Here is a 115,343-nt window from a genome sequence, read left to right as displayed (position 1 = left end):
CAGCAGGAGATCGCCCTGCCTGCGGAACGCCGGCGCGGGCGGCGGGATGACCGGGTCGCGGCTCATCGGATCCTCCTCGTGGGCCGGAAGGGGAGCAGCCCGGGGGCGCCGGTCCCGCTCGTGAGCTGCCTGGCCAGCAGCTTCCCGGTGGCCGGTCCGAGCGTCACGCCCCACATGCCGTGACCACCCGCGACGTGCACGCCGGGCACCTTCGTCGCCCCGATCACCGGCAGGCCGTCGGGCGTCAGCGGCCGGGACCCCACCCACGGCTCGCGGACGTCGTCCCAGCCGCCGTCGAGCAACGGGCGCAGCGAGCGCAGGACGGCGTCCAGGCGACGGGCGTCGAGGGGCGCGTCCCGGTCGGCGATCTCCATGGCGCCCGCGACGCGGACCCGGTCTCCGTACGGGGTGAGCGTCACCCGGGCACCGGGCAGGTAGACCGGGCCGGGGAGCGGCTCGGCGAGCCGGACGCTGCAGGAGTACCCGCGTCCGGCCTGCACCGGCACCCGCACCCCCAGCCGGCGGCCCAGCTCCGGCAGCCACGCACCCGTCGCGAGCACGACCGCGTCGGCCCGGTGCGGTGGTCCCGTCCAGGTGTCCACCTGCAGCCCGCCCCGCCCGAACCCGATCGACCGCACGTGGGCGCCCTCGACGAGCTCGCCACCCCGTTCGCGCACCGACCCGGCGAGCGCGTCGAGGAACGCACCCGGGGCGAGGAACCGCTGCCCCGCCAGGTGCAGGACCCGGGCGACCCGGCCGGAGAACGGGGCTTCGTGGCCCGCCGAGATCCGGTAGGAGACGTCCTGCCCCGCGGCGCGGGCGGCGGCGAGCTCGTGTTCGAGCCCCGCGGTGTCCTGATCGGCGGTGAACCCGATCCGGAAGGTCCGCTCGTGGACCTCGGCCGCGACACCGCCCTTCAGCAGCTCGTCGAAGGCGCCGAGGCCGGCCGCCGCCAGTGGCGCGAGCGCGGCCATCCCGCGTCGCCACCGGGACGCCGTCGCGTTCCGGGCGAAGCCGGCCAGGAACGCCACGGACGGCCGCCCGCTCACCGAGACCGGCGAGCCCGGCGTGAGCAGGCTTCGCACGCCCTCGCGCAGCAGGGCCGGCTCGGCCAGCGGCGCCACCATGGCCGGGACGAGGTAGCCGGCGTTGCCCCACGACGCACCCGCCGCCACTCCCGACCGGTCCAGGACCGTGACGTCCGCGCCGTGCTCCTGCAAGAACCACGCGCACGAGAGCCCGACGACGCCGGCGCCCACCACCACGACGCGGGTCACCGCCACACCTGCTTCGCCACGCGCAGGAAGTTCCCGCCCATGATCCCTTCGACGGCCTCCGCCGCGTGGCCGCGCTCCAGCAGGGCGGCGGCGATGGCGGGCAGGCGTTCCGGCTCGATGAACTCCAGCCGGTCCCACCGCGCGTAGCTCGCCGGGAACAGCTCCGGGTTGGCGGCCAGCTCGTCGCCGGCCTGGTCGAAGCAGTAGTCCAGCCCGAGGCCCACGTGTTCCCACCCGACGACGGCCACGGCGTGCTCGACGTGGCGGACGATCGCCTCGGTGCTCGCGTCGTTGTCGCCCAGGAACATGCCCACCCCGTCGATCCCGACGACGCCACCGGTCGCGGCGCACGCGAGCATTTGGTCGTCCCCCACGTTGCGCGGGTCGTCGTGCACCGCGCGCGCGGCCGTGTGGGACACCACGACCGGTGCCGTCGATGCCGCGAAGACGTCCATCGACGTCCGGTACGAGCAGTGCGCGGTGTCGACCACCATGCCCACCCGGTTCATTTCGGCCACCACTTCCCGCCCGAAGTCCGTCAGCCCGCCGTCGGTTTCGTCGTGGCAGCCCGAGCCGGCGGCGTTGCGCCGGTTGTAGGTCGGCAACAGGGTGCGGACACCGAGGTCGTAGTAGGTCCGCACCAGATCGGTTCGGCCCCCGAGCGGGCGGGTGTCTTCCAGGTCGAACGCGACGGCGAGCCGTCCGGTGGCCTTCGCCTCCCGTACGTCCTCGGTCGTGCGGGCGAGCAGGTAGCGGTCGGGCCGGGCGAGCAGCTGGTGCCGGAACCCCGACAACACCTGGATCGTGTCGGCGACGTCGTGGGGCGCGTAGCCGACGTTGACCGACACGAAGGAGGCGCCCGCCTTCGCGTACCGCCACAGGACGTCGACGTCGGTGTCCGGGTCGAGCGGCAGGCAGCAGTGCTGCTCCCACAGAAGCATCAGTGGCTTCCGTTCACGCAGGAGGGGCAGCTCGGCAGGCGCGCGCCGTGGTGGATGGCCTTCTTGAAGCGGGCCTCTTCCTCGAGCGCCGGAGGAAGCTTCGCGGTCAGCAGCGGCTGCTGCGGCAGCGCGTCGCGGTCGACCACGGCGCCGTCCTTGATGACGGCGTGGATGCTCTGGTAGTTCTTGGCGCCCAGCAGGGGATTCTCATCGAGGACGACCAGGTCGGCGATCTTGCCGGTCTCGAGGGTCCCGAGGTCGTCGTCGACCCGGTAGGCCCGGGCGATGTTGCGGGTGGCGGCGTGCAGCAACGCCATCGGGGACATGCCCTTCTCCTCCATGGCGCGGAGCCAGACGAAATGGCCCGTCGCCAGGCGCCCCAGCGCCTCGTCTTCGGGCAGGCCGTTCCAGGTGCCCTTGATCATCGGCTCGTCCATGACCTCCGGGGCGAAGATGCCGCCGTCGTTGGCGAGCAGGATCGACGCTCCCGAGTCGACGAGGTTGCGGGCGTTGGCGTCCGAGGCTTTCCACAGCGTCCATTCGAAGTCCGAAATGGACTCCTTCAGGGCCTTGAACCCGTTCTCGGTCAGCGGGAAGATGACGGCGCCGCAGTTCTTCTCGGCGAAGAGTTCCAGGGTCCCGCGCGGGATTTCCGTGGGTCCGGTCATGTTGCAGTGCTGCACGAGGTCGCAGCCCGCCTCGATCGCGATCCGCAGGCCTTCGACCGTCCCGGTGTGGGACTGAGCGGTCAACCCGGCGCGGTGCGCTTCTTCGACGATGACGTGCTGGGTGCGTTCCGAGAACTGGAGGAAGGCGCCGGCCGAAGCCCCACCGTGCTCGTTCGACGCGTACTTCACGAAGTCCACCCCGCGCTCGAGGTAGGCGCGGACCTCCCGGCCGACCTCCTCCGGCGTCAGCCACATCAGGTGCCGTCCGACGTTCTCGACCCACGCGGCGTTCACCCGGTCGACGAAACGGGAGCTCCCGACGCCGGGGATCCGCTTGTCGAAGTCGTCGGAGAACGGGCCGTCGAACCCGACGATGTTGCCGGCGCAGCGGATCCGGCTGCCGGGTGTCTCGCCCCGGTCGATCCGGTCGCGGACCGCCATCAGCGCCCGGCGCGGCCCCCAGGTGTCGAAGACCGTCGTCAGCCCGTTCTTCAGCGCGACCTGCGCGGCCTCGGCGATCAAGTCCTCGTAGCGCCCTTCGTGGCGGACGAGCGTCTCGAAGAGCACGTTGACGAGGAGGTGCACGTTGGCGTTCATCAGCCCCGGGATGACGAACTTCCCGCTGAAGTCGGCGGTCTCCGTGCCTGCCCGGACCGGCAGCTCGTCCGGGCGCCCGATCGCCGCGATGCGGCCGTTCTCGACCAGGATCGCGCGACCCTCGACGCCCTTGTCGGCAACGCCGTCGATGACGGTCGCCCCGGTCAGCAGGAGTGACATCGTCGTCTTCCTTCCGTTCTCCAGCACGTCACCACACGTTAGGTCCGCCGGCGCCGACCGGGTATGGACAGGAGTCGCACCAGCGGCGTCCCACATTGGACAACTGTCGAATGCGGCGCGCCCACGAGGTTGACAGAATCCCTTGATGCTCACCTCAGGCGAACTCGCCGATCGGCTGGCGCGGCTGGCGGAGAAGTTCACCGTGGCGGGCGCGTCGGCGGCGCTGTGGCACGACGGCACGCTCGTCCGGGCCGAAACCGGGACGGTCAACGTGACGACCGGCGCTCCCGTGCGGCCCGGCACGCTGTTCGCGGCCGGCTCCGTCACGAAGACGCTCACCGCGTCCCTGGCGATGACCCTGGTGGACGACGGGCGGCTCGACCTCGACGCACCCGTGCCGGCGTACCTGCCCGGCTTCACCACGGCCGATCCCGTCCGGTCCGCGGCGATCACCGTGCGGATGCTCCTCGACCATTCGTCCGGTCTCCCCGGCAACTACCTGCCGGACCTGGCCCCGGGCGACGACGTGCTCGAACGGCTGATGCGGGAACTCAGGGCCCTGAACGTCACCGGTGTCCCGGGCCGGCGGTTCTCCTACAGCAACATGGGCATGAGCACGCTCGGCCGGCTGGTGGAAGTGATCACCGGTGAACGTTTCGACGTCGCGCTGAGCACGCGCCTTCTGCGGCCACTCGGCATGACCGCGACCGCGGACGCCGAGGAGATGCTCCTCCACTCGACCGCCGTGGGGCACGTCGCCGACCCGGCGAGCGGGACCGCCTCGCGGGTGCCCCGGCTGCGGGTCTGGCCCGAATACGGGCCGGCCGGTTCACGCCTGTGGCTCGACGTCGAATCCCTGGTCCGCTTCGGACGGATGCACATCGACGGCACGACGCCCGACGGACACCGGCTCCTGTCGGCGGCAGCCCTGGAGAAGATGCGCACGCCCCGGTACGACGACTTCTGGGGCTGCCTGCGCGGGTGCGCGAACTTCGGCCTCGGCTGGGGCATCTTCCGGGAAGGCGACGACCCCGTCCTGACGCACTCCGGCGCCAACCTCGGCATGCATTCGACCCTCTACGTCATTCCCGGGCGGAAGGTCGTGCTGGCGGTGCTCACCAACAGCTCCACCGGGGGGATGCTGCACGCCACCCTGTGCACGGAGCTGCTCGACGAGTTCTTCGGCGTCCGGGGCCCGGCGCCCATCGCCCGGCCCGAGGCGGCGGTCGAGGTCGACAACGAACGGTTCACCGGTGTCTACCGGGCCGCCGACGGCCGGGTGTCCATCGAGGTGCACGACGGCCGGCTTTGCGCGCGGTCGATCCCGGATGCCGGCCTGGCCGAATGGGACCGTCTGATGGGCAGCCCCGCGGGTGCCGGCCGGGCCATGCCGATCACCTGTGTCGACCGGGAGCGGAACCGGTTCGTCCTGGACTCCGGCAACCCGGGAAACGACGTGGCGGTGCAGTTCTACGAACCGGACTCGAACGGACGCCCCACCCTGGTCCGGCTGGGGACGCTCTACGAGCGGACACCGTGAGCGCACACCGAGGCGGCGCGGGTCTTCGGGGCCCGGCCGGGTCCCGGGCACGGCTTCCCGGTGGCTGCGGACGTTCGCGAGCGGCGTCCGCAGCGAACGGATAACCGATGGACCGGCACCTGCGAGCCGCCTAGCCTGCCACCGAACCGGTTGACCTTCCGTCCGAAGAGGTGCATTTCATGAAGGTTCGGGTAGCCCGGCCGTCGACGGCCGACTCAGCGCTGACCACTGTGGACCATCACCCGAGCCCAAGGAATTCCCGAAGTGGACCTACCCCGTAGCTTCACCATCCGCGAGAGCGGCCATCGCATCCACAACCCGCTCACCAGCCGGAAACTGGCCGACCTCGGCGAGGCGCTGGACCCACCACCCGGCACTCGTGTGCTCGACCTGGCCTGCGGCTCGGGCGAACTGCTGTGCACCTGGGCCCGCGATCACCGCATCACCGGAACCGGCGTCGACATCAGCACCGCGTTCCTGGCCAAGGCCCGGGCACGAGCGATCGAACTCGACGTCACCGAACAGGTCACGTTCACCCATGGCGACGCGTCGAGCCACCTCTCCGCCGACCCGGTCGACATCGGGGCGTGCGTCGGCGCGTCCTGGATCGGCGGTGGCGTTGCCGGCACCGTGGACCTGCTCCGACGCAGCCTGCGCCCCGGCGGCGTGATGCTGATCGGCGAACCGTACTGGCGCAGGCAACCGCCGGACCAGGCCACCGTCGAAGGCTGTCACGCCACCACCGCAGACGACTTCCGCGGTCTGCCGGAGCTGGTGGAACAGTTCGGGGAGCTGGGGTGTGACGTCGTCGAGATGGTGCTGGCCGACCAGGACAGCTGGGACCGTTACGTCGCGGCTCAATGGCTCAACACCCGCCGCTGGCTGGACGCTCATCCCGACGACGAGCTGGCCGGGCAGATGCGCGCGGAACTCACCGCCGGGCCGGTACGCCACGCCCGATACCAACGCGAATACCTCGGCTGGGGTGTTTTCGCTCTGATGGACCGCTGACACCAGCCGGAGCGGTGGCTGAGTCCTGCCGAGCCGAAAGCGGGTGGCAGCCGACCCCGCCGGTCGGTCAGCTCTGGGTGGCCACGAGGTAGACGGTGGTGTCGGGGGTGGTGTTGTCCGTCATGACCCGGCGCCGGTCGTCGCTGGTTCCGGCGATGTCGGTGGCCTTGTCGGGATGCCAGGTGCCGCTGCCGGGGACGTCGCTGTCGGTGACGGTGCGCCGGCCCGGCGTCGGGGCGGGGAACCCGCTGTCGGAGAGGAAGCGCGCCACGACGGTGGCCGGCATCCGGATCTGGGCGAACGTGCGTGACTCCAGTCCGCCGGAAAGGGAGGTGCGGGACGCGGAGAGCAGGAGCGAGCCGGCCGGCAGCCGGATGCCCGTGTTGGCCTCCAGTTCCGCCGGGGACTGTGTCGTCGTCTCGTCCGGGAGGAAGCGGGATTCGGCCGGTGCCGAACAACCGGCCAAGACGAAGAACGCCGCCGCGGCGGGCAGCGGCCACTTCGGGCCGAGCCGGCGCGGTGCGGTGGGGACGGCCTCGGGCATGCCGGACATCGTGGCACGTCCGCCGGTGTCGTGAGGGTGGTTCGGCCCAAGTGGACCTGCCGGTGGAAGTGAGGGGACGGTAAATTCCCGCGCATCCGCCCGCGCCGTCGCCGGGAGCCCGGCATCATCCTCGCCGTGCACACTTCACAGTCCGCCGCACCTGCTCCGCCGCGGGAGACCTTCGTCCTGCGGGTCGTGCGGCGCCGGGATCTCGTCCGGCTCCGGCGATCCGGTCCGCCGCCCGGCGTGTCCGTGCCGCCGGCGCACGCCGACGGACGGGATCCGCGCTATCCGTCGCCGCGCGCCCTGCGCGAGTTGCTCGGGGCCCTGCTGGAGTTCGTCGTCCACGTCGGCGTGGCCGTGGCGTCCGCCGTCGTCGTGCAGCGCACGCCGGCGGCTACCCCGACCGCGGTGACCTTGACCGTGATCGGCACCTTCCTGGTGGTGTCGTTCGCCGACCGGGTGATCGCGCAGCGGGTCTTCGCCGCGTCGCTCGGCAAAGCGCTGCTGGGACTGCGCGTGATCCGGTACGACACCGGTGGGGGACCGACGCTGTGGCCGCTGGTCAAGCAGTGGTTGTTCGGGTTCGCCGTCGTCTTCAGCCTGTTCGGCTGACGTCGGCCCGGCAACGTGCAGACCTCGATCGTCGGCCGGGCCGATGATCTCGCCGCTGCGGCTCGTCCAGGATCCGCCGGTGCGGCTGGTCACGATCACCGGCACCGGCGGGGTCGGCAAGACCCGCCTCGCGCTCGAGGCGGGCCGGCGGGCGGCGAGCCGGTTCGACCTCGGCTGATCCTCCGCCTGGTGGCGGCGCGGCCCACCTACAGCTGGGCGGCACCGCCGTCCACGGGGATCTCGGCGCCCGTCGTGAACGTCGCGGTGAACGCCAAGTAGGCCACCGTGGCCGCTACCTCCGCCGGCTCGCCGAAGCGCCGCATCGGGTTCTGGGCCCTCATCTCGGCCTTGGTCTGCTCGGCGACGTCCGGTGGCAGGGTCGCGTCGAGGATGCCGGTGGCGATCGGGCCCGGGCTGACCGCGTTGACGCGCACCCGGCGGGGGAGCAGCTCCCGCGCCAGGGACCGGGTCATCGACCGCAGGGCCGCCTTGGTCGCGGCGTACGCGCTGATCATGTCGATGCCCTTGACGTCGGCCACCGACGTCGTCAGCACCACCCCGGCGCCCTCGCGCAGCAGCGGTGCCAGTTTCTGCACCGTGAAGTACGGGCCCTTGGTGTTCACCGCGAACAGCTCGTCGTACTGCGCCTCCGACACCGCCTCGAACGGCGCGAACGCGGTCACGCCGGCGTTGACGAACACCGCGTCCACCGCGTCGAACTCCGCGCCGGCCACCCGGGCCAGCTCCTCGATGTCGGCCATCGACGCCGAGTCGCTGCGGACGGCCGTCACCCGCGCTCCGAGCCGACGGCGGGCGGACTCGAGCTTTTCCTTGTCCCGTCCGGTGATCAGCACCCGCGCGCCGCCTGCCGTCAGCAGTTCGGCGGTCGCGAGGCCGAGCCCGCTGCTGCCGCCGGTGATCACCACGTTCTTTCCCTCGTATTCCTTCATGCCCCGAGTCAACCGCCGGTCGCGGGCCCGCGTCCAAGTCCCGTTCCGCATGCCGCCATACCGCCGGTGCATGGCGGCGTACGCTCGAAGTGTGGATCTCGACCTGCGCCTGGTCCGGTACTTCACGGTCGTGGCGGAGCACGGCAACATCGGCCGCGCCGCCGCGGCGCTGCACCTCGCCCAGCCGTCGCTGAGCCGCCAGATCCAGCGGCTGGAGCACCAGCTCGGCGTCCGGCTGTTCGCGCGGACGCCCCAGGGCACCAGCCTCACCGCGGCCGGTGAGGCATTCCTGCCACGCGCCCACGCCGTCCTTCGGGCCGTCGACGACGCCGTGACCGTCGCCCGCGCCGCCGACCCGCCACGGGAAATCACCGTCGGCTACGTCGAAGGCATGATCATCACGCCCGCCGTGCAGGCGCTGCGCCACCGCCACCCGGACGCCCGCGTCCGGACGCGGCTGCTGCGCTGGCACGAGGCTCGCGCGTTGCCCGAGGGGCGGGTGGACGCTCTGGTCGCTCGCGAACCGCTGCCGTTCCACGCGACGGTGACGCCGTTGTACGACGAGCAGCGCGTGCTGCTGGTACCTGTCACGCATCGCCTGGCAGGCAAGGAAATCGTCTCGGCAGACGACCTGGGCGGCGAAGGCCTGGTGGCGTGCGCGGTGACACCGACGCTCTGGAGCACACCGACAGACGGCTCGCCGCCGCCCGCGCCGGAGGACAGCTTCGAGGACAAACTGGAACTCGTGGCGTCGGGCAGCGCCGTGGCGGTCTTGCCGGCCGGCGACCACCGTCTCCGGCTGCGCGAGGACGTCACGGCGATTCCGGTCGAGGGCTTCGAGGCCTGCCGGGTCGTGGTGGCGTCGCGGCCACGGGACCCGAACCCGCTGCTGGCCCCGTTCCGCGAGGCAGCGCGGCTGCTGGTCCCCTCGGCGACCGGCTGAGGTGCCGTAAGGAATTCCTAAGCACCGGAACCGAGAGGCGCTCGGCCGGGCGGCGCTACCCTCGGCCGATGCTCGGTTCACGATGGTTCCAGGCCGTGCTGTTCGCGGCGCCGGGCTTGCTGCTCGCCGGGTTCGGCGCCGTCCACCCCGCGGTGCTCGACGCCGCTACCGCTCCACGGTGGACTGAACTGCACATCGTCCTGCTGCTCGTTTTTCCCTTGCCGGCAGCGGCACAGTGGTTCCTGCTCGCACCGGCACCGCGGTGGATCCGCTGGCCGGGGCGGCTGGCCGCGTTCGGGTTCGCGGCCTTCTACGGAGGACTCGACGCGGTCGCCGGGATCGCCGCGGGCACCGTGACCGGCAGCCAGCACGGTGCCACCCCGGTGGTCGGTTCGCTGTTCGAGGTCGGCGACCTGCTGGGCCACCTCGGCGCGGGGCTGTTCCTGGCCTCGAACGTGCTGATCGTGGTGGGGATGGCGCGTGCGGGCCTGCGGGTGGTGCCGGGCGCGGTGGTTCTGCTGGCCGCGAGTGTGTCCTTTCTCGACAGTCACATCTTCTGGCCTCGCGGTGTGCTCACGATGATCGGTGTCGCGATCGGGATGTCACTGCTGGGACGTTTCGTCCGGTTCTCGACCGTGACGGCAACCGATGGAGGAACCGGATGAACCGAACACGGCGCTTGATCACCCGACCCTGGTTCGCCGGCACGCTGGTCGCCGGCTTGATCGCCGTCGCGGCGGGGCTGTACTGGTTCCAGCCGTGGCAGCTCTGGGTGGACGAGACGGTGAACGAAAGCCTCCCCGTCCCGGCGTCCACGACGGCGCAGCGCCCGGCGCCGGAGGCCTCGCCGCCGGCCGAGCCGGTCGAACTGGGGACGGGCACCCTGATCAGCCACGAGCACCGGACCACGGGCACCGTCCGGGTGATCAGGGCGGCCGACGGGTCGCTCGTGCTGCGCTTGGACGACCTCGCGACGAGCAGCGGCCCCGACGTGCACGTCTGGCTCACGGACGCACCGGTGAAACCGGGCAAGGACGGCTGGGGCGTCTTCGACGACGGCAAGTACCTCGACGCGGGCAAGCTCAAGGGCAACAAGGGAAACCAGAACTACCCGCTGCCCGCGGGCACCGACCTGGCCGGCTACACGAGCGTGAGCCTGTGGTGCGACCGCTTCGACGTGTCGTTCGGCGCGGCGGAGCTGATCCGCACGGGTGCCTGACCCCGCTTCGGGCTGTGCGACGATGCGCGGTAGCCCGAGCCGGACGAAGGAGCCGCACGCCTTGCCCATGGTGCACGCCCTGTGGTCCCCGGACCGGGGGCTGCTGCTCTGGGCGGAGCGCGACCGGGGCCCGGCCGGCACGTCGAGCCGGTCCGCGCGGATCGCGCTGTCGCATCCGTTCGCGGTCTCCAGCGCGGACCTGACCGCCTTGCACCCCGGCAAGCCCACGTCGGTGACGTTGCTGCTGCCGTCGCGGGTGAACCGGCCGCTCGCCTCCGGCGAGGCGACGGCGGGTGGCAAGCGCCGTGGCGCGGCGCCGCGGCTGCGGCCGTGGTCGGTGCCGGCGCTGGTCGTCGACGCGGCCGAGCTGGACGACCTCGACGATTCGGCCTCGTACGGCACTTCGGTCACCCACCTGCGGGCGGTGGCCAGGCTGGCCGCGGACCTCGTGCGACGCGGGCGGGTGCTGCCGACGCTGCGCCGCCGGGGCGATGCCGCCGAGGCCCGGTGGCGGCCGGTGCTGCAGGGCGTGGATTTCGTCGCGTTCGACGCGCTGGTCGCGGCCCTGCCGCCGGTCGGGCGGGCCGAGCAGGTCGCGCCGCTCACCGGGGCCTCGCCGCGCGCGCTCGTCACCGATGCCCTGCACGCCCTGGTCGACGCGGCGGTCCGGGACCGGCTGGCGCGGGCGGATCCGCCGGTCGACCCGCGCGGGCGCCGGGGCGCGGCCGGGGTGTGGCTGTCGGCCCTGCAGGGCGGCGATCCCCGCGTCGACCTGCCGCTGGACGAACTCGGCGTGCTGGCCGAGGCCGTCGCGAAGTGGGACGAGGTCGCCGATACCGACGTCGTCGACGGCCGGGCGTGCTTCCGGCTGGCCGAGGTCAGCACCCTGCGGCAGCCGGACGCGGACGATCCCGACGACCAGACCGGCGACGGCACCAAGTGGCAGCTGCAGTTCCTCCTGCGGTCGACGGCCGATCCGAGCCTGCTGCTGTCGGCCGGGCAGATCTGGTCGGGCGAGGCGAACGGCCTGGTCCGGGACCCGCGGGGGCTGTTCGTCGCCGAGCTGGGCCGGGCTGCGCTGGTGGAGCCGGTGCTGGCGCCGGCCTTGCGCCGGACGCAGCCGGCCGAGCACGACCTGACCGTCGAGGAAGCCGAACAGTTCCTCACCTCGGGTGCGACCCGGCTGGTCGAGGCCGGCTTCGAAGTGCAGCTCCCGGCCACCTGGGACGGCCGGCGCCGCCTCGGGCTGCGGCTGTCGGTCCGCAGCACGCCTTCCGAGCAGGTCGTCGCCCGCAGCCGGGTCGGCCGCGACGAGCTGGCCGGCTTCCGCTGGTCGATCGCGGTGGGCGACGACGAGATCGACCAGGAAACCCTGGCCAAGCTCGTCGCCGCGAAGACTCCGCTGGTGCGGCTGCGGGGGCGGTGGATCAGCGTCGACGCCGACCGGCTGCGCGCTGGTCTCGAGTTCCTGCGCCGCGATCCGCACCGGCGCACCCCGCGTCCCACCGCGGCCGAGCTGCTGGAGCTCGTCCGCCTCGGGCGGGAGACACCGCTGCCGGTCACCGACGTCCGCGCCGAAGGCTGGGTCGGGGACATCCTGGCGGAGCGGGTCCAGCAGAGGCTGCGGCCGGTCGGGCTGCCCCCGTCGTTCCGCGCCACCCTGCGCCCCTACCAGCGGCGGGGTGTCGCCTGGCTGGCGTTCATGTCCGCGCTGGGCCTCGGCGCGTGCCTGGCCGACGACATGGGCCTCGGCAAAACCGTGCAGACGCTGGCGCTCGAGGCCGCCGAGCGGGCGGACGGCGATCGCCGTCCGACACTGGTGCTGTGCCCGATGTCGCTGGTCGGCATGTGGCAGCGGGAGGCGGCGAACTTCGCCCCGGACCTCCGGGTGCTCGCCCACCACGGCGGCGCCCGCGCGCACGGCGACCCGCTCGCCGAGCGGGTCGCCGCGGCCGACCTCGTCGTCACGACCTACGCCACCGCCACCCGGGACGCCGGCGAGCTCGAGACGTTCACCTGGCGACGCCTGGTGCTCGACGAAGCGCACGCCGTCAAGAACGCCGACACCGCGACGGCCAGGGCGGTGCGGCGGTTCACGGCCGGGCACCGGCTCGCGCTGACCGGCACCCCGGTGGAAAACCGGCTGGCGGACCTGTGGTCGGTGCTCGACCTGCTCAACCCCGGGCTGCTCGGCAGCCGGTTCGAGTTCCGGCAGCGGTTCGCGGCCCCGATCGAACGCCGGGGCGACACCGCGACGGCCGCCGCGCTGCGCCGGCTCACCCAGCCGTACCTGCTGCGCCGGGTGAAGACCGACCCCGCGATCGTCCCCGAGCTGCCGGAGAAGATCGAGATCCGGCAGGAGTACCGGCTCACGCGCGAACAGGGAACGCTGTACAGCGCGATCGTCGACGAGATGATGACGAAGATCGAGAACAGCCACGGCATCAAGCGCCGCGGCAACGTCCTCGCCGCGATCACGAAGCTCAAGCAGGTCTGCAACCACCCCGCGCACCTGCTGCACGACGGTTCGCCGATCGGGGACCGCTCCGGCAAGGTCACCCGGCTCGAAGAGGTCCTGGCGGAGATCCTGGCGGCGGGGGACCGGGTGCTGTGCTTCACGCAGTACACCGAGTTCGGGCACCTGCTCGTGCCCCACCTCATCGATCGGCTCGGCGCCGAAGTCGGTTTTCTGCACGGTGGCCTGGCGAAGGGGGCGCGAGACGCCATCGTGGACCGGTTCCAGTCCGGCGACGGGCCGCGGATCCTGGTGCTCTCGCTGAAAGCCGGTGGTTCCGGGCTCACGCTGACCGCGGCCGCCCAGGTGCTGCACCTGGACCGCTGGTGGAACCCGGCCGTCGAGAACCAGGCCACCGACCGGGCGTTCCGGATCGGGCAGCACCGCACCGTCCAGGTCCGGAAGTTCCTCTGCCCGGGCACCGTCGAGGACCGCATCGACACCCTGATCACGAAGAAACGCGCGCTGGCGGGCATGGTCGTCGGTGAAGGCGGAAGCGGGCTCACCGAACTGCCCACCGAGGCGCTGCGCGGGATGTTCGCGCTGGGGGAGGAGGCGATCGATGACTGAGCCGCTCCCGTGGTGGGGGACCAGGTTCGTCCGGGCGTTGACGGCGATCGGCGTCCTGCTGCCCGCGGCGGGCCAGGGGCGCGTCGTGTCCCTGACCGCCGGCGCCGGGCGGGTCGACGCCGAGGTGGCGGACGGCGGGTCGCACCAGGTGCGGATCGGGCTGACGGCGTTCGGGAAAGCGGAATGGGCGGCGATCACCCAGGCCCTCGCCGCGAAGGCGTCACTCACGGTTCAGCTGCTCGGCGGCGAGCTGCCGCGCGAGGCGGAGCAGACCTTCACGGCGGTCCGGCTGCCCCTGTTCCCGTCGTCGGCGCGTGAGGTGTCACTGGACTGCACCTGCCCCGCCGCCGAAGTGCCGTGCGGCCACCTGAACGCGGTGTTCTCCGCACTCGTGGCACGGGTCTGCGAGGATCCGTTCACCATCCTCGCGCTGCGCGGCCGCAACCGCGAAGCGCTGCTCGAGGAGCTGAAGAACCGGCTCATCGCCGCCGAGCCGCTCCATCCCGACGACGAGTGCCCGGCCCTGACCGACGTCATGGACACCTTCTTCGACTGCGCCCCGGGGCCGGCCGGCGCGGCGCCCTTGCACGCGCCGCGGACGGCGGTCGACGCGCTCCTGGACCAGGCGCCGCCGTTCGCTCTCACGGTGGCGGGTGACGACGTCGCTGCGCTGCTTCGGCCGGTGTACCGGGCACTCGGCGGCGAACAGGGCGCTTGACCGCGGAGTCGTTGTCGCTCAGGGGATTTCGTTCAGGAGACGATGAGGACCAGGCGGCCGCGGACGTGGCCGGTTTCGGCGGCGCGGTGGGCCTCGGCGACGGCGGCCAGCGGGTAGGTCCGTTCGACCGGCAGCCAGAACCGACCGGCTTCGATGAGCTCGCCGATGGTGGCCAGGGCGTGGAAGGCGTTGCCGTCGGCGAAGCCGTTGCTGAAGTGCACGCCGTGCTGTTCGGCGCCCGCGAAGTCGGCGACGGTGACGACGTTCTTCGGCTCGCCGCCGGTGAGGGCGATCAGTTCGGGGAGCACGCCGTTTCCGGCGACGTCGAGGGCGACGTCGACACCGTCGGGAGCCAGGGCACGGACGCGGTCGATCATGCCGTCCCCGTAGACCACCGGTTCCGCGCCCAGGGTCTGCAGGAAGCCGCTGTTGCGGGCGCCGGCGGAGCCGATGACCCGGGCGCCGCGGGCGAGGGCGAGCTGGACGGTCGCGGTGCCGACGCCGCCGGAGGCGCCGTTGACGAACAAGGTGGTTCCGGCGGTGACGTGGAGCTGGTCGAGGCCGCGGGTGGCGGTCTCGAGGGCGGCGGGGAGGCCGGCGGCGTCGACGAACCCGAGTGACGGCGGGATCTTCGCGCGGAAGCTCAGCAAGGCGTAGTCGGCGGCGGCGGCTTGGTCGTCGGAGATGCCGAAGACCCGGTCGCCGACGGCGAGGTCGGTGACGCCGTCGCCGAGTTCGTCGACGATGCCGGCGACGTCGGCGCCGGTGGTCTGGGGGAGGGTGGCGCCGAAGCTGAGTTCGCCGCGGCGGATCTTGGTGTCGCTGGCGCTGATCCCGGCCGCGCACACCTTGATCCGGACCTGGCCGGGGCCGGGGTGCGGGTCGGGCAGGTCGACCAGCTCGAGGACTTCGGGGCCGCCGTACTGCTTGAAGTGCACTGCTTTCACGGTGATCGTCTCCTGTCAGACGTTGCGGCTGTTGGGGGTTTGCTTGGTGTAGTCGACGTCCCAGTCTTCGACGCCGATGGCGATGATGCGTTTGGGGTGGACGCGGATCATGGCGTTGTCGTGGTGGCCGGGGGTTTCGACGTCGGAGATCGCCTCGGCGTGGCCGCGGATTTCCAGGGAACGGACTCGCCAGGGGTTGGTGCTGGGGACGTCGTCGATGACGAGCGCGATGCGGCCGTTGTCGGCGACGTTGCGGAACCGGCGGCTCTTGCGGAGGTTGAGGCCCATCAGGTCGATGGTCTGGGTGTCGGGGTTGTAGGTGAAGCCGACCGGGCTGACCTGGAGGGTCCCGTCCGGCTGGGCGGTCGCCACCCGGCACAGGGGCTGGTCGTGCAGGTACTGGATTTCCTTTTCGGTGAACACGTTTCTCCTCGGGTCGGTCAGTGGGTGAGGACGGGCTCGACGGCCGGGGGACCGCCGCGGAACAGCCCGGCCGAGAGCAGGGCACCGCCCAGGAACAACGCCGCGGCGATCCAGAACACGAAGTGGTAGCCGGCGAAGGTGGCCGCGGCGAGGGTGGCCGGGTCGCCGGCGGGGTGGGTGGCGAGGTAACCGGCCGTCGTGGTGGCGCCGAGAGAGCTGAACACCGCCAGCCCGATCGAGCCGCCGACCTGCTGGGCGATGGTGGCCATCGCCGACGCCGCCCCGGTTTCGCGGGGCCGGACTCCGCTGGTGGCCGCGTTCTGCCCGGGTCCGAAGACCATGCCGAGACCGAGGCCGGTGACGAGCAGGGCCGGCAGCACTCCGCCGGGGTAGGTCGAGCCGGCGTCGATGCCGGTGAGCAGGACCATGCCGGCCGCGGCGAGGAGGCTGCCGCACGGGACGATCGGCCGGAGTCCGAAGCGGGGGAGCAGCACGGCGCCGGAGAACACCGCGCCGGCCATCACCAGGACGACCATCGGCAGGAACGCCAGGCCGCTCTGCACCGGGGTGAACTTCAGGGTGTCGGTCAGGTAGTAGGTGACGAACAGGAACACGGCGAAGCCGCCGGTGCCCGAGATCCCGATCGTCAGGTAGGACGCACCCCGGTCGCGGTCGAGAACGACGGTCAGGGGGAGCAGCGGGTCCCGGGCCCGGCGCTCCACGAGAACGAACGCCAGGACCAGCAGCACGCCGAGTGCGGCCGGGCCCAGTGTCCAGGGGTTCGTCCACCCGCGGGTGGCGGCGTTGCCGAGACCGTAGACCACGCCGAACACGCCGAGCAGGGCGAGAGCGGTGCCGGCGAGGTCGAGCCGGGTCCCGTCCGGGCGGACGCGGTCGACGAGGAAGACGAGGGCGCCGGCGATGGCGACGGCGGCGATGACCACGTTGACGTACAGGCACCAGCGCCAGGACAGGTTCTGGGTGAGGACGCCGCCCAGCAGCAGGCCGAGTGCGCCGCCGGCGCCGGAGACGGCGCCGAAGACCCCGAAGGCGCGGCCGCGTTCGCCGGCGTCGTCGGCGAAGGTCACCGAGACCATGGACAGTGCGGCGGGGGCGAGGAGCGCGGCGCAGGCGCCTTGGGCGACGCGGGCGATGAGCAGGAGACCGAACCCGGCCGCGGCGCCGCCCAGGGCCGAGGCGGCCGCGAAGCCGATCATCCCGACGACGAACAGCCGCTTCCGTCCGAAGAGGTCGCAGAGGCGGCCGCCCAGCAGCAGGAGGCTGCCGAAAGCGAGGGCGTAGCCGGTGACCACCCATTGCCGGTCGTCGTCGGAGAATCCGAGCGCGCGTTGGGCGGTCGGCAGGGCGATGGTGACGATCGTCGAGTCCAGGATGACCGTCAGCTGCGCCAGGCTCAGGACGACGAGCGCGAGCCACCGGTTCGGAACGGCTGCGGATTTCATGGGGACCTTCGATCGCTCACGGGCTTGACTTACCAACGTTATATTAACTTACCAATGATAAGTCAAGTGTCGACGGGTAAGGTGATCGCCCATGACCGACGACGTCCTCTGGCTGCGGGACGAGCCGCCGCGTCCGCCGAGGCGCAACACGCCGCTCACCCTGGAGCGGATCATCACGGCGGCGATCGCCGAACTCGACGCAGCGGGCGCGGAACGCCTCACGATGCGCAGGCTCGCCGAGCGGCTCGAGGTGACCTCCACCGCGCTCTACTGGCACGTCTCGACCAAGGAGGACCTGCTGGATCTCGCTCTCGACCACGTCGTCGGCGAGGTGCCGGTGCCCCCGGCCGGCGAGGAGCCCAGGTCGGGACTGCGGGCGCTGCTCGTCGGCTGGCGGGCCGCGATGCTCGCCCATCCCTGGTCGCCCGCCCTGCTCGGCCGTCCGCTGCTCGGCCCCAACGTGCTGGCGCGCACCGAGTTCATCCAGGCGACGCTCGTCCGGTCCGGGCTGGCGGGGCTGGAACTGGCCGCCGCGACCAGGACGCTCGCGGGCTTCGTGCTGGGGTCGGCCCTGGCGGACGCCACCTGGCGACGGCTGGACGACCCGGCCGCGATCGCGAAGGTCCGCGAGCACATCCTCGCCTCCGCCGAGCGCTACCCGACGCTCAGCACGTCGGGGTTCGTCGACGCGGGGTGGCCGGACGACGAGCTGTTCGCCTTCGGGCTCGACCGGGTGCTCGACCGGCTGCTCACCGGCACCTGATCGGGGGCCGGCGTCAACCGGGCGAAGGTCCGCTCAGCGCCCGGTAGAAGTTCCGGTGGGCTTCGGCGGCCGCGGCCCAGGTGTAGCGCCGGGCCAGGTGCCGTCCCGGTGCCGGGTCGGTGCCGTCGAGCGCGGCTCGCAGCTCGCGGGCGAAGCCCGGCGGGTCGGTGGCGAACCGCGCGGCGCCGCCGAAGACCTCGCGCAGCACCGGCAGGTCGCGAGTCACCACCGGCACCCCGGCGGCGAGCGCCTCCATCGCCGCCAGTCCGAAGCCCTCCTTGGTGGAGGGGAAGGCGAACACCGCCGCCGAAGCCACCAGCGACGGCAGCTCGCCGTGGGCGACCGGGCCCAGCACCACCGGCGAGACGCCCAGCTCGGCGGCGCGCTTCTCCCAGCGCGTCCGGTAGTCGCGGTAGTCGAAGAGTGTCTCGCCGCCGGCGATGAGCAGGCGCAGGTCCGGCTCGGTCAGCAGGGCATACGCCTCGAGGAGGTCGAGTGAGCCCTTGCGCGGCTCGATCCCGCCGACGGCGAGCACGTACCGGCCCCGCTCCGACGTGCGCGGCGCGGTCGCGAAGCGGTCGTAGTCGACGCCGTTGGGGATCACCGCCGCCTCGATGCCCCAGCCGGCGCGGACCTCGGCGGCGACCGACGCCGAGACGCAGATGTGCGCGTACGGCCGGACGATCGCGCGTTCGTGGCAGGCCGCCAGTTCCGGTGTGGTGAAGGTGTCGAGGTGGTGGACCGTCCGGACGCAGGTGTCGACGGCGTTGGCGCTGATGCAGTCCTGCGCGTGCACGACGTCGTAGGCGTCCGGGGTGAACGCCGCGCGCAGCACCGCGATGGACCGCAGGATCCGCCCGCCGACGCCTTCGCCGGGCACGTCCGGGAAGGGGACGACGGCCAGCCGCACCCGCGGGTCGACCGGCCGGAAGAACCCCGCGTCGCCGCCGCGCCCGAGGGTCCACACGGTGACGTCCTCGCCGAGCTCCGCCAGTGCCTCGGCCAGCGCGAGGGTGTGCACTACCCCGCCGCGGGGTTTGGTCGAGTAGCTCAGCAGGGCGATGCGCATCAGGCCTCCCGGTAGACCTCGGGTTTCCGTTCCCCCAGGTGGTGGAGCACGCGGCGGGCGTTGGCGATTTCCTGCCCGACGTCGAGCTCGGCCACCGCGATCCCGGCCTTGGACCAGGTGCGGGCGAGGATCTCGCCGCCCGGCCCGACGACCTTGGCCTGGCCGAGGAACCGCATCCCGCCCATCGCGCCGGTCTGGTTGGACGAGACGAGCACGACCTGGTTCTCCGCCGCCCGCGCCTGGTCGTACAGGTCGAACAACCGCGACTGCCGGTCCTGGGCCATCCGCGGCGCGCGGTTGGTGATGCTGGTCGGCCACGCGCTCAGGCAGGCGACGACGTCGGCGCCGTCGACGGCCAGCGACCGGGCCGACTCGGGGAACGTCTTGTCGTAGTCGATCAGCATGCCCAGCCGCCCGACCGGCGTGTCGAACGCGGCGAAGCGGTCACCCGCCTCGTACGCGACGCTCTCCCCGGGTGGCTGGTGGACCTTGCGGTGCCGCCCGAGCACGCCGTCGCCGGTGACGCACACCGCCGAGTTGTAGCGCCGGGGCCCGTCGGCCTCGCAGTAGCCCACGCAGACGACCATCTCGGCGGCGAGCGAGGAGATGGTCTTCAGCTCCCCGCAGTCCGGGTCTAGAGCCGGGGGCAGGGCGTCCGGGTCGGGGTGGCGCAGGTCGGCGAGGTACCCGCCGAGGGCCGCGTCCGGCAGCACCAGCAGCGCGACGCCGGACGAGCGCGCGTGGTCGATCAGCGTCGCGATGCGCTGGAGGTCGAAGTCGAGGTCGCGGCCGAAGTGCGCGGCCACGGCGGCGATGCGGATCTGCCCCATTCACGGGACACTAACCGGGTAGGCGTCGGGCCGTCTGTCGGCCAGGTGTCCCATCGACCGGCGGGCCGTGGCCAGCGCCTCCTGGACGTCGAGTTCGGCGATGGCCATGCCCTCGGCGACGCCGGTGTCGGCGAGGATCTCGCCACCGGGGTCGACGACCTTGGCGCTCGCGACGAACCGCAGGTCGCCGAAGGTGCCGGACTGGTTGGCCGAGAGCCAGACGATCTGGTTCTCCAGCGCGCGGGCCCGGTCGAACAGGTCGAACCGGCGTTTCCAGCGGTCGTCGGCGAGGTCGGCGGCCGGGTTGGTCCGGCTGCCGGGCCAGGCCGACATGCACACGACGATCTCGGTGCCGTCGAGCGCCAGGGCCCGCGCCGACTCGGGGAACGCCTTGTCGTAGCAGATGAGCATGCCCAGCCGCCCGACCGGCGTGTCGAAGGCGGCGAACTCCCGGCCCGCGCCGTAGCTGGCGTTCTCGGCGAGCGGCTGGTGGACCTTGCGGTGGTGGCCGAGGACGCCGTCGCCGCTGACGCACACCGCGGAGTTGTAGCGGCGGCCGGCAGCGAGTTCGCAGTACCCGGCGGTGACGACCAGGTCCCCGGCCAGCGCGGCCAGCCGCTCGATTTCGGGGCCGTCGGCGGCCAGCGCGGGCGGGCCCTCGGCACCGCCGTCGAGGTTGGCGAGGTAGCCGCCGAGCGCGGCCTCGGGCAACGCCAGCAGCCGGACGCCCTCGGCCTTCGCCTCGCCGATCAGCTTTTCGATGCGCGCGAAGTCGGCTTCGAGGTCGCGGTCGAACGGCGCGGCGACCGCGGCCATCCGCAGTGTGGTCATGAGTTCCCCAATCCGGTGACGCCGCCGTCGATGGCGGTCGTCCGTTCGCCGTCGGGCCAGCGCAGCGTGACGCCGGCGCCCGCCACCAGCTCGCCGCACGCCGCGGTGACCGCGGGTCCGGCGGGTGCCGGGGCACCGGCGGTCAGCATCGCGAAGCCCGGGAAGCAGGTCAGCCAGTCCCCTGTGGACGCTCCACGCGGCCGTGGCACGCGCTCGACGTCCAGCACCGCGCCGCACCCCGACGCCTCGGCGAGCATGCCGAGCGTGCCCGCGATGCCGGCCATCGAGACGTCCTTGGCCGCGGCCGGTCCCGCTTTCGCGACCGAGCCGAGCAGTTCGCGCAGCTCCGGCGTGCGGCGGAAGCTCGTCGAGTCCCACTGGCGTCCCGTGTAGCCGGGCCGCCAGCCGCCGCCGAGGTCGGCGGTGAGCCAGACGCGCTGCCCGGGCCGTCCGCCGCCGCCGGGCACCGGGTCGGCGGTCCGGCCCAGCGCCGTCACCGACAGCGAAGCCGGGACGCCGAACTGCGTGTGCCCGCCGAGCACCGGCACGCCGTACGCCTGGCTCGCCTTCCGCAGTCCACTGAGGACGCGGGCGGCGAAGGACGCGTCACGGGCGCCGAGCGCGTCGAGCAGCCCGGTCGGGGCGGCGCCCATCGCGGCCAGGTCGTTGAGGTTGACCAGCACCGAGCACCAGCCCGCCCACTCCGGGTCGCGCTCGACCATGGCCGGGATGATCGCGTCACAGGCGGCGACGACGTCGGTGCCCGGCAGCGGGACGCCGTCGTCGCCGACGAAGCCGGGCACGCCGGTCAGCCCGCGCAGCAGCGGCCCGAGCGCGGCCTTCGTCGCGCGGGCCAGAGCGGCGATCCGGCCGATCGGCCACCGCATCAGCACGTGGTCGTGGCCGGCGACGGTCACCGGGCGCACCCGCCGCCAGCCGAGCCGGGTGAACAGCTTTTCGGTGCGGGTCTGGACAGTCGCCTCGAACCGCAGCGCGCCCTCGGTCTCGGCCCGTGCGCAGGCCGCGCGGACCAGCGCCGAGCCGATCCCGGGGGGCGAGCCGGGCGCGACGACCAGCCGCCCGCCCCGCCACCAGCCGAGGTCGGGCCCGTCGGTCGCCGGGCCGAGCCGGACGCCGCCAAGCACGTCTCCGGCGGCGTTGCGCGCCACGAGCACGATCGTGCGCGGGTCGGTGTCGTGGTCGTCGAGGTCGTGCCCGCTGAAGAGCCCTTGCCGCGCCACGAAGGCGTCGTGGCGCAACGCGCGGTAGGCCGTCAGTCCACAGTGGTCGGCTTCGGCGAGGTGGAACGCCGGGCGGGCGGCGACGCTGCGGACGTCGCCGAGCAGCGCGAGGATGTCGTGGTCCACGTCAGCCTCCCGCCGCGCTCAGCAGGCCGCAGGCACCGCACGCGGCACACCCCGCCCCTTGGTCGGCACCGGTCATCCCGGCCGCCCGCAGCAGTGCCGCGACCCGGCTGGTGACCTCCGCGACCAGCGACGGCGAAGGCGCGGTGGCGCCGTCGCGGCGGGCCAGGGTGCCGAGCATCGGCCGCAGCGGGACGACGAACGGGTACACGCCCATCCCGATCAGCCGCCCGGCCCCTTCGACCAGGTCGTCCGGGTGCTCGCCGAGCCCGATGAGCAGGTAGGTCGAGACGCGGTTGCGGCCGAACACCCGGACCGCCTCGGCCCACGCGGCTTCGTACTCGGCCAGCGGCACGGTCGACTTGCCCGGCATCCACCGCCGCCGGACGGCGTCGTCGAGCGACTCGACGTGGATGCCGATCGACGTCGCCCCGGCGTCGCGGAGTTCGGTGAGCACGCCGAGGTCGCCCGGTGGTTCGATCTGCACCTGGATCGGCAGGCCCGGCACGGCCTCGAGCACCGCCCGGACGCACCGGACGAGGTGCCGGGCCCCGCGGTCCGGGCCGGCTGTCGTGCCGGTCGTCATCACCATCTGCCGGACGCCGTCGAGCCGCACCGCGGCCTCGGCGACCTCCGCGAGCTGCTGCGGGGTCTTCGCGGCCACGGTGGACCCCGCCCGCAGCGACTCTTCGATGGTGCAGAACCGGCAGCGCTGGTCCTCCGCGTAGCGGACGCACGTCTGCACGACGGTCGTCGCGAGGACGTCCTTGCCGTGCAGCAGCGCGATCTTCGGGTACGGGATTCCGTCCGAAGTGGACAGTTCGTAGAACCGCGGCCGCGCCACCGGCGTCACGCTCAGGCCGAGGTCGACCGTCCCGCGGTGGATGCGGCCGTCGCGGACCTCGTACGGGCTGTCGGGGTCGAGCGGCAGAGTGGCGTTGGCACCATCGACGACCAGGTGGCCGTCGTCGCTCGGCCCGGCGCCCTTGCTGCGTTGTACGGGTGCGTCCACACGCACCCCGCGGACGGCGATGTCGGCGCGGGTGTCCAGATCTTCTTCGATGCCAACGCGCACGAGCCGCTCCCTAGAACATGTAGGTGGAGTTGATGATCGCGCCCTTGCGCGCGTAGTGGATCAGCGCGTCCTGGACGTCGAGGGGGTGCGTCGGGATGACGCCCTCGATGAGGTCCTCCTCGCGGGCACCGTGCAGCGACAGGCCGAACCGGCAGCAGTAGGCCTTGCCGCCCTCGGAGATGAACGTCTTCAGCTGGTCGTTGATGTTCAGCTCGCCCGGGAACGCGGCGTTTCCGGTGGTCGGGAAGCCGCGCGTGGCCAGGCAGTTCAGCGAACCCGGGCCGTAGAAGTAGATCGCGGCCTCGAAGCCCTTCCGCAGCGCGCGGGTGGCCTGCAGGATCGCCACGAAGCTCACCGACGACTCGTGCGCGATGCCGTGCACGAGCGTGAAGTAGCTCTGGCCGGGTTCGGCCTGGTAGTCCGGGAAGACCTTGGTCCCGCCGTACAGGTTGGAGCCCTGCGGCAGCGACGGGTGCGGGATCTCGTCGAGGCTGGTCTTCTCGGTCTCGGTCAGCTCTGCCATCGGTCTATTTCCCTTTCTTCGGTCCGTACAGCACGTCGAACGTGCCGCGGAAAACCAGGACGGCGAGCTCGCCGTCGCCGGCCGCGGCGGCCAGCTTCGCGAGTTCGCCCTCGTGATCGCCCCACGGCTGGTCGGAGGCGAACAGCACGCGGTCGTGGCCGAGGCCGCGCCGCGAGATCTCGTCGACGAGCCAGCGGGGGGTGAACCCGATCGCCCAGGACAGGTCCGTGTAGACCTGCTTGCCGGCGGCGATCCAGTCGAAGAACCGGCCGCCGACGAGCTTGATGTGCCCGCTCATCCCGCCGCCGAAGTGCACGAGGTGCAGCTTGACGTCGCCGGCGTAGGCGTCGACGAGCTTGCCGACCTCGTCGATGTCCGACGCCGCGCCCGGCGAGGTGTGGACGTGCACGACGAGGTCGTGCTCCCGTGCGGTGGCGAAGATGCGGTCCAGCTGCGGCTTGCAGGCGGGGTCGGATGCCTTACCGCCCAGCAGGAAGCTGAGCTTGAGCGCCCGCACGCCGTCTTCACCCGCCAGCTTCAACGCCTCTTCGGTCCGGTCGGCGTCTTCGGGGCGCGGAGACACCCAGAGTGCGGCGCTGATCCGGTCGTCCTTGCCCGCCGCCTCGACGCAGAGTTCGTTGAAGGAGAACGCGATCGCCGGGTCCGGCACGCCGTAGTTCGGGATGACGAGCGCGCGCTCGGTGCCTTCGCGGTCCAAATCGGACAGCAGCTCGCCGATGGTCGCGCGGCTGCCGATCGCCGGGGCGACCGGCGGGCCGCCGTAGAACGGGTACGCCGGCAGCACGCCCAGGTGCCGGTGAGCGTCGTTCGTCCACTTCATCAGGCCACCGTCCGGGGCGCGACCCAGTCGTCGTCGGCCGGGTACGTGCTCACCGGCGTACCGGAGATCCACCGGACGTCGCCGCGGCCGCCGCCGGTGATCCGCCGGGCGAGGTACTCGGCGTCCGCGGCGACGCCGCAGAACCGGCCGGAGCCCCAGGTGTGCTGCCACGGCAGGCCGAGGAAGTACAGCCCGGGGCAGCTGGTCACGCCGCGGTGGTGGGTCGGGTAGCCCTTGCCGTCGAACACCGGGACGTCGATCCAGCGGTGGTCGCGGCCGAAGCCGGTGCTCCAGACGACCGCCGAAAGCGCTTCCACGTCGAGGGTGCGGGGCTCGTCCGCCGGCTCCCACACCGGCTTGTACCGGTCCTCGCGGGCCGCCGCGATCCCGCGTTGCGCGATGAAGGCGTCGATCGAGTCCTTGATGCCCTCGGACACCGCGTCGGCCGCGTCGAGGTTGCGCCGCAGGTCGTCCGCGAACTCCAGCTGTCCAGTTCGGACGTTCTTGAGGCGTCCGTACAGGCGCATGCCGTCCGCGGCGAACGCGCGCAGGTCGATGTCGCGCCCGCCGTCGCGGCCGGTGACGTAGTGGTTGGCCCGGAACCGCACGGCGTCCGCGTCGGCGAACTCGTCGATTCCCCTGGCGTAGTACCCCATCTCGTCGAGCCACGCGACGACGTCCCGGCCGCGGTAGCGCCGGGCCACCCGCGGCGCCGACCCGACGGCCAGGTGCACCCGGCGCCCGGCCAGGTGCAGGTCCTCGGCGATCTGGCAGCCGGACTGCCCGGTGCCGACGACCAGCACTTCACCGTCCGGCAGCTGCGCGGGATTGCGGTACTCGGCCGAGTGCAGCTGGACGACGTGCTCGGGCAGCCGTTCGGCCAGCCGGGGCTTCAGCGGCACCTGGTAGGGCCCGGTGGCCAGCACGACGTGGTCGGCGGTCAGCTCGCCGGCCGAGGTCGTGAGCCGGAACCCGCCGCCCGGCAGCTGCCGCAGCCGGGTCGCCTCGACGCCCTCGTGCAGCGGGACGTCGAACTTCTTCACGTAGGACTCGAGGTAGGCGACGATCTCGTCCCGGACCATGAACCCGTCCGGATCGTCGCCCGCGTAGGGGAACCCGGGCAGCCGGCATTGCCAGTTCGGCGTGACCAGGCAGAAACTGTCCCAGCGGCGGGTCCGCCATTCGTGCCCCGCGCGCTCGCGTTCGAGCACCAGGTGCCCGACCCCGGCAGTGGTCAGGCAGTGGGACATCGACAGTCCCGCCTGGCCGCCGCCGACCACGATCACCGGCCGGTGCAGGCCGTCGAGCTGGAGGTTCATGCCGATCAGTGCACCGGCGAACCATTTCCGGACGGTTTCATCCGGAACACCGGCGCGTTACCAGACCGCCCCGGCGTGACAACTTTCCCCGGCGCTGCTTAACATCCGCGCGCCGGCCGGGTGGCTGCGGTGTGGGACTGCCTTGCCGCGCGGTCCCACACCGCAGCGAGGCGTCAGGAGAGCTGGGCCACCTCCGCGTCCGTCAACGCCTTGCCCGCCACCTCGACGTCGTCGACCGCGCCGCTCCAGAAGTCGACGTTGCGGCCGTCGTACTTGGCTCGTCCGACCGTGAACGCGCCGGTGCTGACCAGTGCCGGACCGGCCGGGGCCGTCGCGACCTTCACGCCGTCCACGTAGAGCCGGATCTCGTTGCCCGCTCGCACACCCGTCAGCTCGTACCAGCGGCCGATCTCCGGCACGACCTCGTACCGGGCCCGGTTGCCGCCGGGGGTGCTGAACGCGAACGCGCCCTGGCCGTACTGCAGGTAGAACGGGCTTTCCCGCTCCCGGCCGTCCTGGCTCACCGCCGTCGCGTAGTTGCCGGGCAGCTGGTCGAGCCGCACCTTCGCGGACACGGTGTAGTCGCCGGTCGTGTCGACGACCGGGCCGTAGGTGTCGGCCGAGCCGCCGGAGAACTGCAGCGCGCCGTCCTTGAACGCCGCCCCGGCCGGGGTGAGCGTCAGCGGGTTGTCGCCGCCGCTCGAATCCCGCGCGGTCGTCCCGCCGCGCTCGTCGAGGTTCCACGCGCCCTTGCCCGCGTACGGGTAGGGCTTGCCGGCGTCGGCGCCGGCCTCGATCACCCGCCGGTTGATCTCGCGGACCGGACCCGGGTCGACCTTGATGCGCTTGCGGTCGTAGGTCCAGAGCCCGTTGAGCTCGCCTTCCAGGTCGGTGACCTGCGTGTAGACCGACGCCGACAGTTCGGCGCGAGCCTGCCCGAGGTAGAACGTGCGGGTGTTGTCGACGTACTTCGCCGTCAGCGCCGCCTTGTCCGCCACCCCGCTGTAGATCGCGATCGGCGCACCCGGCCACTGGTGGCCGGGCGTGCGCAGCGTGAAGCCGCCGTGCTCGCCGTCCATCGCGACGCGCTTGCCGTCCGAATGAGCCGGGTCGGTGTTGTTGTAGTCGTGGTGGTCGATGACGTCACCCGCGCCCGAGTCGCCCTTGGACGCACAGCAGTTCACCCCGCTGTGGGCGTTGACGATCCGGCTCGGGTCGGCGGCCTTGACCTGGTCGGTGATCCGGCCCGTGGCGGCCTTGTCCCACTCGCCCCAGCCTTCGTTGAACACGATCCACGCGTAGACCGACGGGTAGTTCTGCAGCTGGTGCATCTCTTCCAGGCCCTGGCTGAGCCACGCCTGCTGCGCTCCGGGGTCGTTGCCGTCGTCGAGGGACACGAAGTCCTGCCACACCAGCAATCCCAGCTGGTCCGCGTGGTAGTACCAGCGGGCCGGCTCGACCTTGATGTGCTTGCGGACGGCGTTGAAGCCGAGGTCCTTCTGCGCCTTCAGGTCGAAGACGAGGGCGTCGTCGCTCGGCGCGGTGTTCAGGCCGTCCGGGTAGAAGCCCTGGTCCAGCTGCATCAGGGAGAAGAACGGCTTGCCGTTGAGCGTCAGCTTCGGTGTGCCGCCGACGTTGGTGATGCCGGTGGACCGCATGCCGAAATAGCTCTTGACCTTGTCGCCGCCCAGCTTGATCTCCAGCTGGTACAGGTACGGGTCGTCCGGCGTCCACAGGTGCGCGTTCGGCACCGGCAGCTTCAGGTTCGCGTTCGCCGGTCCGGAGACCGTGCCGACCTGGCGGCCGCGCGCGTCCTTGGCGACCGCCGTGACGACGGCGTTGCCCGCGGACTTGACGTTCACCGCCAGCGAGCTGGTGGTGAGGTCGGGCGTCGTCTTGATCTCGTCGATGCCCTTGTCCGGCACCGGTTCCATCCACACCGTCTGCCAGATGCCCGACGACGGGGTGTAGAAGATGCCACCGGGGTTGGGGGACTGCTTGCCCTTGGGCTGGTGCGGGCCGGTCGTGTCCGTGACGGCGACGACGATCTCCTGCTCGCCGCCGCGCTTGAGCGCGTCGGTGATGTCGGCGCTGAACGCCAGGTAGCCGCCGGTGTGCTCGGCGACGAGCTTGCCGTTCACCCACACCTTGGCCTGGTAGTCGACCGCGCCGAAGTTGAGCTTGAGGCGCTGGCCGCCGCCGATCTTCCAGTCGCGCGGGACGGTGAACGTGCGGCGGTAGAACATGTGGTCCTCGTGCCGTTCGAGCCCGGAGAGCTGCGACTCGATCGGGTAGGGCACCACGACCTTCTCCGGCAGCTTCTTGCCGAACGCCGGCTGCTGGCCCTCCTTGGCGGCCGAGAACTCCCACGGGCCGTTGAGGTTGACCCACTTGTCGCGCTCGAGCTGCGGCCGCGGGTACTCCGGCAGCGGGTTGCGCGGGTCGGCCTTCTCGCCCCAGGGCGTCTTGAGCCGTTCCGTCGAAGCGTTCGAGACCGTGCGCCCGGTCTTGCCGATCTTGGTCCCGTCCACGGCGAGCGCGCCCGCGCCGTCGTAGTAGAGGGTGACGCGCTGGCCCTTCAGCACCCGCTCGGCCAGCTGGATCGTCGCGCGGTCGCGGCCGGCCGTGATCGACGAAACCGGCATCGGCGTCGCGTCGACCTCGATCCGCAGGTGGGCGGCCAGGTCGCCGGTACCCGAGACGCGGCCGTCGAAGCCGGTCGTGAGCGTGCGGCCGTCCTTGGACACTTCGGCGGTGCGCGGCACGACGGCGAAGTCGGCCGGCGGCGTGAACGCCGACAGCGGCACGATCTGCTTCGCGATGGCCGCGCTCGACCAGCGCAGGAACATGTTGGCGCCGCCGGTGTCCTGGAACATCTCCAGCTTGAAGTCGTACTGCCTGCCGGCGGTCAGCGTGACCGGCGCGCTGGTCTGTTCGGAATCCCAGTCGCCGACCCAGTGGTCGATCACCGGCGCGCCGTCGAGGAACAGCCGGAAGCCGTTGTCGCCGATGGCGTAGAACGTGTAGTCGCCGGACTGCGGCACGGCGAGCCGCCCGGTCCAGCGGGCGGTCGTGTTCTCGGTGCGCCCGGTGACCAGCCCGAAGACCGAGGTCAGGTCGGGGTGGTCGACCTCCGAGTCGAGTGCGGTACCGGCCAGGGTGGCGAAGTCGTGCGCGCCCGGCGCCGACGGCGTGAAGTACTCGGCCTTCAAGCCGTGCACGGGCTCGGCGGCGCCTGCGGGCGGCGTGCCGGACGCGACACCCAGCGCCACCAGCAGGGCGACGAGGACGGAAGCGGCTCTTCTCATCGACGAGGTCCTTTTCATTTTTACAACGTTGTAAAACGCTCTCCGGGTGATCCAAACAGACAAGTCGGACGCTTAACTACCGCCGAACGGCGGTATCTCGACGCACTCGGTCCTCGCCCGTGCCCGAGTTGGGCATCATGACCCCATGAGCCTGTCTCCGGCGGAGGAGCCGTCGCTGAGGATCAGCGTCGACGACCGTCCCGACGAAATCCGCTCCCTGGCCGACTGGCTGCGGCGGGAGGACCAGTTGCGCGGCCGGGTGAGCTTCCGCCCGGCGGCCCGGCCGGCGGACGGCGAGATGGGCGGTGTCGTCGACGTGCTCAGCGTCGCCTTCGGTGCCGGTGGGGCCGGGGCCGTGCTCGCCGGGACGCTGTCCACCTGGCTGGCGAGCAGGCGCGCCGACCTCAAGGTCACCGTGACCGCGCGCGACGGGGCCAAGGTCGAGCTGGACGCGCACCGCGTCCGGGACGTGGCCGAGGTCCTGCGCGAGCTGCAGCGGCTGGCGCACGGACCGGATCAGCCGGAGTGAGCCGGTTCCCCGACCGTTCGCGCTCGCACGCGGTGCTGCTGGGAGCGGGCCGGTTCCGGGATCCGGGGCTGACCGCTCTGCCTGCCGTGAGCGAAAACCTGCTCGCCCTGCGCAGCCGCTTCACCGACCCCGGCACCGGCGTGTTCGCCGCCGAAAACTGCGTGACGGTCCCGGAAGACGCCTCGGTCGCCGAAGCGGGCCGGCTGGTGAACCGGTGCGCGGAGCAGGCCCGGGATCTGCTGCTCGTGTACTACGCCGGGCACGGGCTCGTCGACGACCGCGGCCGGCTGCACCTGGCGCTGCACAACACCGAGACCTCGTCGCTGAAGTACAGCGCCCTCGCGGTGGACCTGCTGCGGGAGGACATCGGTGCCAGCCCCGCCGAGGCACGGGTCCTGATCCTCGACTGCTGTTTCGCGGGCCGGGCCATCGACGTCATGGCCGCCGACGCCTCCCTGATCGGTGCTCAGCTCGAGGCGGCGGGTACCTACACCCTCGCTTCGACGACCGCGACCGCGCCTGCCTACGCACCGCACGGGCAGCGGTTCACCGCGTTCACCGGCGCGCTGCTCGACGCGCTGGGCAACGAAACCCCGTTGCCGCTGGACGAAATCTACCTGCGGGTGGACCGGGAGCTGGCCGCGCGGAACCTGCCGCGGCCGCAGCGGCGGGCCACCAACACCGCCGGCCGCCTGTGTCTTTCGCGGGGGCCGGGAGAACCGGCACCGCCGAGCGAATCGTCCGCCCGTGAGGTCACCTTCCGGCGTAGTCCGGCGGCGCTGCGCCGCCGGCAACGGCAGGTCGCGGTCCGCATGGCCGCGGGAACCGCCGCCATTTCCGCCTCCCTGGGTGTGTTGTTCGCCGTGCTGAACCACGACCCGGACTGGCCCGGGGCGATCCTGGCCTACGGCGGGTTCGCCGCGCTGGTGGTCCTGGTGATCGCGCTGCCGATGGCCGCGGTCACCCCGAAGCGGGCCGAACTGGTCATCGATTCGGCCGGGATCACCGTCGCGACCGAGCGGCAGCGCTCGACCGTGCACTGGGCGGACGTCTCCGACGTGGGCCTGCTCCCGTCGCGAGGGGTGAATCCCGCGTTGAAGCAGGTCTACGCCGCCAACCACCTGCTGGTCGTCCGCTACCGGCCGGAGGTGCCGGTTCCCGCCGCGGGCGCCCCCAGCCTGTCGCGGCAACTGCACGAGCTGGGCTACGTCGCCTTGGGCCCGATCGGGGCCTTCGCCGCCGACCGGGAGAAGCTGCTCGCCGCGCTCGGCCGGTTCGGCGGGCCCCGGCTGTTCCGCACGGAGCGGGAGCTGCTCGGCCGCGATCCCCGCCTGCGCCCGGATCTGATCTGACCGCGCTCGGCGGAACGCCCGGAACGGCGTCTTGCCGCGGCCGCGGCCCGCTGCGAAGCTGCCGCCAGCCGAACGGGAGAGGGCTGCCATGCGCGGGCTGCGGAGCTGGTGGGTCCGGTGGCGGGGGTGGTGGTTGCTGGTCGCGGCGGCCACGGTGGTGGCGGTGCTGGCCGCGCTCGGCAAGGCCTACCCCGGGACGCTGGCCGCGGCGGCCGTCGCGGCGGGCGGGGTGGTCGCCGCCGTGCTCTCCGACCGGGGAAAGGCGCACCTGACCGCGAAAACGGCGTCGCGGCAGCCGGTCTACGTCTCACGCGTCGACCGCATCACCGACCCGATCCGGCTCGGCGTCCACCCCGCCGCCGCGGTGGCCCGCGAGGACGGCGGTGTCGACCGCGTCCCGCCGTTCGTCCGGCGGGACCGCTCGGCCGAGCTCGCCGAAGCCCTCGCGGCCGGCGGGTTCGTCCTGCTCGTCGGCGACTCGACGGCCGGGAAGACCCGCCTGGCGTACGAAACCCTGCGCGAGTGCCTGCCGCGCCACGTCTGCGTGGTCCCCGAAGGACCCGACGCCCTGGACGCCGCCATCGCCGCCGCGAAGCAGCACCGGCCCAGTGTGCTGTGGCTCGACGACCTCGAGCGGTACCTGCTCGCCGGCGGCCTCGCGCGCACCGGCCTCGACGCGCTCGCCGCGGCGAAAGTGCTCATCCTCGCCACCCTGCGCGCCCACGAACGCGAGCGGTTCAGCCTGCGGCACGACAGCGAGCGGGAGCCGGGCGAGCGGCAGCGGGCCCGCGCGGGCCGGGACGCGCTCGACGCCGTGACCCGGGAGATCCGCCTGGAGCGTGGCTGGTCCGACCGCGAGGTGGCCGCGGCCCGCGCGTTCGAAGACGACACCCGGATCGCCGCGGCACTGGCGAGCACGGCCCGGCACGGCGTCGCCGAGCACCTGGCGGCCGGGCCGGAGCTGGTGCGCGAACTGCAGGACGCGTGGGCGCCGGGATCCGGCCGGGCCCGCGGGGCGGCGCTGGTCACCGCCGCGGTCGACGTCCGGCGGACGAGCCACCACCGGCCGCTGCCGGTGCCGCTGCTGCGCGAGCTCCACGAAACGTACCTGGCCGACCGCGGTGGCGCGGCCCTGCGCCCGGAAGACTGGGAAGCCGCGCTCGACTGGGCCACCCAGCCCCTGCACGCCACCAGCAGCCTCCTCGAACCGGACGCCCGCGGCGGCCTGCTCGCCTTCGACTACCTCGTCGACCACGCGAGCCGGAACCCCGCCGCACCACCGGTTCCCGAGGTCGTCTGGGACGCGGTCCTCGCCGAGGCCGCCCCGGCCGACCTCGTCCCGGTCGCGTGGGAAGCGTCGTTCGCCGGCCGTCTCGACCACGTCGAGCGCGCGCTCGAGCGGGCGGCGGCCGCCGGCGAACACCGCGCCGCGGCGGCGATCGCCGTCCACCTCGGCGACGCCGGCCGCGAAACCACCGCGATCGCCCGGCTGGAGGCGATCATCGCCGACGCCACCGGGACCGTCACCGCCGACGAGCTGCGCGCCATGCGGCACGACCTCGCCTGGCTGGTCGGCGGCGCCGTCGCGGGCCGTGGCGACCCCGAACGCGCTCTCCGCCTCGCCGAACAAGTCCTGCGCGAGAGCGCGGCGGCGGTCGGTGAGCGGCATCCGAGCACCCTGCACGCCCGGCTCACCGTCGCTCGCCAGCTCGGCGATCTCGGCGCCGAGGCCGAGGCACTCGCCCTCGCCGAGCAGGTGGCCGCGGACGCCGCCGGAGCCCACGGCCCCGACAACGCCGTCACCCTGAGCGCGCGGTTCGAAGTCGCCGTCTGGACGCGCGAAACCGCCGGACCGGAAGCCGGGGCCCGGCGGTTCGCCGCCCTGCTCGACCAGATCGCGCCGTTGCCCTCGGTGTGGCCGGGGCTGGCCGCCGACTGCCGGTGGAACCTCGGCGGCGCGCTGCTGGAAAGCGGCGACGCGCACCGCGCGGCGGAGGTCCTCGCCACCGCGGTCGCCGACGCCGAGCGCGCCTACGGCCCGCACCACGCGCGGACCTTCGACATCCGCGCGTCCCACCTCGAAGCGGGCGGCGCCGCCGGGGACGTCCCGGCCGCGACGGCGGCCGACCTCGCGGCGGAGTGCGCGCGCCGCCTGGGTGCCGACGACCCCACCACGCGGAAGGTGGCCGCGCTGGCCCGGCAGTGGCCCCCCGGCGGGTCCGACCGGTCCTAGGAGCCGGCCGGAGACTTCGGCCGGCGAGCCGAGCGCCGTCCCGGCTTCGCGAGTGCCGCCGTGGCCGCCCGGGGCTCAGCTCGCCGGAGACGGCCCGGTGACACGGCGGGCAAGCCGGCACGTGCGTCCCGTTCGGACTGCCGGGAAGCCGCACCGTGGCGTCCGGGTGCGCTGGTGCTCGGCCGGAACCCCGGACGCGGGTGACCGGCGCCCGGGCCCGCCGTTCAGCGCAGCGTCCACTGCTGGTTCGCCTGCCCGTTGCAGGTCCACAGGACCAGCTGGGTGCCGTTGGCCGTGCCCTGCCCGTACGCGTCGAGGCAGAGACCCGACTGGACGCCGGTGATCGCGCCGTTGGCCGCGATCGTCCACTGCTGGTTGGCCTGGCCGTGGCAGTCCCAGACGATCACCGGGGTGCCGTTGGCCGTTCCGTGGCCGGAGGCGTCCAGGCACTTGCTCCCGCCGACGGTCAGCTCCTGCCCCGCCCGGGTCCACGCCTGGCCGGCCTGTCCGCCGCAGTCCTGCAGCCGCACCTGGGTGCCGTTGGCCGCGCTCGCGGCGTCCGCGCACCGGCCCGACTGCGTGCCGACGAGCTGCTGTGCCGACGAGGTGCCGCCGATGCTCCCCGGTACGGACTGCAGCGCGCCGAACCACGTGGCGGCCATCTTGTCGTAGCCGGTCGCCGTGGGGTGGACGCCGTCGATCAGGTCGCCGGTGGTCAGCGCGGCGTGCATGTCCACCAGGTGCACGTGCTTTCCCGCGTTCTGGTTGCCCTGCACGATGCCGGGGATCGCGGAGTTGAACGTGCGGGCCGCGGACTCCTGGCCGGAGTTGGCGAGCGGGATGATCGTCGCGACGAAGACCTCGGCGTCCGGTGCGGTCGCGGTGATGTGGTCGATCAGCCCGGACAGCCGGGCCGGTGCGCGGCCGACGTCGTAGTTCTGCAGGATGTCGTTCGTGCCGATGTGCAGCAGGACCGTGTGCGAGCCGGTGTTCCGCAGCCAGGTGACGACGTTCGCGTCGATCTGGTCGATGCGCCAGCCGGGGTGACCCTCGTGGTCGTGGTCGCCGAGGGAGGCCGGGCCGTTGTACTGCGAGCCGGTGAAGTCGACGCGGTAGCCGCCCGCGCTCAGGCGTTGCCACAGCCCGATCCGGTACCCGCCGGGGACTTGCGTGCCCTCGGTGATGGAGTCGCCCAGCGGCATGACCCGGACCCCGCCGTTGGAATCGGCGGCCGCCGGGGTGCCCGGGAGCAGCGTGCCCAGGAACAGGGCCGTGACGGCCGCGATGAGCCGGATTCTCATGGTTCTCCTCGATCCTCAGCCGAAGGTCCACTGCTGGTTCGCTTGCCCGGTGCAGGTCCAGAGCCGGACGGCGGTGCCGTTGGCGGTGGCGCCGTCGGTCACGTCCAGGCACAGTCCGGATTGGACACCGGTGACGGCGCCGGCCGCGGTGACCTGCCAGCGCTGGTTGGCGCCGCCGTTGCAGGTCCAGACGACGACCTTGGTGCCCGGGGTGGTGCCCTGCCCGGAGGCGTCCAGGCACCGGGTGCTGTCTCCGCTGTAGACGGTCAGTTCTCCCGCGGTGGTGCGGGTCCAGGACTGGTTGGTGCCGCCGTGGCAGTCCCAGATCTGCACCTGGGTGCCGGGGGTGGTGGCGGCGCCGTTGACGTCCAGGCACTTGCCCGCCCCGGCCGCGCGCACCGGGCTCGCGGCCGGACCGGCACCGCGCGGGCCCGCGGCGGCGATCACCTGCTGGGCGCCCGAGGGCCAGTTGGTGCCGCTCACCTGGACGTTGCCGCTCAGGACGTTGTTGTGCGGCGGCCCGGTGGCGACGTTGGTCGCGCCGCCGTTGTACCAGTTGCCGCCGAAGGTGCTGTCGTTGGTGTTGTTGCTGCCGCTCGCGTTGGTGAAGGCCCAGACCCCGGAGTCCTGGATCACGTTGGCCGACAGGGAAACGTAGCGGGAGCCCTCGTCCAGGTACAGGCCGACCGTGCGGTTGTTGTCGTAGACGTGGTTGTGGTCGATCGAGCTGCCCGGGTTCGCGGAGAGGTTGTAGATGCTGCCGCCGTCGTGCATGAGCTTCTTCGTGCCGTGCACCCGGTTGTAGCTGACGACGGTGTCGCGCAACGTCGTCGCGGTGGAGTACACCGGCTGGTAGTCGTACAGGCCGCGGTTGCGGTAGTCCTGGCTGCCGCCCGGGTCGTTGGCTCCCCAGCCCCAGCCGACGTCGATCCCGTCGTAGGTCAGGTTCGCCACGTCGTTGTGCGTGATCACGGCGTGCGTGACGTAGGTCGACAGGATGCCGGCCATCTCCCGGTAGTCCAGGGCGACCCGGCTCACCGTGTTGTCCGACAGCGTGATGTCGCGATTGGTCATCGCCGGGTTCGACGGGTGGTGGGCGTCCGGCCGCACGCCGCCGACGACGATGCCCGCCCCCGAGTCCTCGGTGAAGGTGTTGTGGTCCACGGTGATCGACGACGCCCCGAGACCGATCCCGGACGCGTGCGCGTTCGCGTCGTTGCCGATGCCCAGCGCCACCTGGCCGAGGTGGGTGAAGGTGTTGCCGCTGAACGTGATCCCGGTGGCGGCCGAGACCTGGACGGCGGCCGGGGCCTGCGCCCAGCCGTTGCGGGCGCCCTCGAACAGCGGGCAGCCCGACTGGCAGGAGCTCAGGAAGTCACCCGGCATCGGCGCCGCGGCCGGGAGGAACGTGCCGCTCTGCTGGTTGGCGTAGCCGGCCGACGTGCCGGGGGTGAGCCACGTCGTGTGCTCGAAGCGCAGCCCCTTGAAGGCGAGGCCCCGCACCGGGTTGTCGTAGCTGCCGCTGATCCGCAGCAGCGACGTCAGCCGCGGCAGCTCGACGTCGTGGTTGCCGGGGACCCACCCGCCGGGTGCCTTGTAGTAGAGCCGTCCGGCCTCCGGGTCCAGGTACCACTGACCGGTGTTCTTGAGGAACGAGTAGGAGTTCTCCAGGTACAGCTGGCCGCCGCCGAAGGGCTTGGCGAGGGTGTCGTAGCCCCAGTTGTTGTTGTTCCACCCCGGTTGCTGCATGACGATCGAGGTGCCGCTGACGTGGTCGACGGGGGAGTACCGGTCGGTGAAGGAGTTCTGGCTCTCCACCTCGATCTGGTTCTGCCGCGGCAGGGTGGCGAGGTAGTTCAGCGCGGGGTTGACGATGGTGAGGCCGGACGTCGTGACCTGCACGTCGCCGCGGGAGATCGGGATCGACGCGCGTGGAGCCAGCGCCCCGTCCACGAACAGCTGCCGGGAGTCGGCGCCAGGTGGTACGGACGCCACCCAGATGTTCTGGTTCGCGTCCTGCACGGTCCACCCGGTGACCGGGGAGCCCCCGGACAGGACCGGCGACTGGCCGGCCGCGGCCTGCCAGGTGACGGTGTGGCCGTTCTGCCCGGAGTCGGCGCCGGTGAACGTCAGCGGGGTGGCGAGCCGGTAGGTGCCGCCGGCGAGCTGCACGACCACGTCGCCGCCGGCCGCCCGGTCGCGGGCCAGCTGCTGCGCCCTGGCCGGGGTGGCGACGGGCTGCTCGGGGGTGCCGGGGTTGGCGTCGTCACCGGTCGGCGCCACGGCGATGGTGACGGTCGCGGCGTGCGCGGCCGGCGCGGCGAGCGTGGTCACCACGAGGGCGGCGGCCGCGAGCGCGGCGGCCACGGATCCGGTGCGCGGCGGCATGGCGGCTCCCTCCCGGGGGGCGGATGTGTGTGACTCATGCCAGGCCATGATCCCCGCACCGCCGGAGGATGGGCACGAGCTTCGCGCCGCTCGACTTTCCACCTGCGGGAACGCATGTAAGTTTCATTCCGGTTCCGCGGCTGTTGACTCGGTGACCGGGGCGCGAGGTAAAGTCACTGGCCGGCGCCCACTGAGTCATACTCATCGGGTGACCAGTGACGAGGAAACCGCACCGCCGGCCCCGTACCGGCCCGGCTACGAACTGGTGGCCGAGCAGATCCTGCGGCTCATCGGCGAGCTGGAGCTGCGACCCGGTGACCGGATGCCGACCGAGGTCGAGCTGGCGGCGCGGATGGGAACCAGCCGGACCGTGGTGCGGGAGGCCGTCAAGATCCTCTCGGCGATCGGCCGGGTACGCGCGCACAAGGGACGTGGGCTGTATGTCTCCGACGACGAGGGCATGCTCGGCGCTTCCCGCTGGGGCGGCTTCTTCCTGCCCGCCGACCTCGATCACGTCTACATGCTCTTCGAGTTCCGCCGGGTCCAGGAGACGGCGGCCGGCCGGCTGGCGGCGGTCAACGCCACCCCGGCGCAGCTGCGCGCGATCGAGGCCGCCGCCGAGACCTGCCGCGACGGTCACCTGACCGGCCGGACCGCGCTGTTCGACCGCGGTGACGACGACTTCCACCTCGGGATCGCCACGGCGTCGCACAACCAGTTCCTCGTGGCGGCCGTGCGCGAGGCCCGCCGCCTGCAACGCCAGTCGAACATCATCGGGATGTCCGGCGCGGTCGGCGGGCACGCGGCGGGCGCGATCGACGAGCACGCCGCGATCTTCCGGGCGATCCGCGACGGTGACCCGGACGCGGCGGCCGACGCGGTCGCCGTCCACCTCGACAACACCCTGGAGGACTACCGCCGCGAGATCCAGCGCCGCGTCTTCGGCTGACGAACTCACCGTGGATTCCCGGGGCCCGGCTCCGGGGATCCCGCGGTGAGTTCATTCCTTTGTGGACTCAAGGTGGGCGGGATCCGTTGCCGGTGGGTAATTTTCATGGTGGATTGACCTCCGCCACCGGCGGCTCCTATCTTGGCTTTTGCCCGTTCGGCCGGTAACCGGGCGGCTCCGCAGCGCGCACCCCGCGCGCTCCTTGCGCTCCCGAAGAGGAGTACCCGTGACGACGCTGTCTCGTACTCTGCGCGCGGCCCTCCTGCTCGCCGTCGTGCTCCTGGGGGTCGCGACGCCGGTGTCCGCCGCGCCCGCCGCGGCCTTCAAGGTCCTGGTGTTCTCCAAGACCACCGGCTTCCGGCACGACTCCATCCCGGCCGGGATCGCCGCGATCCGGCAACTGGGGCAGCAGAACGACTTCGCGGTCGACGCCACCGAGGACGACTCGGTGTTCACCGACGCCGGCCTGGCGCCGTACGCCGCCGTGGTCTTCCTGTCCACGACCGGCGACCCGGTCGGCACGCAGGCCGGGAAGGACGCCTTCCGGCGCTACATCGAGCGCGGCGGCGGGTTCGCCGGGATCCATGCTGCTTCCGACAGCGGGTACGACTGGGCCTGGTACGGCCAGCTGGTCGGCGCCTACTTCAAGCAGCACCCGGCGCAGCAGAACGCGCTCGTGAAGGTCGAGGACGCGAACCACCCGTCCACCCAGGGGCTGCCGGCGCAGTTCACCCGGTTCGACGAGTGGTACGACTTCCGGTCGAACCCGCGTCCGGCCGTTCATGTCCTGACCACGGTGGACGAATCCAGCTACTCGGGCGCCACGATGGGCGCGGACCACCCCACGACGTGGTGCCACGACTTCGACGGCGGCCGCGCCTGGTACACCGGCATGGGTCACACCGTCGAAAGCTTCGGCGAACCGAACTTCCTGCACCTGCTGCTGGGCGGGATCCGCACCGCGGCCGGGGCGGTGCCCGCGAACTGCGCCGTCTCCACCACCACGCCGCCGCCGTCGGGCAAGCAGATCGTGGGCGCGCAGTCGGGCCGGTGCGTGGAGGTGCCGAACGCCTCGACGGCGAACGGGACCCAGGTGCAGCTGCGGGACTGCGTGGCGGGCCAGGCGAACCAGACGTGGACCTACACCGCGGCCAAGCAGCTGACGGTGTACGGGAGCAAGTGCCTGGACGCGTCCGGCCGCGGGACGGCCAACGGCACGCCGGTGATCATCTGGGACTGCACCGGACAGCCCAATCAGCAGTGGAATGTTAGCGCGAACACCATCACCGGGGTCCAGTCGAACCTCTGCCTGGACGCTTCCGGCCGGGGCACGGCCAACGGCACGAAGATCATCCTGTGGTCGTGCAGCGGGCAGGCCAACCAGCAGTGGTCCCTGCGCTGAACTTCCTCGCCACCCCTTCGCTTCGAGGAGAGCCATGTCCGGATTTACCGCACTGCGCCGCGGTGCGCTGACGGTGGCCGCGGTCCTGGCCGCCGCGCTGGTCCCGGTGCTCACCGTCCCCGCCGGCCCGGCCGCCGCCGCGCTGCCGCCGGACTCGAAGTTCCAGAAGGTCACGCTGCACACCGAGACCGGCAACCCGATGGCCCTGGACGTGGCCCCGGACGGGCGGGTCTTCTACATCGACCGGCTCGGTGACGTGAAAGTCGTCAAACCCAACGGCACCACGGTTCTCGCGACGCACCTGAACGTCTTCACGGCCAACGAGTCCGGCGGCCTCAACATCGCGCTCGACCCGGGGTTCGCCACCACCCAGTGGGTGTACGTCTACTACTCGCCGAACAACGCCGGCACCGTCGACCGGCTGAGCCGGTTCACCGTCGCCGGCGACACCATCGACCAGTCGACCGAGAAGGTCGTGCTGGACGTGCCGGTGCAGCGCGCCGAATGCTGCCACCACGGCGCCGGCCTGGTCATCGACAAGAAGACCGGGAACCTGTGGTTGTCCCTGGGGGACAACACGAACCCGTTCGCCTCGGACGGGTACAGCCCGCTCGACCAGCGCTCCGGGCGCGCGTACTGGGACGCCGAACGCACTGCGGGCAACACCAACAGCCTGTCCGGCAAGGTTCTGCGGATCCACCCGGAGAGCAACGGGACCTACACGATCCCCGCGGGCAACCTGTTCGCGCCCGGCACGGCGAACACCCGCCCGGAGATCTACACGATGGGGGAGCGCAACCCGTTCCGGATGGGCCTCGACCCGAAGACCGGCTACCCCCTGGTCGCCAACTACGGCCCGGACGCGCCGAACGCCAGCTCGACCCGCGGCCCGCAGAACACCGTGGAGTGGGACGTCGTCAGCAAGCCCGGCAACGCCGGCTGGCCGTTCTGCGTCGGGCCGAACCTGGCCTACAACCAGTACAACTTCGCCACCGGCGCGTCCGGCGCGCCGTTCGACTGCGCCGGCGGCCCCACCAACAGCTCGCCCAACAACACCGGGCTGACGAAGCTGCCCCCGGCCATCCCGGCCCAGGTGTACTACCACTACACCGCCGACCCGGCGCACTTCCCGCAGCTGTCCGGCGGCGCGCCGATGGCCGGGCCGGTCTACCGGTTCGACCCGAACCTCGCCTCCGCCCGCAAGTGGCCGGTGGACTTCGACGGCCGCGCGGTCTTCGCCGAGTGGAACACCAGCTCGATGTTCACCTTCCAGCTCGACAGCGGCGGCACCACCGTCACCTCGATCGATTCGCTGCTGCCGTCGATGAAGTTCAACCGGCCGATGGACTTCGAGTTCGGCCCGGACGGCGCGCTCTACGTCGTCGAGTGGGGCACCGGGTACGGCGGCGGCAACAGCGACGCGGCCATCGTCCGCGTCGACTACCTCGGCGGCGGCTCGGCCGCGCCGGTCGCGAAGGCCGCCGCGGACCGCACCAGCGGGCCCGCCCCGCTCACCGTGAACTTCTCCAGCGCCGGTTCGACCGACCCGGGCGGGTCGGCGTTGCGGTACAGCTGGAACTTCGGGGACGGCACCACGTCCACCGCGGCGAACCCGAGCCACACCTACGCCGCCGGCACCTACGCCGCCGTGCTGACCGTGACCAACTCCGCCGGGGCGACCGGGACCGCGAGCGTCGCCGTCACCGCGGGGAACACGGCGCCGACGGTCACCATCACCAGCCCACCGGCCGGCGGGCTGTTCGACTGGGGCGACTCGGTGGACTTCACCGTCACGGTCGGCGATCCGGAGGACGGGACGATCGACTGCTCGCAGGTGACCGTCCAGGCCTACCTGGGTCACGACGAGCACGGGCACCCGCTCGACCAGTACCACGGCTGCACCGCCCGGGTGCAGACCACGCTTTCCTCGGGACACAGCGAAAACGACAACATCTTCTACGTCGTCGAAGCCTCCTACACCGACAAGGGCGGCGCCGGGGGAGCCGGCCCGCTCACCGGCCGCTCGCAGGTGATCCTGCAGCCCAAGGTGAAGCAGGCCGAGTTCTTCACCGCGACCGGCCGGACCGCCGACGGGAAGGGCACCGACACCGCGGGCGTCACCGTGGAGGCCGCCACCGACCCGCAGGGCGGCGGCAGCAGCGCGGCGTTCGTCCAGGACGGCGACTGGTGGTCCTTCGACCCCCTCGCCCTGGACAACACCACGGGCCTCCAAGTCCGGGCGTCCTCGGGCGGCTCCGGGGGAACGCTCGAGGTGCGCCGCGGCGCGCCGGACGGCACCCTCGTCGCCTCGGTGCCGATCACCGGCACCGGCGGCTGGCAGAACTGGCAGGACTTCGCGGTCGGCCTGGCGAACCCGCCTGCCGGCACGGGGAAGCTCTACTTCGTGGCCCGCAACCCGGCGGGCCAGAGCGGAGCCGCCTACCTGTTCAACGTCAACTGGGTCCGCTTCACCGGCTCCGGCGTCGGTCAGCCCGGCACGACGCCGTCGGGCAAGCAGATCGTGGGGACGCCGTCCGGCCGGTGCGTGGAGGTGCCGAACTCCTCGACGGCCAACGGGACCCAGGTGCAGCTGCGGGACTGCGCGCAGGCCGCCAACCAGCAGTGGACGTACTCCAGCACGAAGCAGCTGGTGGTCTACGGGAACAAGTGCCTGGACGCGTCCGGCCAGGGCACGGCCAACGGTACCCAGGTGATCATCTGGGACTGCCACAACCAGGCGAACCAGCAGTGGAACGTCAACGCGACCGGCACCATCACGGGCGTCCAGTCCGGGCTGTGCGTCGACGCGAACGCCCAGGGCACGGCCAACGGTACGAAGATCATCCTCTGGTCCTGCGGCGGCCAGGCCAACCAGCAGTGGAGTCTCCGATGAAACGTCTGCTCGCGTTCCTCCTCCTGGTGCCGCTCGCGGTGGTGTTCGCGACGGCCAGACCGGCCGCGGCCGCCGCGCTGACCCGCGTCACCGGGTTCGGCGCCAACCCCACCAACCTCGGCATGTACCTGTACGTGCCGGACAACGTGGCGCCCAAACCGGCCCTGCTCGTGCTGGTGCACTACTGCAGCGGTTCGGCGAGCGCGATCTTCAACGGCAACGGGCACGACTACGCGACGGCGGCCGACCGCTACGGCTACCTCGTCGTCGTCCCCGAAGCGACCCGTGACGGGCACTGCTTCGACGTGTCCACGAAAGCGGGCCTGACGCGCGACGGCGGCAGCGACTCCACCGGCATCATGGCGATGGTGGCCTGGACCCGCGCGCACTACAACGTGGACCCGGGCCGGATCGTGGTCAGCGGCTTCTCCTCGGGCGCCATGATGACGAACGTCCTGGCCGCGGAGTACCCCGACGTCTTCGCCGCCGGTGCCGCGTTCTCCGGCGTCCCGGCAGGGTGCTTCGCGACCACCGACGGCTCGCTCTGGAACAGCCAGTGCGCGGGCGGGAACGTCGTCAAGTCCGCGCAGCAGTGGGCCGACCAGGCGCACGCCATGTACCCCGGCTACACCGGCGCCTACCCGCGGATGCAGCTGTGGCACGGCAACCAGGACACCACGCTGGCGTACCCGAACTACGGCGAAGAGATCAAGCAGTGGACCGCGCTGCGCGGGCTGAGCCAGACGCCGGCCTACACCGACCACCCCCAGTCGTCGTGGACGCGGAACCGCTACGGCGGCACCGGAACCCAGGCACCCGTCGAGGGCATCACGATCGCCGGCACCGGCCACACCCTGCCGCAGGCGGGCATGCTCGCGTACGCCATCTCCTTCCTCGGTCTCGACGCAGGCGGGAGCGGGACCACCGGCGCGCCGGTGCGTTCGGTGGCCGCGGGCCGGTGCCTGGACGTGCCGGGCCAGTCGACGGCGCAGGGCACGCGCCTGCAGGTCTGGGACTGCCACGGCGGCGCGAACCAGACGTGGACGGCCACGCCGGCCGGGGAGCTGACCGTCTATTCCGGTGGTTCGCTGCGCTGCCTGGACGCCGAGGGCGCCGGGACGACGCCCGGCACGGCCGCGATCATCTGGGCGTGCCACGGCGGGGCCAACCAGAAGTGGCAGGCCAATGCCGACGGCACGATCACCTCGACGCAGTCGGGGCTCTGCCTCGAACTCGCGGGCGCGACCGCGAACGGCACCGCCGTCCGGCTGGGGACCTGCACCCACGCAACGACCCAGCAGTGGACCCGGAACTGACCGGGGAAAGGAGCTCCGCGATGAGGTTCAGACGTCTGCTCGCGGCCGCCGCGATCGGTGCGCTGCTGACGACACCCGGGATCGGCGCCGCCCAAGCCGCCGTTCCCGCCGCGCCGGCGCCGTCGGTGGCCGCCGCCGGCACCGCGGGCTGCGGCCAGGCCCCCGGGCTGGCGAGCGGCAGCCACACGATCTCCAGCGGCGGCCAGAACCGCAGCTACATCCTGCGGGTGCCGTCGAACTACGACAACACCCACCCGTACCGGCTGTTCGTCGGGCTGCACTGGCTCGGTGGCACGGCCAACGACGTCGACTCCGGCGGGACCGACGGCTACAACTGGTCCTACTACGGGCTCCGGCGGCTGGCCGACAGCGCGGGCAACTCCACGATCTTCGTGGCGCCCCAGGGCAACAACAACGGCTGGGCCAACCCGGGCGGCCAGGACGTCACCTTCATCGACGACCTGCTGAGGCAGCTCGAGGCGGCGTTGTGCGTCGACACTTCGCAGGTCTTCGCCGGCGGGTTCAGCTACGGCGGCGCGGTGAGCTACGCGCTCGCGTGCGCCCGGCCGACGGTCTTCCGCGCGGTCGCCGTCTACTCCGGGGCCAACCTCAGCGGCTGCAGCGGCGGCACCCAGGCGGTCGCGTACATCGGGATGCACGGCATCGGCGACAACGTCCTGCCCATCGCGTCCGGTCGTGCGCTGCGCGACCAGTTCGTCCGCAACAACGGGTGCACCCCGCAGAACCCGCCCGAGCCCTCGAGCGGGAGCCACACCCACATCGTCACCGCCTACTCCGGCTGCCGGGCCGGCTACCCCGTGGTCTGGGCCGCGTTCGACGGCGGCCACGACCCCGGTCCGCGCGACGGGTGCACGTGCAGCGGCTGGCAGACCTGGACCTCGGGCGAGGTGTGGAAGTTCCTCACGCAGTTCGACTCGTCGACCCCGCCGCCGGGGTCGCCGGTGCAGGCCGGGGTGAACTACACCCTGGTGGCCGAGCACAGCGGCAAGCTCCTGGACATCAGCGGCGTCTCCACCGCCGCCGGCGCCCGGCTGCAGCAGTGGACGGCCACCGGCGGGCAGAACCAGCAGTTCGACTTCCTCGACTCCGGCGACGGCTACTACCGCGTCCGGGCCCGGCACAGCGGCCTGGTGCTCCAGGTGGCCGGGTCCGGCACCGGCGCGGACATCACGCAGCAACCCGACTCCGGTGCCGCGGCGCAGCAGTGGCGGGTCACCGACCAGGGTGGCGGCGTGGTCAGCCTGGTCAACCGGCTGAGCGGCCTGACGATGGACGTCTGGGAAGCTTCGGCCGCCGACGGCGCCCGGGTGTCCCAATGGACGTACACCGGTGCGGCCAACCAGCGGTTCCGGATCCAGCGCGCCTGAACGGGGCCATATCCTCGAGTGAGCCCACGAAGACAACGACGTCCTGGGAGAGCGAACGTGTCCATCGCCGAGTCACCCGAACTCCGTCCGACCCTGGCCGATGTCGCGCGGGCGGCCGGGGTGTCGACCGCCACCGCGTCCCGCGTGCTCAACGGTTTCGCCCGGGTACGGCCGAAAACGCGCCAGCAGGTCGAGTCGGCGATGTCGGCCTTGGGCTACGCGCGCCAGCGTGCCGCGCGCGCGGCGGCCGGACCCACCGGCTCGGTCGCATTGGTGGTGTGCGAGGAGGTCCCGCGGCTGTTCGCCGATCCCTACTTCGCCCGCATCGCGGCCGGGGTCGGCAAGGCGCTGAGCGGGGTCGGCCTGCAGCTGGTGCTGCTCACCGTGCCCGCGACGGAGAACTACCAGGCGCCGGTGGTCCGCTACCTCGACGGCGGGCACGTCGACGGCGCGCTGGTCATCGGGATGCACGGGCGCCGCCCGCTCGACCTGGGCTGGCTCGGCATCCCGGTGGTGTTCGGCGGCCGGCCGGTCTGCGGCCGGGAGCCCGGCCGGTTCTCCTACGTCGACGTGGACAACCGGGGCGGCGCCAGGCGGGCCACCCAGCGCTTCCTCGACGCGGGCCGGCGGACCGTGGCGACCATCGCCGGCCCGCAGGACATGACGGCCGGGGTGGACCGGCTGCTCGGCTACCGGCAGGCGGTGGCGGGTGCCGGTCACGGCGACCGGGGGCTGGTGGTCTTCGGGGATTTCGGGCAGGCGTCCGGTGAGCACGCCACCGCGCGCCTGCTCGACCGGAGACCGAACGTCGACGCCATCTTCGCCGCCTCGGACATGATGGCGGTCGGCGCGATGCGGGCCCTGCGCCGGGCGGGGCGGCGGGTGCCCGGTGACGTGGCGGTCATCGGGTTCGACGACCTGCCGATCGGTCTTCGCACGGATCCGCCGCTGACCACGGTGCGCCAGCCGATCGAGGAGATGGGCGCGCGGATGACGGCCGAGCTGCTGGCGATGCTCGGCGGCTCGGGCGGGCCCCGCTGCGCGGTGCTGGACACCGAGCTCGTCACCCGCATCTCGGGATGACCTGTTGTGTTAGCGCTAACAATCGTGCCGCGGCGAAAACCGCGGTGCCCGAAGGAGGATTCGTGACCATTCGAGTCAACCCGGTGCGGGCCGTCCTGGTTCTCGCCGCGCTGGTGGCGGCCGCGCTGGCCGGCGCGGTACCGGCGGCCGCGGCGACGACCTCGCTCACGAGCGCGGCGTCGGGACGGTGCCTGAACGTGACGGGCGGCGCCGACACACCGGGCACGGCGCTGGAGATCCGGGACTGCACCGGCCAGGCGAGCCAGGCCTTCGAATTCACCAGCGCCGGTGAACTGCGGACGCTGAACGGAACACGGTGCGTGGACGCCTACGGCAACCAGACCGCGCCGGGAACGGCGGTGATCAGCTGGTCCTGCACCGGCGGGGCGAACCAGCAGTGGCGGCAGAACTCCGACGGGACGATCACCGGCGTCCAGTCCGGGCTGTGCCTCGACGTGAACGGGGCCGGGACGGCCAACGGCACCGCGGTCATCCTGTGGACGTGCCACGGCCAGAGCAACCAGCGGTGGACCACGGGCACCTCGGTGCCCACCGGCGGGGGACCCTGCGACATCTACGCGTCGGGTGGGACGCCGTGCGTCGCCGCGCACAGCACGGTGCGCGCGCTGTACCGGTCCTACGGCGGGAAGCTGTACCAGGTCCGGCGCGCGTCCGACAACGGGACCCGCGACGTCGGCGTCCTGGCGGCGGGGGGTGCCGCCGACGCCGCCGCCCAGGATTCCTTCTGCGGTGGCACTTCCTGCGTCATCACGGTGGTCTACGACCAGTCCGGCCGGGGGAACGACCTGTGGTACCAGGGATCGAGCGTGGTGCCGGGTTCCAACCAGAGCAGCCCCGCGAAGGCGACCACGGAGTCGCTCACGGTCGGCGGCAGCAAGGCCTATTCGCTGTACATCAACCCGGGCAACAGCTACTGGCGTGACGGTCACCTGACCGGCGTGCCCACCGGCAGCGCGCCCGAGGGCATGTACATGGTGACGAGCGGGACCCACGTCAACAGCGGCTGCTGCTTCGACTACGGCAACAGCGAAACGACCCGCAAGGCCGACGCCGCCGGGGCCATGGACGCGCTCAACTTCGGCAAGCAGTGCTGGTTCGGCGGGTGCTCCGGCACCGGCCCGTGGGTGCAGGCCGACCTCGAGTGGGGGCTCTACCCGGGCGGCAGCCAGACGTGGAACCCGAACCAGCGGGCGTTCGGCAGCAAGTTCGTCACGGCGGTGCTGAAGAACAACGGCACGTCCCGCTTCGCGATCAAGGGCAGCGACGCCCAGTCCGGCGGCTTGACGACGCTGTGGGACGGAAACCTCCCCAACGGGTACAGCCCGATGAAGAAGCAGGGAGCGATCGTGCTGGGCAGCGGCGGTGACTGCTGCAAGCCGGGCGGTGGCGCGAACCTGAGCGCCGGGACGTTCTACGAAGGGGCGATGGTCGCGGGCTACCCGTCCGACGCGACGGAGAACGCGGTGCAGGCGAACATCGTCGCGGCCGGGTATCGCTGAGGCTACCTGTAGGGGAGAAACCGGATGCCCGGGCCGTGGTGGACGGCCCGGGCGTTCGGCTGGTCTCCGGACCGATCAGACCCGGCTCCAGCGCTGGTTCGCCTGGCCGTTGCAGGACCACAGGATCGCGTGCGTGCCGTTGGCCGTGGCCGTCCCTTCGGCGTCCAGGCACAGTCCGGAATGGACGTTGCGCACCGAGCCGTCCGCACCGAACGTCCACTTCTGGTTGTCCTGCCCGGTGCACGGCCTGCTCGTCACCTGGGCGCCGCTGGTTGTGCCGTCGAGGCACTTGTCGCCGAACACGCGGACCTCGCCGTTCGGCCAAGTGGTCCACAGCTGGTTCGCCGCCGTCTGGCAGTCCCAGATCAGCGTGCCGGCGCCGGGCGCGGTCGAGGCGTTGTCGACGTCGAGGCAGCGCCCGGATCCCGTGCCGCGCAGCCGGGACGTCGTGGCGGCCAGCGGGGAACCGCCGGCCACCCGGTACGCCGCGACGCCGTGGGCGGGCACGCTCGCGCTGATCGCGCCGCCGGTCGTCGAGGTCGCGCCGGTCCACAGGTCGGTCAGGGTGAACGCCGTGCCGGACAGCCCGATCTGCGCCGCGGTCGTGCCGGCGGTGGTCGTCCCGCTCCCGCGGTTGAGCAGCCCGACCGCCACCGAGCCGTCCGCCAGCGGCTTGGCGAAGACCTCGACGTCGCCGTCGTCACGGACCCGGCGGCCACCGGCGCCGAGCCGGTCCTGGTCGACCGCCAGCAGCCGCGGGTTCCGCAGCACCGCGCCGATGTCGGCCGACATCGTGCGGATGTCGTTGCCCGCCATCAGCGGCGCGGCCATGAGGGCCCACAGTGCGAAGTGGGCGCGGGACTCGGTCAGCGACAACCCGGGCCGCCCGACCACGAGCATGTCCGGGTCGTTCCAGTGCCCCGGCCCGGCCTGCGCGGCCAGCGGGGCGGTGACGTCGAGGACGTTGCCCACGCCCATCGGGTAGCTGTTGGTGTTGCCGTTCTGCCAGATGTCCAGCAGGTCCTCGGTGGTGCGCCAGAGGTCGGCGACCTGGCCCCAGTCGTACTTGTCGCCGGTGATGGCGTGGTAGCTGTTGGGGTTGATGCTGTAGACGATCGGGCGGCCGGTGGCGCGCAGCGCGTCGCGCATCACCGTGAACCGGGCGACCTGCTCGTCACGGGTGCCGGCGGGGGAGCACCAGTCGTACTTGAGGTAGTCCACGCCCCAGGACGCGAACGTGCCGGCGTCCTGGACCTCGTGCCCGGCGCTGCCGGTCGACCCGGGGTAGGTGCCGGTGCGCTGGGCGCACGTGCGGTCGGTCGGCACCTGGTAGATGCCGAACTTCAGGCCCCGGCTGTGGATGTAGTCGCCCAGGGCCTTCATGCCGCCGGGGAACTTCGACGCGTTGGCGCGCAACGCGCCCTGGGCATCGCGCTGCGGGTCGAACCAGCAGTCGTCCACCACGACGTACTGGTAGCCCGCGTCCTTCATCCCGGACGAGACCATCGCGTCGGCCGCCTGGCGGATCGCGGTTTCGGTGACGCCGCAGCCGAAGCTGTTCCAGCTGTTCCAGCCCAGCGGCGGGGTGAGCGCCGGGCTGCCGGGTGCGGCCGCGGCGGCCGCCGGCACGGTGACCACGGCCAGCGCGGCGGCCGCGGCGGTGAGCAGGTGACGGAGTCGAGCGGGCATCGTCGCCCCTTTCCGGGAGTCGTCAGGCCGCGAACTGCCACCAGTTCACGTTGAACAGGTAGCCGCTGCCGCCGGTGAACCGGAGGTACAGGTCGTGGGTCCCGGTGGCCCCGGTCACCGGGCAGGACACGCTCGTCCAGGTCTGCCAGCCACCCGTGCCGCCGACGGTGCAGGTGCCGGCCAGGGTGCCGCCGGTGCTGTCCAGCCGCAGCTCGATCCGCCCGCCGGCCGCCGCGGAGGCGACCCGCGCGGTGAACGACCGGGCGCCGGAACCGAACGCGGCGCCCTTGACCTTGATCCAGTCCCCGTTCTCGAGGTAGCCGACGTTCATCCCGCCTTCGGTGGAGGGCTCGGTCTCCACGCCGGACTCCCAGGCGATCGTCTCCGCCTCTTGCCGCGTGTACGGGTTCAAGGTGCCGACCTGCGGCGCACCCGTGGTGCTCATGGTGATCGTCGGGATGGAGCCGTCGGCGTTGTAGGTGAACTTCTCCACTGCGACCGAGCGTGTGTAGCCACCGCCGCCCGGCAGCGCGCCGTTGTGGTAGAAGAAGTAGGAGTTCCCGTTGAAGTCGATGACGCCGGGGTGGTTGGTGAAGCTGCTGCCCTGGGTGGGCATGACGGTCCCGCGGTAGGTCCACGGCCCGGTGGGGCCGGGTGCGGTCGAGTAAGCGATGAACTCGGAGCAGCACTTCGCCGCGAACACGTTGTAGTACAGGCCGTTGCGCTTGTAGACCCACGGCCCTTCCTCGAACAGGGTCGGCCGGTTCGCGTCACCCGTGCGCGTGCCGAAGCCGGCGGTGGTGAGGGGGATCTGCGTCGGCCCGCTCGAGTAGGAGATCATGTCGGCGTTGAGCTTCACGTACCACAGGTGCGGGTTGCCCCAGTACAGGTAGGCCTGCCCGTCGTCGTCGACGAACACCGTGGGGTCGAACTCGCCGTTGGCGACGAGCGGGTGCCCGAGGGCGTCGTGGAACGGCCCGGTGGGGCTGTCCGCCACGGCCACGCCGATGCCCATCGCGCCGGTCGCCCGGACCGTCATGGGCACGTACCAGTAGAACCTGCCGTTCCGGTAGACGGTCTGGCCCGCCCACGCGTTGGCGCTCGCCCAGGAGAAACTCGCGAGGTTCAACGGCGATCCGTGGTCGGTCCAGTTCACCATGTCCGCCGACGACCACACCCGCCATTCCTTCATGGTGAAGTACGTCGAGGCGTCCTCGTCGTGGCCGGTGTAGAGGTAGACGCGCCCGTTGTAGACCAGCGGCGCGGGATCGGCGGTGTAGATCGTCTGGACGATCGGGTTGTCCGCCACGGCCGCGGCCGGGAACAGCCCGAGCGCGCACAGCAGCGCGACGACGAGGGTGAACGCCCGCCGGGGCTTGACGATCGCCGAAGGCGAGGAAGCGACTTTCACGGGTGCTCCTTCGGTTGTGGTCACCGTTGCTCGCGCTCCGAGGCCAGGCGGAAAGCAGTGTGGCACGCTGATGTTCACGCTCACAAGCGTCCGCCGCGGCGGCTGAAAGTTTCATTCCGCTCGACGCGGTGCACGCTGGGACTTCGCCGCAATCCGCGGTTCGGCCTCCGATAATCCTTGACCTCCGGTCTCACCCGAGCTTAGACAGATCGTGTTAGCGCTAACTCAATCCGGCGTCGAGGAGGCTTCCCGCCATGCCCGAGTTCAGCCGCCGCGCCATGCTGGGTCTGATCACCGTGAGCGGGGCGGCGACGGCCGGGCTCCTGCGCGGCGCGATCGCGTCGGCCACCGCCGGGCCGGGTAGCTACACGCCCACCTGGTCGTCGGTCGACCAGCACCCACCCGCCGCGGAATGGTTCCAGGACGCCAAGTTCGGCATCTACTTCCACTGGGGCGTCTTCAGCGTCCCCGCCTTCGGCAACGAGTGGTACCCGCGGAACATGTACGTCAGCGGGTCCAGCGAGAACAACCACCACAAGGCCGTGTACGGCGACCCGTCGGCGTGGCCCTACCACAACTTCGTCAACGGAGCCCGGGACAAGGCGGGCAACTGGGTGCAGTTCGCGCCGAAGCTCAAGTCCGCGGGCGGGAACTTCGACCCGGCGGAGTGGGCGCAGCTGTTCGCCGACGCCGGCGCGAAGTTCGCCGGGCCGGTCGCCGAGCACCACGACGGCTTCTCGATGTGGAACAGCGCCGTCAACGAGTGGAACTCCGTCGCCAAGGGGCCGCGGCTGGACCTCGTGCGGCTGCACGCCGACGCGATCCGCGCCCGCGGCCTGAAGTTCATGGTGTCGCTGCACCACGCCTACCACTTCACCGGCTACTACGACCACGTGCCCGCGCAGTCGGACGCGAGCCTGCGCAAGCTGTACGGCCAGCTGGGCTCGGCGGCGGAAAACCAGCTCTGGTACGACAAACTGGCCGAGGTGATCGACGGCTACCAGCCGGACCTGCTGTGGCAGGACTTCAACCTGCCCCGCGTCGACGAGTCCCGGAGACTGAACTTCCTCGCGTACTACTACAACAAGGCCGTCGCGTGGAACAAGGACGTCGTCGCGACCTACAAGGACGGTTTCGACAACCGGGGCGAGGTCTTCGACTTCGAGCGCGGCGGACCGGGCGACATCCAGAACCCGTACTGGCTGACCGACGACAGCATCTCCAGCTCGAGCTGGTGCTACACGACCGGCATCGGCTACTACTCGATGAAGGCGATGCTGCACTCGCTGATCGACCGCGTCAGCAAGAACGGCACCATGCTGCTCAACATCGCGCCGATGGCCGACGGCACCATCCCGTCGGGGCAGCGGACGATCCTGCTCGGCATCGGCGACTACCTCGGCCGGTTCGGGGAGTCGATCTACGCCACCCGCGCGTGGTCGGCCTACGGCGAGGGCCCGACGCAGATGGGCGGCGGCTCGTTCACGACACCCCGCGAGGGCACCAACCGCGACCTCCGGTTCACCCGCAGCAAGGACAACACCGTCCTGTACGCCACGGTCCTGGGCTGGCCGAACGGCACGCTGGACATCACGACGCTCGGCTCGGGCCGGATCAACCTCGGCTCGCTGAAGTCCGTGCAGCTGCTCGGTTCGACGGCCGGGTCGTACACCGACCTGCCCGACCGCACGCAGGACGGCTCCGGGCTGCACGTCCGGCTGCCGTCGGCCGCGCCGTTCAGCGCCCCGGCGTACGTGGTGAAGCTGACGTTCTCCGGCCAGATCCCGGCACTGGGCTCGGGCCCGGTCCCGACGGGCTGGGTGCGGATCGCGAACGTCACCACCGGTCTCGTGCTCGACAGCGGCGGGAACGTCGCGGCCGGGTCGGTGCTCAAGCAGTGGTCCTACGACGGTTCGACCAACCTGCACTGGCAGCTGGTCGACCTGGGCACCGGCTACCACCGGATCGTCAACCGCACCAACGGCATGGTCGCCGACAGCGCCGGCCGGACGGGCAACGGCGTGAACGCCGTGCAGGCCGCGTGGACCGGCAGCGACAACCAGCAGTGGCGGCTCGCGGCGCTCGGCAACGGGCGCTACCAGATCGTCAACAAGGCCACCGGCACCGCGCTCGACGGCGCGGGCAGCACGACGGCCGGCTCGGCCGTGGTCCTGTGGGCCCCGAACGGCAGCACCAACAACCAGTGGACCGTCACGGCCGTCTGATCCCCTTCGTCGGAAGAGAGAACTGCCATGCCCCGAACCCTGCTGCGGAGGGTGCGAGCCGCGGTGGCCGCCACCGTCGTCCTGGCCGCCGGCGTGGTGGCCGGCGCCGCGCCCGCCGAGGCCGCCACCTCGATCACGATCGACGGCGGGTCGGCCGGGCGCACGTTCGACGGCGTCGGCGCGGTCAGCGGCGGGGGCGGCAACAGCCGCCTGCTGATCGACTACCCCGAACCGCAGCGCGGCCAGATCCTCGACTACCTCTTCAAGCCCGGCTACGGCGCCGCGCTGCAGATCCTCAAGGTGGAGATGGGCGGCGACACCAACTCCACCAGCGGCGCGGAACCCAGCCACGCGCACTTCCGCGGTGACCTGGACTGCAACCGCGGGTACGAGTGGTGGATCATGGAGCAGGCCAAGGCGCGCAACCCCGGCATCAAGCTCGTGGGCCTGCCGTGGGGCGCGCCGGGCTGGATCGGCAACGGCACGTTCTTCTCCGACGACCTGACCGGCTACTACCTTTCGTGGCTCGGGTGCGCGAAGCAGCACGGGCTCACCATCGACTATCTCACCAGCGTCCAGAACGAGAAGCAGTGGAGCGCGGACTGGACCGTGACGCTGCGCAACGCGCTCAACGCCAACGGGTACAACGCGGTCAAGGTCATCTCCGGCGACTCGTGGCCGGGCGACTGGGGTCCCGCGAGCGCGATCTCGACGAACACGGCCTACCGCAACGCGACCGACGTGCTCAGCGCCCACTACACCTGCGGCTACCTCAGCGCGCAGACGTCGTGCAGCGTTCCCTCCAGCGTCACCGGCACCGGCAAGACGCTGTGGTCCAGCGAAAACGGTTCGCAGGACTACAACGACGGCGCCAAGCCGCTGGCCCGCGGCATCAACCGCGTCTACCTCGACGGCAAGATGACCGCCTACCTCAACTGGGACCTCATCGCCGCCACCACGCCGAACATCCCGTGGCCGACCGTCGGACTGGTGCTGGCCAACCAGCCGTGGTCGGGGTACTACTCGGTCGGCAAGGACGCCTGGGCGCTGGCGCACACGACGCAGTTCACCGCGCCCGGCTGGAAGTACCTCGACGCCTCCAGCGGCTACCTCGGCGGCAACCGCGCCAACGGCAGCTACGTCTCGCTGAAGTCCCCGAGCACCGGCGACTACAGCACGATCATCGAGACCATGGACGCCACTTCGGCCCAGACGCTGAACCTGAACGTCACCGGTGGGCTCTCGACCGGCCAGGTGCACGTGTGGGCGACCAACCTGAACTCGACCAACCCCGCGGACTTCTTCAAGCACACGGCCGACCTCACGCCCTCCGGCGGCGCGTTCTCCCTCACCGCCCAGCCCGGTTACCTGTACACGATCACGACCACCACCGGCCAGGGCAAGGGCACGGCGAGCAGCCCGGCGCAGGGTTCGCTGAACCTGCCCTACAGCGACGACTTCGACGGGTACGCGACCGGCAAGGAAGCCAGGTACCTGATGGACATGGAGGGCGCCTTCGAGACGTCCGCCTGCGGCGCCGGCCGTTCGGGGACCTGCGTGCGCCAGGCCGCGCCGCAGAAGACGATTCCCTGGAAGAAGTTCGTCGATCCCTACGCGCTGCTGGGCAACGTGGCCTGGAGCAACTACACGGTCAACGCGGACGTGCTGCTGGAGAAGTCCGGTTCCGTCCAGCTGCTCGGCCGCGTCGGCTCGCAGGACACGGGCAACCAGGGCGCGGTGAACGCCTACTACCTGCGGATCAGCGACACCGGCGCGTGGTCGGTCCAGCGCAACAACACCAGCCAGCAGGTCACGACGCTGCGCAGCGGCACGACGACCGCGTTGGGCACCAACCGCTGGCACAAGCTGTCCCTCGGCTTCTCCGGCAGCACCATCACCGCTTCCGTCGACGGCACGGTGCTCGGCACGGTCACCGACGGCACCTTCCCGGCCGGCCAGATCGGGATCGGCACGAGCACGGGGGAGACCGCCCAGTTCGACAACCTCGCCGTGACCGGCTCGGGTGGCGGGTCGACGTCGGTGCTGCGCAACAGCGGCTCCGGCCGCTGCCTCGACGTCCCCAACGTGTCCCAGACCAACGGCACCCAGGTCGCGCTGTGGGACTGCAACGGCGGCGGCAACCAGCAGTGGACGCTCACCTCCGGCAAGCAGCTGCTGGTGTACGGCGCCAAGTGCCTCGACGCCGAAGGCGCGAGCACGTCGGCCGGTACCCGGGCGATCATCTGGGACTGCACGGGCGGCGCGAACCAGCAGTGGAACGCGAACGCCGACGGCACGATCACCGGTGTCCAATCAGGACTGTGCCTCGGCCCGAGCGGCACCGCGAACAGCGCGCCGGTGACTCTGCAGGCCTGCACGGGCGGCGACGCCCAGAAGTGGGCCCGAAGCTGACAGTGTTCCGTCCGGACAAAGGAGTTCGATGAAAGCACGATGGAGAAGGACGCTCCAGACCACGGGAGCCGCGGTGGTGCTCGCCGCGGGCGCGCTGGCCGGCCCGGCCGCACCGGCACAGGCCGCCACCCAAGGGCCGTGTGACCTCTACGCCGCGGGCGGCACGCCGTGCGTGGCCGCGCATTCCACCACACGGGCGCTGTACGGCGCCTACAACGGCGCGCTCTACCAAGTCCGGCGGGCGTCGGACAACGCGACGCGGGACGTCGGCGTCCTGAGCGCGGGCGGCGTCGCGAACGCCGCGACCCAGGATTCCTTCTGCGCCGGGACGACCTGCCTGATCACCGTCATCTACGACCAGTCCGGCCGGGGCAACCACCTCACGCAGGCCCCACCGGGCGGCTTCCAGGGACCGGCCGCGGGCGGGTACGACAACCTCGCCAACGCGGCGGCCGCCCCGATCACGGTCGGCGGCCAGAAGGCGTACGGCGTGTTCGTGGCCCCGGGCACGGGATACCGGAACAACAACGCCACCGGCACCGCGACCGGCGACCAGCCGGAGGGCATGTACGCGATCTTCGACGGCACGCACTACAACGGCGGCTGCTGCTTCGACTACGGCAACGCCGAGCGCAACAGCCGGGACAACGGCAACGGCACCATGGAGGCCATCTACTTCGGCAACATCAAGGTCTGGGGCTACGGCGCCGGGAACGGCCCGTGGATCATGGCCGACCTCGAGAACGGCCTCTTCTCCGGGATCAACCAGCGCTACAACGCCAACGACCCGAGCATCAGCCACCGCTACCTGACCGCGATCATCAAGGGCGGGCCCAACCACTGGGCCATCCGCGGCGGCAACGCGCAGTCCGGCGGCCTGTCGACCTTCTACGACGGTGCCCGCCCCAATGTGTCCGGCTACAACCCGATGCGCAAGGAAGGCGCGATCATCCTCGGCACCGGGGGCGACAACAGCATCGGTTCCGCGGGGACGTTCTACGAAGGCGTGATGACGTCCGGCTATCCCTCCGACGCCACGGAGAACGCGGTGCAGGCCAACATCACGGCGGCCGGGTACGGCACCGGCGGGAGCGGCACCAGCACCGGGCCGCTGCACGCGGTCGGCGCCGGCAAGTGCCTCGACGTCCCGGGGTCCACCACCACTCAGGGCACCCAGCTGCAGATCTACAGCTGCTCCGGCCAGGCGAACCAGACCTGGACCCGGACCTCGTCGAACCAGCTGACGGTCTCCGTCGGTGGGCAGACGCTGTGCCTGGACGCTTCGGGCAACGGGACCAGTGCCGGGACGAAGGTGGTGACCTGGTCCTGCAACGGCGGGGCCAACCAGCAGTGGACCGTCAACTCCAACGGCACGGTCACCGGTGCGCAGTCCGGGCTGTGCCTGGACGTGACGAGCGCGTCGACGGCCAACGGCGCGCTGGTGGAGCTGTGGACCTGCAACGGCGGCAGCAACCAGCAGTGGACGCTCGGGTGAGCGCCTCCGACGAAGGAACGAGGGTGTGATGACCACCAGCCCGAACCGGTGGCGGACCGCGTTCGCCGCCGCCGGCCTCACAGCGGCTTCCCTGGTGCTGCTGCCCGGCACCGCCGGCGCGGCGAGCACGCTCGGCGCGGCGGCGGCGCAGAGCGGCCGGTACTTCGGCGCCGCGATCTCCACGAGCCACCTCGGCGAGTCGGCCTACGTGAACACGTGGACGGCGGAGCACAACGGCGTCACCCCGGAAAACGAGATGAAGTGGGCCACGGTCGAGCCGAACCGCAACCAGTTCAACTTCGGGCCGGGGGAGCAGATCGTCAGCCAGGGCCGGAGCAAAGGCATGAAGATCCGGGGGCACACGCTGGTGTGGCACGGGCAGCTCGCCGGGTGGGTGAGCGGCCTGGACGCGAGCAACCTGCGGTCGGCGATGCAGAACCACATCAGCCAGGTGGCCGGGCACTGGAAGGGCCAGCTCTACGCGTGGGACGTCGTCAACGAGGCGTTCGAGGAGAACGGCACCCGCCGGCAGTCGGTGTTCCAGCAGAAGCTCGGTGACGGCTACATCGAGGACGCCTTCCGCACGGCCCGTGCGGCCGACCCGAACGCCAAGCTCTGCTACAACGACTACAACACCGACGGGGTCAACGCGAAGAGCACCGGGGTCTACACCATGGTCCGGGACTTCAAGAGCCGTGGCGTGCCGATCGACTGCGTGGGCTTCCAGAGCCACCTGAGTTCCAGTTCGAACCTGAGCAGCTACCAGGCGAACCTGCAGCGCTTCGCCGACCTCGGGGTCGACGTGCAGATCACCGAGCTGGACGTCGGCGGCTCGGGTTCCGGTCAGGCGAACGTGTTCCGGCAGGTCACCCAGGCGTGCCTGGCGGTTTCCCGCTGCACCGGCATCACGGCCTGGGGCGTCACGGACAAGTATTCGTGGCGCTCGGGCGACACGCCGCTGTTGTTCGACGGCAACTACGGCAAGAAGCAAGCCTACACCGCCGTCCTCGACGCGCTCAACGGCGGTGGCGGCGGAGGTGACGCCGCGCTGCGTGCGGTGGCCGCGAACCGCTGCCTGGACGTGCCGGGCTCGTCGACCACCGCCGGCACGTCGCTGCAGATCTGGGACTGCCACGGCGGGACCAACCAGCAGTGGACCCGAACCGGCTCCGGGACGCTGACCGTCTATTCGGGAAACACCCAGCGGTGCCTGGACACCTCCGGCGGCGGGACCGCCGCCGGGACCGCGGCGGTGATCGCGAACTGCACCGGCGGCGCCGGCCAGAAGTGGACCTTCCCCGGGAACGGCACCATCACCAACGGCCAGTCGGGCCTCTGCCTGGACGTGACGGGTGCCGCGACCGCCAACGGAACGGCGGTGATCGTCTGGACCTGCAACGGCGGGGCGAACCAGCAGTGGACCGTACCGGCGGCCCGATGAGCGGCCGTCAGCCGAAAACGCGCCGCCGGATCTCGCGGCGGTAGTCCTCCAGCGTGTTGTCGAGGTGCACCGCGGCGGCCCGGGCGGCAGCGTCCGGGTCGCCGTCGCGGATGGCCTCGTAGATCGCGGCGTGCTCCTCGACCGCCTCCGCGGCGTGCCCGCCGACGGTGCCGTCGAGCCCGATGGTGCTGGACTGGTGCTGCAGCCGCCGGGCTTCGCGGACGGCGGCCAGGAGGAACGGGTTGTGGGACGCGGCGGCGATCCCGAGGTGGAAGTCTTCGTCCCCGCGGTCGAACAGCGGCGCTTCGCCGGTCAGGTGCCCCTGGCGGCAGGTTTCCGCGGCCGCCTCGATCGCCCGGAGCTCGACCGGGGTGGCCCGGGTGGCGGCCAGCCTGCCGGCAGCCGTCTCCTGGACACGGCGGAACTCGAACAGCGCGTAGACGTGGTCGGGATCGGTCGGCAGGAAGAAGCCCGACCACCGGGCCGAGCCGAGCATCCCCTCGTCGTCGGCCACGTAGAGGCCGCGCCCCTTCTGGGCGCGCACCCGTCCGAGGGCGGAGAGGATCTTGATCGCCTCGCGCACGACGGTGCGCGAGGCACCCAGCCGGGCGGCCAGTTCGTTCTCCGTCGGCATGCGGTCACCGGCTCGCAGCCGCAGCTCGGCGATGAGCCGGAGGATCCGCTCGGCGACGCGTTCGTACCCGGGCCGGTAGGCGGGCTCGTCCGCCGCGCGCGTCTCGTCCACCCGGCAGCTCTCCTCGGTCGGCGGCGTGTGCCGTGAACCCTACATTCGCACAAGTACGGACCAAATGTGTAGTACTTATTTTCTTGCGCTGAACTCTTGACGGCGGGCAGTCCTCCAGCTGTGATAGGTCGCTGTAGAGACCGCTCGCAGCAATGTGTGCGACACATACGAGGGTTCATCACCGCGTCAGGTGTGACCTGCGGGTGCCACGATGAAGTGGAGTACCTCATGACAGTTCAGGTGCGCGCGACCGGAGCCGGAGGCTCGAACCGTCGGCCCCGGGGGTACGCGGCGCTGGTCCTCGGCGTCGCGGCCGTTCTCGCCGCGGTCACGGCCTGTGGCAACGGCGGGAACGGCGGTGGTGCCCAGGGCGGGTTCCAGCCGGTGCCGCAGACGGGCGGGAAGATCACCGTCTGGGTCGACTCCACCCGGCTGCCCGCGGCCCAGCTCTACCAGAAGCAGCACCCGTCGGTGCCGATGGACATCGTCACCTACGACGGGGACGCCAACGGCTCGAACTACCTGCAGACCAAGGTGAGCCTGTTCAACCGCACCCGCAGCGGCTGGCCGGACGTGGTGTTCAGCTCGCAGAACAACGAGGTCAGCTGGGCGGTGCAGGCCGGGTTCACGGCGCCGCTGAACAAGGGGCAGCTCCCGGCGGCCACCCTGAGCGGCTGGACCGCCGGGGCCAACGACCCGTGCACGGTCGAGGGCACGCTCTACTGCCTGCGCAACGACCTCGCCCAGACCGTCCTCTGGTACAACGCGCCGCTCATGCGGTCGTGGGGTTACGCGGTGCCGAAGACCTGGGAGGAGTACCAGGCACTGGGGCAGCGGGTCGCCACCGAGCACCCCGGCTACCTCGTCGGCTCGGCCGGCGACAACTTCACCCCGGAGATCTACCTTTGGGCGTCCAAGTGCGGGGCCAACGAGATCACCGGCCCGAAGTCGGTCAAGGTGAACACCACCAGCCCGAACTGCACGCGGATGGCGTCGCTGCTCGACACGCTCGTGCAGAACCGCACGATGACCACCAGCAGCGTGTTCAGCTCCGACTTCGCCAAGAACGCCGCGGACAAGATCCTCATGCTGCCCGGGCCGTCCTGGTTCGGCGGCTCGGTGTTCCAGGAGTCGCTCAAGACCCCGGCCGGGCAGATCGCGGTGGCGCCGCTGCCGCAGTGGGCCGGGGACCCGGCCCCGTCCGTCGGCAACGTCGGCGGCGGCACGTGGCTGCTGTCCGCGCACAGCGCCAACCTCAAGGACGCGACCGACTTCCTGACCTGGGTCACCACCTCGGACGACTACCAGGGCACCCTCGCACCGGGGTACCCCGCGTACCAGGCGGCGGCGAAGACCTGGCTGGCCAAGCAGTCCTCGGGCAAGTACTACGCCAACGACGTCGCGGGCACCCTGCAGGCAGCCGCCCCCCAGGTGTGGCCGGGGTGGGGTTACGGCCAGTTCAGCCAGGAGGCGATCTGGGCGGCGACCGTGACACCGGGGCTGACCGCCGGCAAGACGATCGTCTCGCTGCTGCCCGAGTGGCAGAAGGCGATCACCGACCACGCGCGGTCCACCGGGTACGAGGTCGGCCAGTGACCGCCGTCCGGCCGGTCCGGGCCGGACACCTGTTCGTCGCGGCGTACGTCGTGCTGCTGGTCGCGTTCGGTGTCGTCCCCACCGGCTACGCGGTGTACTTCGCCTTCACCGACGCGGGCGACGACTTCGCCGGCCTCTCGAACTTCGTCGAAGCCGCCAGTGACTTCCGGTACCTCTCCGCGGTCGGGCACGTGGCGCTCTACCTCGTGTTCTGGCTGGTCTCCCTCGTCGTGCTCGTCGTCGGGCTCGCGCTGCTGCTGCACCGCCTGACCTCGAGCGGGACGAGCAAGACCCTGCGCTTCCTGTACTACATCCCGGGAGCGCTGGCCGGAGCCGCGAGCGTGATGGTGTGGCTGTTCATGCTGGACCCGTCGGTGAGCCCGGCGAGCGCGCTGCTGCGCGGCCTCGGGTTCGACACGTTCGGCCAGGTCGTCGCCCCGGACCACCTGCCGGTCCTGTTCACCCTGATCGCCTTCTGGACGGGGGCGGGCGGCTGGATCGTGGTGATGTACGGCGCGCTGAACAACATCTCCCCCGATCTGCTGGAGGCGGCCCGGATCGACGGCGCGGGCGCGTGGCAGACGGCGCGGCGCATCCAGGTCCCCCTGCTGCGCAAGTGGATCGTCTACCTGGTCATCCTGGCGTTCGCCGGCGGCACCCAGCTGTTCGTCGAGCCCCAGTTGCTGTCGCAGGCGAGTGTCGGCGTGGCGGGTCGCGACTACTCGCTCAACCAGCTCTCCTACGACTTCGCGTTCCAGAACGACAACGTGAACACCGCCGCGGCGATCTCGGTGGAGCTGCTGCTGGTCGGTTTGGTGGTCGCCGGCGTGTTCGTCGCCCGATCGGGGTTCTTCGATGCCGACTGACGTCCGCGCACCCGCGAACGCGACCGAGCCGGCAAGCCGGGCGGCCGCGCCGCGGCGGCGCCGCACCCGGAGGAAACTGCCGAACCCGCTCGCGGGGCTGGTGCTCGTGCTGTTCCTCGTCTTCTTCGTGCTCCCGGTGCTGTGGCTGGTGCTGGCGGCCACGAAGACCGACGACCAGCTCGTGCACGGCAACCCCCTGTCCTTCGGCTCGTGGCACGCGCTGGCCGGCAACTGGCAGGCACTCACGTCCTTTCAGGACAACGCGATCTTCCGGTGGCTGGGCAACTCCGCGCTGTATTCGTTCGTGGCGCTCGCGATCACGTTGTGCGTGGCGATCCCGGCCGGCTACGCCCTCGCGATGACCGAGTTCCGCGGCCGGCGCACCCTCCTCGTCGCGACGCTGGTCGTGATGCTGATGCCGAACGCGACCCTCGTGGTGCCCTTGTTCCTCGAGGTGAACGCGGTGCGCCTGGTCGGCTCGATGTGGTCGATCGTCCTGCCGTACTCCTTCTACCCGTTCGGGGTCTACCTGACCTACATCTACTTCAGCACCGCGGTGCCGCGTGACCTGATCGACGCGGCCAAGCTCGACGGCTGCTCGCAGTTCGGCGTGTTCCGCCACGTCGCCCTCCCGCTCGCGGCGCCGATCATCGCCCTCGTCGGCTTCTTCAGCTTCGTGGCCAACTGGACCAACTACTTCCTGCCCTACGTCCTCCTGCCGGAAAGCGACCAGTTCCCGGTCCAGGTCGGCCTGGGCACGCTGCTGAACTCGGTTCCCCAGTTCAACCCGACGGCCGGCACCGCCGCGGTGCAGCGCCCGGAGCTGGCGCTGGCCACCTTGCTGGCGATCACGCCGGTGCTCGTCGTCTTCCTGTTCTCCCAGCGTTTCCTGGTCGCCGGGATGCTGGCCGGCGCGACGAAGGAGTAACCGGTGCATCCCGTCATCACGGCTTCGGTGCCCCTGCTCGAACCACCGGGCTGGGCGATCGCCCAGCGCGAGCTGTTCGAGCTGCTCGACCTGGCCTGGCGCCGGTTCGCCCGCGACTTCACCGGCCCGGACGGGCGGCTGACCTACGACGACGGGCTCACCAGCCGCGACGGCGTCGACGACTTCTACGAGACCTTCTTCAACTGGCCCCAGCTCTACCTGCTCGGCGGCGCCGACGACCTGCTCGCCGAGTCGGAGCGGCACTGGGAAGGCGTCACCCGGCAGCTGACCGAGCTGGGCATGCTGCACGACGGGTACGAACGCGGCTACGACTGGTTCCACCAGGGGGAAAGCCTGCTGCTGCTGTACTTCCTGTGCATGGCGGCGCCCGGGCGGTGGCGGGAGCGCGCCCTGCGGTTCGCCGAGCTCTACGTCGACCCGGCCCACGGCAACTACGACCCCGTGCACCGCATCATCCGCCGTCCGCACAACGGCAGTGACCCGGCGCGGGAGGGGCTCTTCGACGGCGGTTCCTACCCCTGGCTGCCCCAAGAGGCCGCGAGGTACGGCTTTCCGCTGGACTGGCTGCTGCCCGCGGACGCCGGGGAGCCCCCGCGGGAGCGCGATCCCCGCCTGGGTGACCAGATGCGGCAGCGGATCGGCGTCGGGGACACCGCGGTCAACCTGGCCGCCGCCGGGCTCGTCTTCAACGCCTTGCTGCTGTCCGGCGACCGGCGCTACCGCGACTGGCTCGCCGAGTACGTGGGCGCGTGGCGCGAACGCGCGGCGGCCAACAACGGCATCCTCCCGGACAACGTCGCTCCCGACGGGACGGTCGGCGGGCTGCTGGAGGGGCGCTGGTACGGCGGGCACTACGGCTGGTCGTGGCCGCACGGCTGGTACAGCGTCGGGCACGCCGCCGTCGTCGCCGCACTGGCGGCCGCGCTCGCCACGGGCGACGACACGTTCACCGACCTGGTGCGCCCGGCGCTGGACGAAATCATCGCCCAGGGCAAGGTCATGGCGTTCACCGAGGCGGATTCCAGCCTGGACTCCAAGTGGTCGGCGCAGCTGCGGGAAGACGTGGACATCCCGACGCTGCACGTCCCCTTCCGCTACGACGACCGGGGCTGGTTCGACCACAACCCGATGCTGATGGGCGTCCCGGCCGCGCTGTGGCACCACACGGCCGCGCCGGAGGACCGCGAACGCCTCGAGCGGCTGCGCGCGGCCGGCGGCCACGACTGGCGGACCGTGCGGCCCTTCCGCAGCAAGGAGGAAGCCGGGCACGAGGAGCCGTGGTTCGCCTATCTCGCGGGCGACAACCCGGACTACCCGGAGCGCATCCTGGCCGCCGCCCAGGCCCAGGTGCGCCACCGGCTGACGCGGATGGAACGCCACCGCGGCCGGGCCGTGCCCGAAGCCGACATCCACCTGTGGCAGCAGTCCAACCCCGTGGTCACCGAAGCCCTCGTCCAGCTCACCTGGGGCGCGCCGCAGGTCGTCTACAACGGAGGGTTGCAGCAGGCCCGCGTCCGCTACTACGACGCGCGGGCGCGCCGGCCGGGCCTGCCACCGTCCGTGGCGGCGCTCGTTTCCGCCATCGACCCGCACGCGACGGTCGTCGAGCTGGTCAACCTCGACCCGCAGGAACCGCGCTCGGTGGTGGTCCAGGCGGGCGCGTTCGCCGAGCACGACCTCCGCGGCGTGGAGTACACCGCGTGCGAGGACCCGTCGTGGATCGGCGACCTCTACGACTACGGCCACGGCGAACCGGCGGTGACCACGGCGACGGCCGACCTGGACGGCCCGTGGCTCCGGGTGGACCTGCCCCGGTCGAGCCGGATCCGGTTGACGCTGCGGATGGGTTTGCGGGCCCGCACGCCGTCCTACGCGAACCCGTTCGACGAGCGTGACGGATGAGGTGAGGTCGAAGCCGGGGCGTGCGGTCCTCAGCGGGCCGCGAGCACCCGGCGCACCTCGTCCGCGCCCAGCACCACGGGGGAGCGCAGCGAGCCGACCTCGCCGATCTCGATCTCGACCACGTCGCCCGGCCGCAGCCCCTGGTCGAGCCCCGGCACGACGGACGTGCCCGTCGAGAGCACGGCGCCGTCGGGGAAGTCGTTGTCCCGCCACAGGTACCCGACCAGTCCGGCCGGTTCGCGGTTCAGCTGCGCGGTACTGGATTCGCCGCCGAACACCTCGTGACCGTCGCGCAGGATGCGCATGCGGAGAGCGAGCGACAGCGGGTCCGGCACCTCCCACGCCGGCCGCACCCGCGCCGACACCGCGCACGAACCCGTGTAGATCTTGGCCTGCGGGAGGTACAACGGGTTCTCGCCTTCGATGCTGCGAGAGCTGACGTCGTCGACCACCACGTACCCGGCGATCTCCCCGGCGCTGGTCAGCAGCAGGCCGAGTTCCGGCTCCGGCACGTTGTTGGCGGAGTCGGCGCGCACGGCGATCGGCTCGTCGTCGGTGACCACGCGCCACGCGGCCGACTTGAAGAACAGCTCCGGCCGCTGGGCGCGGTACACCCGCGCGTAGACGTCCTCGTCCGCGCTCTCCTCGCGACGGGCCTCCTCGGACCGCAGGTACGTCACCCCGGCGGCCCACACCTCCATCCGCCCGTCGACCGGCGGCAGCAGCCGCGTCCCGGCCGCGGGCACCGGCTCCCCGGCGGCGCCGGCCAGCTCGCGGATCTCCGCCACGGAGTGGCGCAGCAGCTCGCTCATCGACGCCACCGCGAGCGGCCGCAGCCGCTCGCCGGTGAGCAGGCCGACCCGGGTGGTGCCGGTTCCGTCGGCGAATCGAACCAGGTGACTCAAACCCGACCTCCTCGTTCGTGTCGAACCTACCGCGAACCGGCCTCGGTCAGCGGAGCCGTTCGGCGAGCCACTGCGCGACGCCGGTCAGCAGGTCCTCCTCGACGGGCCGGCGGAGCAGCTCGCGGTAGCCGAACACGGTGCCGGGGCCGTCGGTGCGCCGGAGGAGGTGGGTCAGGTCCGGAACGCGCCGGATCCGGGCGCCGGGCACCAGGTTCGCGATCACGTCGAGGTCGGCCGGGTCGACCTGGACGTCCTTCTCGCCGGTGATCGCCAGGACGGGCGCCTGGATGCGGCCGAGGTCCGCCCGGGGGTCGTAGGCCAGCTGCTCGCGCCACCACTTGGCGTTGACCCGGATGCCGCCGATGCGCGCCGCGTCGGTCGTGGTCGCGGACACCCGGGCCAGCTGCTTCGCAGCCATCCGGCCCAGGACGCGCACCAGCGGGCGCGGCAGTGCCTCCGCGAGCCGGCCGCCCTGCCACCGCACCGCCGCCTCGCCGGAGCGGGCGTACCCGGCCAGCAGCACCGCGGCCGCGACGGGGACGTGGGCGGCCAGCCACATGGCGTGGACGGCGCCTTCGCTGTGCCCCAGCACGCCGACCGCGTCTCCGCGCACCTCGGGACGCGCGCGCAACGCTTCCCACGCGGCCGCGGCGTCGGCGCGGTTGTCCAGGAAACCGACCGTGTGCCAGTCGCCGGGCGTCGCCCCCACGCCACGGCGGTCGTAGCGGAGCGAGGCGATGCCGTGCCGCGCCAGCGTCGCGGCCAGCGGGCCCCCCAAGTCCATGCGCAGCCTGCCGGCGTTGGAGTCGCGGTCGAGCTTGCCCGAGCCGGGCAGGCACAGCACCGCGGGGTGCGGACCCGGTCCGGCGGGGAGGGTGAGCGTGCCCGCGAGCAAGACGCCGTCCGGGGCCGGCGCGGCCAGTTCGATCTCCCTCGCCACCGCGGTCTCCGCCTCGATCATGTCCGACCTCCATCGTTATCAGTTTTGATAAAGGTATCAGGAAGGGTAATGATGTGTCCATGACGACGCTCGACCTGCTGCTGCACCCGGTCCGCCTCCGGATCCTGCGCACGTTCCTGGACGGCCACCCCGCGACGACCGCGCAGCTGCGCGAGCGGCTGCCGGACATCCCGCCGGCCACCATGTACCGGCACGTCGCGGCCCTGGCGGCGGCCGGCGTCCTCGAAGTCCTCGACGAGAAACGCGTGCGCGGCGCCGTCGAGCGCACCTACCGGGTGTCGTGGCAGCACGCCGAAATCGCCCCCGAGGTCCGCGCCACGATGACCACCGAAGACCACCGGCGCGCGTTCACCGCGTTCGTCGGCGGGCTGCTGGCCGACTTCGACCGGTACCTCGCGGGCGGTGCGCCCGACCCGGCCGCCGACGGCGTCACCTACCAGCAGGCCGCGCTGTGGCTGAGCGACGCCGAAATGGCCGAACTCGTGGGCGAGATCCACGCGGCCGTCACGGCGAGGCTCGGCCGTGCCGCCGGCGAAGGCCGCACCCGCCGGATGATCAGCCTGGTCGGCATGCCGGCCGAGGCCTGACCCACTCACCGTCCTTTTCGGACAGCAGTCAGCCCGCGGCGCTGACCAGCCCGGTCCGGTAGGCCAGCACCACGGCCTGCACCCGGTCCCGCAGGTCCAGCTTGGTGAGGATGCGCGAGACGTACGTCTTGACCGTCTCCACGCCCAGCACCAGCTCGGCCGCGATCTCGGCGTTCGACAGGCCGCCGGCGATCAGCTTCAGCACTTCCAGCTCCCGCGGGGCGAGCCGGTCCAAGGGGCCGTCGGCGGGAGCCACCGGCTGGATCCGGTCGGCGTAGCGGCCGATCAGCGTCCGGGTCACCGCCGGGGAGAGCAGCGACTCGCCACGGGCGACCGTGCGCACGCCCGCCGCGAGCTCGTCCAGCGGCGCGTCCTTGAGCAGGAACCCGCTCGCCCCGGCCCGCAACGCGTCGTAGACGTACTGGCCGACGTTGAACGTCGTGACCACCAGGACCTTCGCCGGCTTCGCCGTGTGGGGACCGGAGACGCGGCGCGTCACCTCGATCCCGTCCAGCAGCGGCAGCTGGATGTCCATCACGACGACGTCGGGGTGCAGCCGGCCGATCTCGGTGAGCGCGTCGCGGCCGTTTTCGGCCTGCCCCACCACCTCCATGTCCGGCTGGGCGCCGAGCACGGCCACGTACCCGGCGCGGATGAGCTGCTGGTCTTCGCAGATCAGCACGCGGATCGGGCCGTCGGTCACCGTTCGCTCCCCACCGGGGTGCCGGCGACCGGGAACTGCGCGCTGACGCGGAAACCGTCCGCCGAGGGGCCGGCGGTGAACCGGCCGCCGAGGGCGTCGACCCGGTCGCGCAGCCCCGCCAGCCCGCGCCCGCCGGACCCGAGCGCGCCGGGCGCGGTCGCCGGGCCCCGCGTGGTCACCTCGATTTCGAGGAGGTCCGCGCCGTAGCCGACGCGCACCGTCGCGGGACGGCCGGCGGCGTGCTTGGCGGCGTTGGTCAGCGCTTCCTGCACGATCCGGTACGCGGTGAGCTCGGTCTCCGGGGGCAGCTCGGGACGTTCGCCCGCTTCGACGAGGTCGACCACGCGGCCGGGCTGCTCGACGAGCCCGCGCAAGGCGCTCAGGCCCGGCGTGCGCGCGCCGGTCGCTTCCAGCACGCCGAGCAGAAACCGCAGTTCGGTGAGGGCGTCGCGGCCCGAGCCGGTGATGGCGGCGAACACCTCGGGGGCGTGGTCCGCCGGGAGGAACCGGGCGGCGTCGGCCTGGACCACCATGGCCGTCACGTGGTGGGTGACGACGTCGTGCAGTTCGCGGGCGAGCCGCGCCCGTTCGTCCGCCGCGGCGGCGCGCGCGGTGAGCCGTCGCCGTTCGGCCTCCTGCCGCCTTCGCTGGCGTACCAAGGCACCCAGCGACCAGAACAGGACCAGCACCACGTAGTAGACGAAGTAGGTCACCAGATCCGTCGGCGACCCGCGCAAGGCGACCAGGACCGCGAAGCCGGCATACCCCACCGACACCGCCGCGGGCAGCGCGCGCCGGAACCGTTCCTCGCGCGCCCCGGCCGAATAGAGCGCGAAGTACAGGGCGAGGCTGCCGAACGTGGGGGAGTAGGCGAGCACTTCGTGCGCCCCGAAGCAGATCGCGACGACCGCGAGGGTGGCCGCGGGCCACCGGCCGCGCACCGCCAGCGGGAGCGTCTGCCCGAGCACCAGCAGCGCCGCCGCGAACCCGCCGTCGTGCCTCGGCAGATCACCGAACTGGGCGCCGACCATCGCGAACGCCGGCACGAACGCGGCGGCGGTGACGACCGCGGCGAGCGCCCCGTCCCGGACGTCCGGGGTGACGTGCGTCCAGCGGTCGCGAAGACGTCCCGGCTTCGGCATGGCCGGGAGCCTAGCGATTCCCGCCCCCGCGGAAGCCGCGGTGGGCACCCCCGTGGCCGTGGCGGCCACCGGGGTGCCCTTCCGGACATCCGGTCAGTGCCGGGTGACGTCCGTGCAGTCGAGGTCCCCGTCCGGCAGCCGGCCGGTGTCGAGGAAGCTCGCGGTGGCGTTGTCGGCGCAGGCCGAACCCGCGTGGTAGACGTAGTGCCCGCCGTTGTCGACGCCGACGAAGGCGGCGCGGCCGCCCAGCACGCGGCGCAGCCCCGTGCCGGAGTCCCACGTGGTGGCGTGGTCGCGGCGGTTCTGCAGGATCAGCGTGTTGCGCGGACCGGTGCCGGTCACGGCGACCGGCTTTTCGGCAGGCCGCGGCCAGAACGCGCAGGGCCAGATGTTCGCCGGCATGCCCGCGGTCAGCGGCCAGGCCTTCCGGTCGGCGGCGGTGGCCGCCGCGTAGCCGGCGACGTCGTGGGACCACTCGGCGTCACCGCAGGTGAGGGCCAGGAACATGGTCGCCTGGTTGTCCGCGGGAACGCCGGGCGCGGACGGGGTTTCGGCGAAGGCCTGCTCGAGCACCCGGCCGTCGGCTTCGGTGAGGTGACCGTCGGCCAGGTCCGCGGCGGCCTTCCAGAGCTGGGTGAGCACCGGCAGGGTTTCGTTGTGCAGCAGCAGTGCGTAGGTGACGGCGCGCAGCATCGCCCCGGTCACCGCCTGAGGTGTTCCCGGGACCGGTGCCGGCCGTCGGTCGAGCCGGTCGGCGAGCGCGAGGTAGGTCCGGGTGACTTCGCCGGCGGTGGCGCCGAGCCCGAGGGCGGCGTTCTGCGCGGCGGCGACGGCGGCCGCGTCGGGGAACCGTTCGGCCATCCCCTTTCCCCAGCTTTGTGCTTCACCGGCCCAGACGTGCGTGGGATCGACGTTGCCTTCGAGGACGACGCGGTCGGCCCGGTCCGGGTAGAGCGCGTTGTAGACGGCGCCGAGGTAGGTACCGTAGGACTGGCCCCAGTAGGAGATCTTGGCTTCGCCGAGGGCTTCGCGGATGCGGTCGAGGTCGCGGGCGGTGTTGGCGGTGGTGAAGTGGCGCAGGTCGTCCCCGGCCTTGGCGGCGCACTGCCCGGCCGTGGCGCGGGCGGCTTGGACGTTCGCCTCGATCGAGCCGTCGGCGGCCGGGTAGGGGAAAAGGGTGGCGATGCTGACGTTTTCGAGGCCGCAGCTCTGCGGCGTGCTCGTCCCGACGCCGCGCGGGTCGAAGCCGATCAGGTCGTAGCCGTCCAGGACGGGCTTGGGCAGCGTCGGCGCCATCGCGCCGGGCGTGTCGAGCCCCGGCAGCGCGGGACCACCCGGGTTCAGCAGCAGGACGCCGTGGCGCTTCGCCGGGTCGGCGGCGCCCAAGCGGGAAACCACGACCTCGATCGACTTGCCGTCCGGCCGGCCGTAGTCGAGCGGGACCCGCACCTTCGCGCAGGTGAGCCGCGGATCCCGCGTCGTGCCCGGCGCCGCCGCCGGGCACGGCCCCCAGGCGAGGGCCGCGGGCGCCGCGGTGTCCTCGTCGTCCGCGCTGTCACAGGCGGCCACCCCGAGAACAGCCAGTGTGGTGACCGCCAGGGCCGCGCCGAACCGGCGCCCCCGTGTGTTGCTCATGCTCGCTCGCCCTCCGATTTCCGGCGGTGGCAAGCCCTTCCGGCCCGCCGCCCGCGGTGACGGCGCCGAAGTTATCCGGATCGGGGCGGCGGAAACGTCACCCCGGAGCGAGCAAGTGCGGTAGCTCCCGAGGGGGACAACGGGAAGTCGGCGGGCGGCATCGGCGGCCCCGGGGCAGTGGCCGGTGTCGAAGGGTCGGGTCGCCGGCGTCGCCGCGGCTCGTGGTGTCGTCCCGGCCGCGGCCACTTTGACGGGCGAAGGGGCCGCCTCCCGTGATCCGGGGAGACGGCCCCTGGCCGGGAACCGGAGCTCAGCCGCGCGCGGTGGCTACCGCGGTGGCCGGCCGGCCGGCGGGCGGCATCAGCTTCGGGTACTCCTTCTGGAACTTCTCGATCATCGTGGCGGTCGGGAGGATCCGGTTCGGGTTGCCCTGGCTCGTCGCCTGCTTCTCGCCCCAGGCGCCCGCGGCCTTGCGCTGGTCCGGGGTGCCGTGGCTGTGGTAGCAGTCGCCGATCGAGGCGTCCAGGTAGGTGACCTCCTGCTGGGTGCGGGCGTTCCACGCGTAGCCCTTGGCGTGGGCGACGAAGTAGCCGCCGTAGGCGTCGGGACCCATCTCGGAAGACTCGTTGCGCGGGTAGTTCTCGTGCGCGAAATCGACCTGGTGGCCGTACTCGTGGCCGACCACGGACTCCACCGAGACGTCGGCGAACCCGAGGACGTCGACCGTGTCGAGCAGGCCGTCGCCGAGAGCCACGCGCTTGCCGCCGAGGCTGTCGGCCGGCGCGGAGAACGCGTTGAGGGTGAGCAGCGGGTGGCGGCCGCCCTGCAGGGCCGGCACTTCGTAGAGCACCTTGGTGGCGAGCGCGGCGGCGTCCTTCACCTTCGCCGGCGCGAGGCCGAGGCTGAAGGTCTGCGCCATCTTCGCCTGGCTGCCGAGGTCGGTGCCCTTCCAGGCGACGAGCTGGATGTTCCAGCTTTCGATGTCCCAGAAGCCGCGCAGCCGGTCGATCGTGTCGGTGGCGCGCGGGGTGTACTGGCCGTCGGTGCCGAAGACCTGTGGGGTCTTGTCGGACGCGACGCCCTGCACGTAGAGCTGGCTGAGCCCCGAAAGCGCGGTGAACGCCTGGTTCTCCAGCGGGGTGAGCTGGGCCGCGAGCTTGTTGGCGTAGGTCAGCAGCGATCCCTCGGTGCAGCCGGGGATCGGGCCCTGGGCGGCCTGGCTCTGCCGGCCGATCCGCGGGATCGGCGAGTCGACGAGCCGGTCGACGCCGCGCAGGGCGTTGGCGGGCAGGCCGTCGTAGAGGTCGGAGACGTACTGGTACAGCTGCGCGACGTCCTGCTCGACGGTGGTCGGCGCGGCCGCGTTCGCGGGAACGGCCGTGGCGAGCACGAGTGCCGCCGCGGTGCCTGCCGCCGCGAGTGTTCTGCCGAGGATTGTGGTCAAGGCGGTCCCCTCTTCGGTTTCGTTTCAAGATCACGAAGCACCGCCACAGTAGGGCGGTGATCGGCAACGGAACCGGCGCCGGGACGAGAACCCCGGAATGGTCCACGTCGTTCGGAGGGTTTTCGCCCCGCGGGCATCGGCCGAAAGTACTAGGTGTGACCGCGTCGAATCATCTGTCACGCCATTCCCGGAAACTGCGGATCGCCGCACAACTTCGGGCCGGGTGGGACGTCTGAGGGTCGTGAGAGTGATCCGTATCGCCGGGCTCGGTTTGGCAGCCCTGCTGCTGGCTGCCTGTAGTGGACCGACCGAGACCGTGGGGGTCGCGCAGGCGGCCGGAGCCGCCGGCGCGACCGGGACGGCGCCCGGGCCCGGGGTGCCGGCCGCGACCGTGGCGTTCGAGGGCGGGGACCAGCTGAGCCCGAAGGACCCGATCGTCGTCCGGGCCGGGGGTGGCACGCTGCAGGCGGTCACCGTCACGAACCCGCAGACCGGCAACGCCGTCAAGGGCGCCCTCTCGGCGGACAAGACGACGTGGACCAGCGACGACCACCTCCGGTACGGGGCCACCTACCAGGTGGTCGCCACCGCGGTGAACCCGGCGGGCGCGGCGACGGAGCAGCGCGGTGAGGTGCACACGCTCAAGCCGGCCGGGGTCGCCACGCCCGCGCTCTTCCAGCCCTCGTCCGGTGATTTCGGCGTCGGGCTGGTCATCGGCTTGAAGTTCGACCACGACATCGCCGACAAGGCCGCGGTGGAGAAGTCCTTCAAGGTGACGTCCTCGCCCGCCCAGGACGGTGGCTGGTACTGGGTGGGCAAGCGCGAAGTGCACTACCGGCCCCAGGACTACTGGAAGGCCGGCTCGACCGTGAAGCTCGAGACCACGACCTTCGGGATGCCGATCGGCGGCGGCCTGTACGGCGGCCAGGACGTTTCGGCCACCTACCGGGTGCACGATTCCTGGATCGCCAAGGCGGACGGCAAGACGCACCAGATCAAGGCGTTCCACAACGGACAGCTGGTGAAGACCGCACCGATCAGCATGGGCAAGACCGCCGACACCCCGCCGCGCGGCCCGACGCCGACCTTCAACGGCACGCACACCGTGCTGGGGAAGGAAGAGCACAAGATCATGGACTCCTGCAGCTACGGCGTGTGCGAGGGCGACCCCGGCTACTACAGCGCGCCGGAGAACTGGAACGTCCGGATCTCCGGCGACGGCGAATACCTGCACGAGAACCTGAAGACGGTCGGCGTGCAGGGCCGGGACAACGTGTCCAACGGCTGCCTCAACATGAACACCGAGAACGCCAAGTGGTTCTTCGACACGTTCAACGTCGGCGACGTCGTGGAGGTCACCAACTCGGGCGGCCCGCAGCTGTCGATCGACAACGGCCACGGCGACTGGGCGATCAGCTGGAGCGCGTGGCGGGCGGGCAGCGCGCTGCGGGGCTGAGCCCGGCGTAGCCTGACCGGTATGCGGATCGGTGAGCTGGCCAAACGCACCGGCGTGAGTTCACGCTCGCTGCGGTACTACGAAGCGCAGGGCTTGCTGACCAGCGAGCGCTCCGAAGCCGGCCAGCGGCACTATTCCGACGCCGAGGTCGAGCGCGTGTCGCTCATCCGGCAGCTGTTCGACGCGGGGATGTCCAGCCGGGTGATCGCGGCCGTGCTGCCGTGCGTCGAAACCCCGGCCGACCCGGACGTCGTCGAGTCGGCGTTCGCCACGATGGCGCGCGAGCGCGATCGGATCGACGCCGACATCGACCGGCTGCTGGCGGCCCGGAACGCGCTCGACGCGGTGATGGCGGCCAACCGGCGGCACCAGGCGGAGCTGGTGGGCCGGCCGGCTTGACGTTGTGACCCGTGCCTCAGCCGGTTGCCCCTGACACCGGTGTGAACGGTGAGGATGGCCGCAGAGCCCGGGAACCCACCGGGCCGGTCACCGGGAGGCAGCGGAAATGGGACAGGCATGGGGTTTCGGCCGGCACGGCGGCCCCGAGGTGCAGGAGTTCTTCGACCGCCCCGATCCCGCCCCCGAGGCCGGCGAGGTGCTGGTCCGGGTCGGCGTCGCCGGGGTCAACCCCCTCGACCACCTCGTGCGCGCGGGTCTGGTGCCCGGGCTCGACGGCGGGCGGCCGTTCCCCCGCGTGCTCGGCATGGAGGCCGCGGGGACCGTGCTGGCGCTGGGGGAGGGTGTCGACGGGCTCGCCGTCGGCGACGCGGTCTTCGGCTTCGCGCTCACCGGCGGCGGCACCTACGCCGAGACGACGGTGCTCTCGGCACCGAACACCGCCCGCGTCCCGGCGGGCCTGTCCGCCACCGCGGCGGCGACGCTGCCGGTCGCGGGGACGACCGCGGTGGACGCGCTCGACCAGCTCGGCCTCCCGGCCGGGGCCACGATCCTGGTCAACGGGGTCGGTGGCGGGGTCGGCCTGGCGGTGGCCCGGCTGGCCGCGGCGCGCGAGCTGCGGGTGATCGGCACCGGCAGTGCCGCCAAACGCGAGCACGCCGAAGCCGCCGGGGTGCGGTTCCTCGACTACACGGCCGAGGACGTCGTCGCCGTGGCCCGCGACCTGGTTCCCGGCGGCTTCGACGGGATCGTCGACCTGGTCGGCGGCGCCTCCCTGCGGGCGGTCGCCCCGTTGGCGCGCGAGCCGCACACGGTGATCGCCGTGGGCGATCAGTCGGTGCCCGAGCTCGGCGGCCGGTTCGTCGAGCGGCGCCTCGACCGCGAGAACCTGGAGCGCGCCGCCCGGCTCGCGCTGGACGGCGTCCTCGCCCCGGTGATCACCGCCGTCCACCCGTTGCCCGATGCGCCGGCCGCCCTCGCCACCGTCGAGAACGGTCATCCCGCCGGCAAGGTCGTCATCAAGGTGAGCTCGTGATCCTTGGCCTTGGGCGATTGCCGGCTACGGGGCCTCGCGCGCGAGAGCGCGGCGCCAGTAGCCGGTGACGCTCTCGCGCAGCCGCCCGGTGTCGACGGACTGCGGGTCGAGCAGCCGTTGCAGCGCGATCCCGCGGAGCTGGCCGACCACGGCGACGGCGACTTCGGCCGGGCTGACGCCGGGGTCGACGGTGCCGTCGGCGATGCCCGCCTCGACGTCTTCGCGCAGGTCGGCGCGGAAGGCCGCGTCGCGCTCGCGGAAGATCGCGGCCAGCTCCGGCTGGGTGGCCGCGTCCGCCCACAGCAGCAGGAAAGCGCGGTTGAACACGCCGATCCGGCCGAGTTCGCCGAGGTAGCCGTCGATCAGGCGCAGCAGGCGGTCGAGGCCGGGCGGGAGGTCGCCGAGGCCCGGGACGAACCCCGCCTGGGTGGCGCGCGCGAGCCGTTCGACCAGTGCCTGCTTGGCGCCGAAGTGGTGGGTGACGATGCCGCGGCTGTAGCCGGCGCGCTCCCCGACCCGGGCGAGCGTCAGGGAGCGCACGCCCTGTTCGACGACCAGCTCGGCGGCGGCGGTCAGCAACGCCGTTTCGGCCTGGTCTCGACGTTCTCGCTGGGTGCGGCGCGGGGTCGGCATGACGGGAGTCTAGCAAAGTAACTTGCGTGTCGACCAACAAGTAAGTGTACGGTGGAGGGACACCGAACGAGGAGCCACCCGATGATCGAAATCGAAGACCGCGAACTCGACGCCCTGCTCGCCGACGACCCTGGCGGCCCGGTCGTGATGCTGAACCTGCTGCGGTTCCGGCCGGACGGCGGCCGCGAGAGCTACCAGCGCTACGCGGAAGCCCTCGGCCGGGCGGTCAACGCCCGCTACGGCCTGACCGTGGAGTACCTGGGCGACGGCGGACGTGCGCTGGTCGCCGAGGACGGGCAGGCCTGGGACATGGTGGTCCTCGTCCGCTACCCGGACCGGCGGGCGTTCGCCGCCATGATCCGCGACCCCGAGTACCAGGCCGTCTCGCACCTGCGCAGCGACGCGCTGGTGGAGTCCGTCCTGCAGCCCACCACCCCGGTCGCGCTCCGATGACCGCGGTCTTCGTCCACGGCAACCCCGAGACGGCGGCGGTGTGGGAGCCGCTGCTGGCCGAGCTGGCCGCCGTCCGGTCCGACGTGGTCTGCCTGTCCCCGCCCGGCTTCGGCGCGCCGCTGCCCGCCGGGTTCGGCGCCACCCACGCGGACTACCGGGACTGGCTCGTCTCGGAGCTGACAGCCTTCGGCGAGCCGGTGGACCTCGTGGGGCACGACCTGGGCGGCGGGCACGTGGTGAACGTGGTGCTGAGCCGGCCGGACCTGGTCCGCAGCTGGGTCAGCGACGCGCTCGGCAGCTACGACCCCGGGTACGAGTGGCACGAGCTGGCCCGCCGGTGGCAGACGCCGGGCGTCGGCGAGGCCGACGTCGCGGCGCGGTTCGGAGGCACGGCGGCGCAGCGCACGGCGGTGCTCGTGGAGCGGGGGATGGGCGCTCGGGTGGCCGGGCGCGTCGCGGCGGGCCAGGGCGAGGAGATGGGCCGCGCGGTGCTCACCCTGTACCGGTCGGCCGCCGAGGCGGGTGCCCCCGGTCTCGGGCTCGCGCTCGAGCGCGCGGCGGCGCGGCCGGGGCTGGCGATCCTCGCCACCGCGGACCACGTGGCCGGCACCGCGGAGCAGCGCCGCCGGGCGGCCGCCCGCGCGGGCGCCCGGGTGGCGGTCCTCGACGGCCTCGGCCACTGGTGGATGACCGAGGACCCGGCTCGCGGCGCCGCCGTGCTCGCCGGATTCTGGGCGACGATCGGCTGAGTGCCGCGGGGAGCGCTAGCGTGGTCCCGGTGGCCCGGAACGAGATCCACTACCTCGACGCGACCGCGCTGGCGGAGCTGGTCCGCACCCGGCAGGTGTCCTCGGTCGAGGTGGTCCGAGCGCACCTGGACCGCATCGACGCGGTGAACCCGGACGTCAACGCGATGGTGACGGTGGCGGCCGAGCAGGCGATCGCCGGCGCCCGCGTCGCGGACGAAGCGGTGGCGGCCGGGGACGGACTGGGCGTGTTCCACGGAGTCCCGTTCACCGTCAAGGATTCGCTGGACGTGGCCGGGGTGGCGGCGACGCGGGGCTCGGCCCTGTTCCGGGACCGCGTCGCCGCGGCGGACGCGACCGCCGTGGCCCGGTTGCGGGCCGCCGGGGCGATTCCGCTGGCCAAGACCAGCCTGCCGGAGTTCTCCTACTGGACCGAGACAGCCAACCTCCTCGTGGGCACGACCGCCAACCCGTGGGCTCCCGGCCGGACTCCCGGCGGCTCGAGCGGCGGCGAGTCGGCCGCGATCGCCGCCGGGATGTCCCCGCTGGGCCTGGGCAGCGACGTCGCCATCTCCGTGCGCGGGCCCGCCCACGACACCGGCATCGCCGCGCTGAAGGCGACCCGGGGCCGGATCCCGGTCACCGGGCACTGGCCCGAGGTCCCCCGGCGCTACTGGCACGTCGGGCCGATGGCCCGCAGCGTCCGCGACCTCGCGGCCGCGTTCGGTGTCCTTTGTGGACCCGACGGCGTGGACGGGTACGTCCGCCACGTGCCGCCGCCCGCGGCCCCGCCCGCCGGGCCGGCCGGGCTGCGGGTGGGCTGGGCGGCCGAACCGGTGTTCGGCCCGGTCGACCGCGAGGTGGCGGCCACCGTGACCGCGGCGGCGGACGCGGTGCGGGAACTGGGGTGCGTGGTCGAGCCGGCGCCCCTGGAAGCGCTGGCCGCGATCGACGCGACCCTGCTGAGCGCGGTGCTGTTCACGGCCGAGGTCGTGCCGTTCTTCCGCGAGGTCGCCGCCGGCCGCGAAACCGAGCTGCACCCGGTGCTCCAGCGGACGCTCGCGGCCGCGGACGTCGGGTTCGCCGACTACCTCGACGCGCAACGGCAGGTCGAAGCGCTTTCTTCGCTGTTCGCCGGGTACTTCGAGCGCTTCGACGTCCTGCTCTGCCCGGTCTGCCCCGTCCCCGCGCCACCGCACGCCCGCTCGAAGTTCGAGGTCGGAACGGCGACGGTGCCGGCCCGCGGCATCATGCGCGCGACCGTCCCGTTCAACCTGACCGGCTTGCCGGCCTTGTCGCTGCCGTTCGGGGCCGGCGCGAGCGGCCTGCCGATCGGCGTCCAGCTCGTCTCCCGCTGGTACGACGAAGCGACGATCCTCCGCCTGGGTGCGGCGGCGGAGGCGATCAGCCCGGTGCGCGGCCGCCACCCGTTCCGTTGACCGGGTCCGGGCAGCGTTGCTATACCGGCAGCTGCCCGGTGTCGCGACGACGCGACGCCCCGAACGAGCGGAGTGCCCGGTGGCGAACCGTACGTTGCGCGCGGCCGTCGTGGTGGTGGCTCTGACCACGCCGGTCCTCCTGGGGACCGCGACCGCGACCGCCGCCGGCACACCACCCGCGCGGCGGCTGACCGTCGAGACCGTGTCGAACCCGCGGCCGGCGCTCGTCAGCGGGGGACAGGTCCTGGTCAAGGTCGTCCCGCCGGCGAGAACGCCGGCCGGCCGGGTGACCGTCAGCGCCAACGGCCGTGACGTGACCCCCGCGTTCCGCGCCCAGCCGGACGGCAGCCTGCTCGGCCTGGTGACCGGCCTGCGCGACGGTGCCAACGACGTGAGCGCCCGGACGCGCGGGCCCGGTCCGGACCAGCGGGCGAACCTGCGCGTCACCAACCACCCGGGCACCGGGCCCGTCTTCTCCGGCGCGCGGCAGCTCCCGTTCTACTGCGAGACCCAGGCGTTCGGCCTGCCCGCGGCGCAGCAGCCGCTCTGCAGCGCGCCGACGCAGGTGAGCTACCAGTACCGGACCACCGCCGGGACGTTCGCGCCGCTGGCGGACCCGGCGACCCGGCCCGCGGACCTCGCGACGGCCACGGTCGGCGGGCGCGCGGTGCCGTACGTGGTCCGCGTCGAGCGCGGCACGATCGACCGCGCCGTCTACGAGATGGCGGCGCTCTACGACGGCACGCCGTCGCCCGTCGCGCCGGACGCCGGCTGGAACGGGAAGCTGGTCTACACCTTCGGTGGCGGCTGCAACGCGGGCTACCACCAGGGCACCTCGACCGGCGGGGTGGTCAACGACCTGTTCCTGGCCCGGGGTTACGCGGTCGCGTCCTCGAGCCTGAACGTGCTCGACACCAACTGCAGCCCGATCATCTCGGCCGAGGCGGCGATGATGGTCAAGGAGCACTTCGTCGAGACCTACGGCCCGGTCACCCACACCATCGGCTGGGGCGGCTCGGGCGGGGCGATCCAGCAGTACGACATCGCGGAGAACTACCCCGGCATCGTCGACGGCATCATCCCCGGCGTCTCGTTCCCGGACCCGCTGAGCACGGGCGGCCCGGTGTCGGACTGCCGGTTGCTGGAGCGGTACTTCGCCGGGCCGGGCGCGTCGTTCACCGCGGCGCAGAAGCAGGCCGTCGCGGGCTTCGGCAGCTACGACACCTGCGTCTCGTGGGACAAGACCTTCGCCAGCCGCGCCACCGCGACCGGCAGCTGCAACGCGGCCATCCCGGTCGCCGTGCGGTGGGACCCGGTCACCAACCCGGGCGGGGTGAAGTGCAACTCCAACGAGCAGCTGGTCAACCAGCTCGGGCGGGATCCCCGCACCGGGTTCGTGCGCAGCCCGCTGGACACCACCGGCGTGCAGTACGGCTTGGCCGCGCTGAAGGCCGGGACGATCACCGCGGCCCAGTTCGCCGACCTCAACGCCGCCATCGGCGGCCTGGACCACACCGGAACGCCCGTGCCGCAACGGATCGCGGCGGATCCGAAGGCGCTCGAGACGGTGTACGCCGACGACATCGTGAACTCCGCGTCGCAGGGGTTGCGGGAGACGCCGATCATCGACCAGCGGACCGACCTCGACTTCGCCGGGTTCGGCAACGACATCCACACCACCGAGTGGTCCTACGTGATGCGGCAACGGCTGCTGCGGGCCAACGGCACCGCGGCCAACCAGGTCATCATCGAAAACCACCCCACCGCGGCCGAAGCGGCGGCCGCCGGCGCCTACGAGCTCGACGCGATGGACCGCTGGCTGACCGCGATCGAGGCCGACGGCTCGCCCCGCAGCCATCGGCAGAAGGTGCCGGCGAACCGCCCCGCCGACCTCGGCGACGGGTGCTACCTCTCCGCGACGTCCCGGATCACCGAGGAGCTGACGTACCCGGCGAGCGGCCAGTGCGGCGCGCAGTACCCGGTGGCGGCCAACACCCGGATGGTCGCCGGGGAGGGCCTGGCCCTCGACGTGCTGAAGTGCCGGCTGAAGCCGCTGGACTTCCGCGACTACCCGGTCACGTTCACGGCGGCCGACCGGAAGCGCCTGCGCGAGGCGTTCCCCGACGGCGTGTGCGACTACAGCCGCCCCGGCATCGGGCAGCGCGTCCCGATCGGGACGTGGCTGAGCTACGGCGACGAACGGACCGGCACCACCCCGCCGACGAAGCCGCGGTGACGGGCGCCGGTCACCCGGGTGACCGGCGCCGCCGCTGACTGTGCCGCCCGGGGGCCGGTGGCGCACAGGCGTTCCGCGCGTTCGGCGTGTCCGGCCCCGGCTGCTCCGACCGGGCGTACGGCCGTGTCAGACTGCCTGGCGATGCACACCCCCGCCGATCTCGCCGACCTGCTCGAATGCGAACACCGCAGTGTCCTGGACCAGGCGTCGGCCGCCGGTCTGCCGGGTGCCCCGCGGCCCGTTCCCGACCCCGCCGCCGGGCGGCGCGGGCGTGCCGCCGCGCGGGCGATGCTCGCCCGCCTGCGCGGGGAAGGCCACGACGTCTTCGAGATCGACACCACCGACCGCGTCGCCGCCGCCGAGACCACCGCGGCGGCCCTGTGGTCGGGTGCGGCGGTGATCCACCAGGCCGTCCTCCACGACGACGGCTTCTCCGGCGTGGCGGACTTCCTGATCCAGGACGGCGAAGGCCGCTACGAGGTCCACGACGCCGAACCGGCCCGGCAGGCGAAGCCCGCCGCGGTGGTCCGGCTGGTCGCGTTCGCCGACGCGTTGCGCCGGGCCGGGTGGCCGACCGGCCCGCGGGTGCACCTGCGCCTGGGCGACGGCGCCACCCGGAGCCTGCGGGCCGAGGACTTCCGGCCCCTGGTGGACCGGCTGCGAGCCCGGCTGCGCGGCCGCGCGCCGGTGCTGCCGTCGCCGTTGTGGGCCGACGAACGCCCGGCGTGCGCCGGCTGCGGGTACGCCCGCCACTGCGCGTCGGGCCGCGAAGCCGACCGCGACCTGCTGCTCGTGGCCGGGATGCGCGGCGACCAGCGCCGCAAGCTGGCCACCGCCGGGCTGGGCTCGATCGACGCGCTGGCCGCGGCGACGCCGGCCGACCGGCCGCGGGACCTGTCCGCCACCGCGTTCACCACTCTGCGCGCGCAGGCCGCCCTCCAGGTGCGGCAGGACGCCACCGGCGAGGTCAGCTACGAGGTCGTCGACCCCGAGGCACTGGCCGCGCTGCCGACGCCCGCACCGGGCGACGTCTTCACCGATCTCGCGGGCGATCCGCACGCGCTGGCGGGCGAAGGGCTGGAGTTCCTCTTCGGCGCGCTCACCCCGGATGGCAAGCAGCGGTTCACCCCGTTCTGGGCCCACAGCCGCGCCCAGGAGAAACGCGCCTTCGAGGAGTTCGTGGACTTCGCCGCCACGCGGGTCGCCGAGCACCCCGGCTCGCACGTCTACCACTACGGGCCGTACGAGGTCACCGCGATCAAGCGGCTCGCCGCGGTGCACGGGACGCGCGAGGAGACGGTCGACCAGCTGCTGCGCGGGGGCGCGCTGGTGGACCTGCACACGGTGGTGCGCAAGGCGTTGCGGGTCTCGCAGCGGTCGTACTCGATCCGGCACCTCGAGCCGCTCTACCGGCCCGGCACCCGCGAGGGGGACGTCAAGACCGCGCTGTCGGACGTCGAGGCGTACGAGGAGTACCTGCTGCTGGCCCGGTCCGCCGAGCCGGGCCGCGCGGAGGAGGTGCTGCGCGGCATCGCCGGGGACAGCGAAGAGGACTGCGTCTCGGCGCTGCGGTTGTTCGAGTTCCTCCACCAGGTCCGGGCCGACGGCGGGATCGAGCCCGCGGCCCCGGCGGAAGAGTCGCCCGAGGACGCGCTGCTGCGGCAGGCCGAGGAGGACGTCGCCGCCGAGCGGCGGGCCGAACGCGCCGCGCGGCTGGCCGCGCTCGTCGACCCGCTGCTCGACGGGCTGCCGGACGACCCGGGCGAGTTCACCGGCGACGAGCGGGCCAGGGCGCTGCTCGCGGCCGCCGTCGGCTACCACCGCCGCGAGACCAACCCCGCGTGGTGGGAGTACTTCCGCCAGCTGGCCGCCCCGCTCGGCGACCTCGAGGTCGACACCTCCTGCACCGTGCCGGTGTCCCTCGAAGCGGGGGAGTGGGTCCCGCCCGCCGGGCGCGTCCGCACCGCGAAACGGACCCTGGTCCTGGCGTGCGACCCGGACCGGCCGCACCCGTTCGCGCCGGGCGACGAAGTCCGGCTGCGCTACGACGGGAGCACCCGCGACGCCAAGGTCGCCTCGGCGTCGGCGGTGGAGCTCACACTGGAGGAGAGCTGCCCGCCCGACGCCACCACCGCCGAGAGGCCGTCGGCGGTGCTGCCCGGCAGCCCGGTGCGGCCTTCGCCCAAGGACGAGGCGGTCGCCGACCTCGCGCGGCTGGTCGTCGACGCCCTCCCGGTGCTGCCGCGCCACCCCGGCGTCGACCTGCTCCGCCGGACCCCGCCGCGGCTGCGCGGCGGCGCTTTGCCCGAGCCGGGCCCGGATCTGGTCGCCACCGTGATCGAGGCGGTCGAGGCCCTCGACGGCTCGACGCTGGCGGTGCAGGGACCGCCGGGTGCGGGCAAGACGTTCCTGGCCGGGAAGCTGATCGCCCGGCTGGTGCGGGCCGGGCGCACGGTCGCGGTCACCTCGACCAGCCACAAGGCCGTGGAGAACGTGCTGAGCGCGGCGAAGAAGAGCGCGCCGGAGCTGCCGTGCGCCAAGCGCGCGAAGCGGACCCCGGACCCGGCCGCGCCGTGGGAGCAGCCGAAGAGCAACCCGGCGCTGGTGAAGTGGCGGGCGGAGCACGACACCGGGCACCTGGTCGGCGGCACGGCGTGGACGTTCGCCAACGCCGCGATCCGGGAGGAGCCCTTCGACCTGCTGATCATCGACGAGGCCGGCCAGTTCGCGCTGGCCGACGCGCTGGCCGTGTCGATGTGCGCCAAGAACCTGCTGCTGCTGGGCGACCCGCAGCAGCTGCCGCAGGTGGTGCAGGGGACGCACCCGGCGGGCGCGGAGGCGTCGGCGCTGGGCCACCTGATCGGCGAGGCCGACATCATGCCCGCGGAGCTGGGTTACTTCCTCGACGAGACGCGGCGCATGCACCCCGCGGTGTGCGAGCCGGTGTCGAAGCTGTCCTACGCCGGGCGCCTGCGCGCCCACCCGTCGGCCGCCGAGCGCGCCCTCGCGGACATCCCCGCCGGGCTGTACGTGGCCGAGGTCGACCACCACGGCAACACGACCCGTTCGGTGGAGGAAGCCGCGGCGGTCGTCGGCATCGTGACGTCGCTGATCGGTCGCACGTGGACCGACCACGGCCCGGGCCGCCCGCTGGCCGACACCGACATCGTCGTCGTGGCCCCGTACAACCTCCAGGCGAGGACGGTGACGCGGGCGCTGGCGGACGCCGGTTTCCCGGGCGTGCGGGTGGGCACGGTCGACCGCTTCCAGGGCCAGGAAGCGCCGGTGGTGATCACGACGATGACGTCGTCGTCGGCGGTCGACCTGCCCCGCGGCTTGGACTTCCTGCTGTCCCGCAACCGCTTGAACGTCGCGCTGTCCCGGGCGCAGGTGCTGGCTGTCCTGGTGTGCTCGGCGAAGCTGGTGGAGGCGGACATCCGCACGGTGGACCAGCTGCGGCTGGTGGCGGGCATGATCGGCTTGCTGGGCGAAGCCCGGCCCTGGCCGGAGGTCACAGCCAAGCCTTGACCGGCGCCCCGGGGGCGGTCGGGTCCGCGCGGGAAGGCGCGCGGTGCGACGAAGCCACTGGGCTGCCCGCCTGCTCCGCAGCTTCCGTGGGCGAGACCGGACATACCGCGTACCACCCGGTGCCCCGCCGTCCCAGCGGCGTCCCAGGGGGCCGGCGTTCCCGCTGGTCCGGCCGGTGGGACTGTCCCGGCGTCCCGTCTTGAGCCCGGACCGGCCCCCGGCGGGGCGAGTGCTGCCAGCCTCCTCGCCATGCAGAGACTCGCTCTGGCCGTCGCGGTGCTGCTGGTGGTCCCCGCCACCGCCGTCACCGTCGCCACCGCCGTCGCGGCCGACCCCGTCGCGGTGTGCGGGCACACCGGCTCCCAGCCCACTTTGGCCCAAGGCGCCACCGGCGTCGCCGTCGCCGAAGCCCAATGCGAACTCAACCTCGCGACCAAAGCCAGCCGGTACTCGCCCATCGGCGCGGACGGCTCCTTCGGCCCGGCGACCGACGCCCGCGTGCGCGTGTTCCAGAAGTGCGCCGCCCTGAGCGTCGACGGCCAGATCGGGCCCAACACGTGGGCCGCGCTGAACTCGTGGGCCGCGCGGCCGCGCAAGTGCGCCACCCAGGGCACCGCCGGCACCGCGCAGAGCGTCGTGTGCGGCCACTCCACCGCGCGCCCCACCCTGCAGAGCGGCTCGACCGGCACCGACGTCAAGGAACTCCAGTGCCGGCTGAACCTCGCCATGGAACCGGGCCACTACCCGCCGCTGACGATCGACGGCCAGTTCGGGGACGGCACCCGCACCCGGGTGATCCAGTTCCAGCACTGCGTCAACGCCAGTGCCGACGGGGTCGCCGGGCCCACCACCTGGGCGAAGGTCACCGACTGGTCCAGCCGCAACACCTACTGCGTGCCGCCGAAGCCCGCCGGGCACCCGATCGACGGCGTCGACACCGCGAAGTACCAGCACCCCGGCGGCGCGCCGATCAACTGGGGCGCGGTCAAGGCGTCCGGCGTCGAGTTCGCGACCGTCAAGGCCACGCGCGGCCTCAACGTCACCGACGACTACCTGGCCACGGACCTGCCGGCCGCGCGCAACGCCGGACTTGCCGTGGGGCCGTACCACTTCTACACGGGCACGGCCGCGAACACCGGCGGCGCGCAGGCCGACCGGTTCATCGCCGCCGTGAAGGCCACCGGGTACACCGGCAAGCGCGCCGGTGACCTGCCGCCCGTGTTCGACCTGGAGTGGAAGGACGACGGCTCCGGCGGCTGCCCGCCCTACGTCACCGTCGCCGACGCCAAGGCGTGGCTGGACAAGGTGCAGACGGCGTTCGGCCGGACCCCGATCATCTACACCCAGAAGTCGTTCCTGGACGCGTGCCTGGGCGGCACCACGGCGTTCGCCTCCTACCCGATGCAGCTCGCGGACTACCGGCAGTCCGTCACGCAGCCGGCGCTGCCCGCCGGGTCGGCGACCTGGCTGATGTGGCAGTACACCGACGCGGCCATCCCCGACGGCATCCCCGCGCCGGCCACCGGCGACGTCTTCAACGGCACCCAGGCCGATCTCGACCAGCTCGCCAACCGCTGAATCCCCGCTAGGAAAGGACGAGAATGACCCCCTCCATGAGCCGCCGCACGGTGCTGCGCGGCGCGGTGGTGCTCGGCGCGGCCGCGGCGGTCAGCCCGTTGCTGCTGACCGGCACCGCCCAGGCGTACCCGTGGTCGCGCACCCTCACCGAGGGCAGCACGGGCGCCGACGTCACCGAACTCCAGATCCGCGTCGCGGGCTGGGCGGCCGACTCGCCCAGCCACAGCCGGGTTTCGATCGACGGCGAATTCGGGCCCGGCACCGCGGCGGCGGTCCGCAGATTCCAAGCGGCGTACGGCCTCGGCGTCGACGCCCAGGTCGGCCCGGCCACCCAGGCCGCGCTCAACGCGCTGGAGCAGAGCGACGGGTCCACCGCGCACTTCAACTTCAGCGAGTTCACCGACCGGGAGAGCGGCACCTTCAACGGCGGCAAGGTCAGCGCGGCCACCGCCAAGGAGAACGCGCGCCGCTGCATGTACAAGCTGGAGGCGCTGCGCAAGAAGCTCGGGAACAAGCCGATCACGGTGAACTCCGGGTTCCGCAGCATCGCGCACAACGCCGAGATCGGCGGCGCCAGCGACAGCATGCACCTCTACGGCACCGCGGCCGACCTGAACGTGCCGGGCGTGGCCAACAAGACCGTCTACCAGAAGGCCGAGACCAGCGGGTTCTCCGGCCTGGAGACCTACAACACCGACCACCAGCACGTCGACAGCCGGGCCGACCTCGGCCGCGCGTGGTGGTGGGAGAACGGGACGGTCTGAGCCGGCGACTGGGGGTCTGACGCCGGAGACCCCGCACCCCCGGGGGTTTCCGGCGTCAGCTTGCCGCGAAGCCCGCGCCGTCCGGGCCCGCTCCCGGGGCCGCCCCTCGCGGAGGGCGCGGGCTTCGCCCTTGCCGGTGCTCAGTGCGGTTGCGGGTGCTGCAAGGCCGCCGAACAGGACGGCCAGTCGTGGAAGTCGCGGCGCGCGCTCCACAGGCGGTGCGCCGCGTCGATGTTCCAGACCGGGTCGAACGCCTGCCGCGGCGTGCCGCCCAGGTCCAGCAGGCGGGCGTCGGAAATCTGGAAGATCCCCCAGTTGCGGCTGCCGTTGGTGTTCGGCAGCACCCACAGCGGGTCGAGGAACGAGGCGCAGCGCGCGATCGCGACGGCGGCGTCCGGCGCTTCGGTGAACACGGCCCGGATCCGCTGCTCCACCATGGCCGGCGACCAGCCCGCCAGGCTGGTCCGGTGGTCGTAGAGGGCGTTCTTGGTGGCGTCGTCGACCACCCCGCGGGCGGGCAGGCCGGCCAGCACCTGGAACGCGGTGACCCGGCGCAGCGTCTCCGGGCCGAACGACCCGTCGACCGACAGCCGGCCCTGGGCCGAAACCAGCAGGTTCTGCACCTCGGTCACGCATTCGTCGTGCTGACCCATGCTCACCGGCGGCTGGCAGCCGGGGGAGAACAGCACGCGGTCGGCGTACCGGCCGGGCGGCGCTCCGGAGCCGTCGGCGGTGACCCAGAACAGGCCGCCGGCCAGCAGCACGACGGCCGCGATGGCGACCGGGACGTACCAGCGCCGCCGGGGCCGGGGCGATGGGTCCTCGACGCGCTCGGCCGGCACCTCCTCGACCCGGCCGGCGTCGGCGAGGGCCCACAGCTGGTGCAGTTCGCGCAGCTCCTCGGCGGACGCGCCGCAGACCTTGGCGAACGAGTGGACGACGCGGTAGTCGGCGGGGACGCTCTTGCCGGAGCAGTACCGGTGCAGGCTGGACCCGCTGGCCCCGGCCAGCCTGCCGAGCCGTTCGTAGCCCTGGCCGCTGCGGTCCTTCAACATGCGCAGGTAGGCGGCGAATTTGTCCGTGTGCACTGTCACGGTGACGGGAACACCTCGCTCGGGCCAGCGGATGACGGACGGAAGTTAACACCGTCCCGCAGCTTGCCGGGCGGAAACTGGCGGATTGCTCCACTTGGCCGACGTACCACGCCCTGTTCGCGGCGGTGGGGGATCGGCGGCACCCGGACCTTCGAGCCCCCGAAACGCACAAGTCCCGGCAAAGGTTGCCGTACCGGTTCCGCGGAACGTTCCGGTCTCCCCGCACACCGGAGCCGGTCCTAGATTCCCCCTACAACCCAAAGGGGGAAGAAAACCATGCCCACAGGCAGATTCACGCGGCCGGCGTCGGTGCTGGCCGCGGCACTCCTCGTCACCGGACTGGCGGCCGCGCCCGCGTACGCCGACTCCGGGCCGAACCTCAAGGTCAGCGTCGTCGCTCAGCAGGGCCACTGGCTCCTCGGCGAGTACGTCGGGCTCGACGTGACCGTGAGCAACATCGGGGACTCCGTCGTGTTCGGCGCCTTCGGCACCGCCTACTCGGAGTCCGGCACGGACTTCTGGGTCGACCAGCACCAATGGGGCGACCTCGACGACAGCGGCGGCGGCGCCACCATCGCGCAGGGGGAGACCCGGACCCTCCACCTCACCGGGCAGCTCGGCTCGACGTACTACGGCGACTCCGTCGTCCACGTCGAGGTGTACGGCGCGGGCGACACCGACTACGGCGACAACGTCCAGCGGGTCACCGTGCCGCTCGCGACCGGAACCGAACGGGTCGCGGGCGTCCTGTACGGCGACACCGACGGGGACGGCAAGCCGTCGCCGGGGGAAGCGCTCGCCGGGGCCCGCGTGCGCTTCTTCGGCGTCGGCACGACGCTCGAGATGTACACGACCACCGACGCGACCGGCCACTTCGCCTACGACGGCCTCCCGCTGACCCGGACCGCCTACCTGAGCTTCGACCAGGTGCCCGGCGGCTGGGTCGCCCCGGCCCTGCCGGACCTGCGGCTGGACGGCCGGGGCGCCTACACGGCGCTGGAGGTCGCGGCCACCCGCCCGTTGTCCGACGTGCTGCACGAAACCCTCACGCTGGACAAGACGAGCTACGCCGCCGGCGACACCGGCAAGGCGACGCTCACGCTCACCAACTCCGGCACCAAGCCGCTGACCGGCCTGTTCCTGAGCTGCGACGCGGGCGGCTTCGGCTCCGAGCTGACCGTGACCGACGACCAGTGGGGCGCGTTCGGCGCGCAGCGCCGCGAAGGCACGCTGGCCGCGGGGCAGCGGGTCGTGCTGACGGCGACGGGCAAGGTGCCCGACAAGGCGGCCTACACCGGCGTCACCGGCCTCGACTGCACCGCCTCCGACGGCCACACCGGTGGTCAACCGCACGTCTCCGTCACCGCCAAGGTGCCCGGCAAGGTGGGCGACTCCCACGGCCGGGTCTGGCTCGACAAGGACGGCGACAACGCACTGGACGCCGACGAGGGCATGGCGTACCGGAACCTGGTGCTGCTCGAGAACGGCACCATCCGCGCGTACGCCCGGACCGACGCCAACGGCTACGCGACCTTCAAGAGCGTGCCGGTCGGCAACTACGAGCTGCGGGTCCTCGGCCCGTGGAAGGCGGCCCCGGACAACGGCGAACTGAACGTCTCCGCGCCGCCGTACGGCGGCGGTGACTGGCAGATGCAGTTCGTCGCGAGCTGACCGAGGGGGTGGTCCGGGCGGTGACGAGCCGTCCGGGCCACCGCCGCGCGGCGGTGGCCCGGGTTCGGTGGGAAGCTCGGAGCGCGACCCCGCTGCCGAGGAGTAAGCCCATGGACGACGTCGAACAGGCCATCGTGGACACCGTCCGCGACTTCGTCGACCGCGACGTCCGGCCGGTCGTGCGCGAGCTCGAACACGCCGACACCTACCCCGAAAAGCTCATCGAGCGGATGAAGCGGCTCGGAGTCTACGGACTGGCCATCCCCGGGCCCTACGGCGAGCTGCGGGTGTCCACCGAGTGCTACGCGCTGGTCACCGAGGAACTCGCGCGCGGCTGGATGAGCCTCGCCGGGGCCATGGGCGGCCACACCGTCGTGGCGAAACTGATCCTCGCTTTCGGTACCGAGGAACAGAAGCAGCGGTACCTGCCGCGGATGGCGACCGGCGAGCTGCGCGCGACGATGGCGCTGACCGAGCCCGGCGGCGGTTCCGACCTGCAGGCCCTGCGCACCACCGCGCGCAAGGACGGCGGCGGGTACGTCGTCGACGGCACCAAGACGTGGATCAGCAACGCCCGCCGGTCGGGCCTGGTCGCGTTGCTGTGCAAGACCGATCCGGAAGCCCGGCCCGCGCACAAGGGCATCAGCATCCTGCTGGTGGAGAAGGTACCCGGGTTCACCGTCTCGAAGGACCTGCCCAAGCTCGGCTACAAGGGCGTCGAGAGCTGCGAGATCACCTTCGACGACTGCCGCGTGCCGGCGGACGCGCTGCTCGGCGGGACCGAGGGCGAGGGGTTCGCGCAGATGATGCGGGGGCTGGAGATCGGCCGCATCCAGGTCGCCGCCCGCGCCACCGGCGTCGCGCGGGCCGCGTTCGACGACGCCCTGAAGTACGCACAGGACCGCGAATCGTTCGGCAAGCCGATCTGGCGGCACCAGTCGGTGGGCAACCACCTCGCGACGATGGCCACCAAGCTGACCGCCGCCCGTCAGCTGCTGCTGCACGCCGCGCGCCGCTACGACGCGGGTGAGCGCGCCGACCTGGAAGCCGGGATGGCGAAGCTGTTCTGCTCGGAGACGGCGATGGAGGTCGCGCTCACCGCGATCCGTGTCCACGGCGGCTACGGGTATTCCACCGAGTTCGACGTCGAGCGGTACTTCCGGGACGCGCCGCTGATGATCGTCGGCGAGGGGACCAACGAGATCCAGCAGAACGTCATCGTGGGGCAGCTCGTCGCGCGCGGAGGCCTGCGGTGAACCTGTCGGACGCGATCGCCGGCTGGCAACCCGACGCCGTCGAGACGTCCGAGGTGATCGGCGCCTGGCCGGCCGAGGCGTTCTCGGCGCTGCTCGACCAGCCCGCGCCGGCTGGGCCGCTGCCTCCGTTGTGGCACTGGTTCCACTTCCTCGAGCCGACCCCGCAGGCCGCGCTCGGCGAGGACGGCCACCCGGCGGAAGGGCGCTTCCTGCCGCCGATTCCGGACCGCCGCCGGATGATCGCCGGTGGCCGGCTGGACGTCCGGTCGCCGATCCGCATCGGCGACCGGATCGACCGCCGCAGCGAACTGGCCGGGGTCGCCGTGAAGGAAGGGCGCAGCGGGCAAATGGCGTTCGTGACCGTCCGCCACGAATTCCGGCGCGGCGGCGAGCTCCTCCTCACCGAACACCAGGACGTCGTCTACCGGTCCCAGCCCGCCGGCCGGCGGCGGCGGCTCGCCGAGCCGGAACCGGCCGCCGAGCCGCCGCACGAATGGAAGATCACCACGCCGACCGGACCGCAGCTGCTGTTCCGGTTCAGCGCGCTGACCTACAACACCCACCGCATCCACTACGACCGGCCGTACGCGACCGGGGTCGAGGGCTACCCCGGACTGGTCGTGCACGGTCCGCTGCTCGCCTTGCTGCTGCTGGAAATCCCCCGCCGGCACGGCGACCGCCCGGTGCGGTCGTTCGCCTACCGCCTGTCCAGCCCGGTGTTCGCCGGCGCGACGGTGCTGACCCACGGGCGCCGCGAGGGCGGCGGGCTCGCCCTGTCCGGCATGGTCGCGGGCGGCGCCACGGCGATCACCGGCACCGCGACCTAGGTGCGCTTGCGCGCCATCCACTGCCAGACGTGCGTGCCTCGGGCGCTGGGATCGTTGCGCGCCACGTAGATCCACGACCAGTGGCCCGGGAACTGGTGGCCGTTCCGGACGACGTGGTCGTAGAGCGTCAACGTCGAACGGGGAATCAAGTCGTGCGCGTGGACGGAGTTCGCCTGCGGGTCCACGGTGTCGTCGTCGCGGGAGGCGACCAGCCAGGTGGGCGTGCGGATCGCGGTCAGCTCGCTGTCGGGGATCAGCGGCGGGTCGCCCTCCTTCCGGCCCGCGACCACACCGCAGATCGGCACCGACGCGGCGAACGTGCCCGGGTAGACCGTGGTCATCTTCAGGCTCATGTACCCGCCGTTGCTGCAGCCGACGACGTACACGCGCGCGGGATCGACGGCCCGGGTGCGGAGCAGGTCGCGGACGATCTCCTGGACGAGCGGGGCGAAGCGGGGGCCGTCGTCCATCCAGGCGGCCGTGCACTGCGGGGCCACCACGTAGGCGCCGCCGAAGATCGCCTGCGCCTCCGGGGTCGCGAAGCCCAGTGCGCCGCGGTTGGCGCGCAACGTCGTTTCGTTGTCGTAGTAGCCGTCGGGCAGGGAAGCGCCTTCTCCGCCGCCGTGCAGCCAGACGATCAGGGGACGGCGGCCGCGTGCCGGCGCGGGGGAGTACAGCCGGTACTTCATGCCGGAGCGCGAGGCGTGGTAGGTGAAGGCGTCGACTTCGGGGTTGGCCGACCGGCCCTGGGCGAACCGGGTGAAGGTGACCGGGCGGCCGTGCCGCCGCAGCGGCGCGTTCTGCGTGATGGTGTAAACCAGGTCGAGCCGGACGTTGCGGCTCTTGCCGGTGATGTAGCCGAGTGTGCCGCCACCGGTCAGGCCTTCGCCGTGGCTCAGCTCGAGCACGACGTTCCCGCGGTGGTCGAGCCGGGCGGCGGTGACGGGCCGGTCGAGGTCGTAGCCGATGTCCTGGCCGCCGGTGTCGATCGGGCTGGTGGCCTTCGCGTGCACGGCGAACGTGGTGGTGGTCAGGCTCGCCGGGTCGATCGGCCCGGTCCGGGCGGTGCCGAGGGTGAGCGAGGTGATCTGTTCGCCGCCGTCGAGGGTTTCGGCGCCGAGGGTGAACCCCACGCCGCCGTCGGGAGCGGCGTGGGCGGTACCCGGCAGCGCGAGGCCGGCGGTGACACCCGCACCGGCGACCAGAACGCTGCGGCGGCTGAACGCGGTGACCATGCGAACTCCTTTGTCCGGCAGGCCAGTCTAGCGCCGGAAAGCGGTTTCCGGGTGCAGCGCCCGCACTCGCGGGGCCGGTCCGTCGAAGCGTTCGACGTCGACCGCCGCGTGCTGGCCCGCGCAGCCCTGCGACAGCCGGGACGACGGGATGTCCGCGGTCAGCACGTTCGGGTTGCCGTGCGCGCACAGGGGGCCGCCGGGGTGGTCCTCGACCGGGTCGAACCACGCGCCGGTCGCGAGCTGGACGACGCCGGGCCGGAGGGCCTCGTCCAGGACGGCGCCCGCCAGGCACGCGCCGCGGGCGTTGAACACCCGGACCACGTCGCCGGGCGAGATCCCGCGGGCCGCCGCGTCGGCCGGGTTGAGCCGGATCGGCTCGCGGCCGGCGACCTTGCCCGCCTGGCTGACGTCGCCGGCGTCGAGCTGGCTGTGCAGCCGGGTGCGCGGCTGGTTCGCGATCAGCCACAGCGGCCCGGACTCGCTGGGTGGCAGCCAGACCGGGTGGCCGGGGCAGTCCGGGTAGCCGAACCCGGCGACGGTCGCCGACGTGATTTCGATGCGGCCGCTCGGGGTCTTCAACGGGTGCGCGTCCGGGTCCGCGCGGAAGTCCGCGAACAGCGTGTGGTGTTCGCGGCCGGGCGGGAGCCGCAGTTCGCCGTCGGCCCAGAACTCTTCGAAGGCCGGGGTGGAGCGCCGGCTGTGGTAGAGGTGTTCCAGCCACTGGCGGGCCGTGCGGCCTTCGGTGAACGCTTCGGCAACCCCGAGCCGTGATGCCAGTGCCGCGAAGATCGCGTAGTCGTCGCGGGCTTCGCCGGCGGGCTCGGCGATCCGGTGCATCGCGATCAGGTGGGTGTCCCGGCGGCCCGAGCCGAGATCCTCGCGTTCCAGCGCGGTCGTCGCGGGCAGCACGATGTCGGCGTGCCGGGCGGTGGCCGTCCAGTGCGGTTCGTGGACGACGATCGTGTCCGGGCGGGTGAACGCGCGGCGGAGGCGGTTGAGGTCCTGGTGGTGGTGGAACGGGTTCCCGCCGGCCCAGTAGACCAGCCGGGTGCCGGGGTAGCGGCGGACTTCGCCGTCGTAGTCGTAGGTCGCGCCGGGGTGCAGCAGCAGGTCGGCGATCCGCGCCACCGGGATGAACTCGCCGACCGGGTTGACGCCCTGGGGCAAGGAGGGGATGCGCTCTTCGGGGCCGGTGTCGCCGACGTCGCCCATCGAGCCGTAGCCGTGCCCGAACCCGCCGCCGGGCAACCCGATCTGCCCCAGCATCGCGGCCAGCGCGATGCCCGCCCACACCGGCTGCTCGCCGTGCTCGGTGCGCTGCAACGACCACGTGACCGTGATCAGCGTCCGGTGCGCGGCCATCTCCCGGGCGAGCGCGACGATGTCGGCGGCCGGGATGCCGGTGATCGCGGCGGCCCAGGCCGGGTCCTTGTCGAGCAGGGAGCGCTCGAACTCCGGGTAGCCGACGCAGTAGCGGTCCAGGAACTCCTTGTCGTGCAGGCCTTCGACGACGAGGGTGTGGGCCAGGGCGAGCATCAGCGCGGTGTCGGTGGCGGGCCGGACCGGGTACCACCTTGCGTCCACTGTGGACGGCAGGTCGTCGCGCAGCGGGCTGATGAGTGCGACGCGGGCCCGCAGCCGCGCGAGGTGCCCCGGTGTTCCGTGGACGGTGACTCCGCCGGGCGTGACGAAGACGTTCTTCTCCGGCACTCCGCCGAAGGCGACGATCAGCTCGGTGTGCTCGGCGATCGTCGGCCAGGTCGACGCCTGGCGCAGCACCGCGTGCGTGTCGCCGACGACGTGCGGCAGCAGCACCGACGACGTCCCGTTGCTGTAGGTGTTGCGTGCCGCGGTGAAGCCGCCGATGGTGTTCAGGAACCGGTGCAGCTGGCTTTGCGCGTGGTGGAAGCGCCCGGCGCTCGCCCAGCCGTAGGAGCCGCCGAAGATCGCCTGGTTGCCGTGCTCGGTGCGGACCCGGTCGAGTTCGGCGGCCAGCCGGTCGAGGACGTCGTCCCAGGGCACCTCGACGAACTCGTCGCGGCCGCGGCGGTCGTCCGGACCGGGGCCGTGCTCGAGCCAGCCGCGCCGGACCGCCGGGCGGGCCACCCGGCTCGGGTGGTCCAGCGCGGCGGCCAGGTTGCCCAGCAGCGGCGACGGCGCCGGGTCGGCCGGGTGCGGCTCGACGCGCAGCCGGCCGTCGGCGTCGACCTCGGCGGAAAAGGCGCCCCAGTGCGATGTGGTCGGCTTCATGCCCCGACGGTAACCGCGGCGCTCAGTCCAGCGCGGCCGCCTTCCGCTCCAGCACCGAGCGTTCGCGCTGGTTGGTGCACAGCCGCGCGGCCAGCTCCAGCTCGGCGCGCGCCTCCCGGCGCCGGCCGAGGCGGGCCAGCAGCTCGCCGCGCACCGTCGGGACCAGGGAGGACCCCGGCAGCCGGTCGGTCGCGACCAGCTCGTCCACGATCGCCAAGCCTTCCGCCGGCCCCGAAGCCATCGCCACCGCGACCGCCCGGTTGAGCTCCACCACCGGGGACGGCGCCACCCGGCCCAACGCCTCGTACAGCACCACGATCCGGTCCCAGTCGGTCGCCTCGACCGAGGCCGCCGACGCGTGGGCGGCGGCGATCGCGGCCTGCAGGCCGTACGGGCCGAGGCCGCGAGCCGACGCCTTGGCCAGCGCGGCCAGCCCGCGGTGGATCGCCGAGAAGTCCCACCGCCGCCGGTCCTGGTCCTCGAGCAGGACCGGCGCCCCGTCCGCGTCGGTCCGGGCCGGGAACCGCGCGGCCGTCAGCTCGCACAACGCCAGCAGGCCGTGCACCTCCGGCTCGTCCGGCAGCAGCGCGGCCAGCGTCCGGGCCAGCCGGATCGCCTCGTACGCGACTTCGGGACGCAGCAGGCGGTCGCCCGAGGTAGCCGTCGAGCCCTCGGTGAAGATCACGTAGAGCACGCTGAGCACACCGCCCAGCCGTTCGCGGCGCTCTTCGGGCGGCGGCAGCTCGAACGGCACCCCGGCCGCGGCGATCGTCTTCTTGCCCCGGGTGATCCTGGCCTGCACGGTCGGCACCGGCACGAGGAACGCCCGCGCGATCTCCTCGCTGGTCAGGCCGCCGACCACGCGCAGGGTCAGTGCCACCCGGGCCTCGGGGGAGAGCACCGGGTGGCAGCTGACGAACATCAGCGCCAGGACGTCGTCGTCGATCCGGTCGGGGTCGGCCTCCTCCTCGGTTCCGGCGCCGGCCGCCAGCAGGGCGTACCGGTCCTGCAGCGCCGTCCGGCGGCGGATCGCGTCGATCGCCCGCCGCCGGGCGGTGGCCCGCAACCAGCCCGCCGGGTTGGCGGGCGGGTCGAGCGGCCACGTCACCAGCGCCTCGGCGACCGCCTCCTGGGCGGCGTCCTCGGCCAGCCCGAAGTCGCCGGTGAACCGGGTCAGCGCGGAGACGATCCGCGCCGACTCGATCCGCCAGACGGCCTCGACATCGGCCGGGCCCATCAGTTCCGGCCGTCGGGGCCGTCGTCCGGGGTTTCGTCGCTGCCGGGCACCCGCCGGACCTCGACCTTGGCCCCGCGTGCCGCCGGGACCCGCTTGGCCCACTCGACCGCCTCCGCCTTCGAGGCGACGTCGATCAGGAAGAAGCCCCCGAACAGCTCCTTGGTCTCGCCGTACGGCCCGTCGGTGACCACGGGGGTCTCGCCGCCGAAGTCGACCACGACACCCCGGCCCGGGTCGTCCAGCCCTTCGGCGGCGACGTAGACACCGGCCTTGACCAGGTCTTCGATGAACTGCCGGCTGGTGGCCATCATCTCGTCGATGTTCGCCATCATGGCCGCGTTCGACTCGTCCGTGCCCCGCATGATCAGCATGTACCGCGGCATCGCGCTCTCCTCGTCCGCGGGGCCGCCTCTCGGCCCTCGCCCCCTCATGTCGAACGGGCGGGCCGCGGATCAACACGGCCGGCGGAAAACTTTCCGGAGCGCGGTCCCGGGTGAGGAGCGTATCGCCGCGCGGCCGGGCCGGCGCCGGGTCATCTCCCGGCTTGCGGTCCGATCATCGAGTTCACGTCGATCGGCTTCGGGATGGCGCCGAGCTGCAGCAGCAGGTCCGGCACCCGCTGCAGGCGGCGGGCGTCCAGGATCGAGCCGTAGCCCGGCAGGGTGAGCAGCTTGGCGGTGTCCTCGTCGATCTTGGCGAACCGCACCAGCAGCGGCTCGACCTTGGCGCGGTCGATCAAGGCCTCGTGGGTGGCTTTCTGCATCGCGCGCTGGAACGCGGCCAGCGTCTTCGGGTTCTCCCGGACCCACTTCCGCGTCGCTCCGTAACCGGTCAGCGGGAAGTCCTGGGTCGCGCCGGTGTTGATGTCGATCACCGGAATCGCGCCCGCGGTCTTGGCGGCCTGGGTGATGTACGGCTCCGGCAGGTAGGCGGCGTCGGCCTCGCCCTGCTGCAGCGCGGCGGCGATGTTCGGCAGCGGGATCAGCACCCATTTGACCTTGCCGAAATCGACGTTGTGGTCCTGCATCACCGAGCGGGTGAGCAGATCGGAAGCGGTGTTCTTGGCCGTGATGGCGATCTTCCGGCCGGCCAGGTCGTTGATTGTTTTCACCGGCGAATTCGGCACGGTGACGATCGCATTGCTCTTGGGGTTGACCGAGGTCGCGTCGGCGACCAGCTGCATGTCGGCGGCGCCCGTGCCGGTCGCGGTGAAGAACGGCGGGTAGGTCGAGAAGGCGATGTCGGCCTCACCCGAGATCGCTTTCGTCAGCGAGGCCTGGCCGCTGGCGGCGATGACCGAGTCGACGGTGAGACCCTCGGCCTGGAAGAACCCCTCGTCCTGGGCCAGCCAGAACGGCCCGAGGTCGGTCGTGGGCAAGATCGAGACCTTCAGCGTCGCCTTCTCCAGGTCGCTGCTCGCCGCGGCGTTCGGGTCGGCCGAGCCGAGTGCGCCGCAGCCGGTGACGGTCAGCGCGGCGGCGAGGGCGAGCGCGGCGTGGCGAGCGCGAACCCGGCCACTGCTCCTGACGATTCCAAACAAGACCTGCTCCTAGAAGGAGGTGAGTTGATGTACCGAATCCAGGGGATTCGTGTGAAATGTTCCCCGGCGTCAGGCAGGTCACTGTAGGAGCCGGGACATCGCTTGACAACGCGGGATCCACGGCGAAACGGGATTTCACCAGAATGGCGGCACCAATTCTTGATCGACGATCTTGTTTTTGCGGGCCGGTGGCCGCCGGATACTACGAATCAATGCGGCGACAAGGTCGTGTGGCCGCTGAAATCCCGGGAAATGGACTGTCCGACGCGGGAATCCGGCGGGTCGGAGGGCCGGTCGTTCGGCGGGCGCCGACGTCTGTTCTGGTTGCGGACAGTGATGTCGGAGCGGCCGGCGGGGTTCGCTCGGCGATCTTCGGTGGCGACGCCGATCGGCCGCCCGCCGTTTACCCGCGGAGTGCGGAAAACGTGGCCCGCGGTCGGCCGCCGGCGCGGAAAACAACAGCTCGACGGCGCCCGGCGGCGGCGAAACCCGGCGAGTTCACTTTTTGGAAACCCGGCCGCCGCCGACCGTCCTCGGTCCGGCTGTTCGGCGGCGCCGCGGTATTCGCGAGCTCCGCGGGGAAAGATCTTGCGACGGAGGGTGGTCGAGTCGAAATCTTCGAACGCTCCCCGCGGTGGAGGCGCCGCGGCCGGGAGCGAGAAACGACGGAGGCGATGTCCGCCGGGTGAATTTCCTCTCGATCGCCGGCGGAAACGCCGTTTTCCCTCGTTTTCCGCGGACTTTCCGCGGTTCGCCGTCGGCGGCGTACACTGCGCGGGAAGCCGAGGCGTTCAGTGTGAGAATGGTCGACGACGCACCATTACTCGACGGCGCTCCGGTGGTTGGTGATCCCGCACTGCCGGGGCGGGGAATCACGTTGGGATCACGACTCGGCGAATTTCCCGAAATCGATGTTTGGCGCGGGAAAAGCCCTGGTGATCGGGGTTGCCCCGCTATACCTCTTGTTGGGGAACAACTTTTACTTCTATTATCCCGGTGTGCGGCCGCTCACGGACGGTACCGAACTGCTGGTCGGCCGGGACGCCGAGCTGTCCTGGCTGGCCGGCTGGATCCGTGATGTCGCCGGCGGCCGCGGCCACGCCGTGCTGGTGGACGGGGAACCGGGCATCGGCAAGTCCGCGCTGGTGCGGGCCGCCTGCGCCACCGCCGCGGCCGCGGACTGCCAGGTGTACTGGGGAGCAGGCGACGAGCTCGGGCAGGCCCTGCCGCTGCTCCCGCTCCTGGACGCGCTGGACGTCAAGCCGGGTACCCGGGATCCCCGGCGCGAGGCCATCTCCGGGCTGCTGCGGGGCGGCGCCGTCGCGGCCAGGGGCGCCGATCTCGCCGCCGCGGCCGCCGAGCAGCTGATCGCGCTGGTGGACGAGCTCTGCCAGGCCGGGCCGGCCGTGCTGGTCGTCGACGAACTGCAGTGGGCCGACCGCACGACGGTGGCGGTGTGGAGCAGGCTCGCCCGGTCGGTCCGGCAGCTCCCGCTGCTCCTGATCGGCGTGCTGCGCCCGGTGCCGCGCCGCGACGACCTGCGGTCGCTGTTCCGGATCGTCGGGCCTGCCCAGCGGCTGCGGCTGGGCAGGCTGGCGGAACCGGCGGTGCTGGAACTGGTGGCCGCGCTGGCCGGCGGCAAACCGGGCGCCGAACTGGCGCAGCTGGCCGACGGCGCCGCCGGGAACCCGTTGTACCTCACCGAACTTCTCGACGCGCTGAGCCGGAGCTCGTCCCTGGCGGTCGACACCGCGGGCATCGTGGAGCTGACCGGCGCGGCCACGCCGGATTCGCTCCCGGAGGCGATCGCGGACCGGCTCGGCTTCCTCGGGGAACAGGCGCAGGGCGTGCTGCGCGCGGCGGCGCTGCTCGGCGTCGGCTTCTCGGTCGCGGACCTCGTGGCGGTGACGGACACCCCGCTCGCCGACCTGCTGCCCGCCCTCGACGAGGCACGCGCCGCCGGGGTGCTCGTCGCGGCGGGCGACGACCTGGCGTTCCGGCACCCGTTGATCCGCACCGCGTTGTACGACGAGATGCCGACGGCGGTCCGGGTCGCCTGGCACCAGGCCGCCGCGTGGGCGCTGGCCGAGGCGAGCGCCCCGGTCGAGCGGGTGGCGCGGCAGCTGCTGCCCATGGTGTCCACAACGGACAGCCGGGTGCCGGTGCCCGCCTGGGCCGTGCGGTGGCTGCTCGAAGTGGCCACGCTGCTGATCGGGCAGGCGCCCGGGGTCGCCGTCGCGCTGCTGCGCCGGGCGGTGCGCGACGCGCCGCTCGACGACGCCGTGACCGGCGCGCTGGCCTGCCGGCTGGCCGACGCGTACTACCAGGTGGACAACGTGGCCCAGGCCGAGCGGATCGCCTGCCGCGCACTGGATCGCGTCCGCGACCCCGACGTGCGCGTCGACCTGCACACGACGGTCGTGCAGTGCCGCGGGACGACCGGGCGCGCCGCCGAGTCCCTCGCCGCGCTGAACGAGGCACTGACCCAGCCCGGCCTGGAGCCCCGGCACCGGGCGAAGCTGCTGGTGCTCATCGCGCGGACGCACCGAGACCTCGGGGACGTGGAGACCGCGGGCGAGGTCGCGACCGCGGCGCTGGCGGAGCTCGGCCCGGCCGAAGACCGCTGGGCGACCGGGTGGGCGCTGCACCTGCTGAGCCTGGCCGCGATGTCGCGGGGTGACTGGGACGGCGCGCTGCCGCTGTTCGAACGCGCGATGGCGATCGTGCGGGGCGACCCGGCGCTGATCGACCTCACGCTGCTGCTGCGCATCAACCAGTCGGTCACGCTGGGCGCGCTCGACCGCCTCACCGACGCGCTCGCCGCCGCCGGGCAGGCGCGGGAGCTGGCCGACCGCACCGGCAGCGTCGTGCGCCTGGCCCAGGCCCAGAGCGCGATCGGGCAGGTGCTGCTGGGGGCGGGCCGGTGGGACGACGCGCTGGCCGAGGTGGACGTCGTGCCGGACGACCGCAAGGAGCCGGCCGTGGTGTGCGCCGACCACGGCGTCGCGGCGATCATCCACTTCCACCGCGGCGAAACGGCCGACGCGCGCCGCCACCTCGACGTCGCGGCGCTGCACGCGGAACGCATCGGCGACCGGGTGGTGGATCCGCTGGCGCGGGCCCGCGGCCTCGCGTTCGAGCACGCGGACGCGGAGGCGCGGGCGCTGGCCGTGCTGACCGCCGCGATGTCCGGCGAAGACGTGAGCCAGGAACTGCTGGCCGAGGCGGCCCGGCTCGCCGCGGCGACCGGCAACGAGCGGACGGTGGCGGAGATCGAGGCCCGGGTGAGCGCGCTCGCGGCCGAATCGCCCATCCCGCACCGCCGCGCGCTGGCGTTGTACTGCCGCGGCCTGCTGAAGCAGGACGGGACGATGCTCCTGCGGGCGGCCGACGGTTACGTCGACGCGGGCCGGCCGCTGTCCCGGGCCAGGGCACTGGAAGCGGCCGCGATCACCTTCGCCAAGGGCCGCGAGGAAGACCGCGGTTCGGCGCGAGCCGCGTTCACCCACGCCACCGACTTGTACGCGGAGCTGAACGCGCAGTGGGACGTGTCGAGGCTGCGCGCGATGTTCCGCGCGCTGGGCATCCGCCGCGGCCCGACGGTGAAGCACCGCCAGACGACGCACGGCTGGGACAGCCTGACCCCGACCGAGGGCCGGATCGCGGCACTGGTGGTGGAAGGCTTGTCGAACCCGCAGATCGCGGCCCGGCTGTACCTGTCCCCGCGCACGGTCGGCACGCACGTTTCGCACATCCTGAACAAGCTGGGCGTGCATTCGCGGATCGACATCGCCCGGGAGGCGGCCCGGCACCGGCCCGCCTCGGGCTGAGGTCAGACTCCCACTTCCGGAGCGTTCCCCTGGGGCCGCACGGCGAGCGTCACCGGGGTCACCGGCTTGACCGGTGTCGCGGCCGTCCGGCGCGTGACGGCGATGTGGCCGCTCACCATCTGGCCGAGCAGGATCGCCAGCACCAGCAGCAGCGGTGTCTGCCACGTGCCCGTGTGCGTGTGCAGCCAGCCGCAGGCCAGGACGCCGAAGCCGGCGATCACGTACCCCACGCCCTGGACCACCGCCGACAGTGCGAGTGAACTGTCCTTGCTGCGCAACGAGATGGTCGTCAGCACGAACGCGAGTGATCCCATGCCCGCGCCGGTGGCCACGGCCCACAGCCAGGGCGCCGCCGCCGGTGCGACGAGCAGGCCGGTCACCCCGATGACGTTGGGTGTGGCCAGGACGACGACGAGCAGGGTCTGGTTGCGCCACTTGCGGGTCCAGCCCGGCACCAGCAGCATCATCGGCAACCCCATGGCCATCGACACCGCCAGGCACGTGCCCGCGGTCGTCGGCGCGACCCCCGCGTCGCGCAGGATGCCGGGAAGCCAGCCCATGACCAGGAACGTCACCGTCGAGATGAGTCCGAAGTGGATGGTCAGCGCGGCGGCGGGCGTCATCCCGGTGGCCCGCTGGGGAACCGGGAGGGATTCGTCGGGAGTGCGTTGCCACAGCTGCATGGCCAGCAGCGCCACGATCGCCCACAGACCGAGCGCGTACCGCCACGACGACGACATCACCACGGCGGGGGTGACCAGCGCGCCGGCCGTGCTGCCGAGCCCGAGCCCGAAGGTGAAGGCGGCGGAACCCTTGGCCAGCAGCGGCAGCATCGTGCCGAGCACGGCGATGGACAGGCACGCCAGCGCCGTTCCGGCCAGCAGCTGCGCCGAACCGCCGAGCACCCGGCCGGCCAGTGACAGCACGAGCCCGGCGAGACCCACGGTGACGGTCCGGTGGGTTCCCACGCGGCCGCACAGCCACGGTGTCGCCCAGCCGCCGAGCCCGATCGCCCACAGGGGCAACGCGACGAGTACCGCGGCGACGAGGTTTCCGGCGACGGAGATGTCCGGCAGGGCCGCGCCCAGGCTGGTCACGGCCGGCCGCAGGTTGACGGCCAAGAGGAAGATCACAACGGTGGAGGCGGTGGTGGTAGCACGAGACATCGCTCCTCCTCGGCTTCGAGGTCGGAGCGGCGGGCCCCGTGAAACAATGTTTCGCGGAACGCGTGGATCAGACATCCGTCACCTGACGGATGCCCGGAATGTTCGTTGCGCCTCAACGGTTCTACGTCGTCCCGCGGACCTGCGAATGGGCGTGCATCGGCACGACCGGCGGAGTCCGATGTGACGCTGGGGAGTCACGGCACGTGCGGGCGGGCCGGCGTCGGCCATCCGGGCGACGCCGGCCCGCCCGGTGGTTTCAGTGCGTCAGCAAGTCGAGCACCAGCGCCAGGGGCGGCCACGCGGCGCGGCCCCGGCGGGTGCACGCGAAAGCCCGGTGCCGCACGGCCGGATCGGCGAGCGGCAGCAGGGCGACGCCCGGCCGGGTCGGGCGCCCGGTCGGCAGCAGGCCGACCCCGCCGCCGGGGGCGGTGATGAGGTCTTCGACCAGTTCGAGGCTGTCGGCGCGGTGCGCGACCCGCGGCGTGAACCCCGCCATGGAGGCGAGGGTGCGGAGCACGTCCTCGTCGGCGGTGTTGCGGGAGTTGCCGATCCAGTCGTGGTCGCGGAAGGCGTCGAAGACGGCGAGGGTGCCCTCGCCGCGCACCCGGCGCGCGTCGGCCGCGGGGACACCGAGGCCCCACGCCGTGGTCCACAGTGGACTGACGGCGACCGCGGGGTCCACGGTGGCGGGTGCGAGGTCGTAGTCGTAGACGAGCGCGAGGTCGGTGTCGTCGGCCAGCAGCGCGGCCAGCGCTTCGGCGGGCTCGTACTCGCTGACGAGCACCCGCACCCCCGGGTGGTCCGTGGCGAGGCGGGCCACCGCGGGCAGCACGGAGCGCCGGACCGCGGACGCGAACCCGGCGACACGGACGGTCCCCGCCGGTTCGGCGTGCGGGTCGAGGTCGGCGTGCGCGGCCTCGACGGCGGCCAGGATCGTCACGGCGTGGTCGGCCAGCCGCCGCCCGGCCGGGGTCAGGCGCACGCGGCGGCCGTCGGGTTCGAGCAGCGGCGTCCCGACCTCGCGGGCCAGCACGGCGATCTGCTGGGACACCGTCGACGTCGTGGCGCCGAGCACGTCCGCGACGGCCCGCATCGACCCGCGCCGGGACAGCTCCAGGAGGTACCGCAGCCTGCGCGTGTCCATGCGCCCGATTGTTCATGATTCCCGAATGGACTGTCCAGCATCGGCACGTGGACACGAACGGTGTGCGGGGTATTTCCTGGAGCCGTGCCCGCCACGACCCGCTCCGGAGCGACCCTCGCGGTCGCGGCCATGCTGTGCGTTCAACTCGGTCTCGCCGTGTCCGTCGGCCTGTTCGACCGCGTCGGCCCGGAAGGTGCCGCGTGGCTGCGGCTCGCGTGGGCCGGCGTGCTGCTCGCCGTCGTGGTGCGGCCGCGGCCGTCGTCGTTCCGGCGGGCGACGTTCGCGGCCTGCGTGGCGCTGGGGGTGGTCACGGCCGGGATGACCATGCTGTTCATGGAGGCGGTGGCCCGGCTGCCACTGGGCACGGCGAGCGCGCTGGAGTTCCTCGGGCCGCTGGCGGTGGCGATCGCCCGCGGTCGCGGCGGCAAGCGGCGGTGGCCGGTCTTCGCGGCGGCCGGCGTGGTGCTGCTGACCCAGCCGTGGCAGGGCGGCGCGGACCTGCCGGGCGTGGGGTTCGCGCTCGGTGCGGCGGTCTGCTGGGCCGGGTACATCCTGCTGACGCAGCGGGTCGGCGACGAGGTGTCGGGGGTGCGCGGGCTGGCGGTGTCGATGCCGGTGGCCGGGATCGTGGCGACGCTGGTGTACGGGCCGGCGGTGGCCGGGCACCTGACGTGGCAGCTCCTGCTGACCGGGCTCGGGCTGGCGGTGCTGGTGCCGGTGGTGCCGTTCAGCCTGGAGATGCTCGCACTGCGGCGGCTGACCACGTCGGCGTTCGGGACGCTGATGAGCCTCGAGCCGGCGATCGCGCTGGTGATCGGGCTGGCGGTGCTGCACCAGGTACCGGACGCGGCGGCGGTGGCCGGGGTGGCGTTCGTGGTGGTGGCAGGGGTCGGCGCCGAGCGGACCGGCGCCCGGGAGCTGGTGGAGCAGCCGGCTTGAGGGCATGGAGCGTGGTGCCGCTGGGAGGGCTCCGGTGTCGGCGGGGAACCGGGTCGCGTCGTGGTGCCGCTGGGAGGGCGCGGGTGTCGGCGGGGAACCGGGTCTTGTCGTGGTGCCGCTGGGAGGGCGCGGGTGTCGGCGGGGAACCGGGTCTTGTCGTGGTGCCGCTGGGAGGGCTCCGGTGTCGGCGGGGAACCCGCCGTGGTCTTCCCCGCCGAGCCTCCTCGCCAAGCGCGCCGAGCGAACCCCCCTGGGGGCCTTTACCGGGCACTCAGCAGGCCGGCGGCTCACCCCAGGGCGTCGAGCAGCCGCCGCGCGGCCACCGCTGCTCCGTCGGTGCGCATCCTGGCGCCCAAAGCCGCCGCCCGGGCCCGGGTTCCGGGGGCCAGCGCCGTGTCGAACGCGGCGCTCAGCGACTCGGGAGCCGCCGTCGGGCCGTCGAGGGCCGCGCCGACTCCCCGGGCCGCCACCCGGCCCGCCCAATACGGGTTGTCCGCCAGCCGGATCGGCACCACCACCTGGGGCACGCCCGCCCGCGCGGCCGTCTGCGTCGTCCCCGCGCCGCCGTGGTGGACCACCGCCGCCAGCTCGCCGAACAGGCGCTGGTGGTTGACCTCGCCGACGGTGAAGCACCCGGCCACGGCCACCTCCGCCCAGCCGCGCGACACCAGGACGCGGTACCCCCGCGCACGGCTCGCTTCGACCGCCCAGCGGGCGATGTCCGGCGCCGGGCTGATGCTGCCGAAGCCGACGTAGACCGGCGGCTCACCGGCGTCCAGGAACTCCACCAGCGACGCCGGCAGCGGCCGCTCGTCCACCCGCGTCCACGCCCCGGTCTGGACCACGTCGAGACCCGGGACCGCCGGTCCCAGCACCGGGTCCGCCGCCACCCACGGCCGATCGGAATAGACGTGGTCGCGCACGTCGGCCACCGGGGGCAGGCCGAGCGCGGCCCGGTGGCGGTTGAGCGGCTCGCGGAACTGCGCGTTCACCCGCTGGGCGTCCACCGCCCACAACGCCGTGTTGTCGCCTTCCTCGTCCGGCCAGCCCGGCCGCGGCGGCGGGGGATGGTGCGGCGACGGCAGGTTCACCACCGAATAAGTCACGTACACGTACGGGATGCCCGCGGCTTCGGCCACCGACCGCGCGGCAACCTGCGCCAGACCGGCCGCCACGAACGCGTCACATCCTTCGGCCGCCGAAGGGAAGACGTCGAACTGCGTTTCGACGAGTTCGGCCCGGTACCGGGACAGCTCGGCCGGGGTCGCCCCGCGCATCAGCGCCCGCACCGGCGGGCCGACCGGCACCGCCTCGATCCCCGGCCCGGCCGGCCGGTCGGCGAACTCCGGCGGGACGCACATCCGCACGGCCGCGCCCAGCGCCCGCAGCTGCACGGCCAGGGCCACCAGCGGTTCGACGTCCCCGAGCGTTCCGTACGTCGACAGCAGCACCCGCGTCACCGCGGTGCCCCGGCGTAGAAGCCGACCGGCATCGTGACGTCGGCGCTCGAGGCCCCGCACTCCAGCATCCACAAGGCAGCGGCCGGGCCGAGCTCCCGGCCCAGCACCCCGAGCGCGGCCGGGTCCGGCGCCACCGCCCGCGCCTGCGCCACCCCGCGCGCGAACGCGTCCGGCTCCCAGCCGCTCGCGTCCCCGTCGCCGAGGGACCGCGCCCCGCCCGCCATCGCCGTCACGGGCATCGCCTCGGGCACGCCGAGCAGGCCGTGGGTGCGTTCGCCCACCAGCACGCCCATCCAGCGCGAGGTTTCCGGGGTGGGCCGCGGCCCGGTCCACCGGGGCCGCCCGTCGAGGTCCGGCAGCTTCGCCGGCGCGCCGGCCACCGCCCAGCGGCCCGCCCACTCGACGGCCAGGCCCGGCGCGCTGCGGGAGGCGGGGTTGTGGAACCGGGCCATGTCCCACCGGGTGCCGACCGCCACCGCGGCGAGGTCGCGGCGCGGCCAGACCCGCGCCTCCCACCAGAAGCCCCACGGGAACGCCGCCGTGTGCCCCCACCACCAGTCGTCGCCCAGGTCCGGGTCCGCGAGTTCGAGCGTCAGGCCGGAAAACGACCGCACGCCGTGCGGGCTCGGCCGCTCCACCCGCGGGGTCACCATCGCCGCGAGCGTTTCCGGCGCGACGACTTCGCCGCGCAGCAGGGATTGCAGCAGCCGCGCGAAATCCGCGGCGCTGGTGTGCATCCCGACCCCCGGGTAGGCCGTGGTCCGCAGTGGCGGGCTCGGCACGCACCAGTCGCCGAACGCCAGGTAGCCGGTGGCACCACCGCATTCGCCCGTACCGTCGTCGATGCTGGACGCCGTCATCCCGCTCGGGGCGAACACCTCGCGCTCGACACGGGCGCGGTACGGCTCGCCGCTCAGGTGCTCGACCACGCCGCCCAGCACGCCGACGCCGAAGCTCGAATACGAGTACGGCCCGGGCGCCGTCACCAGCGGCAGCGCCCCGCCGTACTCCACCGAGCGCCCGGCTTCGTGGCGTCGTCGGACGTAGCCGAGGAGCGGTTCGGCCGGTGCCGTGCACGCCGTGGCGGTGACGATGTCGCTGTAGTAGCCGCCCTGGTGGGACGCCAGCATCGCGGTGGTGACGGGCGGCGCGTCGCCGCGCAGTCCGGCGGGCAGCACGTCGTCGACCGGCGTGTCCCAGCCCGCGGCACCCGCCTCGGCCAGCTGCGCGAAGGCGAGACCTGTCACGGGCTTGGTCAGCGACCCCGCCGGCGCCGGCGTCTCGGCGGTCATCGGCGTGCCCGCGGCCAGGTCCGCGAACCCGGTCGCCGCCGTCCGCAGCTCGTGGCTCGTCGCCACCGCGACGGCGACCCCTGGCGTGCCGGTGACCGCGGCCAGCCGCGGCAGGACGGCGTCGAGCGCCCCCATCACGTCGTCGAGCATGCTCATCCCTCGGTGGTGTTGTAGTTGACGATCCGCTCCACCATGACCGCGTGCGCCCCGGCCAGCGGGCTGGCCGCGTCGCGCCTCGCCACGTCCGGCAACCGGTGGGCCTGGTCCTCGGCGACCACCACCGTGCCCCACAGCGCGTTGAACCCCGCGGGATCGACGGGCTTCTCCGCCGCGGCCTCGACGGTCGCGACGTCGTCCCCGCCGGAGACGGTGAGCGCGCCCATCTGCCGCAGCACCACGGGGTCGCTTTCCCTCGCCGCCACCACGTTCCAGCCCGGCCGCCGCAGGGCGGCGAGGAGGCTGCCGATGTCGCTGACGACGATGTCGGGGAGCACGAGGGCCACCGGTCCCCGCGTCATCGGCAGGGCGCACCGGATCGCGCCGTCGAGTCCCGGTGCGGCCACGTCGTCCTGGTAGACGAAGACCAGCTGGAACGTCCCGGCGTAGCGGGCCAGGTACTTCACCGTGTCGAGCTTGTGCGGCGCGAACACGACGACCACGCGCACACTGAGGCCGCTCTTCACCAGCTCGACCGCGGGCTCCAGGCTGCGGTCCAGCACGGTCACCCCGGGCGCCAGGCAGTGCAGTTCCTTGGCGTACGGCGCTCCGAAGCGCGTCCCGAAGCCGGCGCAGGGCAGGATGATCGAAACATCGGGGTCGCTCACCGCAGGCGTACCTCCAGCGCGACCCGGTGCCGTCCCCGGGGCAGCGGCACCCACGCCGGCTCGCCCACGGGCGCCACCGCCGGGAAGCGGTCGAACAAGGTGCGCAACGCCACCTCCGCCTCCAGCTTCGCCAAGGCCACGCCGAGGCAGAAGTGCGGCCCCCAGCCGAACCCGACGCTGCCCTCGCGGCCGCCGTGCTCGGCTTGCCAGCGCACGTCGGCCGCGTGCGGGTGGGCGAACCGGGCCGGGTCGCGGTTGGCCGCGCCGAGGACCGCCTGCACGGCGTCGCCCGCGCCGATCCGCACCCCGCCCACTTCCAGATCGGTTGCGGCGTAACGCAACCGGGCCAGCTGGACCGGGCCGTCGGTGCGGACCAGCTCGCGCACCGCGGCCGGCCACAGCCCGGGCTCGGTGCGCAGCAGCTCCCGCTGGGCGGGGTCGCGCATCAGCGCGAGCGCCGCGTTCGACAGCATGTGCGCCATCGTCTCGTGCCCGGCGAGCACCAGGAACACGACGAGGGCCACCGCGTCGACGTCGGTCAGGTCGTCCTGGGCGACGACTTCGCTGAGCAGGTCCTCGCGCGGTTCGGCCCGGCGGCGGTCGACCAGGGCGTGGCAGTAGGCGAACATCTCGCCCAGCGTGGGGGTGATCCGCGCCGGGTCGCCCTCGACCAGCACCTTGCCCCAGTGCCACCAGTCCGCCCAGTCCGCCTCGGGCACCCCGACCAGTTCGCAGACCACGGCCATGGCCAACGGGTAGGCGTACTCGTCGAGCAGGTTCGCCGTGTCGCCGAGGCCGTCGAGCAGCTCGTCGACGATCTGCTGCACGCGCGGGCGCAGCGTGGCGACCCGCGACGCGCCGAACGCGTGGCTGATGCTCCGGCGCAGCCTCGCGTGTTCGGCGCCGTCCAGGCTCAGCAGACTCGCCCGCAGGTAGGGCAGGTGCTCCGGCGGCGTGCCCAGCGCGAGGAACGCCTCCTCCTGCGTCTGCGCGCCCTGCCCCGGCAGGCCGGTGGGATCGTTGCGCACGGCCGGATCCGACAGCACCGCGCGGACGGCGTCGCTGCCGGTCACCAGCCAGCCTTCCCCGCCGTCCGGCAGCCGGGCCCAGCACACCGGTGCTTCGGCGAGCACGCGGTCGTAGCCGCCCATCGGGTCGCCGAGGACGGCCGGATCGCGGACGTCCACCACGGGTTCGGTCGACATGGGTCTCCTGTCAGCCTTTGAGCGGGCCGCCGTTGATGGCGACGCGGTGACCGAAGCGGGTGTGCGGGTAGTAGTCGTACGTCGCGTGGTGCTGGACGCAGCGGTTGTCCCAGAACACCAGCGTGTTCGGTTCCCAGCGCACGCGGCACGCGAGCATCGGCCGGTTCGGCACGACCGAGAACAGCAGGTCGAGCACCGCCTGGCTCTCGTCGGCCGACAGCTGGGGGATGCGCGAGGTGTAGGCCGGGTTGACGTACAGCAGCGGCCGGTCGGTCTCCGGGTGCCGCACGACGACCGGGTGCTCGCTGACCGGGGGTTCGTAGCCCTCGGGGATCTTGTGGCCGCGGAACGCGTGGGCGCCGTCGTGGATCGCGGTGAGCCCGGTCAGGAACTCCTTCAGCGTGGGCGAAAGCATGTCGTAGGCCAGGTGCATGTTCGCGAAGAGCGTGTCGCCGCCGCTGCCCGGCGCCGGCACCTCGGTGATGTGCAGCATCGAACCGAGCGACGGCTCCTCGTCGGCGGTGCCGTCGGCGTGCCAGCCGTTGCCGAACACGGTCGCCGCCTCCGGGGCGGTCGCGACCTCGAGGATGTAGGGATTCCCTTGCTCGGGCGGCGGGTTCACCGGGCGCAGCTCGCCGAAGTGCGCGGCCAGGCGCTGGTGGTCGTCCGGCGTGATGTCCTGGTCGCGGAACACCAGCACGTGGTGGTCCAGGAAGGCCGTCTTCAGCTCGGTGAGCTGCTCCTCGGTCAGTTCCCGCGTCAGGTCGAGGCCGGTGACCTCGGCGCCGATGACCGGGGTCAGGCCCCGCACGGCCAGGGTCCGGTACTCGCGCGCGGGCCGCGTCGTGATCCGCTTGACGGCGTCGAGTTCGTACTGCTCCATGGTTTCCTTCCCTCGGTGGGTCTCACAGTCCGATGGCGGCGGCCACCGCGGTGACGTGCGGGGCGCGCACGATGCCGTAGTGGGTGGCGGGCAGTTCGTGCCAGTGGCTCGGTTCGGGCAGCAGGGGCCGCCAGCCGCCGCGGTCGGCCACCGGCAGGCCGGGTTCGGGTTCGGCGGCGAGCCAGACGTGACTGGGCGTCGAGGTGAGGCGGGGCAGCCGGTGCCCGGCCATGCTGCGCAGGTTGGCCCGGGTGGCGCGGGCGAGCTTCCGCGCGTGTTCGCCCGCGGTGCCGCCGGAAGCGCCCAGCTCGCGCTCGAAGACCGTTTCCAGTTGCGCGTCGCTGTAGTCCGCCGCGCTCGCGCCGGGTGGCGGCGGGTCGAGCAGGTGCAGCGCCCGCACCGGCTGCCCGGCTCGTTCCGCTTCGGCGGCCATGCCGGCCGCGACCCACGCGCCGAACGACCACCCGGCCAGCTGCTTTTCCCGGCCGGGAAAGCGGTTTTCCAGCGCGGCGTGGTAGCGGCGGGCGCGGTCCGCGATGGACCACCCCGGTGGTTCGGGGCGGCTCAGCGCGGGGTCGGCGATCACACAGACACCGAGCCCGGCCGGCAGGGCCTCGACGAGCGGGCGGTAGGCGTGGACGTCCCCGCCGACCGGGTGCACCAGGCAGACGACTTCCCGGCTCGTCCCTTCTCGCCAAACCTGCACCTCGACCTCACCGGTGCCGGCCTCTTCGGAGAGCTTCGCCAGCAACGCCGACATCGTCACCTCCGGGCCGAGCCAGGCGAGGTCGAGGTCGACGCCGTAGAGGCGTTTCACCGACTCGACGACGTCCAGCAGGGTGAGGGAGTCGGCGCCGAGGTCGTAGAGCGGCACGTCCGGGTCGAGCTCGGCGACGCCCAGGAGGGCGCGGACTTCCTCGGTGAGGTCCGCTTCGGCCGCCGGTTCGGGGCGCGCTTCGCGTTCGTGGAACGTCCGGGCGGAGCCGAGACCGGTCGTCGCGACCAGGACCTGGGGCAGGCCCGACCCCAGCGCGCGGGCGAAGGTGCGCCGTCCCTCGTCGTCGCTCAGGCCGACAGCCAGGTGCGCCTGGTGCCGGGCGTCGGTTTCCAGGGCCGTGACGGCCATGCCGCTGTCCCGCCAGACGTCCCAGGCGATCGAGAGCCGGGCGGTCGGGCCGTCGCGGTGGGCGAGGGCGTCGAGGAACCCGTTGGCGGCGGCGTAGTCCAGCTGCCCGGTGCCGCCGAACTGCGCGGACAGCGACGAGCAGTAGACGGCGAAGCCGGGCCGGTCGCGTTCGATGAGCCGTTCGGTGAGGAGAGCGCCGGCGAGTTTGACGGCCTGCGTGCCCTCGCCGCGGGTGGCGATCAGGCCGCCGGTGGGGGTGCCGGCCGCGTGCACGATCCCGGCTACGGGCGTGGCGATGTCGTCGACGGTGACGGTGGTGAGGTCGGCGGCGAGCAGGTCGACGCGGTCGGCCCACGGTTCCAGGGGCTTGGGCAGGTGGGGGTCGCGTGCCAGCAGGACGACGCGGCCGGTGGTGCGGGTGAGCAGTTCTTCGGCGACGGCGGTGCCGATGCCGCCGGTCCCGCCGAGGACGAGGTAGGTTCCGCCGGTCGGTGTGCCGGGCTCGCGGGCGGCGACGGGTGCGCTGTCCTGGGCCCACCAGAACCCGGTGCGGAACGCGACCCGCTCCGGCGGGGTGGGGCCGGTGAGCAGGTCGGCGAGGGGGTCCAGGCGCGCGTCTTCGAGGTCGACCCAGTGGCCGCGCACACCGGTTTCCTGCGGGCCGACGGCGGTGATCCCGGCGAGCAGCCCGGCTTCCGGCCGGGTGACGGCGGTGTTCGCGGGCGCGGCACCGGAAGAGACCCACCACGTCCTGAGTGGACGGTCGTGGGCGGCCCGCAGGAGGGCGGCGGGGGTGTCGAGGCAGGCCCAGTGCGCCCGGTCCAGAGCCCGTTCGCCGACGGGGCCGGTGATGCCGAGCGGGAGCGTGTGGAGCCAGTCGATCCCGGTGTGCGGCAGGGTGTCGAGGATCCGGCGGAGGTGCGCGGTGTCGGCGGGGTCGGCTTCGAAGGTGTCCGGGTCCGGGTGGGCGAAGTGGCCGGCCGCGTGGACCCGGACGACACGCGGGTAGACGGCGTCGAGGGCGGGCGCGGTGAGCGGTCCTTCCCCGGAGATGACGAGGATGCGGCCGGTTTCGGCCGGGGCGCTCGCCCGGCGGAGCCGGACCCAGGTGGGCTGGTGCAGCCATTCGCCTTCGGGCAGCCGCGTGACGGCGGCTTTGCGCGGGAAGTCGAAGTCGCGCGTGTCGAAGGCGGGCGGCGGGAAGTCCCACGGCGCGGGAGCGGGGGAGGGGCCCCAGTCGACGGGGGCGCCGGCCAGCCAAGCGGCCGCCGGTTCCGAGCTTTCCCGGGAACGCTCGGGACCGGAGACGTCCGGAGCGACCTGCGTCGGCTCGGCCGTGCGCAACCACTCGACCGCCTCGGCCGCGTCCGCGCACGCCGCCGCCAGGCGCCAGCGCTCCGCCCGGCGCCCCGACTGCAGGTGCCGCAGTACGTCCACAAAGGACGATGGATGTCCGGCCAGGTACTCCGCCACCCGGGCCGCCTCGAGCCGCAACGCCGCCGCGCTGCGAGCCGAAAGCACCAAGCACCGCACCGGATCCGGGCGCGCGGGCGGCACCGGCCGGACCGACTCCAGTACCACGTGCGCGTTCGTCCCGCCGATGCCGAAGCTGCTCACCCCCGCGACCCGCGGCCCCGCCGGCCACGGTTCGGCGACGGCCGGCACCCGGAACGGACCCAGGTCCAGCGCCGGGTTGGGCGCCCGGAAACCCACCGTCGGCGGCACCACCCCGTGGTGGACCGCCAGGGTCGCGCGGATCAAGCCGACCACCCCCGCCGCCGCGCCGAGGTGGCCGAGCTGGCTCTTCACCGACGAGAGCGCGCACGCCGACGCGTCGGGCATCGCCTCGCGCAGGGCCGCCACCTCGATCGGGTCGCCGAGGCGGGTGCCCGTTCCGTGCGTCTCCACGTACCCGACGTCGGCACCGGAGCGCCCGGCGCGCCGGAGCGCGGCCCGGACGGCCGCGCGTTGCCCGGCCGGCGACGGGGCGCTGTAGCCCTGCTTCACCGCGCCGTCGTTGGTCAGCGCCGAGCCCGTGATCACCGAGTACACCGGGTCGCCGTCCCGGCGCGCCGCCGAAAGCGGTTTCAGCACCACCACGCCCACGCCGCTGGCCCCGACCGTGCCGTCCGCGTCGTCGCTGAACGGCCGGCAGTGCCCGTCCGGCGAGAAGATGTGCTGCGGCCGGTACCGGTAGCCCTCGGCCAGGGTGACGTCGACGAGCACCCCGCCCGCCAGCATCACCTCCGCTTCACCGCCGCGCAGCATCGCCGCGGCCTGGTGGACGGCCACGAGCGAACTCGAGCACGCCGTCTGGGTCGTCAGCGCGGGACCGGTCAGGTCGAGGTGGTAGGCCACCTTCGTCGCCAGGAAGTCCTTCTCGTGGTGCAGGGCCAGCTGGAAGCCGTCCGGCAGCGCGGCCGGGTCGGCCTCGCGCAGCATCTGCCGGAAGTAGGTGTTCTCGCCGCAGCCCGCGATCAGCCCGACGCCGGCTCCCGACGTGATCCCGGCGTGGGAAAGGGCCTCCACGCACGCCATCAGCAACTGCCGCTGCTGCGGGTCCATCAGCGCCGCGTCGCGGTGGCTGATGCCGAAGTGCCCGGGGTCGAAGGCCAGGGGGTCGTCCAGGATGCTGCGCGCGCCGACCAGCCCCTCGGCCGCCGGGAACTCTTCGATGCCCCGGCGGCCGGACACGACCAGGTCCCAGAACGCCGCCAGGTGCCGCGCGCCGGGCAGCCGCACCGCCATGCCGACGACCGCCACCGGCTCGTCGGCCGCCGGCCGGGCGGCCGGGCCGGCCGGTGCCGGGCCGCCCTCGAGGTGCCGCGTCAGGTCCCGGAGGGTGACGTGCTCGAAGAGGTCGGCCGCGGTGAACCGGTACCCGGCTTCGGCGCAGCGCAGGTGGAAGCGCATCAACGACAGCGAAGTGGCGCCGGCGGCGAAGAACGTCTCGTCCGGGCCGATCGGCGCGCCGGTCACCTCCTCGAACAACGCCGCCAGCTCGCTCGACGGCGTCCCCGCCGCCCGGTGGAGGTCGGTGCCCGCCGCCAGGGGAGCGGCGTCCCGGTCGAGTTTCCCGCTGGGTGTGCGCGGCAGCGCCGCCACGACCCGGAAGCGCTCGACCCGCGCGTGCGGCGGCAGCAGCGGCACGAGGAACTCCGCCAGTTCCGCCGCGGACGGCGTCCGGCGGCACTCCAGGACCGCGGCCAGCCGGTCACCCTGGGGCGTCACGACCACGTTGACGACGTCGGGGTGCCGCAGCAGCGCCGCTTCGACCTGTCCCAGTTCGAGGCGGTGGCCGCTGATCTTGACCTGCCGGTCGGCCCGGCCGTCGAAGTGCAGCAGCCCGGCGCGGTCGAAGTGCGCGAGGTCGCCGCTGCGGTAGTACAGCTCCGGCAGCTCGGCGAACTTCTCCGGCGCCGCTTCGCCGAGGTAGCAGCGGTTCGCCGCGAGACCGCCGATGAGCAGCTCGCCCACCTGCCCCGGTGGCAGCGCCGCGCCCGCCGCGTCGGCGACACGCAGGACGGCGTTCGCCACCGGACGGCCGATGGCGGGCCGCTCCGGCCACGAAGCCGGATCGCCGTCGAGAGTCAGTGCGCTGACGACGTGGGTTTCGGTCGGCCCGTAGTGGTTGTGCAGGCGCGCGCCGGGCAGCCCGGCGAACCACCGGCGGATCGCCGGCGTGCACACCAGCTGCTCGCCGGCGGTGATCACGTCCCGCAGCCGCGCCGGGTAGCGCCCGAGCCGGACGCCGTGCTCGGCGAGCAGCTGCAACGCCACGTACGGCAGGAAGATCCGCTCGATCCCGGCGGTGTCCAGCTGGGCCAGCAGCGCCGGGACGTCGTGGCGCCACTCCGGGCGGATCAGGTGCAGCCGGCCGCCGCCGCAGAGGGTCGTGAAGATCTCCTGGAACGACACGTCGAACGACAGCATCGAGAACTGCTGGGTCGCCGCGGGCGGCGCGTCCTGCCACTGCAGCAGGTTGGCGAGGGTGCGGTCCGGGACGCGCACGCCCTTCGGCACCCCGGTCGAGCCCGAGGTGAACAGCGTGTAGAGCGGCCGTCCGGCGTGCCGGGCCGGGACGGCGGGCACGGGCCCGCCGGTGAGCGTCACGAACCGCCGCTCGACGTCGGTCTCGAACGCCTCGCCCGGGGCGAGCAGGACGCAGCGCGGCCGCACCCGCTCGAGCATCGCCCGCAGCAGGTCCGGCGGGTACGCCGGATCCAGCGGGACGGCGGTGATGTTCAGCCGCGCGAGCGCCAGCAGCGCGACGACGTGCTCGGCCGACGGCCGGAAGTACAGCGCGATGTCGGTCGCGTCGCCGGGCAGGGTGGCGGCGAGCCGGGCCGCGTGCGCGTCCAGTTCGGCGTAGGTCAGCGTCGTGTCGCCGGTCAGCGCCGGGGCGTCGGGCGTCCGCGCGACCTGCCGCGCGAAGCCTTCGGCCACCGTTTCCCAGTCCGGCTCGGTGACGGCGCCGCGGCCGAGGTCGCGGTGGTCCGGGATCCGGGCGTCGCCGTGCAGGGCGCGGTCGAAGATCTCGCCGAGTGCCGTCGCCTCGGCTTCGGTGAAGTGGCCTTCCCCGTACTCCCACAG

The 115,343-nt window shown here is 72.6% G+C and carries 88 protein-coding genes (2 of these 88 cut by a window edge); 44 read left to right on the top strand and 44 right to left on the bottom strand.

Features of this window, described 5'->3' with window-relative positions; translation table 11 throughout:
* The 4 genes in view from ACWEVP_RS02420 to ACWEVP_RS02405 are tightly spaced (each overlapping or abutting the next) and all read right to left on the bottom strand, a layout consistent with a single transcriptional unit that may run on beyond the window.
* Positions 1–66: the 5' end (the start) of a RidA family protein gene (locus tag ACWEVP_RS02420; protein ID WP_452060839.1), read on the bottom strand. The gene continues 300 nt to the left of window position 1, outside the view; 66 of the gene's 366 nt are visible here — the first part of the coding sequence; it begins with the start codon at positions 64–66; its stop codon lies off the left edge, out of view.
* The gene (locus ACWEVP_RS02415) at positions 63–1,277 is read right to left on the bottom strand and encodes an NAD(P)/FAD-dependent oxidoreductase (RefSeq protein ID WP_452060838.1); all 1,215 of its coding nucleotides are present in this window, start codon (positions 1,275–1,277) and stop codon (positions 63–65) included. Before ACWEVP_RS02415 ends, ACWEVP_RS02420 begins: the two co-directional genes overlap by 4 nt.
* Positions 1,274–2,218 carry a dipeptidase gene (locus ACWEVP_RS02410; RefSeq protein WP_452060837.1) on the bottom strand — a complete coding sequence of 315 codons (945 nt, stop codon included), beginning with the start codon at positions 2,216–2,218 and terminating at the stop codon, positions 1,274–1,276. The genes ACWEVP_RS02415 and ACWEVP_RS02410 overlap by 4 nt, the downstream gene beginning before the upstream one ends.
* The gene (locus ACWEVP_RS02405; RefSeq protein WP_452060836.1) at positions 2,218–3,663 is read right to left on the bottom strand and encodes an amidohydrolase family protein; all 1,446 of its coding nucleotides are present in this window, start codon (positions 3,661–3,663) and stop codon (positions 2,218–2,220) included. The genes ACWEVP_RS02410 and ACWEVP_RS02405 overlap by 1 nt, the downstream gene beginning before the upstream one ends.
* A 145-nt stretch (positions 3,664–3,808) precedes the next feature.
* Between ACWEVP_RS02405 and ACWEVP_RS02400 the strand changes: the two genes are divergently transcribed.
* Both ACWEVP_RS02400 and ACWEVP_RS02395 read left to right on the top strand, forming a co-directional pair.
* A complete protein-coding gene (locus ACWEVP_RS02400; RefSeq protein WP_452060835.1) occupies positions 3,809–5,203 on the top strand; it encodes a serine hydrolase domain-containing protein in 1,395 nt (464 codons plus the stop codon).
* 264 nt (positions 5,204–5,467) lie between these two features.
* A complete protein-coding gene (locus ACWEVP_RS02395; RefSeq protein WP_452060834.1) occupies positions 5,468–6,214 on the top strand; it encodes an SAM-dependent methyltransferase in 747 nt (248 codons plus the stop codon).
* A 67-nt stretch (positions 6,215–6,281) separates the two neighbouring features.
* On the opposite strand, the gene ACWEVP_RS02390 is transcribed toward ACWEVP_RS02395, so the two are convergent.
* Complete coding sequence (locus ACWEVP_RS02390; protein ID WP_452060833.1) at positions 6,282–6,758, bottom strand: hypothetical protein; 477 nt, start codon at positions 6,756–6,758, stop codon at positions 6,282–6,284.
* 135 nt (positions 6,759–6,893) lie between these two features.
* Here ACWEVP_RS02390 and ACWEVP_RS02385 point away from each other — a divergent pair, with 135 nt between their 5' ends.
* Both ACWEVP_RS02385 and ACWEVP_RS02380 read left to right on the top strand, forming a co-directional pair.
* A complete protein-coding gene (locus ACWEVP_RS02385) occupies positions 6,894–7,373 on the top strand; it encodes an RDD family protein (RefSeq protein WP_452060832.1) in 480 nt (159 codons plus the stop codon).
* A 43-nt stretch (positions 7,374–7,416) separates the two neighbouring features.
* Positions 7,417–7,551 (top strand): hypothetical protein, encoded by a 135-nt coding sequence (locus ACWEVP_RS02380; protein ID WP_452060831.1) that lies wholly within the window; start codon positions 7,417–7,419, stop codon positions 7,549–7,551.
* A gap of 28 nt (positions 7,552–7,579) precedes the next feature.
* Here ACWEVP_RS02380 and ACWEVP_RS02375 read toward each other — a convergent pair whose 3' ends face one another.
* Positions 7,580–8,323: an SDR family oxidoreductase gene (locus ACWEVP_RS02375; protein ID WP_452060830.1), complete on the bottom strand. Its 744-nt coding sequence runs from the start codon at positions 8,321–8,323 to the stop codon at positions 7,580–7,582.
* A 91-nt stretch (positions 8,324–8,414) separates the two neighbouring features.
* On the opposite strand from ACWEVP_RS02375, the gene ACWEVP_RS02370 reads away from it, so the two are divergent.
* The 5 genes from ACWEVP_RS02370 (at position 8,415) to ACWEVP_RS02350 (ending at position 14,288) form a co-directional block, all read left to right on the top strand.
* Positions 8,415–9,266, top strand: a complete 852-nt coding sequence (locus tag ACWEVP_RS02370) for a LysR family transcriptional regulator (RefSeq protein ID WP_452060829.1) — start codon at positions 8,415–8,417, stop codon at positions 9,264–9,266.
* A gap of 68 nt (positions 9,267–9,334) precedes the next feature.
* Positions 9,335–9,931 carry a hypothetical protein gene (locus ACWEVP_RS02365; protein ID WP_452060828.1) on the top strand — a complete coding sequence of 199 codons (597 nt, stop codon included), beginning with the start codon at positions 9,335–9,337 and terminating at the stop codon, positions 9,929–9,931.
* Positions 9,928–10,485 (top strand): DM13 domain-containing protein, encoded by a 558-nt coding sequence (locus ACWEVP_RS02360; RefSeq protein ID WP_452060827.1) that lies wholly within the window; start codon positions 9,928–9,930, stop codon positions 10,483–10,485. Before ACWEVP_RS02365 ends, ACWEVP_RS02360 begins: the two co-directional genes overlap by 4 nt.
* 67 nt (positions 10,486–10,552) lie before the next feature.
* Entirely contained in the window at positions 10,553–13,570 is a 3,018-nt protein-coding gene (locus ACWEVP_RS02355; RefSeq protein ID WP_452061308.1) for a DEAD/DEAH box helicase, read from the top strand.
* Positions 13,563–14,288: an SWIM zinc finger family protein gene (locus ACWEVP_RS02350; RefSeq protein WP_452060826.1), complete on the top strand. Its 726-nt coding sequence runs from the start codon at positions 13,563–13,565 to the stop codon at positions 14,286–14,288. Before ACWEVP_RS02355 ends, ACWEVP_RS02350 begins: the two co-directional genes overlap by 8 nt.
* A 32-nt stretch (positions 14,289–14,320) precedes the next feature.
* On the opposite strand, the gene ACWEVP_RS02345 is transcribed toward ACWEVP_RS02350, so the two are convergent.
* Genes ACWEVP_RS02345 through ACWEVP_RS02335 form a run of 3 tightly spaced genes read right to left on the bottom strand, consistent with a single transcriptional unit; the run spans position 14,321 to position 17,121 of the window.
* A complete protein-coding gene (locus ACWEVP_RS02345; protein ID WP_452060825.1) occupies positions 14,321–15,235 on the bottom strand; it encodes an NADP-dependent oxidoreductase in 915 nt (304 codons plus the stop codon).
* Between the two features lie 15 nt (positions 15,236–15,250).
* Positions 15,251–15,658: a PPOX class F420-dependent oxidoreductase gene (locus ACWEVP_RS02340; RefSeq protein ID WP_452060824.1), complete on the bottom strand. Its 408-nt coding sequence runs from the start codon at positions 15,656–15,658 to the stop codon at positions 15,251–15,253.
* 17 nt (positions 15,659–15,675) lie between these two features.
* Positions 15,676–17,121 carry an MFS transporter gene (locus ACWEVP_RS02335; protein WP_452060823.1) on the bottom strand — a complete coding sequence of 482 codons (1,446 nt, stop codon included), beginning with the start codon at positions 17,119–17,121 and terminating at the stop codon, positions 15,676–15,678.
* A gap of 91 nt (positions 17,122–17,212) precedes the next feature.
* Between ACWEVP_RS02335 and ACWEVP_RS02330 the strand changes: the two genes are divergently transcribed.
* Entirely contained in the window at positions 17,213–17,884 is a 672-nt protein-coding gene (locus ACWEVP_RS02330) for a TetR/AcrR family transcriptional regulator (RefSeq protein ID WP_452060822.1), read from the top strand.
* Positions 17,885–17,897: 13 nt separating this feature from the next.
* Here the strand turns inward: ACWEVP_RS02330 and ACWEVP_RS02325 are convergent, their stop codons facing one another.
* From ACWEVP_RS02325 to ACWEVP_RS02285, 9 genes are all read right to left on the bottom strand, one after another.
* Entirely contained in the window at positions 17,898–18,953 is a 1,056-nt protein-coding gene (locus tag ACWEVP_RS02325; protein WP_452060821.1) for an MSMEG_0565 family glycosyltransferase, read from the bottom strand.
* Positions 18,953–19,783, bottom strand: coding sequence for a carbon-nitrogen hydrolase family protein (locus ACWEVP_RS02320; protein WP_452060820.1), 831 nt, complete (start codon positions 19,781–19,783; stop codon positions 18,953–18,955). The genes ACWEVP_RS02325 and ACWEVP_RS02320 overlap by 1 nt, the downstream gene beginning before the upstream one ends.
* Positions 19,784–20,614: a carbon-nitrogen hydrolase family protein gene (locus ACWEVP_RS02315; RefSeq protein ID WP_452060819.1), complete on the bottom strand. Its 831-nt coding sequence runs from the start codon at positions 20,612–20,614 to the stop codon at positions 19,784–19,786. It lies immediately after the preceding gene.
* The gene (locus tag ACWEVP_RS02310) at positions 20,611–21,981 is read right to left on the bottom strand and encodes an MSMEG_0567/sll0787 family protein (RefSeq protein ID WP_452060818.1); all 1,371 of its coding nucleotides are present in this window, start codon (positions 21,979–21,981) and stop codon (positions 20,611–20,613) included. The genes ACWEVP_RS02315 and ACWEVP_RS02310 overlap by 4 nt, the downstream gene beginning before the upstream one ends.
* A gap of 1 nt (position 21,982) precedes the next feature.
* Complete coding sequence (locus tag ACWEVP_RS02305; protein WP_452060817.1) at positions 21,983–23,053, bottom strand: MSMEG_0568 family radical SAM protein; 1,071 nt, start codon at positions 23,051–23,053, stop codon at positions 21,983–21,985.
* 10 nt (positions 23,054–23,063) lie between these two features.
* Complete coding sequence (locus tag ACWEVP_RS02300) at positions 23,064–23,576, bottom strand: MSMEG_0572/Sll0783 family nitrogen starvation response protein (protein WP_003073383.1); 513 nt, start codon at positions 23,574–23,576, stop codon at positions 23,064–23,066.
* Positions 23,577–23,580: 4 nt separating this feature from the next.
* Positions 23,581–24,417 carry an amidohydrolase family protein gene (locus ACWEVP_RS02295; RefSeq protein ID WP_452060816.1) on the bottom strand — a complete coding sequence of 279 codons (837 nt, stop codon included), beginning with the start codon at positions 24,415–24,417 and terminating at the stop codon, positions 23,581–23,583.
* Positions 24,417–25,736, bottom strand: coding sequence for an MSMEG_0569 family flavin-dependent oxidoreductase (locus ACWEVP_RS02290; RefSeq protein WP_452060815.1), 1,320 nt, complete (start codon positions 25,734–25,736; stop codon positions 24,417–24,419). Before ACWEVP_RS02290 ends, ACWEVP_RS02295 begins: the two co-directional genes overlap by 1 nt.
* Positions 25,737–25,909: 173 nt before the next feature.
* Positions 25,910–29,044, bottom strand: a complete 3,135-nt coding sequence (locus ACWEVP_RS02285; RefSeq protein ID WP_452060814.1) for a PA14 domain-containing protein — start codon at positions 29,042–29,044, stop codon at positions 25,910–25,912.
* Positions 29,045–29,189: 145 nt separating this feature from the next.
* Here ACWEVP_RS02285 and ACWEVP_RS02280 point away from each other — a divergent pair, with 145 nt between their 5' ends.
* The 3 genes from ACWEVP_RS02280 to ACWEVP_RS02270 all read left to right on the top strand — a co-directional run bounded on the left by ACWEVP_RS02280 (position 29,190) and on the right by ACWEVP_RS02270 (position 33,158).
* Complete coding sequence (locus ACWEVP_RS02280) at positions 29,190–29,573, top strand: effector-associated constant component EACC1 (RefSeq protein ID WP_452060813.1); 384 nt, start codon at positions 29,190–29,192, stop codon at positions 29,571–29,573.
* Positions 29,570–30,925 (top strand): caspase family protein, encoded by a 1,356-nt coding sequence (locus tag ACWEVP_RS02275; protein ID WP_452060812.1) that lies wholly within the window; start codon positions 29,570–29,572, stop codon positions 30,923–30,925. Before ACWEVP_RS02280 ends, ACWEVP_RS02275 begins: the two co-directional genes overlap by 4 nt.
* Positions 30,926–31,013: 88 nt before the next feature.
* Positions 31,014–33,158: a tetratricopeptide repeat protein gene (locus ACWEVP_RS02270; protein ID WP_452060811.1), complete on the top strand. Its 2,145-nt coding sequence runs from the start codon at positions 31,014–31,016 to the stop codon at positions 33,156–33,158.
* 224 nt (positions 33,159–33,382) lie between these two features.
* Here ACWEVP_RS02270 and ACWEVP_RS02265 read toward each other — a convergent pair whose 3' ends face one another.
* Positions 33,383–34,459, bottom strand: coding sequence for a ricin-type beta-trefoil lectin domain protein (locus tag ACWEVP_RS02265; protein ID WP_452060810.1), 1,077 nt, complete (start codon positions 34,457–34,459; stop codon positions 33,383–33,385).
* Between the two features lie 15 nt (positions 34,460–34,474).
* The gene (locus tag ACWEVP_RS02260; protein ID WP_452060809.1) at positions 34,475–36,847 is read right to left on the bottom strand and encodes a ricin-type beta-trefoil lectin domain protein; all 2,373 of its coding nucleotides are present in this window, start codon (positions 36,845–36,847) and stop codon (positions 34,475–34,477) included.
* Between the two features lie 208 nt (positions 36,848–37,055).
* On the opposite strand from ACWEVP_RS02260, the gene ACWEVP_RS02255 reads away from it, so the two are divergent.
* The 7 genes from ACWEVP_RS02255 (at position 37,056) to ACWEVP_RS02225 (ending at position 47,398) form a co-directional block, all read left to right on the top strand.
* Complete coding sequence (locus tag ACWEVP_RS02255; RefSeq protein ID WP_452060808.1) at positions 37,056–37,796, top strand: FadR/GntR family transcriptional regulator; 741 nt, start codon at positions 37,056–37,058, stop codon at positions 37,794–37,796.
* A gap of 226 nt (positions 37,797–38,022) precedes the next feature.
* Complete coding sequence (locus tag ACWEVP_RS02250) at positions 38,023–39,198, top strand: ThuA domain-containing protein (protein WP_452060807.1); 1,176 nt, start codon at positions 38,023–38,025, stop codon at positions 39,196–39,198.
* Positions 39,199–39,232: 34 nt separating this feature from the next.
* Positions 39,233–42,091 (top strand): RICIN domain-containing protein, encoded by a 2,859-nt coding sequence (locus ACWEVP_RS02245; protein WP_452060806.1) that lies wholly within the window; start codon positions 39,233–39,235, stop codon positions 42,089–42,091.
* Positions 42,088–43,407, top strand: coding sequence for an extracellular catalytic domain type 1 short-chain-length polyhydroxyalkanoate depolymerase (locus tag ACWEVP_RS02240; protein ID WP_452060805.1), 1,320 nt, complete (start codon positions 42,088–42,090; stop codon positions 43,405–43,407). Before ACWEVP_RS02245 ends, ACWEVP_RS02240 begins: the two co-directional genes overlap by 4 nt.
* A 20-nt stretch (positions 43,408–43,427) precedes the next feature.
* Positions 43,428–44,795 carry an RICIN domain-containing protein gene (locus ACWEVP_RS02235; protein WP_452060804.1) on the top strand — a complete coding sequence of 456 codons (1,368 nt, stop codon included), beginning with the start codon at positions 43,428–43,430 and terminating at the stop codon, positions 44,793–44,795.
* Positions 44,796–44,852: 57 nt separating this feature from the next.
* Positions 44,853–45,878, top strand: a complete 1,026-nt coding sequence (locus ACWEVP_RS02230) for a LacI family DNA-binding transcriptional regulator (RefSeq protein ID WP_452060803.1) — start codon at positions 44,853–44,855, stop codon at positions 45,876–45,878.
* Positions 45,879–45,940: 62 nt separating this feature from the next.
* Positions 45,941–47,398, top strand: a complete 1,458-nt coding sequence (locus ACWEVP_RS02225) for an arabinofuranosidase catalytic domain-containing protein (protein ID WP_452060802.1) — start codon at positions 45,941–45,943, stop codon at positions 47,396–47,398.
* Positions 47,399–47,473: 75 nt separating this feature from the next.
* On the opposite strand, the gene ACWEVP_RS02220 is transcribed toward ACWEVP_RS02225, so the two are convergent.
* Positions 47,474–49,087 (bottom strand): glycoside hydrolase family 27 protein, encoded by a 1,614-nt coding sequence (locus tag ACWEVP_RS02220; RefSeq protein WP_452060801.1) that lies wholly within the window; start codon positions 49,085–49,087, stop codon positions 47,474–47,476.
* A gap of 22 nt (positions 49,088–49,109) precedes the next feature.
* Positions 49,110–50,498 (bottom strand): glycoside hydrolase family 43 protein, encoded by a 1,389-nt coding sequence (locus tag ACWEVP_RS02215; protein ID WP_452060800.1) that lies wholly within the window; start codon positions 50,496–50,498, stop codon positions 49,110–49,112.
* Between the two features lie 254 nt (positions 50,499–50,752).
* Between ACWEVP_RS02215 and ACWEVP_RS02210 the strand changes: the two genes are divergently transcribed.
* From ACWEVP_RS02210 to ACWEVP_RS02195, 4 genes are read left to right on the top strand one after another with little or no spacing between them, the layout of a single operon-like run.
* Positions 50,753–52,723 carry an alpha-L-fucosidase gene (locus ACWEVP_RS02210; protein ID WP_452060799.1) on the top strand — a complete coding sequence of 657 codons (1,971 nt, stop codon included), beginning with the start codon at positions 50,753–50,755 and terminating at the stop codon, positions 52,721–52,723.
* Positions 52,724–52,750: 27 nt separating this feature from the next.
* On the top strand, positions 52,751–55,135 hold the full coding sequence (locus tag ACWEVP_RS02205) for a ricin-type beta-trefoil lectin domain protein (RefSeq protein ID WP_452060798.1): 2,385 nt from the start codon (positions 52,751–52,753) through the stop codon (positions 55,133–55,135).
* A gap of 28 nt (positions 55,136–55,163) precedes the next feature.
* On the top strand, positions 55,164–56,630 hold the full coding sequence (locus ACWEVP_RS02200) for an arabinofuranosidase catalytic domain-containing protein (protein ID WP_452060797.1): 1,467 nt from the start codon (positions 55,164–55,166) through the stop codon (positions 56,628–56,630).
* Between the two features lie 28 nt (positions 56,631–56,658).
* Positions 56,659–58,071 (top strand): endo-1,4-beta-xylanase, encoded by a 1,413-nt coding sequence (locus ACWEVP_RS02195; RefSeq protein WP_452060796.1) that lies wholly within the window; start codon positions 56,659–56,661, stop codon positions 58,069–58,071.
* Between the two features lie 7 nt (positions 58,072–58,078).
* Here the strand turns inward: ACWEVP_RS02195 and ACWEVP_RS02190 are convergent, their stop codons facing one another.
* The gene (locus ACWEVP_RS02190) at positions 58,079–58,816 is read right to left on the bottom strand and encodes a FadR/GntR family transcriptional regulator (protein ID WP_452060795.1); all 738 of its coding nucleotides are present in this window, start codon (positions 58,814–58,816) and stop codon (positions 58,079–58,081) included.
* Between the two features lie 228 nt (positions 58,817–59,044).
* Here ACWEVP_RS02190 and ACWEVP_RS02185 point away from each other — a divergent pair, with 228 nt between their 5' ends.
* The 4 genes from ACWEVP_RS02185 to ACWEVP_RS02170 are packed head-to-tail and all read left to right on the top strand — an operon-like array spanning position 59,045 to position 64,129.
* Positions 59,045–60,412: an ABC transporter substrate-binding protein gene (locus tag ACWEVP_RS02185; RefSeq protein WP_452060794.1), complete on the top strand. Its 1,368-nt coding sequence runs from the start codon at positions 59,045–59,047 to the stop codon at positions 60,410–60,412.
* Entirely contained in the window at positions 60,409–61,278 is an 870-nt protein-coding gene (locus tag ACWEVP_RS02180) for a carbohydrate ABC transporter permease (protein ID WP_452060793.1), read from the top strand. Before ACWEVP_RS02185 ends, ACWEVP_RS02180 begins: the two co-directional genes overlap by 4 nt.
* Entirely contained in the window at positions 61,268–62,206 is a 939-nt protein-coding gene (locus ACWEVP_RS02175; protein ID WP_452060792.1) for a carbohydrate ABC transporter permease, read from the top strand. Before ACWEVP_RS02180 ends, ACWEVP_RS02175 begins: the two co-directional genes overlap by 11 nt.
* Before the next feature lie 3 nt (positions 62,207–62,209).
* Positions 62,210–64,129, top strand: a complete 1,920-nt coding sequence (locus ACWEVP_RS02170) for a hypothetical protein (protein WP_452060791.1) — start codon at positions 62,210–62,212, stop codon at positions 64,127–64,129.
* Positions 64,130–64,158: 29 nt separating this feature from the next.
* Here ACWEVP_RS02170 and ACWEVP_RS02165 read toward each other — a convergent pair whose 3' ends face one another.
* A complete protein-coding gene (locus ACWEVP_RS02165; RefSeq protein ID WP_452060790.1) occupies positions 64,159–65,034 on the bottom strand; it encodes a fumarylacetoacetate hydrolase family protein in 876 nt (291 codons plus the stop codon).
* A gap of 46 nt (positions 65,035–65,080) precedes the next feature.
* Positions 65,081–65,995, bottom strand: a complete 915-nt coding sequence (locus tag ACWEVP_RS02160) for an alpha/beta hydrolase family protein (RefSeq protein ID WP_452060789.1) — start codon at positions 65,993–65,995, stop codon at positions 65,081–65,083.
* Positions 65,996–66,054: 59 nt separating this feature from the next.
* Here ACWEVP_RS02160 and ACWEVP_RS02155 point away from each other — a divergent pair, with 59 nt between their 5' ends.
* Positions 66,055–66,582, top strand: a complete 528-nt coding sequence (locus ACWEVP_RS02155) for a helix-turn-helix domain-containing protein (RefSeq protein ID WP_452060788.1) — start codon at positions 66,055–66,057, stop codon at positions 66,580–66,582.
* Between the two features lie 28 nt (positions 66,583–66,610).
* On the opposite strand, the gene ACWEVP_RS02150 is transcribed toward ACWEVP_RS02155, so the two are convergent.
* From ACWEVP_RS02150 to ACWEVP_RS02135, 4 genes are all read right to left on the bottom strand, one after another.
* Positions 66,611–67,285: a response regulator gene (locus ACWEVP_RS02150; RefSeq protein ID WP_452060787.1), complete on the bottom strand. Its 675-nt coding sequence runs from the start codon at positions 67,283–67,285 to the stop codon at positions 66,611–66,613.
* Positions 67,282–68,427: a sensor histidine kinase gene (locus ACWEVP_RS02145; RefSeq protein WP_452060786.1), complete on the bottom strand. Its 1,146-nt coding sequence runs from the start codon at positions 68,425–68,427 to the stop codon at positions 67,282–67,284. The genes ACWEVP_RS02150 and ACWEVP_RS02145 overlap by 4 nt, the downstream gene beginning before the upstream one ends.
* Before the next feature lie 93 nt (positions 68,428–68,520).
* On the bottom strand, positions 68,521–70,062 hold the full coding sequence (locus ACWEVP_RS02140) for an alpha/beta fold hydrolase (protein WP_452060785.1): 1,542 nt from the start codon (positions 70,060–70,062) through the stop codon (positions 68,521–68,523).
* A 310-nt stretch (positions 70,063–70,372) separates the two neighbouring features.
* A complete protein-coding gene (locus ACWEVP_RS02135; RefSeq protein ID WP_452060784.1) occupies positions 70,373–71,506 on the bottom strand; it encodes a hypothetical protein in 1,134 nt (377 codons plus the stop codon).
* Between the two features lie 247 nt (positions 71,507–71,753).
* Between ACWEVP_RS02135 and ACWEVP_RS02130 the strand changes: the two genes are divergently transcribed.
* From ACWEVP_RS02130 to ACWEVP_RS02120, 3 genes are all read left to right on the top strand, one after another.
* On the top strand, positions 71,754–72,962 hold the full coding sequence (locus tag ACWEVP_RS02130; protein WP_452060783.1) for an Ig-like domain-containing protein: 1,209 nt from the start codon (positions 71,754–71,756) through the stop codon (positions 72,960–72,962).
* A 21-nt stretch (positions 72,963–72,983) separates the two neighbouring features.
* Complete coding sequence (locus ACWEVP_RS02125) at positions 72,984–73,361, top strand: MerR family transcriptional regulator (RefSeq protein ID WP_452060782.1); 378 nt, start codon at positions 72,984–72,986, stop codon at positions 73,359–73,361.
* Between the two features lie 106 nt (positions 73,362–73,467).
* Positions 73,468–74,394 (top strand): quinone oxidoreductase family protein, encoded by a 927-nt coding sequence (locus ACWEVP_RS02120; protein ID WP_452060781.1) that lies wholly within the window; start codon positions 73,468–73,470, stop codon positions 74,392–74,394.
* A 24-nt stretch (positions 74,395–74,418) separates the two neighbouring features.
* Here the strand turns inward: ACWEVP_RS02120 and ACWEVP_RS02115 are convergent, their stop codons facing one another.
* Positions 74,419–75,027 carry a TetR/AcrR family transcriptional regulator gene (locus ACWEVP_RS02115; protein WP_452060780.1) on the bottom strand — a complete coding sequence of 203 codons (609 nt, stop codon included), beginning with the start codon at positions 75,025–75,027 and terminating at the stop codon, positions 74,419–74,421.
* Positions 75,028–75,108: 81 nt separating this feature from the next.
* Between ACWEVP_RS02115 and ACWEVP_RS02110 the strand changes: the two genes are divergently transcribed.
* From ACWEVP_RS02110 to ACWEVP_RS02080, 7 genes are all read left to right on the top strand, one after another.
* Positions 75,109–75,480, top strand: a complete 372-nt coding sequence (locus tag ACWEVP_RS02110) for a DUF1330 domain-containing protein (protein ID WP_452060779.1) — start codon at positions 75,109–75,111, stop codon at positions 75,478–75,480.
* Complete coding sequence (locus ACWEVP_RS02105; RefSeq protein WP_452060778.1) at positions 75,477–76,229, top strand: alpha/beta fold hydrolase; 753 nt, start codon at positions 75,477–75,479, stop codon at positions 76,227–76,229. Before ACWEVP_RS02110 ends, ACWEVP_RS02105 begins: the two co-directional genes overlap by 4 nt.
* A gap of 29 nt (positions 76,230–76,258) precedes the next feature.
* Positions 76,259–77,665: an amidase gene (locus ACWEVP_RS02100; RefSeq protein WP_452060777.1), complete on the top strand. Its 1,407-nt coding sequence runs from the start codon at positions 76,259–76,261 to the stop codon at positions 77,663–77,665.
* Between the two features lie 79 nt (positions 77,666–77,744).
* Positions 77,745–79,901, top strand: a complete 2,157-nt coding sequence (locus ACWEVP_RS02095) for a DUF6351 family protein (protein ID WP_452060776.1) — start codon at positions 77,745–77,747, stop codon at positions 79,899–79,901.
* Positions 79,902–80,042: 141 nt separating this feature from the next.
* Positions 80,043–83,429, top strand: coding sequence for a TM0106 family RecB-like putative nuclease (locus ACWEVP_RS02090; RefSeq protein WP_452060775.1), 3,387 nt, complete (start codon positions 80,043–80,045; stop codon positions 83,427–83,429).
* Positions 83,430–83,678: 249 nt separating this feature from the next.
* The gene (locus ACWEVP_RS02085; RefSeq protein ID WP_452060774.1) at positions 83,679–85,007 is read left to right on the top strand and encodes a GH25 family lysozyme; all 1,329 of its coding nucleotides are present in this window, start codon (positions 83,679–83,681) and stop codon (positions 85,005–85,007) included.
* Positions 85,008–85,030: 23 nt separating this feature from the next.
* Entirely contained in the window at positions 85,031–85,771 is a 741-nt protein-coding gene (locus ACWEVP_RS02080; RefSeq protein WP_452060773.1) for a D-Ala-D-Ala carboxypeptidase family metallohydrolase, read from the top strand.
* A gap of 140 nt (positions 85,772–85,911) precedes the next feature.
* On the opposite strand, the gene ACWEVP_RS02075 is transcribed toward ACWEVP_RS02080, so the two are convergent.
* Positions 85,912–86,865 (bottom strand): helix-turn-helix domain-containing protein, encoded by a 954-nt coding sequence (locus ACWEVP_RS02075; protein WP_452060772.1) that lies wholly within the window; start codon positions 86,863–86,865, stop codon positions 85,912–85,914.
* A 276-nt stretch (positions 86,866–87,141) separates the two neighbouring features.
* Between ACWEVP_RS02075 and ACWEVP_RS02070 the strand changes: the two genes are divergently transcribed.
* From ACWEVP_RS02070 to ACWEVP_RS02060, 3 genes are all read left to right on the top strand, one after another.
* The gene (locus ACWEVP_RS02070) at positions 87,142–88,536 is read left to right on the top strand and encodes a carboxypeptidase-like regulatory domain-containing protein (protein ID WP_452060771.1); all 1,395 of its coding nucleotides are present in this window, start codon (positions 87,142–87,144) and stop codon (positions 88,534–88,536) included.
* Positions 88,537–88,646: 110 nt separating this feature from the next.
* The gene (locus ACWEVP_RS02065; protein ID WP_452060770.1) at positions 88,647–89,792 is read left to right on the top strand and encodes an acyl-CoA dehydrogenase family protein; all 1,146 of its coding nucleotides are present in this window, start codon (positions 88,647–88,649) and stop codon (positions 89,790–89,792) included.
* Positions 89,789–90,619, top strand: a complete 831-nt coding sequence (locus ACWEVP_RS02060; RefSeq protein ID WP_452060769.1) for an FAS1-like dehydratase domain-containing protein — start codon at positions 89,789–89,791, stop codon at positions 90,617–90,619. Before ACWEVP_RS02065 ends, ACWEVP_RS02060 begins: the two co-directional genes overlap by 4 nt.
* Here the strand turns inward: ACWEVP_RS02060 and ACWEVP_RS02055 are convergent.
* The 5 genes from ACWEVP_RS02055 to ACWEVP_RS02035 form a co-directional block, all read right to left on the bottom strand.
* Entirely contained in the window at positions 90,616–91,854 is a 1,239-nt protein-coding gene (locus ACWEVP_RS02055; protein WP_452060768.1) for a prolyl oligopeptidase family serine peptidase, read from the bottom strand. The genes ACWEVP_RS02060 and ACWEVP_RS02055 overlap by 4 nt on opposite strands.
* A 27-nt stretch (positions 91,855–91,881) precedes the next feature.
* Positions 91,882–94,104: a molybdopterin-dependent oxidoreductase gene (locus ACWEVP_RS02050; protein WP_452060767.1), complete on the bottom strand. Its 2,223-nt coding sequence runs from the start codon at positions 94,102–94,104 to the stop codon at positions 91,882–91,884.
* 22 nt (positions 94,105–94,126) lie between these two features.
* Positions 94,127–95,341, bottom strand: coding sequence for an RNA polymerase sigma factor (locus ACWEVP_RS02045; protein WP_452060766.1), 1,215 nt, complete (start codon positions 95,339–95,341; stop codon positions 94,127–94,129).
* Positions 95,341–95,724: a YciI family protein gene (locus ACWEVP_RS02040; RefSeq protein ID WP_452060765.1), complete on the bottom strand. Its 384-nt coding sequence runs from the start codon at positions 95,722–95,724 to the stop codon at positions 95,341–95,343. The genes ACWEVP_RS02045 and ACWEVP_RS02040 overlap by 1 nt, the downstream gene beginning before the upstream one ends.
* A 149-nt stretch (positions 95,725–95,873) precedes the next feature.
* Positions 95,874–96,881 carry an ABC transporter substrate-binding protein gene (locus tag ACWEVP_RS02035; protein WP_452060764.1) on the bottom strand — a complete coding sequence of 336 codons (1,008 nt, stop codon included), beginning with the start codon at positions 96,879–96,881 and terminating at the stop codon, positions 95,874–95,876.
* A 998-nt stretch (positions 96,882–97,879) separates the two neighbouring features.
* Here ACWEVP_RS02035 and ACWEVP_RS02030 point away from each other — a divergent pair.
* A complete protein-coding gene (locus ACWEVP_RS02030; RefSeq protein ID WP_452060763.1) occupies positions 97,880–100,711 on the top strand; it encodes a helix-turn-helix transcriptional regulator in 2,832 nt (943 codons plus the stop codon).
* 2 nt (positions 100,712–100,713) lie between these two features.
* On the opposite strand, the gene ACWEVP_RS02025 is transcribed toward ACWEVP_RS02030, so the two are convergent.
* Together ACWEVP_RS02025 and ACWEVP_RS02020 are read right to left on the bottom strand one after the other, a co-directional pair.
* A complete protein-coding gene (locus ACWEVP_RS02025; protein WP_452060762.1) occupies positions 100,714–101,877 on the bottom strand; it encodes an MFS transporter in 1,164 nt (387 codons plus the stop codon).
* Positions 101,878–102,133: 256 nt separating this feature from the next.
* The gene (locus tag ACWEVP_RS02020) at positions 102,134–103,021 is read right to left on the bottom strand and encodes a LysR family transcriptional regulator (protein WP_452060761.1); all 888 of its coding nucleotides are present in this window, start codon (positions 103,019–103,021) and stop codon (positions 102,134–102,136) included.
* Positions 103,022–103,105: 84 nt separating this feature from the next.
* Here ACWEVP_RS02020 and ACWEVP_RS02015 point away from each other — a divergent pair, with 84 nt between their 5' ends.
* Entirely contained in the window at positions 103,106–103,960 is an 855-nt protein-coding gene (locus ACWEVP_RS02015; protein ID WP_452060760.1) for an EamA family transporter, read from the top strand.
* Between the two features lie 287 nt (positions 103,961–104,247).
* On the opposite strand, the gene ACWEVP_RS02010 is transcribed toward ACWEVP_RS02015, so the two are convergent.
* The 6 genes in view from ACWEVP_RS02010 to ACWEVP_RS01985 are tightly spaced (at most 22 nt apart) and all read right to left on the bottom strand, a layout consistent with a single transcriptional unit that may run on beyond the window.
* A complete protein-coding gene (locus ACWEVP_RS02010; RefSeq protein WP_452060759.1) occupies positions 104,248–105,420 on the bottom strand; it encodes a glycosyltransferase in 1,173 nt (390 codons plus the stop codon).
* Positions 105,417–106,862: a serine hydrolase gene (locus ACWEVP_RS02005; protein WP_452061307.1), complete on the bottom strand. Its 1,446-nt coding sequence runs from the start codon at positions 106,860–106,862 to the stop codon at positions 105,417–105,419. The genes ACWEVP_RS02010 and ACWEVP_RS02005 overlap by 4 nt, the downstream gene beginning before the upstream one ends.
* 2 nt (positions 106,863–106,864) lie before the next feature.
* On the bottom strand, positions 106,865–107,536 hold the full coding sequence (locus tag ACWEVP_RS02000; RefSeq protein ID WP_452060758.1) for a hypothetical protein: 672 nt from the start codon (positions 107,534–107,536) through the stop codon (positions 106,865–106,867).
* Positions 107,533–108,741: a cytochrome P450 family protein gene (locus ACWEVP_RS01995; protein ID WP_452060757.1), complete on the bottom strand. Its 1,209-nt coding sequence runs from the start codon at positions 108,739–108,741 to the stop codon at positions 107,533–107,535. The genes ACWEVP_RS02000 and ACWEVP_RS01995 overlap by 4 nt, the downstream gene beginning before the upstream one ends.
* 10 nt (positions 108,742–108,751) lie before the next feature.
* A complete protein-coding gene (locus ACWEVP_RS01990) occupies positions 108,752–109,624 on the bottom strand; it encodes a TauD/TfdA dioxygenase family protein (RefSeq protein WP_452060756.1) in 873 nt (290 codons plus the stop codon).
* Between the two features lie 22 nt (positions 109,625–109,646).
* Positions 109,647–115,343, bottom strand: the 3' portion of a protein-coding gene (locus tag ACWEVP_RS01985) for an AMP-binding protein (RefSeq protein ID WP_452060755.1). Its footprint extends 2,721 nt past the window's final position; 5,697 of the gene's 8,418 nt are visible here — the last part of the coding sequence; the start codon falls outside the window, past its right edge; it ends in the stop codon at positions 109,647–109,649.

Source organism: Amycolatopsis sp. NPDC003865 (genome assembly GCF_053605345.1).
The sequence above is the reverse complement of the archived record's forward strand: the minus strand, read 5'-3'. Positions and strand labels throughout refer to the sequence as shown.

What these genes read in the sequence shown, in the direction of transcription:
- ACWEVP_RS02380 (WP_452060831.1), top strand. Translation starts at nt 7,417, where the DNA reads ATGATCTCGCCGCTGCGGCTCGTCCAGGATCCGCCGGTGCGGCTGGTC.
- ACWEVP_RS02175 (WP_452060792.1), top strand. Translation starts at nt 61,268, where the DNA reads ATGCCGACTGACGTCCGCGCACCCGCGAACGCGACCGAGCCGGCAAGC.
- ACWEVP_RS02080 (WP_452060773.1), top strand. Translation starts at nt 85,031, where the DNA reads ATGACCCCCTCCATGAGCCGCCGCACGGTGCTGCGCGGCGCGGTGGTG.
- ACWEVP_RS02285 (WP_452060814.1), bottom strand. Translation starts at nt 29,044, where the DNA reads ATGAGAAGAGCCGCTTCCGTCCTCGTCGCCCTGCTGGTGGCGCTGGGT.
- ACWEVP_RS02235 (WP_452060804.1), top strand. Translation starts at nt 43,428, where the DNA reads ATGAGGTTCAGACGTCTGCTCGCGGCCGCCGCGATCGGTGCGCTGCTG.
- ACWEVP_RS02290 (WP_452060815.1), bottom strand. Translation starts at nt 25,736, where the DNA reads ATGAACCTCCAGCTCGACGGCCTGCACCGGCCGGTGATCGTGGTCGGC.
- ACWEVP_RS02245 (WP_452060806.1), top strand. Translation starts at nt 39,233, where the DNA reads ATGTCCGGATTTACCGCACTGCGCCGCGGTGCGCTGACGGTGGCCGCG.
- ACWEVP_RS02390 (WP_452060833.1), bottom strand. Translation starts at nt 6,758, where the DNA reads ATGCCCGAGGCCGTCCCCACCGCACCGCGCCGGCTCGGCCCGAAGTGG.
- ACWEVP_RS02375 (WP_452060830.1), bottom strand. Translation starts at nt 8,323, where the DNA reads ATGAAGGAATACGAGGGAAAGAACGTGGTGATCACCGGCGGCAGCAGC.
- ACWEVP_RS02330 (WP_452060822.1), top strand. Translation starts at nt 17,213, where the DNA reads ATGACCGACGACGTCCTCTGGCTGCGGGACGAGCCGCCGCGTCCGCCG.
- ACWEVP_RS02185 (WP_452060794.1), top strand. Translation starts at nt 59,045, where the DNA reads ATGACAGTTCAGGTGCGCGCGACCGGAGCCGGAGGCTCGAACCGTCGG.
- ACWEVP_RS02300 (WP_003073383.1), bottom strand. Translation starts at nt 23,576, where the DNA reads ATGGCAGAGCTGACCGAGACCGAGAAGACCAGCCTCGACGAGATCCCG.
- ACWEVP_RS02410 (WP_452060837.1), bottom strand. Translation starts at nt 2,218, where the DNA reads ATGCTTCTGTGGGAGCAGCACTGCTGCCTGCCGCTCGACCCGGACACC.
- ACWEVP_RS02265 (WP_452060810.1), bottom strand. Translation starts at nt 34,459, where the DNA reads ATGAGAATCCGGCTCATCGCGGCCGTCACGGCCCTGTTCCTGGGCACG.
- ACWEVP_RS02260 (WP_452060809.1), bottom strand. Translation starts at nt 36,847, where the DNA reads ATGCCGCCGCGCACCGGATCCGTGGCCGCCGCGCTCGCGGCCGCCGCC.
- ACWEVP_RS01990 (WP_452060756.1), bottom strand. Translation starts at nt 109,624, where the DNA reads ATGGAGCAGTACGAACTCGACGCCGTCAAGCGGATCACGACGCGGCCC.
- ACWEVP_RS02050 (WP_452060767.1), bottom strand. Translation starts at nt 94,104, where the DNA reads ATGAAGCCGACCACATCGCACTGGGGCGCCTTTTCCGCCGAGGTCGAC.
- ACWEVP_RS02125 (WP_452060782.1), top strand. Translation starts at nt 72,984, where the DNA reads ATGCGGATCGGTGAGCTGGCCAAACGCACCGGCGTGAGTTCACGCTCG.
- ACWEVP_RS02320 (WP_452060820.1), bottom strand. Translation starts at nt 19,783, where the DNA reads ATGGGGCAGATCCGCATCGCCGCCGTGGCCGCGCACTTCGGCCGCGAC.
- ACWEVP_RS02065 (WP_452060770.1), top strand. Translation starts at nt 88,647, where the DNA reads ATGGACGACGTCGAACAGGCCATCGTGGACACCGTCCGCGACTTCGTC.
- ACWEVP_RS02020 (WP_452060761.1), bottom strand. Translation starts at nt 103,021, where the DNA reads ATGGACACGCGCAGGCTGCGGTACCTCCTGGAGCTGTCCCGGCGCGGG.
- ACWEVP_RS02155 (WP_452060788.1), top strand. Translation starts at nt 66,055, where the DNA reads ATGACGACGCTCGACCTGCTGCTGCACCCGGTCCGCCTCCGGATCCTG.
- ACWEVP_RS02270 (WP_452060811.1), top strand. Translation starts at nt 31,014, where the DNA reads ATGCGCGGGCTGCGGAGCTGGTGGGTCCGGTGGCGGGGGTGGTGGTTG.
- ACWEVP_RS02055 (WP_452060768.1), bottom strand. Translation starts at nt 91,854, where the DNA reads ATGGTCACCGCGTTCAGCCGCCGCAGCGTTCTGGTCGCCGGTGCGGGT.
- ACWEVP_RS02405 (WP_452060836.1), bottom strand. Translation starts at nt 3,663, where the DNA reads ATGTCACTCCTGCTGACCGGGGCGACCGTCATCGACGGCGTTGCCGAC.
- ACWEVP_RS02240 (WP_452060805.1), top strand. Translation starts at nt 42,088, where the DNA reads ATGAAACGTCTGCTCGCGTTCCTCCTCCTGGTGCCGCTCGCGGTGGTG.
- ACWEVP_RS02280 (WP_452060813.1), top strand. Translation starts at nt 29,190, where the DNA reads ATGAGCCTGTCTCCGGCGGAGGAGCCGTCGCTGAGGATCAGCGTCGAC.
- ACWEVP_RS02315 (WP_452060819.1), bottom strand. Translation starts at nt 20,614, where the DNA reads ATGACCACACTGCGGATGGCCGCGGTCGCCGCGCCGTTCGACCGCGAC.
- ACWEVP_RS02195 (WP_452060796.1), top strand. Translation starts at nt 56,659, where the DNA reads ATGACCACCAGCCCGAACCGGTGGCGGACCGCGTTCGCCGCCGCCGGC.
- ACWEVP_RS02105 (WP_452060778.1), top strand. Translation starts at nt 75,477, where the DNA reads ATGACCGCGGTCTTCGTCCACGGCAACCCCGAGACGGCGGCGGTGTGG.
- ACWEVP_RS02110 (WP_452060779.1), top strand. Translation starts at nt 75,109, where the DNA reads ATGATCGAAATCGAAGACCGCGAACTCGACGCCCTGCTCGCCGACGAC.
- ACWEVP_RS02295 (WP_452060816.1), bottom strand. Translation starts at nt 24,417, where the DNA reads ATGAAGTGGACGAACGACGCTCACCGGCACCTGGGCGTGCTGCCGGCG.
- ACWEVP_RS02160 (WP_452060789.1), bottom strand. Translation starts at nt 65,995, where the DNA reads ATGATCGAGGCGGAGACCGCGGTGGCGAGGGAGATCGAACTGGCCGCG.
- ACWEVP_RS02120 (WP_452060781.1), top strand. Translation starts at nt 73,468, where the DNA reads ATGGGACAGGCATGGGGTTTCGGCCGGCACGGCGGCCCCGAGGTGCAG.
- ACWEVP_RS02205 (WP_452060798.1), top strand. Translation starts at nt 52,751, where the DNA reads ATGCCCCGAACCCTGCTGCGGAGGGTGCGAGCCGCGGTGGCCGCCACC.
- ACWEVP_RS02085 (WP_452060774.1), top strand. Translation starts at nt 83,679, where the DNA reads ATGCAGAGACTCGCTCTGGCCGTCGCGGTGCTGCTGGTGGTCCCCGCC.
- ACWEVP_RS02115 (WP_452060780.1), bottom strand. Translation starts at nt 75,027, where the DNA reads ATGCCGACCCCGCGCCGCACCCAGCGAGAACGTCGAGACCAGGCCGAA.
- ACWEVP_RS02210 (WP_452060799.1), top strand. Translation starts at nt 50,753, where the DNA reads ATGCCCGAGTTCAGCCGCCGCGCCATGCTGGGTCTGATCACCGTGAGC.
- ACWEVP_RS02145 (WP_452060786.1), bottom strand. Translation starts at nt 68,427, where the DNA reads ATGCCGAAGCCGGGACGTCTTCGCGACCGCTGGACGCACGTCACCCCG.
- ACWEVP_RS02090 (WP_452060775.1), top strand. Translation starts at nt 80,043, where the DNA reads ATGCACACCCCCGCCGATCTCGCCGACCTGCTCGAATGCGAACACCGC.
- ACWEVP_RS02140 (WP_452060785.1), bottom strand. Translation starts at nt 70,062, where the DNA reads ATGAGCAACACACGGGGGCGCCGGTTCGGCGCGGCCCTGGCGGTCACC.
- ACWEVP_RS02045 (WP_452060766.1), bottom strand. Translation starts at nt 95,341, where the DNA reads ATGGGCCCGGCCGATGTCGAGGCCGTCTGGCGGATCGAGTCGGCGCGG.
- ACWEVP_RS02355 (WP_452061308.1), top strand. Translation starts at nt 10,553, where the DNA reads ATGGTGCACGCCCTGTGGTCCCCGGACCGGGGGCTGCTGCTCTGGGCG.
- ACWEVP_RS02365 (WP_452060828.1), top strand. Translation starts at nt 9,335, where the DNA reads ATGCTCGGTTCACGATGGTTCCAGGCCGTGCTGTTCGCGGCGCCGGGC.
- ACWEVP_RS02200 (WP_452060797.1), top strand. Translation starts at nt 55,164, where the DNA reads ATGAAAGCACGATGGAGAAGGACGCTCCAGACCACGGGAGCCGCGGTG.
- ACWEVP_RS01995 (WP_452060757.1), bottom strand. Translation starts at nt 108,741, where the DNA reads ATGTCGACCGAACCCGTGGTGGACGTCCGCGATCCGGCCGTCCTCGGC.
- ACWEVP_RS02220 (WP_452060801.1), bottom strand. Translation starts at nt 49,087, where the DNA reads ATGCCCGCTCGACTCCGTCACCTGCTCACCGCCGCGGCCGCCGCGCTG.
- ACWEVP_RS02335 (WP_452060823.1), bottom strand. Translation starts at nt 17,121, where the DNA reads ATGAAATCCGCAGCCGTTCCGAACCGGTGGCTCGCGCTCGTCGTCCTG.
- ACWEVP_RS02350 (WP_452060826.1), top strand. Translation starts at nt 13,563, where the DNA reads ATGACTGAGCCGCTCCCGTGGTGGGGGACCAGGTTCGTCCGGGCGTTG.
- ACWEVP_RS02325 (WP_452060821.1), bottom strand. Translation starts at nt 18,953, where the DNA reads ATGCGCATCGCCCTGCTGAGCTACTCGACCAAACCCCGCGGCGGGGTA.
- ACWEVP_RS02360 (WP_452060827.1), top strand. Translation starts at nt 9,928, where the DNA reads ATGAACCGAACACGGCGCTTGATCACCCGACCCTGGTTCGCCGGCACG.
- ACWEVP_RS02040 (WP_452060765.1), bottom strand. Translation starts at nt 95,724, where the DNA reads ATGCCGCGGTACATGCTGATCATGCGGGGCACGGACGAGTCGAACGCG.
- ACWEVP_RS02070 (WP_452060771.1), top strand. Translation starts at nt 87,142, where the DNA reads ATGCCCACAGGCAGATTCACGCGGCCGGCGTCGGTGCTGGCCGCGGCA.
- ACWEVP_RS02025 (WP_452060762.1), bottom strand. Translation starts at nt 101,877, where the DNA reads ATGTCTCGTGCTACCACCACCGCCTCCACCGTTGTGATCTTCCTCTTG.
- ACWEVP_RS02400 (WP_452060835.1), top strand. Translation starts at nt 3,809, where the DNA reads ATGCTCACCTCAGGCGAACTCGCCGATCGGCTGGCGCGGCTGGCGGAG.
- ACWEVP_RS02005 (WP_452061307.1), bottom strand. Translation starts at nt 106,862, where the DNA reads ATGCTCGACGACGTGATGGGGGCGCTCGACGCCGTCCTGCCGCGGCTG.